Annotated in this window: 99 protein-coding genes (2 of these 99 only partly in view); 67 read left to right on the top strand and 32 right to left on the bottom strand. The window is 35.3% G+C overall.

What is annotated here, in order from left to right; all coding sequences use genetic code 11:
• The 7 genes from bshC to rimP form a co-directional block, all read right to left on the bottom strand.
• Window positions 1-222: the 5' portion of a bacillithiol biosynthesis cysteine-adding enzyme BshC gene (gene bshC / locus EG359_RS16260; protein WP_076353195.1), read on the bottom strand. The gene continues 1,365 nt to the left of window position 1, outside the view; 222 of the gene's 1,587 nt are visible here — the first part of the coding sequence; the start codon lies at window positions 220-222; its stop codon lies off the left edge, out of view.
• Between the two features lie 12 nt (window positions 223-234).
• Window positions 235-2,190 (bottom strand): putative porin, encoded by a 1,956-nt coding sequence (locus EG359_RS16255; protein ID WP_076353194.1) that lies wholly within the window; start codon window positions 2,188-2,190, stop codon window positions 235-237.
• A gap of 102 nt (window positions 2,191-2,292) precedes the next feature.
• The gene (locus EG359_RS16250; protein WP_076353193.1) at window positions 2,293-3,750 is read right to left on the bottom strand and encodes a RagB/SusD family nutrient uptake outer membrane protein; all 1,458 of its coding nucleotides are present in this window, start codon (window positions 3,748-3,750) and stop codon (window positions 2,293-2,295) included.
• A gap of 5 nt (window positions 3,751-3,755) precedes the next feature.
• Window positions 3,756-6,773 carry a SusC/RagA family TonB-linked outer membrane protein gene (locus EG359_RS16245; protein WP_076353192.1) on the bottom strand — a complete coding sequence of 1,006 codons (3,018 nt, stop codon included), beginning with the start codon at window positions 6,771-6,773 and terminating at the stop codon, window positions 3,756-3,758.
• Between the two features lie 647 nt (window positions 6,774-7,420).
• Window positions 7,421-10,393 carry a translation initiation factor IF-2 gene (infB, locus tag EG359_RS16240; protein ID WP_076353191.1) on the bottom strand — a complete coding sequence of 991 codons (2,973 nt, stop codon included), beginning with the start codon at window positions 10,391-10,393 and terminating at the stop codon, window positions 7,421-7,423.
• A gap of 77 nt (window positions 10,394-10,470) precedes the next feature.
• Window positions 10,471-11,706, bottom strand: a complete 1,236-nt coding sequence (gene nusA, locus EG359_RS16235) for a transcription termination factor NusA (RefSeq protein WP_076353190.1) — start codon at window positions 11,704-11,706, stop codon at window positions 10,471-10,473.
• A gap of 17 nt (window positions 11,707-11,723) precedes the next feature.
• Window positions 11,724-12,191 carry a ribosome assembly cofactor RimP gene (gene rimP / locus EG359_RS16230; protein ID WP_076353189.1) on the bottom strand — a complete coding sequence of 156 codons (468 nt, stop codon included), beginning with the start codon at window positions 12,189-12,191 and terminating at the stop codon, window positions 11,724-11,726.
• A gap of 215 nt (window positions 12,192-12,406) precedes the next feature.
• On the opposite strand from rimP, the gene EG359_RS16225 reads away from it, so the two are divergent.
• Window positions 12,407-13,717 (top strand): UDP-glucose dehydrogenase family protein, encoded by a 1,311-nt coding sequence (locus EG359_RS16225; RefSeq protein ID WP_076353188.1) that lies wholly within the window; start codon window positions 12,407-12,409, stop codon window positions 13,715-13,717.
• Window positions 13,718-13,791: 74 nt separating this feature from the next.
• Here the strand turns inward: EG359_RS16225 and EG359_RS22500 are convergent, their stop codons facing one another.
• Window positions 13,792-13,938: a hypothetical protein gene (locus tag EG359_RS22500; protein WP_164463072.1), complete on the bottom strand. Its 147-nt coding sequence runs from the start codon at window positions 13,936-13,938 to the stop codon at window positions 13,792-13,794.
• Window positions 13,939-14,509: 571 nt separating this feature from the next.
• Between EG359_RS22500 and EG359_RS16220 the strand changes: the two genes are divergently transcribed.
• From EG359_RS16220 to EG359_RS16095, 26 genes are all read left to right on the top strand, one after another.
• Complete coding sequence (locus tag EG359_RS16220; RefSeq protein WP_123867418.1) at window positions 14,510-15,250, top strand: hypothetical protein; 741 nt, start codon at window positions 14,510-14,512, stop codon at window positions 15,248-15,250.
• Window positions 15,243-16,322: a dTDP-glucose 4,6-dehydratase gene (gene rfbB, locus EG359_RS16215; RefSeq protein ID WP_076353186.1), complete on the top strand. Its 1,080-nt coding sequence runs from the start codon at window positions 15,243-15,245 to the stop codon at window positions 16,320-16,322. The genes EG359_RS16220 and rfbB overlap by 8 nt, the downstream gene beginning before the upstream one ends.
• A 9-nt stretch (window positions 16,323-16,331) precedes the next feature.
• Window positions 16,332-16,784, top strand: coding sequence for a hypothetical protein (locus EG359_RS16210; RefSeq protein WP_076353185.1), 453 nt, complete (start codon window positions 16,332-16,334; stop codon window positions 16,782-16,784).
• A 7-nt stretch (window positions 16,785-16,791) separates the two neighbouring features.
• Window positions 16,792-17,655, top strand: a complete 864-nt coding sequence (gene rfbA, locus EG359_RS16205) for a glucose-1-phosphate thymidylyltransferase RfbA (protein ID WP_076353184.1) — start codon at window positions 16,792-16,794, stop codon at window positions 17,653-17,655.
• A gap of 173 nt (window positions 17,656-17,828) precedes the next feature.
• On the top strand, window positions 17,829-18,677 hold the full coding sequence (locus tag EG359_RS16200) for an ABC transporter permease (protein WP_076353183.1): 849 nt from the start codon (window positions 17,829-17,831) through the stop codon (window positions 18,675-18,677).
• A 44-nt stretch (window positions 18,678-18,721) separates the two neighbouring features.
• Window positions 18,722-19,975 carry an ABC transporter ATP-binding protein gene (locus EG359_RS16195; RefSeq protein ID WP_076353182.1) on the top strand — a complete coding sequence of 418 codons (1,254 nt, stop codon included), beginning with the start codon at window positions 18,722-18,724 and terminating at the stop codon, window positions 19,973-19,975.
• A 171-nt stretch (window positions 19,976-20,146) separates the two neighbouring features.
• Entirely contained in the window at window positions 20,147-20,554 is a 408-nt protein-coding gene (locus tag EG359_RS16190) for a sugar 3,4-ketoisomerase (RefSeq protein WP_228435001.1), read from the top strand.
• The gene (locus EG359_RS16185; protein WP_076353180.1) at window positions 20,551-21,618 is read left to right on the top strand and encodes an ATP-grasp domain-containing protein; all 1,068 of its coding nucleotides are present in this window, start codon (window positions 20,551-20,553) and stop codon (window positions 21,616-21,618) included. Before EG359_RS16190 ends, EG359_RS16185 begins: the two co-directional genes overlap by 4 nt.
• Window positions 21,619-22,506 carry an NAD-dependent epimerase/dehydratase family protein gene (locus EG359_RS16180; protein WP_076353179.1) on the top strand — a complete coding sequence of 296 codons (888 nt, stop codon included), beginning with the start codon at window positions 21,619-21,621 and terminating at the stop codon, window positions 22,504-22,506.
• Window position 22,507: 1 nt separating this feature from the next.
• Window positions 22,508-23,137 carry an HAD family hydrolase gene (locus EG359_RS16175; RefSeq protein ID WP_076353178.1) on the top strand — a complete coding sequence of 210 codons (630 nt, stop codon included), beginning with the start codon at window positions 22,508-22,510 and terminating at the stop codon, window positions 23,135-23,137.
• A 652-nt stretch (window positions 23,138-23,789) separates the two neighbouring features.
• Window positions 23,790-24,890, top strand: a complete 1,101-nt coding sequence (locus tag EG359_RS16170; RefSeq protein ID WP_076353176.1) for a DegT/DnrJ/EryC1/StrS family aminotransferase — start codon at window positions 23,790-23,792, stop codon at window positions 24,888-24,890.
• Window positions 24,891-25,787 (top strand): glycosyltransferase family 2 protein, encoded by an 897-nt coding sequence (locus EG359_RS16165; RefSeq protein ID WP_076353175.1) that lies wholly within the window; start codon window positions 24,891-24,893, stop codon window positions 25,785-25,787.
• A gap of 36 nt (window positions 25,788-25,823) precedes the next feature.
• A complete protein-coding gene (locus tag EG359_RS16160) occupies window positions 25,824-27,005 on the top strand; it encodes a glycosyltransferase (RefSeq protein ID WP_076353174.1) in 1,182 nt (393 codons plus the stop codon).
• Between the two features lie 90 nt (window positions 27,006-27,095).
• Complete coding sequence (locus EG359_RS16155) at window positions 27,096-27,764, top strand: Rossmann-fold NAD(P)-binding domain-containing protein (protein ID WP_076353173.1); 669 nt, start codon at window positions 27,096-27,098, stop codon at window positions 27,762-27,764.
• Between the two features lies 1 nt (window position 27,765).
• The gene (locus tag EG359_RS16150; protein ID WP_076353172.1) at window positions 27,766-28,716 is read left to right on the top strand and encodes a glycosyltransferase family 2 protein; all 951 of its coding nucleotides are present in this window, start codon (window positions 27,766-27,768) and stop codon (window positions 28,714-28,716) included.
• Between the two features lie 12 nt (window positions 28,717-28,728).
• Window positions 28,729-29,517: a hypothetical protein gene (locus tag EG359_RS16145; RefSeq protein WP_076353171.1), complete on the top strand. Its 789-nt coding sequence runs from the start codon at window positions 28,729-28,731 to the stop codon at window positions 29,515-29,517.
• A gap of 10 nt (window positions 29,518-29,527) precedes the next feature.
• On the top strand, window positions 29,528-30,490 hold the full coding sequence (locus EG359_RS16140) for a glycosyltransferase family protein (protein WP_076353170.1): 963 nt from the start codon (window positions 29,528-29,530) through the stop codon (window positions 30,488-30,490).
• A gap of 44 nt (window positions 30,491-30,534) precedes the next feature.
• The gene (locus tag EG359_RS16135) at window positions 30,535-31,659 is read left to right on the top strand and encodes a hypothetical protein (RefSeq protein ID WP_076353169.1); all 1,125 of its coding nucleotides are present in this window, start codon (window positions 30,535-30,537) and stop codon (window positions 31,657-31,659) included.
• Between the two features lie 120 nt (window positions 31,660-31,779).
• Window positions 31,780-32,823, top strand: coding sequence for a hypothetical protein (locus tag EG359_RS16130; protein ID WP_076353168.1), 1,044 nt, complete (start codon window positions 31,780-31,782; stop codon window positions 32,821-32,823).
• A gap of 120 nt (window positions 32,824-32,943) precedes the next feature.
• Window positions 32,944-33,996 (top strand): hypothetical protein, encoded by a 1,053-nt coding sequence (locus EG359_RS16125; protein ID WP_076353167.1) that lies wholly within the window; start codon window positions 32,944-32,946, stop codon window positions 33,994-33,996.
• Window positions 33,997-34,041: 45 nt separating this feature from the next.
• Entirely contained in the window at window positions 34,042-34,965 is a 924-nt protein-coding gene (locus EG359_RS16120) for a glycosyltransferase family 2 protein (RefSeq protein WP_076353166.1), read from the top strand.
• Between the two features lie 47 nt (window positions 34,966-35,012).
• Window positions 35,013-36,809 carry an asparagine synthase (glutamine-hydrolyzing) gene (gene asnB, locus EG359_RS16115; protein WP_076353165.1) on the top strand — a complete coding sequence of 599 codons (1,797 nt, stop codon included), beginning with the start codon at window positions 35,013-35,015 and terminating at the stop codon, window positions 36,807-36,809.
• Window positions 36,809-37,747: a glycosyltransferase family 2 protein gene (locus EG359_RS16110; protein WP_076353164.1), complete on the top strand. Its 939-nt coding sequence runs from the start codon at window positions 36,809-36,811 to the stop codon at window positions 37,745-37,747. Before asnB ends, EG359_RS16110 begins: the two co-directional genes overlap by 1 nt.
• Window positions 37,748-37,749: 2 nt before the next feature.
• Window positions 37,750-38,685: a glycosyltransferase family 2 protein gene (locus EG359_RS16105; RefSeq protein ID WP_076353434.1), complete on the top strand. Its 936-nt coding sequence runs from the start codon at window positions 37,750-37,752 to the stop codon at window positions 38,683-38,685.
• A 292-nt stretch (window positions 38,686-38,977) separates the two neighbouring features.
• Entirely contained in the window at window positions 38,978-39,928 is a 951-nt protein-coding gene (locus EG359_RS16100; RefSeq protein ID WP_228434999.1) for a glycosyltransferase family 2 protein, read from the top strand.
• A gap of 231 nt (window positions 39,929-40,159) precedes the next feature.
• Window positions 40,160-41,101 (top strand): glycosyltransferase family 2 protein, encoded by a 942-nt coding sequence (locus EG359_RS16095; RefSeq protein WP_076353162.1) that lies wholly within the window; start codon window positions 40,160-40,162, stop codon window positions 41,099-41,101.
• A gap of 49 nt (window positions 41,102-41,150) precedes the next feature.
• Here the strand turns inward: EG359_RS16095 and EG359_RS16090 are convergent, their stop codons facing one another.
• The 4 genes from EG359_RS16090 to EG359_RS16075 all read right to left on the bottom strand — a co-directional run bounded on the left by EG359_RS16090 (window position 41,151) and on the right by EG359_RS16075 (window position 45,753).
• Window positions 41,151-42,068 carry a hypothetical protein gene (locus tag EG359_RS16090; RefSeq protein ID WP_228434997.1) on the bottom strand — a complete coding sequence of 306 codons (918 nt, stop codon included), beginning with the start codon at window positions 42,066-42,068 and terminating at the stop codon, window positions 41,151-41,153.
• A gap of 1 nt (window position 42,069) precedes the next feature.
• Complete coding sequence (locus EG359_RS16085; protein ID WP_076353160.1) at window positions 42,070-43,503, bottom strand: MBOAT family O-acyltransferase; 1,434 nt, start codon at window positions 43,501-43,503, stop codon at window positions 42,070-42,072.
• 317 nt (window positions 43,504-43,820) lie between these two features.
• A complete protein-coding gene (locus tag EG359_RS16080) occupies window positions 43,821-44,843 on the bottom strand; it encodes an acyltransferase family protein (RefSeq protein WP_076353159.1) in 1,023 nt (340 codons plus the stop codon).
• A 139-nt stretch (window positions 44,844-44,982) separates the two neighbouring features.
• Window positions 44,983-45,753: an O-methyltransferase gene (locus tag EG359_RS16075; RefSeq protein ID WP_076353158.1), complete on the bottom strand. Its 771-nt coding sequence runs from the start codon at window positions 45,751-45,753 to the stop codon at window positions 44,983-44,985.
• A 261-nt stretch (window positions 45,754-46,014) separates the two neighbouring features.
• On the opposite strand from EG359_RS16075, the gene EG359_RS16070 reads away from it, so the two are divergent.
• The gene (locus EG359_RS16070) at window positions 46,015-46,860 is read left to right on the top strand and encodes a glycosyltransferase family 2 protein (protein WP_228434996.1); all 846 of its coding nucleotides are present in this window, start codon (window positions 46,015-46,017) and stop codon (window positions 46,858-46,860) included.
• Window positions 46,860-48,020 carry a glycosyltransferase gene (locus EG359_RS16065; RefSeq protein ID WP_076353157.1) on the top strand — a complete coding sequence of 387 codons (1,161 nt, stop codon included), beginning with the start codon at window positions 46,860-46,862 and terminating at the stop codon, window positions 48,018-48,020. The genes EG359_RS16070 and EG359_RS16065 overlap by 1 nt, the downstream gene beginning before the upstream one ends.
• Here the strand turns inward: EG359_RS16065 and EG359_RS16060 are convergent, their stop codons facing one another.
• The 3 genes from EG359_RS16060 to EG359_RS16050 are packed head-to-tail and all read right to left on the bottom strand — an operon-like array spanning window position 48,021 to window position 50,014.
• Window positions 48,021-48,779: an SDR family NAD(P)-dependent oxidoreductase gene (locus EG359_RS16060; RefSeq protein ID WP_076353156.1), complete on the bottom strand. Its 759-nt coding sequence runs from the start codon at window positions 48,777-48,779 to the stop codon at window positions 48,021-48,023.
• Window positions 48,779-49,012, bottom strand: a complete 234-nt coding sequence (locus EG359_RS16055) for a phosphopantetheine-binding protein (protein WP_076353155.1) — start codon at window positions 49,010-49,012, stop codon at window positions 48,779-48,781. Before EG359_RS16055 ends, EG359_RS16060 begins: the two co-directional genes overlap by 1 nt.
• A 27-nt stretch (window positions 49,013-49,039) precedes the next feature.
• Window positions 49,040-50,014 (bottom strand): 3-oxoacyl-ACP synthase III family protein, encoded by a 975-nt coding sequence (locus EG359_RS16050; RefSeq protein ID WP_076353154.1) that lies wholly within the window; start codon window positions 50,012-50,014, stop codon window positions 49,040-49,042.
• A gap of 137 nt (window positions 50,015-50,151) precedes the next feature.
• Here EG359_RS16050 and EG359_RS16045 point away from each other — a divergent pair, with 137 nt between their 5' ends.
• From EG359_RS16045 to EG359_RS16030, 4 genes are all read left to right on the top strand, one after another.
• Window positions 50,152-50,628: an acyltransferase gene (locus EG359_RS16045; protein WP_228434993.1), complete on the top strand. Its 477-nt coding sequence runs from the start codon at window positions 50,152-50,154 to the stop codon at window positions 50,626-50,628.
• 144 nt (window positions 50,629-50,772) lie between these two features.
• Complete coding sequence (locus EG359_RS16040; protein WP_076353152.1) at window positions 50,773-51,906, top strand: glycosyltransferase; 1,134 nt, start codon at window positions 50,773-50,775, stop codon at window positions 51,904-51,906.
• A 53-nt stretch (window positions 51,907-51,959) separates the two neighbouring features.
• Window positions 51,960-53,105, top strand: coding sequence for a glycosyltransferase (locus EG359_RS16035; RefSeq protein ID WP_076353151.1), 1,146 nt, complete (start codon window positions 51,960-51,962; stop codon window positions 53,103-53,105).
• A 10-nt stretch (window positions 53,106-53,115) separates the two neighbouring features.
• Complete coding sequence (locus EG359_RS16030; RefSeq protein ID WP_076353150.1) at window positions 53,116-53,670, top strand: serine O-acetyltransferase; 555 nt, start codon at window positions 53,116-53,118, stop codon at window positions 53,668-53,670.
• Here the strand turns inward: EG359_RS16030 and EG359_RS16025 are convergent.
• Together EG359_RS16025 and EG359_RS16020 are read right to left on the bottom strand one after the other, a co-directional pair.
• The gene (locus EG359_RS16025) at window positions 53,667-54,275 is read right to left on the bottom strand and encodes a DUF2306 domain-containing protein (protein WP_076353149.1); all 609 of its coding nucleotides are present in this window, start codon (window positions 54,273-54,275) and stop codon (window positions 53,667-53,669) included. The two genes, EG359_RS16030 and EG359_RS16025, sit on opposite strands and share 4 nt — an antisense overlap.
• Before the next feature lie 100 nt (window positions 54,276-54,375).
• Window positions 54,376-55,494, bottom strand: coding sequence for an AraC family transcriptional regulator (locus EG359_RS16020; RefSeq protein ID WP_076353148.1), 1,119 nt, complete (start codon window positions 55,492-55,494; stop codon window positions 54,376-54,378).
• A gap of 393 nt (window positions 55,495-55,887) precedes the next feature.
• On the opposite strand from EG359_RS16020, the gene EG359_RS16015 reads away from it, so the two are divergent.
• The 4 genes from EG359_RS16015 to EG359_RS16000 all read left to right on the top strand — a co-directional run bounded on the left by EG359_RS16015 (window position 55,888) and on the right by EG359_RS16000 (window position 59,311).
• Window positions 55,888-56,556 carry a carbonic anhydrase gene (locus EG359_RS16015; RefSeq protein ID WP_076353147.1) on the top strand — a complete coding sequence of 223 codons (669 nt, stop codon included), beginning with the start codon at window positions 55,888-55,890 and terminating at the stop codon, window positions 56,554-56,556.
• A gap of 21 nt (window positions 56,557-56,577) precedes the next feature.
• Window positions 56,578-56,877, top strand: a complete 300-nt coding sequence (locus EG359_RS16010; RefSeq protein ID WP_076353146.1) for a hypothetical protein — start codon at window positions 56,578-56,580, stop codon at window positions 56,875-56,877.
• 150 nt (window positions 56,878-57,027) lie between these two features.
• Window positions 57,028-58,620: a SulP family inorganic anion transporter gene (locus tag EG359_RS16005; protein WP_076353145.1), complete on the top strand. Its 1,593-nt coding sequence runs from the start codon at window positions 57,028-57,030 to the stop codon at window positions 58,618-58,620.
• Between the two features lie 55 nt (window positions 58,621-58,675).
• The gene (locus EG359_RS16000) at window positions 58,676-59,311 is read left to right on the top strand and encodes a carbonic anhydrase (RefSeq protein ID WP_076353144.1); all 636 of its coding nucleotides are present in this window, start codon (window positions 58,676-58,678) and stop codon (window positions 59,309-59,311) included.
• A 192-nt stretch (window positions 59,312-59,503) separates the two neighbouring features.
• Here the strand turns inward: EG359_RS16000 and pth are convergent, their stop codons facing one another.
• The 7 genes from pth to mfd all read right to left on the bottom strand — a co-directional run bounded on the left by pth (window position 59,504) and on the right by mfd (window position 68,325).
• Window positions 59,504-60,067: an aminoacyl-tRNA hydrolase gene (gene pth / locus EG359_RS15995; protein WP_076353143.1), complete on the bottom strand. Its 564-nt coding sequence runs from the start codon at window positions 60,065-60,067 to the stop codon at window positions 59,504-59,506.
• Between the two features lie 85 nt (window positions 60,068-60,152).
• A complete protein-coding gene (locus EG359_RS15990; RefSeq protein WP_076353430.1) occupies window positions 60,153-61,073 on the bottom strand; it encodes a hypothetical protein in 921 nt (306 codons plus the stop codon).
• Between the two features lie 100 nt (window positions 61,074-61,173).
• Window positions 61,174-62,058, bottom strand: coding sequence for a hypothetical protein (locus EG359_RS15985; protein ID WP_076353142.1), 885 nt, complete (start codon window positions 62,056-62,058; stop codon window positions 61,174-61,176).
• Between the two features lie 149 nt (window positions 62,059-62,207).
• Window positions 62,208-62,942, bottom strand: coding sequence for a hypothetical protein (locus tag EG359_RS15980; protein WP_076353141.1), 735 nt, complete (start codon window positions 62,940-62,942; stop codon window positions 62,208-62,210).
• A gap of 9 nt (window positions 62,943-62,951) precedes the next feature.
• The gene (locus EG359_RS15975) at window positions 62,952-63,776 is read right to left on the bottom strand and encodes a hypothetical protein (RefSeq protein WP_076353140.1); all 825 of its coding nucleotides are present in this window, start codon (window positions 63,774-63,776) and stop codon (window positions 62,952-62,954) included.
• A 3-nt stretch (window positions 63,777-63,779) separates the two neighbouring features.
• On the bottom strand, window positions 63,780-64,604 hold the full coding sequence (locus tag EG359_RS15970) for a hypothetical protein (RefSeq protein WP_076353139.1): 825 nt from the start codon (window positions 64,602-64,604) through the stop codon (window positions 63,780-63,782).
• Between the two features lie 352 nt (window positions 64,605-64,956).
• Window positions 64,957-68,325, bottom strand: coding sequence for a transcription-repair coupling factor (gene mfd, locus EG359_RS15965; RefSeq protein WP_076353138.1), 3,369 nt, complete (start codon window positions 68,323-68,325; stop codon window positions 64,957-64,959).
• Between the two features lie 254 nt (window positions 68,326-68,579).
• On the opposite strand from mfd, the gene EG359_RS15960 reads away from it, so the two are divergent.
• The 19 genes from EG359_RS15960 (at window position 68,580) to EG359_RS15870 (ending at window position 93,939) form a co-directional block, all read left to right on the top strand.
• Window positions 68,580-68,975, top strand: a complete 396-nt coding sequence (locus tag EG359_RS15960) for a hypothetical protein (RefSeq protein ID WP_076353137.1) — start codon at window positions 68,580-68,582, stop codon at window positions 68,973-68,975.
• Window positions 68,976-69,151: 176 nt separating this feature from the next.
• Complete coding sequence (locus tag EG359_RS15955; protein ID WP_076353136.1) at window positions 69,152-69,463, top strand: hypothetical protein; 312 nt, start codon at window positions 69,152-69,154, stop codon at window positions 69,461-69,463.
• A 133-nt stretch (window positions 69,464-69,596) separates the two neighbouring features.
• On the top strand, window positions 69,597-71,096 hold the full coding sequence (locus EG359_RS15950; RefSeq protein WP_076353135.1) for a GH3 auxin-responsive promoter family protein: 1,500 nt from the start codon (window positions 69,597-69,599) through the stop codon (window positions 71,094-71,096).
• Between the two features lie 69 nt (window positions 71,097-71,165).
• Entirely contained in the window at window positions 71,166-71,528 is a 363-nt protein-coding gene (locus tag EG359_RS15945; RefSeq protein WP_076353134.1) for a hypothetical protein, read from the top strand.
• Window positions 71,529-71,620: 92 nt separating this feature from the next.
• The gene (locus EG359_RS15940) at window positions 71,621-72,856 is read left to right on the top strand and encodes an MFS transporter (RefSeq protein WP_076353133.1); all 1,236 of its coding nucleotides are present in this window, start codon (window positions 71,621-71,623) and stop codon (window positions 72,854-72,856) included.
• A gap of 301 nt (window positions 72,857-73,157) precedes the next feature.
• Entirely contained in the window at window positions 73,158-73,754 is a 597-nt protein-coding gene (locus EG359_RS15935; protein ID WP_076353132.1) for a hypothetical protein, read from the top strand.
• 135 nt (window positions 73,755-73,889) lie between these two features.
• Complete coding sequence (locus EG359_RS15930) at window positions 73,890-75,962, top strand: T9SS type B sorting domain-containing protein (RefSeq protein ID WP_076353131.1); 2,073 nt, start codon at window positions 73,890-73,892, stop codon at window positions 75,960-75,962.
• 108 nt (window positions 75,963-76,070) lie between these two features.
• A complete protein-coding gene (locus EG359_RS15925; RefSeq protein ID WP_076353130.1) occupies window positions 76,071-78,221 on the top strand; it encodes a T9SS type B sorting domain-containing protein in 2,151 nt (716 codons plus the stop codon).
• Between the two features lie 152 nt (window positions 78,222-78,373).
• Window positions 78,374-79,960 carry a replicative DNA helicase gene (gene dnaB / locus EG359_RS15920; RefSeq protein WP_076353129.1) on the top strand — a complete coding sequence of 529 codons (1,587 nt, stop codon included), beginning with the start codon at window positions 78,374-78,376 and terminating at the stop codon, window positions 79,958-79,960.
• A 90-nt stretch (window positions 79,961-80,050) separates the two neighbouring features.
• Window positions 80,051-80,527 carry a ribonuclease HI gene (gene rnhA / locus EG359_RS15915; RefSeq protein WP_076353128.1) on the top strand — a complete coding sequence of 159 codons (477 nt, stop codon included), beginning with the start codon at window positions 80,051-80,053 and terminating at the stop codon, window positions 80,525-80,527.
• Between the two features lie 161 nt (window positions 80,528-80,688).
• The gene (locus tag EG359_RS15910) at window positions 80,689-82,956 is read left to right on the top strand and encodes a T9SS type B sorting domain-containing protein (RefSeq protein WP_076353127.1); all 2,268 of its coding nucleotides are present in this window, start codon (window positions 80,689-80,691) and stop codon (window positions 82,954-82,956) included.
• Between the two features lie 94 nt (window positions 82,957-83,050).
• Complete coding sequence (locus tag EG359_RS15905; protein ID WP_076353126.1) at window positions 83,051-85,312, top strand: T9SS type B sorting domain-containing protein; 2,262 nt, start codon at window positions 83,051-83,053, stop codon at window positions 85,310-85,312.
• A gap of 121 nt (window positions 85,313-85,433) precedes the next feature.
• On the top strand, window positions 85,434-86,060 hold the full coding sequence (locus EG359_RS15900; protein ID WP_076353125.1) for an NAD(P)H-dependent oxidoreductase: 627 nt from the start codon (window positions 85,434-85,436) through the stop codon (window positions 86,058-86,060).
• A gap of 29 nt (window positions 86,061-86,089) precedes the next feature.
• On the top strand, window positions 86,090-87,661 hold the full coding sequence (gene nadB, locus EG359_RS15895) for an L-aspartate oxidase (protein ID WP_076353124.1): 1,572 nt from the start codon (window positions 86,090-86,092) through the stop codon (window positions 87,659-87,661).
• Window positions 87,662-87,672: 11 nt separating this feature from the next.
• Window positions 87,673-88,533, top strand: a complete 861-nt coding sequence (gene nadC / locus EG359_RS15890) for a carboxylating nicotinate-nucleotide diphosphorylase (RefSeq protein ID WP_076353123.1) — start codon at window positions 87,673-87,675, stop codon at window positions 88,531-88,533.
• A 208-nt stretch (window positions 88,534-88,741) separates the two neighbouring features.
• Entirely contained in the window at window positions 88,742-91,306 is a 2,565-nt protein-coding gene (locus EG359_RS15885) for a TonB-dependent receptor (protein ID WP_076353122.1), read from the top strand.
• A gap of 85 nt (window positions 91,307-91,391) precedes the next feature.
• Window positions 91,392-91,823, top strand: coding sequence for a hypothetical protein (locus EG359_RS15880; protein WP_076353121.1), 432 nt, complete (start codon window positions 91,392-91,394; stop codon window positions 91,821-91,823).
• Between the two features lie 67 nt (window positions 91,824-91,890).
• Window positions 91,891-92,883, top strand: a complete 993-nt coding sequence (locus tag EG359_RS15875) for an aspartate-semialdehyde dehydrogenase (protein WP_076353120.1) — start codon at window positions 91,891-91,893, stop codon at window positions 92,881-92,883.
• Window positions 92,884-92,940: 57 nt separating this feature from the next.
• A complete protein-coding gene (locus EG359_RS15870; protein WP_076353119.1) occupies window positions 92,941-93,939 on the top strand; it encodes a cation diffusion facilitator family transporter in 999 nt (332 codons plus the stop codon).
• 71 nt (window positions 93,940-94,010) lie between these two features.
• Here the strand turns inward: EG359_RS15870 and EG359_RS15865 are convergent, their stop codons facing one another.
• Both EG359_RS15865 and xrtF read right to left on the bottom strand, forming a co-directional pair.
• Window positions 94,011-94,463, bottom strand: a complete 453-nt coding sequence (locus EG359_RS15865) for an exosortase F system-associated membrane protein (RefSeq protein ID WP_076353118.1) — start codon at window positions 94,461-94,463, stop codon at window positions 94,011-94,013.
• Window positions 94,450-94,980 carry an exosortase family protein XrtF gene (xrtF, locus tag EG359_RS15860; RefSeq protein ID WP_076353117.1) on the bottom strand — a complete coding sequence of 177 codons (531 nt, stop codon included), beginning with the start codon at window positions 94,978-94,980 and terminating at the stop codon, window positions 94,450-94,452. The genes EG359_RS15865 and xrtF overlap by 14 nt, the downstream gene beginning before the upstream one ends.
• Before the next feature lie 257 nt (window positions 94,981-95,237).
• Here xrtF and EG359_RS15855 point away from each other — a divergent pair, with 257 nt between their 5' ends.
• The 5 genes from EG359_RS15855 (at window position 95,238) to EG359_RS15835 (ending at window position 98,754) form a co-directional block, all read left to right on the top strand.
• A complete protein-coding gene (locus tag EG359_RS15855; RefSeq protein ID WP_076353116.1) occupies window positions 95,238-96,254 on the top strand; it encodes an aminoglycoside phosphotransferase family protein in 1,017 nt (338 codons plus the stop codon).
• A 16-nt stretch (window positions 96,255-96,270) separates the two neighbouring features.
• Window positions 96,271-96,687, top strand: a complete 417-nt coding sequence (locus EG359_RS15850; protein WP_084180365.1) for a RapZ C-terminal domain-containing protein — start codon at window positions 96,271-96,273, stop codon at window positions 96,685-96,687.
• A gap of 63 nt (window positions 96,688-96,750) precedes the next feature.
• Window positions 96,751-97,464 (top strand): nucleotidyltransferase family protein, encoded by a 714-nt coding sequence (locus tag EG359_RS15845; protein ID WP_076353114.1) that lies wholly within the window; start codon window positions 96,751-96,753, stop codon window positions 97,462-97,464.
• Window positions 97,465-97,523: 59 nt separating this feature from the next.
• Window positions 97,524-98,225, top strand: a complete 702-nt coding sequence (locus tag EG359_RS15840) for an LOG family protein (RefSeq protein ID WP_109621772.1) — start codon at window positions 97,524-97,526, stop codon at window positions 98,223-98,225.
• A gap of 58 nt (window positions 98,226-98,283) precedes the next feature.
• Window positions 98,284-98,754 (top strand): DUF6702 family protein, encoded by a 471-nt coding sequence (locus tag EG359_RS15835; protein WP_228434991.1) that lies wholly within the window; start codon window positions 98,284-98,286, stop codon window positions 98,752-98,754.
• A 297-nt stretch (window positions 98,755-99,051) separates the two neighbouring features.
• On the opposite strand, the gene EG359_RS15830 is transcribed toward EG359_RS15835, so the two are convergent.
• Both EG359_RS15830 and EG359_RS15825 read right to left on the bottom strand, forming a co-directional pair.
• Window positions 99,052-101,256, bottom strand: coding sequence for a DUF5689 domain-containing protein (locus EG359_RS15830; RefSeq protein ID WP_076353111.1), 2,205 nt, complete (start codon window positions 101,254-101,256; stop codon window positions 99,052-99,054).
• 14 nt (window positions 101,257-101,270) lie between these two features.
• Window positions 101,271-104,000 carry a TonB-dependent receptor gene (locus tag EG359_RS15825; RefSeq protein WP_076353110.1) on the bottom strand — a complete coding sequence of 910 codons (2,730 nt, stop codon included), beginning with the start codon at window positions 103,998-104,000 and terminating at the stop codon, window positions 101,271-101,273.
• Between the two features lie 403 nt (window positions 104,001-104,403).
• On the opposite strand from EG359_RS15825, the gene EG359_RS15820 reads away from it, so the two are divergent.
• Both EG359_RS15820 and EG359_RS15815 read left to right on the top strand, forming a co-directional pair.
• Entirely contained in the window at window positions 104,404-105,603 is a 1,200-nt protein-coding gene (locus EG359_RS15820; protein WP_076353109.1) for an endonuclease/exonuclease/phosphatase family protein, read from the top strand.
• Window positions 105,604-105,971: 368 nt separating this feature from the next.
• Window positions 105,972-107,477: a T9SS type A sorting domain-containing protein gene (locus EG359_RS15815; RefSeq protein WP_076353108.1), complete on the top strand. Its 1,506-nt coding sequence runs from the start codon at window positions 105,972-105,974 to the stop codon at window positions 107,475-107,477.
• Window positions 107,478-107,547: 70 nt separating this feature from the next.
• On the opposite strand, the gene EG359_RS15810 is transcribed toward EG359_RS15815, so the two are convergent.
• Together EG359_RS15810 and rho are read right to left on the bottom strand one after the other, a co-directional pair.
• Window positions 107,548-108,144 carry a superoxide dismutase gene (locus EG359_RS15810; RefSeq protein ID WP_076353107.1) on the bottom strand — a complete coding sequence of 199 codons (597 nt, stop codon included), beginning with the start codon at window positions 108,142-108,144 and terminating at the stop codon, window positions 107,548-107,550.
• Between the two features lie 209 nt (window positions 108,145-108,353).
• On the bottom strand, window positions 108,354-110,168 hold the full coding sequence (rho, locus tag EG359_RS15805; RefSeq protein WP_076353106.1) for a transcription termination factor Rho: 1,815 nt from the start codon (window positions 110,166-110,168) through the stop codon (window positions 108,354-108,356).
• Window positions 110,169-110,312: 144 nt separating this feature from the next.
• Between rho and EG359_RS15800 the strand changes: the two genes are divergently transcribed.
• The 4 genes from EG359_RS15800 (at window position 110,313) to EG359_RS15785 (ending at window position 114,225) form a co-directional block, all read left to right on the top strand.
• The gene (locus EG359_RS15800; protein ID WP_076353105.1) at window positions 110,313-110,702 is read left to right on the top strand and encodes a DUF4293 family protein; all 390 of its coding nucleotides are present in this window, start codon (window positions 110,313-110,315) and stop codon (window positions 110,700-110,702) included.
• Between the two features lie 166 nt (window positions 110,703-110,868).
• A complete protein-coding gene (locus tag EG359_RS15795; RefSeq protein WP_076353104.1) occupies window positions 110,869-111,789 on the top strand; it encodes a M28 family peptidase in 921 nt (306 codons plus the stop codon).
• A 225-nt stretch (window positions 111,790-112,014) separates the two neighbouring features.
• Window positions 112,015-113,853, top strand: a complete 1,839-nt coding sequence (locus EG359_RS15790; protein ID WP_076353103.1) for an ABC transporter ATP-binding protein — start codon at window positions 112,015-112,017, stop codon at window positions 113,851-113,853.
• Window positions 113,854-113,877: 24 nt separating this feature from the next.
• Complete coding sequence (locus EG359_RS15785) at window positions 113,878-114,225, top strand: hypothetical protein (protein ID WP_076353102.1); 348 nt, start codon at window positions 113,878-113,880, stop codon at window positions 114,223-114,225.
• A 124-nt stretch (window positions 114,226-114,349) separates the two neighbouring features.
• On the opposite strand, the gene EG359_RS15780 is transcribed toward EG359_RS15785, so the two are convergent.
• Both EG359_RS15780 and EG359_RS15775 read right to left on the bottom strand, forming a co-directional pair.
• Window positions 114,350-115,003 carry a phosphatidylserine decarboxylase family protein gene (locus tag EG359_RS15780; protein ID WP_076353101.1) on the bottom strand — a complete coding sequence of 218 codons (654 nt, stop codon included), beginning with the start codon at window positions 115,001-115,003 and terminating at the stop codon, window positions 114,350-114,352.
• Window positions 115,004-115,007: 4 nt separating this feature from the next.
• On the bottom strand, window positions 115,008-115,343 hold the 3' portion of the coding sequence (locus tag EG359_RS15775) for a phosphatidate cytidylyltransferase (RefSeq protein WP_076353100.1). 537 nt of this gene lie beyond the right edge of the window; the window shows 336 of its 873 coding nt (coding positions 538-873); the start codon falls outside the window, past its right edge; it ends in the stop codon at window positions 115,008-115,010.

Raw genomic sequence — 115,343 nt, 5'->3', positions numbered from 1 at the left:
TGAAGAAAGGGTTAGTTCTGACAATTGCCTTTCAAACACATCAAATAAAACATCCCTTTGCTCTGATGAAAAAGAATCTTTTTTCAGATGGATTTGCTGCCTAAAGTGATCTAAAGAGAATGTATTATTTTCAAAACCCTCAATTTTTTGATTCAAAAAATCCTTTACCAATTGAGGTATGCTTTCTATATCGTTAAATGATATTTTATTGATTGTTTTCAACTTGTATAATTTTTAGTTGAACATATACCACACAATCCCAATATTCAATCTGAAATCATACACCGGATAATGTGGGAACGCATATGCTTTGTTATTAGAAATAAAGGTTCCAACTTGCTGACCTTCTATGAAAAAGAACATCTTCTTAACTTTCATATTAATATATAGGTCAACAATTGGCTGCCCTCCGATTGAGAATGAATCTGCATTGGGAAGGATGTATTCATTAAGGATTGGTGAATAATCTCTTGAAGCAAATTTAGAGAAGTAATACACTTTAAGCCCTGCCTGAATTTCAGCTGCCTTTTTAAATGCTTGTGTTTGGTAGAAGAAATTAGCTCTTCCGATAAAACTTGGCATCGGTAACAAATTTTTATTAGTCATTACATTTTGGAAATGTAATCTTGTATTCAAATGAAATTTACCATAACTGAATGTTGCATCTCCCCCGATCTGAGAGATATTGACTGAGCTTTCACTTTGTTTTGGTGTAGCTCCAAATCCAGGTTTAGCATCGTTATCAAGATAAGTATAATTATCAATTCTGAAGTAGTTGGCAAAGATTTGTGTCTTGAACCATTTCAGATTAACACTTCCTCCAATTTCCATCACAGATTGATTCTTTGCATTTTCAAGATAGTAATTAAAATTGTTGTAAACCGAAGTATTTAATAAGTAGTTGAATGATGGATAAGCACTTTGGAAATTCACTTTTGCATTAACAAAGTAATCTTTTATCGGCTCAAATTTCAGATTGTTTGTTGTTTTAAGAAAACTCTTAAACTGACTTCCGTTGGAAAACTCTAAAAATGAATTCAACTGAACTTTATCCCACAGTTTTACCTGTAGATTTCCTACAGCCCCAATTCTGCTTTCCTTAAGCTCTTCAGGAAAAGGAACTCCGTTAAAGGAAACAACATCTCTTATTCCCAACTTAATTGTCTGGTAACGAACTCCGGCATCTAGCTTGAATTTTTCATTGTTAAAAACTAAGCTTACTGTATTACTAAAGTTACTGGAGTATTTTTTTGTAGTCAATGGAAAACCGTTGACTAGTTCCGTAGGCAGATCATACCAATAAGTTTCCAATGCTCCTTGATTATAATAGTACTTATTTCCCTGATGAGACATTGTATGTCTGATGCTGAAAGGAAACTTTTCTGCATTGAATGGCGTAAACTGATGGCTCAAATAGTACCTTCTATAAGCGTATTGTGAACTACTTGATGCTAAATTTACCTGAGCATTCTGTCTGTTTTTATAATCACTAGCTCCCTCTTGAAAAAGATTATCTTCAGTAATACCACCACTTTCCTGATTGTTTACGTTTTGATGAAGATAGTGGGCGAAAAGTTCATAATTACCACTTTTAGAAATATAATGTCCCGAGAATAGGGTATTATTATTCGCTGATAATGAATTTCTATACAATCCCTGTGAACGAAGTCCCATGTATTCAAGGGCAAAGTTGAATCTTTTCCCAATATTTTGGGTATAGGTAGATTGTAAAGCTGCTCCATTTCTCATGGCATTATGATAGATAAATGTAGCAGTAGGTGTTTTTACATCATAATATTTTACCTCATTAGCCCCAAGAATCATGTAAGATTTATTGGATGGCAACAAGGAAAGATTCTGTTCAGCATTTACTTCAAATACCAATGGATTAAATCCTGCTCCAATATTAGCAGGCTGTACTCTTCCAAAGTTATCGGTATTATTGTATTGTGAAAAGATAAGGGTTTTATCAAAAGTCATCACCGTATCAAAAACTTTCTTTTCTGAAAACTGGGTTTGAAATTGATAGTCGTTGATGGTAGGTTTAAAGATCTTTAAGGAATCTTTCTTACCTGAATCTATGACTAGGGTATCTCCTGATTGCTTAGACTTGTTTGTATCTGTTGTATTTACAACTTGTGCCTTGGCAGCAAAGCTAAAAAGAGTGATTATGAAAAGTATATACTTCATTATTCATTATTGTACAGCAAAAATAAGAAATAATAGTAAATAAAATAGGCTGTCTCGAAAGTGAGACAGCCTATTTAGTATTATGAATATTAAACTAACCTATTAAGGGTTTTGTGTAACATTTGGATTAGCTAAAATTTCCGCTTGAGGAACTTGGAAAGTAAATCTTAAATCTCCAGCCGGAATATTTATTCTACCTGCAGCAAGATTATGGTTAGTTCCTGGATAGTCTCTTAATAGACCTACTCCTAATCTCTTCATATCAGTCCAAGCATATCCTTCACCCCATAACTCGATTCTCTTTTGTAGAATAATCTCATCAATTAGTGCAGAACCTGATGCTGTTACAGTATAAGCAGGGTTTCTCAATTGAGTAATTTCAGCTAAAACAGCTTTTGCTCCTGCCTCATTACCTGATTTTGCTAAACCTTCAGCTTCAATATAATACATTTCTGAAGCTCTCATGTAAATGTAGTCTCCTCCTTGGCCTATTGATTTATCAATAAATTTAAGACTGGCATACTTAGGTAAGCTTACACCGTCTACTCCATTATAAGGAGCAGCATTATTAGCAGACTGGAAAGCTTTTTTTCTATAGTCAGTTGCAGGCATTGCATCATATAATCTCCTATCAATTAACTTATTGAAAACAACAGCATATCCGTTTGGATCAGTATTATCAAAGTGTGCAAAGAAACTTGCTACGAAAGATGTAGTAGCTTCCGAGATAATTCCTCCCCAGATAGCATCTGGACTCGCTTCAAGATCGTAAAATCCGTCAAGCCATTGTGCTTGTGTTGGTTGGGTAATACCTGTTCTAGCATCGTGAGCCATTGTAGCCGCACCAGCGTAATTTCCCATTTCTAAGTAAACCTCTGCAAGGAATGCCTTTGCTACACGAGTATCAACTTTCTCCTTGTTCTCTCTGGTATAACCAACTAAATAAGGCAATGAAGAAGTAAGATCCTTAACGATTTGTTTGTATACAGTATCTACATTAGAACGAGTTTTCCCTACTAAAGTAACTTCAGTATAAACAGGAATACAATCTGCATTTAAATGTCCTACATAGGTTGGTCCAAAAACACGAGCCAACATGAAATGCATATATCCTCTTAGAGCTAATGCCTGACCGTAGATTGCTTTGTTTTGAGGAGTAACCCCAGTTTTTTCAATTGATGCAATTACAGTATTAATAGCTCTGATTTGTTGAAAATATGTATTCCAAATCATCGTTGTTCTAACACTTGTTTGGATTCTTCCCGTATAGTTATAAAAGGCGCTGAACCAGCTAGCTCTGTTATTCAACATATCATTGGACATCATATCCATTGCTGAAAGCACAGCTTTATGTCCCCAAGCTTCATGAGTAGAAGATTCTGACAAACCATAGGTATGAAGACTGGTATACACTCCATTTACAAGTCCTTGTAAAGCCGCTGGTGATGAGTCAATTTGCTCCTGATTAATCGTTGATTTCAAATCAGTGTCCAAATAATCTTTGCTACACCCTGTCAATATGATAGTGGAACAAAATAGTATTCCGAATATTTTTTTCATTTTAATTAAAATTTAACTGTTAAACCAAAAGAGATTGTTCTTTGAGCTCCATATTTGTTCATAGATGTACCATTGGTTGCCAATGAACTACCTAAGTTCGTCAAACGTGGATCCATTCCTTTTCTTTTTGACCAAAGAGCTAGGTTAGTACCAAATACCCCAAAAGTAACTCCTGAAATTCCTTCTGGTAATAGATTCTTGCTAAGATCATAAGTAATAGAAGCATCCTCTAAACTTATATAATCTGATTTGATCAAGAATAGATCAGAAGTTGCCATGTTATTTTGTCTCTGTCTGTCAACAGCCGGCATTGAAGCATTAGTATTATTAGGAGTCCATGTGTTATAGATATCCTTGTGGAAGTTGGTAACGTCACCTGATGATCTAGACTGTAGCATTCCTGCATAAGTAGCATCATACATGTATCCACCGAATTGGTACCCAAAATTCACAGAAAGATTAATTCCTTTGTATCCTACTTTAGTTCCAAATCCTCCGTAATATTTAGGGTTTGCAGATTTATCTAGTGAATAAAGAGTAGCAGCCGCATAGTTCTCAGTAGTTGTTTGTCCTGTAACATTACCACTTGCATCAAAAGTATCAACGTACCATATACCATTTCCATTAGCAGCATTTACTCCTGCAAATTTTCTCATATAGTAAGTATACGCCTCTTTACCCTCATCAAATTTGAAAAGTCCTGAAGTAAATGAATTTGGTAGATAAGTAACCTTATTTTTATAATAAGTACCATTTCCAAAAACTGACCAGTTAAAGTCTTCTCCTTTGATGATATCAGCTGAAATATTCAATTCAACCCCAGTGTTCTGCATATCTCCAATGTTTCTTGTTTGGAAACCTGTACCTGTAGATAATTGTAGCGGGAAGTTAAATAGAAGATCCTGAACTTTTCTTTGGAAATATTCAACATCAATATTAACTCTATTGAATAATTCTAGCTCAAATCCTGTATTAAAGTTCTTAGAAGTTTCCCATTTGATATCCTCATTTCCTACATACACCTGTACAATGGAAATATTACCACTTGCATCAGGGATGTTTTCCCATTGAGATTGGTAAGCCTTATAGTTTCTTGCGTATCCAAAATAGCTTCTGTGGTTGATATTTACTGAAGATGGATAGAACAAAGCGTCGTTTCCTTGCTCCCCGTAACTTGCCTTAAGTTTTAAACTTGTTATAGCTTTGTTACCTTTTAAGAAGTCTTCATTAGATACCATCCATGCACCTCCTAAACCGAAGAAGTTCCCCCATCTGTTTTCAGGGCTGAATACTGAAGAACCATCTCTTCTGAAGCTGGCATTAACAAAGTATTTATTGTCATATCCATAATTCACTCTGGATAAGAAACCTTCAACATTATAGTAGTCATTATAACCATTCAGATCAGAGAATCTTGAACCGTTACTTACGTTATTCAAGCCAGGGATTACCAAGTTCGTTCTTGTTCCGGAAAGCATCTTTGCAGTATAATCATTATTTTCATGACCAATCATGATATCAAGATTATGCTTCCCGAAGTTCTTTTTCCAAGACAATAACTGTTGGTTATTAAATGTTTGTTCGAATGAAGTGGAAGATCTAACTTGTCCATTATAACCTACATAGTCACCACCTAGAGGGTTACCATAACCGCTATAGTTACCATTTAAGATATCTATACCGAAGTTATATGTAAAATTGAATCCGTCAAAGAAATCCCAAGACAAACTAGCTCTACCATTAATATTATCTTCAATATTTCTGATTTGGTCTAATTGAGCCTTAGCATAAGCGTTTAATCCTCCTCCATAAGGTCTCATTAATCCCATACCATTAACGTTACCTGGATGACCAAAGTCGTACATTACATCACCCTCTCTAGTATATTTTAAACTACCATCAGCATTTCTCGCCCAGATTGGATAAATAGGAGCGATATTTCTTCCCCATCCAATTAAGTTAGAATATTGAGAGTTTCCTGACTGAGAGTTTGGAGCAACTTGATCAGCTCTAGTATAGTTGAATGAAGTACTTAATTTTAATTTATCTGTAATCTGATAATCAACCTTTGAACGTCCTGTAAATCTCTTAAATCCTGAATTCAATAAGAAACCTTGATCATTCAGATATCCCATTGAGAAATAAGTGTTAAGCTTATCAGATCCTGCCTGAATGCTAACATTATATTCCTGTCTAGTGTTTGGCTTAAACATTTCTTTTTGCCAATCATCTTGATATAAAAGTTTAGCATTTGGGTTAAGCTTTCCTGTTACAGGGTCAATTAATTGATCTCCAGGTACATTATAAGCATTATAACGTAGTCCTTCATCACCATCAATAAGATCAGCAGCAGCAGCAGCAGATGCATCTGCATAGTTCATTCCCTGAGCCATATTGGTTATTCTAAGTCTCTCAAAATAAACCTGATAAAACTCTCCTGGGTCTGTTATTAAATCGTACTCTTTTACAGCTCTCGAGTTCACCCCGAATTTTGTATCAAAAGTAACATTCATTTTTCCTTTTTTCCCTTTCTTAGTTGTAATCATTACAACCCCGTTTGCTCCTCTACTACCGTACAATGCGTTAGCAGATGCATCCTTTAAGAAAGTGATACTTTCAATATCATTATTATTTAATGCACTGATATTCCCGTTAAAAGGCATACCATCCACTACATAAAGAGGGTTATTTGAAGAAGATAAAGATCCTAGACCTCTAAATCTAACCTGTGGTGGATCCCCAGGTTGTCCTGAATTCGTAGTAATCTGTACCCCACCTACTTTACCAGATAGTGAAGTGATCATGTTACTCGATTGAACATTAGCTAGTTCTTTAGCATCGATTTTTGCAACAGATCCTGCAATAGATTGCTTCTTTTGAGTTCCGAAAGCAACAACGACTACTTCATCAATTTCCTTTGTTTTTTCAGGAATTGTATCATTAGCTTTTTTTTGTGCCAGCAACGTCTGTCCTCCCATAAAGAACAAAACTCCTGCAGATAATACACGTAGTTTAACATTCATATTAACAAATTTTAATATATTTTAGAGGCAAATATGTTAATAAATATTAACACTAGCAAATTTTTTACCTATACATTTGGTGCTTTTGTTCACAATCCGATAGGCCAACAGCCCTATATATAGAAGAATTCGTAATTTTTAACGATTTAAATTTAACAAAATTTAAAATTACCCCTTAAAAACACTTATTTTAACACTTAATAATCAGTCGATAAAAAATTATTTATAATAAATCTAAATTATAATAGTGCTAATTTTCAACGAACTAACTATATCCAAGTAAAATATCAACCCAATTTCCAAAATTGCTTATCGATATATACCCAAATTTTAACAAGTATCTTTTTTTTATCTTAAAAAAGCCTCTTAAAGTACCAATTTTAGACACAAAACACATTCCCTTAAAAGGGAATAATTAACTTCAATATTATCTCAAAAACTTGCAAAGATTGAAAAATTCGACACCTATACGCTAATAAGAAAATCCATAAACCAAAATAAATTTCCAAAGAAAAAAACTTAAGAATTTTTTAATCAACAAGACAAACTCTTAAGAGTAAGCATCATATTAAGAAAGAAATTTTTCAAAAAAAATACACAAAAAAGCCGTCCCAATGGGACGGCTTTTATAATTTATCTGAATTAAATTATTTCAGTTTTTTCTTAACAGCTACTTCTTCGTAAACTTCAAGAATATCTCCGACTTCAATATCGTTATAGCCTTTCAGATTCAGACCACATTCGTAACCTTTAGTTACTTCTTTTACATCATCTTTGAAACGCTTCAAGCTTTCCAGCTCTCCGTCAAACTTCACGATACCATCTCTCAACACTCTTACTTTAGAGTTTCTCGCTACTTTTCCTGTAAGAACCATACATCCTGCAATTGTTCCGACTTTAGAGATTTTAAATACCTCTCTGATCTCAACATTACCGATTACTTGTTCTTTAATCTCAGGAGAAAGCATTCCCTCCATAGCTTCTTTTACTTCTTCGATAGCAGCATAGATTACAGAATAGTTTCTGATCTCAATCTCTTCTCTATCAGCAAGCTCTTTAGCGTTACCACCAGCTCTTACGTTAAATCCAATAATAATTGCATCTGAAGCAGCAGCTAAGTTAACATCAGATTCAGTAATCTGACCTACTCCTTTATGAAGAATATTTACGTTAATTTCTGCAGTAGATAATCTTTGTAATTGATCAGATAGTGCTTCAACAGAACCATCCACGTCACCTTTCAAGATAATGTTCAATTCTTTGAAATCACCTAAGGCAATTCTTCTACCTAATTCTTCAAGTGTAGTATGTTTCTTAGTTCTGATTGAAAGTTCTCTCTGAAGTTGCTCTCTCTTATTGGCAATAGTTTTAGCTTCACTCTCATCTTCATATACTTTAAACTTATCACCCGCTGTAGGCGCTCCGTCTAATCCTAAAATAGTTACAGGAATAGATGGACCTGCTTCTGTAAGGTTTCTACCTCTTTCATCAAGCATTGCTTTTACCTTACCGTGGTTTTTACCAGCAACAACATAATCCCCTACTCTTAAAGTACCTGTTTGTACTAACATTGTGGCAACATATCCTCTACCTTTATCTAGTGAAGCTTCAATAACAACACCTTGAGCGTTTCTATCAGGGTTAGCTTTCAAATCAAGCATTTCTGCCTGAAGCAATACTTTTTCCAATAGAACATCCATATTGTTACCAAATTTCGCAGAAATTTCCTGCGCCTGAACATTTCCACCCCATTCTTCCACCAGGATATTCATTCCTGAAAGTTGCTGACGAATATTATCAGGATTTGCAGTTGGTCTATCTACCTTGTTTAAAGCAATAATCATTGGTACGCCAGCAGCCTGTGCGTGGGAGATTGCTTCTCTAGTTTGTGGCATTACATCATCATCGGCAGCAATCACAATAATTGCAATATCCGTGATTTGAGCACCTCTGGCTCTCATCGCTGTAAACGCTTCGTGACCAGGAGTATCTAAGAAAGTAATTCTCTGTCCGTTTTCAAGCTTCACGTTATAAGCACCAATATGCTGTGTAATTCCTCCGGATTCACCAGCAATTACATTTGTTTTTCTGATGTAGTCAAGCAATGAAGTTTTACCGTGGTCAACGTGACCCATTACCGTTACAATTGGAGCTCTTGATACAAGATCCTCTTCGTTATCGATTTCTTCTTCGCTATCGCTTTCTTCAAGATCAGCATCTGAGAATTCAATTTTATAACCAAATTCATCTGCTACTAATAATAAGGTATCAGCTTCTAATCTTTGGTTCATGGTAACCATTACCCCAAGTGAGAAACATGCAGAAATTACTTCTGTTGGTGAAACGTTCATTAAGCTCGCTAATTCACCTACTGTAATAAATTCTGTAACTTTTAGAGTTCTGTCTTGTGCTTCAAGCTCCTGCTGACGCTCATCTTGTTCTCTACGATAAGTTCTCTTATCTTTTCTGTGTTTTGCAGATTTAGATTTACCCCCTTTATTGGTAAGTTTTTCTAGTGTTTCCTTGATCTGGTTTTTAACTTGTTCGTCAGTTAATTCAACTGGCATAACTCTTTGACCAGGTCTGTTATTTTGACCACCTTTCTTAAATCCACCACCTTGACCGCCTGGACGGTTTTGGTTATTGTTTCCAAAACGGTTTCCACCTTGACCTCCCTGACCTTGTGGACGGTTTCCTTGGCCACCTTGCCCTTGAGGACGGTTTCCTTGACCACCTTGACCACCATTGTTGTGAGGACGGTTTCCACCTTGACCACCTCCTTGGTTGTTATTTCCGGAGTTTTGGTTATTCCCTTGGCCTTGTTGGTTATTATTCTGGCCTCCAGGTTTTTCAATTCTTTTTCTTTTCTTTTTTGCTCCAGAACCTGGTTTTGGTGCAAACTGAGTTAAGTCAATCTTTTCTCCAACAATCTTAGGACCGTCAAGTTTTTGATAAACTGTCTCGATTTTCTGAGGTTCCTGAGATTCTGGTTCAGCTTCTACTTTTGGAGCTTCTACTTTTTTCTCTTCAGTAACGACAGGTTTGGGAGTTTCTTTCACTGGTTCCACAGATTTTATTTCTTCTTTTTTCTCCTCTACTTTTGGTTTGTCTTTTTTCACAGGTCTATTTCTAGATTCTATTTGAGACAAATCAATTTTATCTAAAACTTTAAATTCCTGCTTTTCAGGAGCTGCCTTTACTTCCGGTTCTTCTTTCACTATTTCTTCTTTCTTTTCTTCAACCGGTTTCGCTACAGGAGCTACAGGAGCCACAGGAGCTGTAGGAGCCTCTTCAACTTCGGGCTTGCTAGGTTCTAGATCTATCTTACCTAAAATTTTAGTTTCTGGTTTATTTGCTTTAGCTCTTATTACTTCAGGGGTTTTCTTTTCTTCAATTTCCAGTTTTTCTTCCGGAACTTTAGTGATCACCACCTCATGGGAAGCTTTTCTTTGTTCGCCATCTTTAGCAAACTCAGCTTCCAATGCAGAATATGCCGATTCTTCCAATTGAGCGTTAGGATTGCTTTCAACCACGATACCCTTCGATTGTAAAAATTCTACTAATCTGGACATCGAAATGTTGAATTCCTTAACCGCTTTATTTAATCTAATTTTTGGCATCTATATTATTTACTATTTTTTAATTTTTAAAATTAAAGTATTTCCTTTTTACTGTTTATTAAGATTTATTTTACATCTTAATCTTCAAATTCTTCTCTCAGAATACGTTTAACATCCTCGATAGTTTCTTCTTCAAGGTCAACCATATTTAGAAGACTTTCAGTTTCTTTATCTAATACTGATTTTGCAGTTGTAAGTCCTACTTTCTTAAACTCATCCAAAATCCACTGCTCGATATCGTCATTAAATTCTCTCAATTCAACATCGTCATCCTCGCTGGATTCTCTGTATACATCAATTTCATATCCTGACAACCAAGAAGCCAGTCTAATATTCTGTCCTTGTTTTCCAATTACTTTAGAAATCTCTTCAACAGGAGTATATACTAACGCGTAGTTTTGCTCTTCGTTGATATCAATTTTATTAACGGTAACGTTTCCTAAAGCTCTCTTCACCAAAATCTCAGGGTTTTTAGACCACTGAATGACATCGATGTTTTCATTTCTCAACTCTCTTACAACCCCATGAATTCTGGATCCTTTTACTCCTACACAGGCTCCTACAGGATCAATTCTGTCATCGTAAGCATCTACTGCAATCTTCGCCTTTTCACCAGGAATTCTCACTACCTTTTTCAGGATAATGGTTCCGTCCTGAATTTCAGGGATTTCCAGCTCTAATAACTTCTCAAGGAACTTAGGTGCAGTTCTGGAAATAATAATCTGTGGTTTTGAACCTTTAAAGTCTACTGTTTCAACAATAGCTCTGATATTCTCACCCTTTTTAAAGAAGTCAGATGGGATCTGGTTTTCTTTTGGTAAAATAAATTCGTTTCCTTCGTCGTCTAACAAGATCACATGCTTATGACGGATATGGTGGATTTCCCCAACAACAATTTCACCAATTTTATCTCTAAATTGCTCATACAGCATTGCATTGTTATGCTCCTGAAGTTTTGTAGCCAAGATCTGCTTCAGGGTAAGAATATTTCTTCTTCCTAACTGAGCAACAGGAATTTCCATGGTAAAGTCTTCACCTACTTCGAAGGTAGGGTCAATTTTCTTTGCTTCAGAAATTTCAATTTCCAGGTCATCGTCTTCAGACATTTCGTCTTCAACAATCGTTTTATTTAAAAATATCTGAAAATCTCCTTTATCCGGGTTTACAATCACGTCAAAGTGGTCATCTGAATCAAATCTTTTTCTCAAAAGTGTCTTCAGTGAATCCTCAATAATTGCCATAAGATCAATCTTACTGATCCCCTTTTCGTCTTTAAAATCACCAAAGGATTCAATCAACGCTATATTATCCATCTATTCTTTTTTCTTTTTTAAAATTTAATTACTACTAATGCTTTTTTGATCTCAGAGTAAGGAATTTCCTTTTCCTCCTCCACGTCTACTTTCCCTTTTCCGACTTCTTTCGGTTTGCGGTAACGTAAAACAAGTGTGATCTTATCTTCATCTGCCTTTGACAGCTCTCCCTCAATTTTAGAAGCATCTTCCAGCATCACTTCAATCTCTCTTCCTAAATTTTTTCTAAACTGTCTTGGAGTAGACAATGGCTCACTTAATCCTGCAGACATTACCTGAAGGCTAAAGTCATGTTCTTCACGATCCATATTGAATTCTACCGCACGGCTTGCATCAAGGCAATCCTGCAATGAAACACCGTTGTCACCATCTAAAATCACTGTAATGTCATCCCCTGCAGAGAACTTAAGATCAATAAGAAACAGATCTTCTCTGGTCTCAAGGAATTCATTTAATAATTCTTCAATTCTTTTTCTAAACTCCATAAATTTTTATCTTGATTTACCAGTACGAAAAAAGGCTTTCTTCCGAAGCCTTCCCATTTTTTCCGTAAATCCAATGCAAATATACGTCTTTTTTCTAAAAATGCAAAATTATCTTATTATCAAGTAAATAGCGTGAATTTCATTTACGATAAATTAAAAGAGCAAGTGAAAGTATTTTTATTATTTTTGCCTTTGAATTTAAAAAACCAAACATTTTGAATATAACGATTGTAGGAACAGGTTATGTAGGGTTAGTTACAGGAACTACCTTAGCAGAACTTGGCAATTCAGTATACTGTGTTGATATTGATGAAAAAAAAGTAGAGGGTATGAAAAACGGCATTGTTCCCATATACGAGCCGAACCTTGAAGAGATGTTCCTTAGAAACATCCAATCTGAAAGACTATTCTTCACCACCAATCTTAAAGAAGCCTTAGACAAAAGTGAGGTGATCTATTTAGCATTACCAACTCCTCCGGGAGAGGACGGATCTGCGGATTTATCTTATGTGCTTCAGGTTTCCAATAATATAGGTGAGATGATGACAGAGTATAAGGTTATTGTGAATAAAAGCACAGTACCTGTAGGAACTGCAGACAAGGTAAGAGAAGCGATATCCTCTAAAACCGACATCCCTTTTGATGTTGTTTCAAATCCTGAATTTTTAAGAGAAGGATTCGCTGTTGAAGACTCTATGAACCCCTCAAGAGTAGTTGTTGGAGCCAGTTCTGAGAAAGCAAAAGACATTATGGCTAAAATTTATCAGCCATTTACCAATATAGGAATTCCTATTATCTTTATGGATGAGAAATCATCTGAACTTACAAAATATGCCGCTAATTCATTTTTAGCTGTAAAAATTACCTTTATGAACGAAATTGCAAATTACTGTGAAAAGGTAGGCGCCGATGTAGATAAGGTAAGATTAGGAATGGGAAGCGATGACAGAATTGGACACAGATTCCTGTTTCCAGGTATTGGATACGGTGGAAGCTGTTTCCCGAAGGATGTAAAGGCACTTATTAAGTCCGGAAAACAGGAAGATTTTAATTTCCAGATCCTTGAAGCTACAGAAAATGTAAATACTGCACAGAAAGTAATTCTTGTTGCAGAAATTGAAAAATACTTTGGAGGAAACATCAAAGGAAAGAAGATTGCCATGTGGGGACTTGCGTTCAAAGCCAATACAGATGATATCAGAGAGGCTTCTTCTTTAGATAATATTGCCCTCTTATTAGAAAAAGGCGCAGAAATTGTAGCCTATGATGCTGTTGCAGAAAATAATGTAAAAAAACTTCTTGGTGATAAAATACAATATGCTAAAGGTATGTATGATGCACTGGAAGATGCAGACGCTTTATTTATATCTACAGAATGGCCTGAGTTTAAAAATCCTAATTTTGAACTCATAGCTAAGAAGATGAAAAATAAAGTAATTTTTGACGGAAGAAATATGTATCCGCTAGAAATCCCGCAACAAAATGGATTTTATTATAAGAGTATAGGTAGAAAAACGATTTCCTAAATTATGCCAATTGTAAAAGATTTCAAATTTTGGCTTATTGCTGGCTTAGGACTGATTTATTTTAGTTTGATATATTATTCCAAATGGGTTTCCTCAGATGGACTTTCAGTTACATACCAATCATACAATGTTTTGAATGGATTGGGATTAGTCTGGAATTTAGGAGAAAGAACATATGTTTCAACGTCTCCTCTTTTTACTATCGTATCTATTCCCCTCACCTACATTTTTGATTTATTATTTAATGTATTTCATATTTCAGACAATAAAATATTTAACATTCCTATTATCATTAATATGATATTCTCAATAACATCAATTACAATGATATTGAGATATTTATATTTAAAAACTACAACAAGTAAGCCTGAAAAAATCTTTATATTGCTATTTAGTTTTGGTTTATTATTAGCTTCAAAATTCTATATTGATTTCAGTACCAGCGGCCTAGAAAATTCATTATCATATTCGGTTATAGCATGGTTTACGATACTAAGCATGAACGAGGAGAACCCAAAATCGGTTTTTCTACTTCCCATTGCTGTTGCTTTAGTTTTCCTCACCCGATATGATTTTTTTCTAATAGTTTGTCCTACGATACTCTATTATTTCTACAAGCATAAATTCACAAAAGGATTTATAACAATGTGTATTATAATATTGAGCTGGTTGGCATTTTCTTTTTTTTATTTTGGAAGTATCTTTCCTAATAGCTTTTATCTTAAAACCAATAATTTCAATATTTACCAATCCCTATTTTATTATAAGGAAAACATATTCGAAAGTAAACCTATGTTTCTGCTAATAGCTTTGGGGCTATACAGTTCATATTTTACTAATAAAAAAATATTTCTTGGGATTATCTTCTATCTTATTTATATATTCCTGGTACGTGATTATATGTTTGGAAGACTGTTTACTATTTTAGTACCTATTTCCATCATTTCAATTATAGAATTTATCTCAACAAAAGAAATCCGGGTTTATAAAAAAAATTTCATCAAAGTATCTGCATTTTCATTGATCTTATTTGCCCTTATGTTTTTCTTTCCTCCGGTAGTAAAGCTATATGCAGATAAATATGTAAAAGGACATTTTATTTTAACGAACGAAAGGGAATATTATACAGAAAAGTTTTCAAACATAAACTTCATCTATAATAAACCGATAAAAGATGTGACATCCATTAGCAACAATGTACAGATGCTCCATACACCATTGCTTCCAGAGAGTCGAAATACTTACTTCATAGATCCGGTTGGTTTGGCTAGCCCTTTTATAACTTATTATATAAAGAATTATGGCAGCAAAGGAGAAAGACCCGGACATTATTTTGTAAATATTGACCAATTAAAACAAATAGGACTTTTTGAATCCGTACTTTTGAATAAAAATATATTACGGGACAAAGATACGGCAGAGCTATATGATGACGTTAATATCGTTTCGAAAGGAAGTATTTTTAGTTTAGAAAGACTAAAAACAATTATTAAATTACACACTCACAATTATAAAAGTACAAAAAATGAATAATGTAATCATTACAGGGGGAGCCGGATTTATTGGATCTCATGTTGTAAGAGAATTTGTAAAAAACAATCCGAACATGACAATCATCAACCTTGATGCATTAACCTACGCCGGAAATCTTGAAAACCTGAAGGACATTGAAAATGAACCTAATTATGTTTTCGAAAAAGCTGACATTACAAAACCTGAAGAATTAAGAAAGGTCTTTGAAAAATATAATCCTGACGCTGTTATTCATTTGGCAGCAGAAAGCCACGTTGACAGAAGCATTACAGATCCAATGGCTTTTATCAATACGAATGTAAATGGAACAGCCAACCTTCTTAATCTATGTAAGGAATTTTGGACATTAAATCCTGACCATACCCACGGAAGATTCCCGGATGAGAAAAGAACAAACCTATTCTATCATGTTTCTACAGATGAAGTATATGGAAGTCTAGGGGAAACCGGTTTTTTCCTTGAAACAACTTCTTATGATCCACAATCTCCATATTCCGCATCTAAAGCAGCATCTGACCACTTGGTAAGAGCATACGGGAATACATACGGGATGCCATTCATTGTTTCAAACTGTTCAAACAATTATGGCCCCAATCACTTTCCGGAAAAACTAATTCCACTTTGCATCTCCAATATTATCAATGAAAGACCTTTGCCAATCTACGGTGATGGAAAATATACCAGAGACTGGTTATTTGTAATTGATCACGCCAGAGCGATTCATCAGATCTTCAATGAAGCAAAAACCGGTGAAACATATAATATCGGAGGGTTCAATGAGTGGCAGAATATTGATTTGGTAAAAGAACTTATCAAACAAATGGATGCTAAGCTTGGTAAACCTGAAGGACATTCTGAAAAGCTAATCACTTTTGTAAAGGACAGACCGGGCCATGACAAACGTTATGCTATTGACGCTACTAAACTTAATAAAGATTTAGGATGGAAGCCATCAGTAACTTTCGAAGAAGGATTAGGAAAAACCATTGATTGGTATCTTGAAAACAAAGAATGGTTAGAGAATGTGACCAGTGGAGATTATCAGAAGTATTACGAAAACCAATACAACTAAAATAACATAATGAAGTATATTGTTTCATTGTTTTTTGTAGTATTCTCTTCTTTTGCCGCGGCTCAGGAGTTTCCCCCTCCGCCTCCTGCAATGTCAAATTTGTCTCAACAAAAGTTGATTGATGAATTTATAGAAGCTTCTCAGTACAAGGAAGCATTGATCAATTATGCTAAAGAGTATCTCGAACTCAAAATGTTTGATTATAATGTAGATCCGCCAAAGGAACTGCTTACAAAGAAACAGGCCAATTCAATCATCAATAACTTTAATTTTGATGATTTTAAAATTTCATTATATAGTTCATTCTCTTTTATATCAGAAAAAAATCTAAAAGAGTTGATTAAGTTCCATAAGAGTATAGGAGGCAAATTATCAAGGGGCAACTCTGCACTTTTAATGACACCTACCATTGATTTGAATATTAAAAATCAGATGGACTATGCAATAGAGAATATAAAATAATAAAAAGATGAAAGGAATAATATTAGCCGGAGGATCCGGAACAAGACTTTACCCTCTAACAATTGCTGTAAGCAAGCAGCTAATGCCTGTTTATGACAAACCTATGATTTACTATCCACTCTCCACATTGCTTTTGGCAGGAATTAAGGATATTTTGATCATTACCACTCCACATGACCAGGAGGGATTCATCAAACTTTTAGGTGATGGTTCTCAAATCGGTTGTAATATAGAATATGTTGTACAACCTAGCCCGGATGGTTTAGCTCAAGCTTTCATTCTTGGAGACCAGTTTATTGGTAATGATCCTGCAGCACTTGTTTTAGGTGACAATATCTTCTATGGTTCTGAAATGGGTACCTTACTAAAAAACAAAACTAACCCAAGCGGAGGTGTCGTTTTCGCTTACCACGTAGCAGATCCAGAAAGATATGGTGTAGTAGAGTTTGATGAGAATTTCAAAGCTGTTTCTATTGAAGAAAAACCTTTGAAACCTAAGTCGAACTACGCTGTTCCGGGATTATATTTTTATGACAATGATGTCGTAGAAATTGCCAAAAACATACAGCCATCTGCAAGAGGAGAGCTTGAAATTACTGACATCAACAACGTTTATCTAAAAAACGGAAAACTTGAAGTAGGTGTCTTGGACAGAGGAACAGCATGGCTGGATACCGGAACTTTTGATTCTCTTCATGACGCTTCCGAATTTGTGAGCGTGATTGAAAAAAGACAAGGTTTCAAAATTGGATGTATTGAAGAAATTGCTTTCAGAAATAAATTTATCAACGAGGAGAAATTATTGGAAACTGCAGCAAAGTATGGGAAAAGTGGCTATGGAGAATACCTGAAGCAACTCGTAGGTAAATAACCACATAATTTATAAATCTTACAAACTATTGGCTTTATGGCCAATAGTTTTTGTTCATAAAAACAAATATCAATATATTAGTTGTTATTTTTTAGTTTTATATGAATGATTATTTACAAACTAAAAAATCCGGTAAGAATTAATTATTATAAATTTGCAAAAAACTTACACAAATGAATGAACCACAACAAAAGTGGACAGAAACGATTGAAGCAGATCATTCTTTATTTGACTTAAAACTCAGAGAGGTCTGGAGATATAAGGATCTTATTTACATGTTTGTAAAGAGAGATTTTATATCTAGTTTCAAGCAAACCATTTTAGGGCCGATTTGGTTTTTTATTAATCCTATCTTTACAACTATTACCTATCTGATTATTTTTGGGAAGTTTGCCAAACTATCTACGGATGGGGCTCCTGGTATAGTATTTTATCTTTCAGGTGTAACTTTGTGGAATTATTTCTCTGGCGCCCTACTGGGTACAACAGCTACATTTACGGGAAATGCTAATATCTTTGGTAAAGTATATTTCCCAAGATTAGTTACCCCACTTTCAATTGTGATCTCAAATCTGATGCGTTTAAGTGTTCAGTTCATCTTATTTTTTATTGTCTGGGCATATTATTTCTTTAATAACGAAATTTCTCCAAACTGGTGGATTTTAGCTACTCCCCTTCTGCTAATCCTTATGGCCTTATTTGCATTAGGAGTTGGAATGATATTTTCAGCTCTTACTACAAAATATAAGGATCTAAGTATGTTATTAGCATTCGGGATAACCTTATATATGTATGCTACTCCTGTTATCTATCCCGTATCTATGCTTCCGGGATATTTCAAAAAACTGGCAAAATTTAATCCATTAACAGGTATTTTTGAATGCTTCAAGTACGGTTGGTTAGGAGTAGGAGATTTTTCTCCTGTAATGCTGGTTGTAAGTACCATTATTATTCTGATCCTGCTTGTTATTGGAGTCGTTACCTTTAACAAGGTGGAGAAAACATTTATGGACACTGTATAGTTTGACATAAAACACTTGAATAAAAAATTTAAAACAGTAAAAACATGCTAGCTTTAAAAGCAGAAAACATATCAAAACAGTATCGTTTGGGTGAGGTTGGAACAGGAACCCTGTCTCATGATCTCAACAGGCTTTGGTATAAAGTAAGAGGCAAAGAAGATCCCTATTTAAAAATTGGTGAAACCAATGACAGGGCTTCTAAGGGAAATTCCGATTATGTGTGGTCACTTCGGGATATTAATTTTGAAATAGAACAAGGTGACGCAGTAGGAATTATAGGTAGAAATGGAGCTGGAAAATCAACCTTACTAAAGCTTTTAAGTAAAGTAACTAAGCCTACAACGGGAAAAATATATACCAACGGAAGAATTGCCTCTCTTTTAGAGGTGGGAACAGGCTTTCATCCTGAAATGACAGGACGCGAAAATGTATTTCTAAATGGAGCCATTCTTGGAATGACCAGAAAGGAGATCAAGCGTAAATTTGATGAAATTGTAGATTTTTCAGGTGTTGAAAGATATATTGACACCCCTGTAAAAAGATACTCATCAGGAATGTATGTACGTCTTGCTTTTGCCGTTGCTGCCCACCTGGAATCTGAAATTCTTATTGTAGATGAAGTTCTTGCAGTAGGAGATGCTGATTTTCAGAAAAAATGCCTTGGTAAAATGGACGATGTTACCAAAGGACAAGGAAGAACTATTCTTTTCGTAAGTCATAATATGACCGCAATAAAAGAACTTTGTCAAAAAGGCATTCTTCTTAACCAGGGGGAACTTATTTACAACGGCGATATTCAAAACACAATCATTGAATATCAGAAAAATTCTGAAAGACAAAGTAGCTACATTCATAATGGCTCTCTAGAAACAGCGATAGGAAATGAAAACATCCGAATTTTAGAGTTCTCTGCAACTCCGGCTCAAGGCGACTTCCTAGATATTGAATCCGGAGTAAAAATCCGCTTAAGATTTTATAACTATAAAGAAAATATTAATCTGGATACTACTTTTGAACTAAGAACCTATGAAGAGGCTGTTGTCTTTCATACAGGGGCCTTTATTGCAAAAAACAATAGTTCTCAAAGAAAAGAATATGAAGTAGAATTTGAAATACCAGCTCATTTACTCAATACAGGTAATTATTATTTCAAGCTCATGTTCGGGCAGGATCAGAAAATCCCTCTTTTTATTGCCAATGAAATTGTTGGTTTTGAGGTTGAGAACGTTAAATTAGGCGATAATATTAGTGTCCTTCCTGGTATTATTAGACCTGAATTTGATTATAAAATAAGATAATTCTATAATTTTATTATCTTCATAATCGTTTAACAATATATAACTCCCGAATATTAAAGTAATATTTTTAACCCCAAAACATTACTTTAATGGGTTTACTCTTTAGAAAAGCCCTAAATTCGACTGTTTTTGTAGCATAAAGTATTGTTGAACACTTTTTAAAATATGTTAATGGAAAAAAGCAAACCAAATATTATTATTTTTGATAAAATAGGTTCTTCAGAATTAGGCTATATCACAATAGCCGAGGTACAAAAGAACATCCCTTTTGATATACAACGTGTTTACTGGACTTATTATACGCCACAAGACGTGACCCGTGGAGGGCACGCTCATAAAAAACTTCAACAGGTCATCTTTGCGGTATCAGGAATAATAACCTTTAACACTGAAGATGAAGATGGAAATAAGGAAGCCTTTGTTTTAGATCATCCTACCAAAGGATTATATATCCCTGAATTAATTTGGAGAGATATAAAATTTTCACACAATGCTGTACTTTTATGTTTAGCGTCTTTGCCATATAGTGAAGACGATTATATAAGGGATTATCATGAATTTCAAAAACTCATAGAATGACTAAAATATTAATTGCAGGTGCAGGAGGTGCACCATCTGAAGGTGTAATAAACTCACTTCTTAAAAGCTCAAAAAAAGAAAGAATAATCGGCATGGGCAGTGAACCTACAGACCTTATACTATCCAATGCTCATGAAGTCTCTTATATACCTTATGCCAATCAACCTGATTATAAAGCATCATTATTACAAATATTGAATCAGGAAAAACCTGATTTAATACATTTTCAAAATGATTTAGAGATTTATCATGCCTCTATGATCAGAGAACATATTCATTCTACTGGTACCAAGACGTTTATGCCATCTCATGATGTTATAGATACTTGTGTACATAAATATAAAACCTATTTAAAATGTAGGGAAGCTGGTGTAACAGTTCCAGAAAATATCCTGATTAATAATGAAGAAGATCTAAAAAAAGCTTTTTCAGATTTGGGTGACAAAAATGGTAACATATGGCTAAGAGCTTCATCTATTGGAGGAGGAGGCAAAGGAGCGCTGCCCACAAATGACTTTTCTTTTGCAAAAGGATGGATCGAAAGATATAATGGCTGGGGAGACTTTGTTGCTGCTGAAATGCTAACACCAGATACGGTAACATGGCTCTCTATTTGGCATGAAGGTGAATTAGTAGTAGCTCAAACAAGATTAAGAAAAGGATGGACTCATGGGAATAGAACTGTTTCTGGTGTTACAGGTGTCACAAAAGTAGGTCAGACATATTCAGATCCTGAAGTAGACAGAATATCAATAGCTACTATAAAGGCTGTTTCGGATAAACCTCATGGAATTTTTGGGGTAGATATGGCCTATGACAAAAATGGCATTCCTAATCCTACAGAAATAAATATTTCAAGATTCTTTACAACAGTATTATTTTTTACAGAAGCGGGATTAAACATGCCTGAAATATTTAAAGATATTGCTTTATATAATGAATTTCCCCAATTGAATAAAAAAATAAATCCATTGCAAGATGGGTTATTGTGGTTAAGAGGTATGGATACTCAACCCAAATTAATAAAAAACATTCAGATACAACAACTAATAAAAAATTTGTAAATGTTACTTTTAACTGGAGCTTCGGGATTTATAGGAAAGCATTTACTTTCACTGCTGATTGAAAAATATGGTAGAGATAATATAGTATGCTTAACCTCTCAACCTATAACAGAATGTAGATATTTGTTACACAACAACTATCAGTTTGAAAGCGATTTTTTCTTAAAAAACGGATTTCAAAATATTGAAACAATAATTCATGCGGGAGCTTTCACACCCAAAAAAGGGAGTGAAGCAAATAACATTCAATCATCTAATTCAAATATATTCAATACAGATAAATTATTAAATGCCTCCTTGCCTTATCTAAAAAAATTCATTTACCTTAGTACACTTGACGTCTATGATAATGAGGAAATTATTTCTGAGTGTACTTTAGAAAAACCGACTTCACTATATGGCCATTCTAAGCTATATTCAGAAAAGATGGTAGAAAGTTGGGGGAAAGAAAATAATAAATCTGTTCAGATTTTAAGAATAGGTCATGTCTATGGTCCGGGAGAAGAGGCTTATCAGAAAATAATTCCAATAACAATTCATAATATTTTAGCAGAAAAGCCTGTTCAGATTTGGGGTACAGGAGAAGAATTACGCTCTTTTATTTATATTAAAGATATTGTTAAAGCTATTGCAGAGTCTATTTACCTGAAAGATGTAGGAGTCATAAACTTAGTCGGAAGCCGTGCTATTTCTATCAATGATTTGGTGAATACAATAAAACTAATTTCCAACAAGGATATAACGATAGAAAAAATAGCTGTTGAAAAAAAAGGAAAAGACTTTGTATTTGATAGTTCAAAAATGAATACTTTCTTGTTACAAAAAGAAACTTCTTTAGAAAAGGGGCTAAAAGAAGAGTTTGAGTACATGAAAAAAAATAAAAAATAATATGAATATTTTTTTTGACCTTGATGGTACTTTAATAGATTCTCGACCAAGGCTATATCAACTATTCCAGTCATTAGTTCTCAATTCTGAATTGTCATTTCATCAATATTGGGACTTAAAGCGTGATAAAATAAGTCATAAAGAAATTCTACTTTCAAAATTTAACTATTCTAACGAGCAGTACAATAATTTTGAAAAAAAATGGATGTCGGAAATTGAACTAGAAAAATGGTTACAATTAGATACTCCTTTTGAAGGTATAGTAGACTTACTCATGCGCTTATCTAAAAATCATTCTCTATTTGTTGTAACTGCTCGCCAATCGGAAAGCACCGCTCTCTCACAAATAAAATCATTCGGCTGGGAAAATATTTTTACGAAAGTTTTAGTAACTCAACAGCAACAGGAAAAACATAGTTTAATTAAAGATACAGTAGAGATAACTCCTGAAGACTGGTTTATTGGAGATACAGGAAAAGATATTCAAACAGGCAAATTATTAGGAATCAGAACAGCTGCTGTTCTTTCTGGTTTTCTAAGTAAAAAAAGTTTACTCCCCTATCAACCAGATATTATCATAAATACTGTTCTGGATTTAAACATAGACAAAATTACAAATAGAAAGTTATAAAAATAAAGTCCAAGATTCGGCACAATTCTATAACAGACCTTTTCTTAACTTTGATTTTAAGTTAATTGAATTATTTAAGTTTAAAACTTTATTTCAAAGGAGAGTCAGTTCTAGAATTAGGACTTTCACTTGGATATTTAACCAAATATTTAGTAAATGACTTTTCGACTCTGGATTTGGTTGAAAGCTCTAAAGGTTTGTTAAATCAGCTTCTGATTATCCAAAAAACTACAAAACATAACTTATATTTTAAAGAGTTTAAAACATATAAAAAGTTTGATACTATCCGGAGCATATTGAAAATCTTATTGAAGTTTTAATGCTTTTTTATTCGTGGTTATCCGATAATGGAATATTTTAAAATTTCTTTCCCAATGCTAAGCTATCAATAGACAAATGGGATTATTAAAAAACAAATATGAATTGAATTTGAACACTACCAAGATATACAATTTGAATACTTTAAAAGATGACATTCCAAAAGCGGATTATGAAATAATGGATGAAAGCGATATTTTCTTTAAACCTATTTCAAATGGGCAAATTGAAAATAATTGAAGTGAAACTATGATGGAAAGATTTTATAAATTAGGAGGAAAAGTATCCTCACCATTGTACTGAAATATACGTAACATGTTTAAAATAAAAAGAAATGATTAAATTTTTAGATCTTCAAAAAATAAACTTACAATACCAACAAGAAACAGAAGAAGCCTTATTACAGACATTCCGTTCCGGATGGTATCTTCAAGGAGAAAGAAATAAAAGTTTTGAAACCAATTTAGCCCAATATATAGGAACAAAACATGCTATTGGTGTAGCTAACGGACTAGATGCGTTGCGTCTTATTCTTCGTGCCTACATAGAACTAGGGATAATGAAAGCAGGAGACGAAATCATTGTTCCCTCCAATACGTATATCGCATCTATATTAGCAGTTTCAGACAACGGTTTAGTACCGGTATTGGTAGAACCCGAACTTAACACCTACAATATTGATATTTCTAAAATTGAAGAAAAAATTACTTCAAAAACAAAAGGTATTCTTATTGTTCATCTTCAGGGAAGAGTTGTTTTTTCCGATCAGCTTAAAGAAATTGCAGAAAAACATAGTTTAAAAATCATTGAAGATAATGCTCAGGCTATCGGAGCAGAATGGAATGATATAAAATCAGGAAATCTGGGAGATGCTGCAGGATTCAGCTTTTATCCCGGAAAAAACTTGGGAGCACTAGGTGATGGTGGCGCCGTAACGACCAACGATGATGATTTGGGAAAAACCATCAGAGCTTTGGCAAACTATGGATCTAACCAAAAATATGTAAACATTTATAAAGGCTTAAACTCCAGATTAGATGAGCTACAGGCAGCTGTTTTAGATGTTAAGCTTAAGCATATTGACGAGGAGAACAATACAAGAAGAATTATAGCTAAAAGGTTTATTGAAGAAATCAAAAACCCCAATATCATTCTTCCTGAAAATCCTGAAAATGAGAATGAACATGTATGGCATGTCTTCGTTATCAGAACAGCAAAAAGAGATGAGCTTCAGGCTTACCTTACAGAACAAGGGATACAAACCATTATCCACTATCCTATTCCTCCTCACCAGCAAGAGGCATATAAGGAGTGGAAAGAACTTTCTTTCCCTATAAGTGAAAAAATTCATGCAGAAGTTTTAAGTCTTCCTATTTCCTCTGTTTTAGAAGAAGAAGAAATACAAATGATCATTAAAACGGTAAACAGCTTTTAAATGGAACAACCATTAGTAACTATTGTTGTAGTTTCCTATAATCACTCCAGGTTTATAAAAGAAAATCTGGACAGTATAAAAAATCAAACCTACAAAAACATCCAATTAATTGTGGGTGATGATGCTTCTCCTGATCATTCGGTAGAAGTTTTTGAAGAGTGGTTAAAAGAAAACAATTACCCTGCAGAAAAAAACTTTCACACTCAAAATACGGGATTGCCCACAATGCTTAACGAGTGTGTTGAACTTACCAAGGGAAAATATATAAAGATTATTGCTGCTGATGATTTTCTACATCCGGAATCCATTGAAAAATCAGTCTCCGCCCTTGAGGGTCTGGGAAATGAATATGGGATGTCTTTTTCAGACACTTATGCGATAAATAATGACAGCCAGATCATTGAGGATATTGCAGATTATGACGCCATGGGAAAAAAAGATCCAAGGATTTTTAAGGATGAGCTATTAAAAGGGAATAGAATTGCTGCTTTAACTGTATTGGCAAAGACAGAGGTAATCAGAGAAACCGGTAAATATGACACTCAATTTATCGTAGAAGATTATTACCGTTGGCTAAAGATCAGTGAAAGGTATTTAATTACCTATATTCCTGAAAAACTGGCGTATTATCGACTGCATGACGAAAACATTTCCAAATTAAAAGCAGAAAGAATTGAAAGAGAGGCCGCTTTCCTTCAGATGATGTTTGATAAAAAAGGAATTTCAAAAGGGAGCGTAAATAGCATAGCCCAAAAGTATTATCTGGAAAGAAAAAAACTTCCGGAAGAATTCTTCAGTGCATACCAGGCTTATCCATTTCACTTAAAAAGACTTATTTTTAGTATTCAAAATAACGTCCCTCCTTTCCTCTACAAAATAGCAAATAAACTGTTCTAACATTATCCACCAAGGAACAGAACAAAAAACGAGAATATGATGAAAAAAAAATTAAAAATAGGAATCCTTGCCTCCCCCTCCCTTTCAGGAGGTAATAATGTTATTTTTGAACATCTTTCTCATATCTATAAAAGAGGAACTTTTGAACTGGTACTTATTTTTGACACCGTTGTTAAGGATGAGGAACTCTTCTGGTTTGATGGAATCCAAAAATTACCCAGACTTGCTTTAAAAGAAGCTGAAAAGACTCATTTTGATGTACTCATTGCAACATTCTGGCGTACCTGCTACGGACTTCTACATCTCAATGCAGATCATTATCTTTATTTTAATCAGTCTGTAGAATCTAAATTCTATCCCGATAGTGATTTTAATAATCAAAATGCTGCAGAATCCACTTATCTTTTAGGACTCAATGTAATTACAGAGGCCAGCTGGATTCAAAAGTACATTAAAAACAACTACGATATAGATTCAGAGCTTGTCCTCAACGGAATTCGCAAAGAAAACTATTCTGCAGTTGGAGAATCTCATGCTCCTAAAGAAAGTGGAAAACTGAGAGTCTTAATTGAAGGAAATATTCAGAGTAGTTTTAAGAATGTTCCAAAAACTATTGAGATTTGTAAAAAGTCCAAAGCAGATGAAATTTGGCTTTTGACTAATTCACCTATTCAGAATTACGAAGGGGTAGATAGAGTATTCTCTAACATCCCAACGCATGAAACACAGAAAATTTACCGCTCTTGTGATGTATTAGTAAAACTCAGTACTGTGGAAGGCATGTTTGGCCCCCCTTTGGAAATGTTCCATTGTGGAGGTACAGCTATCACATATAATGTAACAGGACACGAGGAATATATGAAGCATGAATTTAATTCGCTTATTGCTGAAATGAATGATGATGCAAGAATTCTTAAATACATTAATAGTTTAAAAGACAATCCACAGAAACTGGAAACGCTAAAGAAAAATGCCTTACAAACTGCTAAAGAATGGTACAATTGGGAAGAAGCTTCTCTGGCATTTGAAATAGCAATTCTGAATTGTATTGAGAAAAAGCAATCATCAAAAAAGATTATCCATAATAAAATTCAGCTGTTTGAGCACTGGTTTACAGAAACCAATAAAGTTAGTGAAGAACTTAAGCAGACCAACAGACAGCTAGGATTAAAGATTCATAAAAAACTAGCTTCAATCTGGAAAAAGTATAAAAGGTAATACTAAGAAAGAAATTGTTCCCAACCCAACTTCTTATTCTTACCATTTATAATAAATTTATAGCAAAATAAAAAAACACTTAAAAACATTATGATTATAGGCACAGGACTTGTCGCTAACTCATTAAAAACTGCAGATTCAAGAGAGATCCTCTTCTTCGCTTCCGGAGTTTCAAATTCGTTAGAGACACGAGCTTCAGAATTTGAAAGAGAGTTTTCACTTTTAAAGAATACGTGTGCAGAAAATAAAGAAAAGAAATTAGTCTATTTTTCAACCCTCAGTATTCTCGATCAATCCAAACAAAACAGCCCCTATGTAGTTCATAAAAAAGAAATTGAACAGTATATAGAAAACAATGTTGATCATTATCTAATCCTTAGGATCGGAAACATTGTTGGGCAAGGAGGAAATCCGAATACACTTTTTAATTTTCTCAAAACACAGATTGCCAACCATAATCAATTTACTCTGCATCTTAAAGCTAGAAGACTACTTCTGGATATTGAAGATATTTCAAAGTTCATAAATTCGTATGGCTTGGAAGCAGGCAATAAAGTGATCAATATCTCTTATCCTTATTATTATGATTTAAAGGAAATAATTAGTTCCATTGAAAAAAAGGCCAACAAGAAAGGGCTTTATTCAGAAGCGGATGAAGGGGATTTCTATAAAGTAGATTTTGATGAAGATATCATTACATTTTTCTCCAAAATAAGTCCTGAGGATTATTTGGAAAATCTAACCCAAAAGTATATCTAAAATGGCTACTATCTACGTTATTATTGTGACTTACAATGCCATGAAATGGGCAGAGAAATGCTTTACCAGTTTAAGAAGTCCTTCTCTTCCTGTTAAATGTATTACCATAGACAACGGCTCTACAGATGGCACACAGGAATATATAAAAACCCATTTCCCAGAAGTAGACTTCATTCAGGCATCGGAAAATCTAGGTTTTGGAAAAGCCAATAATCTTGGAATTGAAAAAGCCTACAAAGCAGGAGCAGATTTCTTCTATCTGATGAATCAGGATGCATGGATTTACTCTGACAGTTTTCAAAAAATATTGGAGGTATACAGCAATCATCCGGACAACAGTAAAATTGGGATTCTAAGCCCCATGCACCTTGACGGAAGTGAAAGAAAACTGGATCTTCACTTTGAAAATTATTTGGCCAAGGACCTGAGAAATAACAGAATGCTTTCTGATATTTATTTTGGAGAAGCAAAAGAATACTACGAAATAAGCTTTGTGAATGCTGCACACTGGTGTATCCCAAGGAATATTATTGAAAAAATAGGAGGCTTCAATCCTTATTTCTTTCATGGTGCCGAAGATTACGAATATGTAAACCGAATCATTTATTTCGGGCTGAAAACAGTGGTATGCACCCAAAGTAAGGTCGTACATGATACTGTACAATCGTTTTACAAAAAAGAGCCTAATGATAAGGCCGAACTATTAAAGAATAAAAGGCTGTCCATGATCATGCAAAGGGAAACAAAATACCTTGACCTCAACTATGGTTATGATACCAAAAGGGAAAAGACCGCCCTCCTATCTTTTGCACTTAAAATGGGAGCTAAAGGAAATATAAGTGAGTATAAGTTTTATATGGAACAGTATCAGTATTTTTCTAAAAAATTTAAAGAAATAGAGGCTGCCAGAAAAACATCTAAGACGGCACAGCATCCGTTCCTTAATCTTTAGACCTCAATAAATATGGAAAAATTACCCATAAGTATCTGCATTCTTTCCTGGAAAACGGGAAAAACACTGAAAAACACGCTTAAATCCTACAGTAAATTCGGTCTTCTGAACATGACCGAGGATATTGTCATTCTTTTTCAGGAAGTAAATGAAGAGGATAAAAAGCTGGCAGATCAGTATAAGATCAAATATATTGGGCTACAAGATAATATTGGAATCGGGAAAGGAATGAAAATGCTTGCAGAAAATGCAGTTTGTGACAACATTCTCTTTCTGGAACATGACTGGGAGCTTATTGAAAACCAAAAGACCATATTTACACAACTTAAAAGCGGACTGGAAATGCTTGACAACGGATTTGATGTAATCCGTTACCGAAGCAGAGAAAATCCGGGATATCCCCTGATATCAATAAGGCACAAGGGAAATGAACTGAACTATTATGACGACTGGCATGAATGTACCTCACCTCATCTTTTAGAATCCTTACATTGGCTGGATCCTGCGACAGAATTTCCCGATAAGATACAAAAGCAGGGAACATTTTTTATCACAACCTCACGTTGGGCCAACTGGACCAATAATCCTTATCTTGTCAGAAAGAAATTCCTGCTGGAAACCATTATTCCTTTTTCAGGGGAAACAGCTTCTCTTGAAAGAAATATTGCAGCGTGGTGGGTAAAACAGAATTTCAAAATTGCGCAGGGAGAAGGACTTTTTATGCACAATGATCTTACCAAATATCCGAAGAAAACCATCTTTCAGAAAATATTAGGTAGACTGAAAAATAAATTTAAATAACACAACTAAGATGAAAATTCTTTTCCATGAGGATGAACTCAACTACAGAGGGACTTCCATCGCAGTATATGATTATGCAGATTTCAATGAAAGATATCTGGGAAATGAATCTATAATTGTTTACAATAAAAATTCAAAGACCAATCATCCATTGGGAATTGAAAAGTTTGAAAAACGTTTTCGTGTGCATGGCTACTCTGACTTCAAGGAAGTAGATCAGCTGATTCGTGAAAATAATGTAGATCTTTTTTATGCCATTAAAAACGGATATGTGGACGGTATAGATTCCAAGGAATGTAAAACTGCAATACACAGTGTTTTTACCCATTTTGAACCTCATGGTGATGTTTATGCTTATGTTTCTGAGTGGCTAAGTGAAGCAATGACCGGTTCAAAATATCCCTACGTACCCCACATGGTTAATTTTGAATCTCAAACCAATCAGGATCTGAGAGCAGAACTAAATATTCCCCCAAAAGCAAAAGTATTTGGATATTATGGCGGACACATTAGCTTTAATATTCTTTTTGCCCAAAAGACGATTGAAAAAATAGCTTCTAAGTATAAAGATATCTATTTTATCTTCATGGGGGTGGATCCTTTTATCAAAAAGAAATGGTGGAAATCTGCTCCATCCAATATTATATTTTTACCTCCAAGCTCGGATATTATCATGAAACAGAAGTTTATCAATACTTGTGATGCTTTACTTCATGCCCGCGAAAGAGGAGAAACATTCGGAATTACTGTTGCAGAATTTGCCATTATGGGAAAGCCTGTAATTGCTTTTGCCAACCCTCCTGAGAAAGCCCATATCAGCCATATGAAAGATCAGGCTTACTACTACCAGGACGGTAAAGAACTTCAGGATATTATTCTGGATTCAGATCTCACTTTGTCTGCAAAGGAATTATATGAAAAGTTTCTACCTCATCCCGTAATGGATACTTTTAAAAAGGTATTTATTGATTAAAGTAAATATTAAAAAATCCAACTTAATAACCAATCAAGAGGTATATGAAAACAAAAATAATCAATTACATAATTGGTTCAATATTTATCATTTACTATTGGATCTGTATTCAAAGCAGCTATCTTCAGATTGTCTTCTACAAAAATGGCTGGTACCTTGGTGAGTGGCTGATTAATTATCAGGATGGAGGATTCAAGCGCAGGGGGCTTTTCGGCACGCTGTTCATCTTTATCAATGAACTTACCAAAATCCCGCTTCAGTTTATTGTATTTGCATTTGTATCTATCCTGTATGCCTTGTTTTTTTCTCTTCTGATACAGCTTTTTGTTCAGAAAAAAAATACACTGCTTACCATAAGTATTCTTTTGCTTCCGGCAGGATTGGGGATGATTTTAAAAGATCCTACGATCATTGCAAAAAAGGAAATCTTCATTTTTGTTTTGTATCTGATTTATTTTTTATGCCTTGAATCAAAAAAGGTGGTAAAAGATCTGATTGTCACATTTTTTATTATTGCTGCGATTCTTAATCATGAAGCGGCATTTTTCTATATCCCTTTTGTAAGTTTCACCTACTTTGTAAAAGATGGTTCAGCAACTTCTATCAAATTAAAGAAAATATTGCTTTACCATCTTGCTCCTGCAGTGGTTGTCATGTTACTGCTTTATAAATTTGGCTATAGCATAAGTACAGAAAACTCTTTGTTGTTTCTGAAAAATCACGGACTGGATCTAGTTCTTAAAGGAATTTACGGCTACGATCCTCAATATAATGTCCTGAATTTTTACAAGTCCCATTTATACGGCTATCAAACCTACCTCATAAGTTTGTTTTTTGCCTCCCTTACCTTTTTTATATATTGTAAATTTAACAAGATAAGTATCAGTAAAAGGTTTCTGATGATTCAGTTCATTTTCCTGATTCCCTTATTTTACATTGCCTATGACTGGGGAAGATGGATTAATATTTTCTTTACTTTATTAACCATCTTCATAGCAGGTGAAAGACAATTGATCAGTACGGCAAAAGAAAATATGATTGCCATTGCTTTAATCCTATTCAATTCATTATGGACGATGCTGCTCTTTACGGCTGGCTTTATAACTTTTCCGGCACTTGACGCTTTCATTAAAAAACTTTACTATTTTTTCTATTTCAAAATTTTTTAAAGGATATATAAATACTCAACTCAGGCTTGGATAATAAGTATGAAAACAAAAATAATCAACTACATAATCAGCTTAATATTAATCATTTATTATTGTATAAGTATCAAAACTTCATACTTTTTGATTGTAACGCAAAAGGGAGGATGGTGTTTTGGAGAATGGATTATCAATTATCAGGATGGAGGTTTTAAGCGTAGAGGACTTTTCGGAACTCTATTCATATGGATCAATGAACTTACCAATATTCAGCTTGAATACATTGTATTTGCATTTGTATCTATCCTGTATGCCTTGTTTTTTTCTCTTCTGATACAGCTTTTTGTTCAGAAAAAAAATACACTGCTTACCATAAGTATTCTTTTGCTTCCGGCAGGATTGGGGATGATTTTAAAAGATCCTACGATCATTGCAAAAAAGGAAATCTTCATTTTTGTTTTGTATCTGATTTATTTTTTATGCCTTGAATCAAAAAAGGTGGTAAAAGATCTGATTGTCACATTTTTTATTATTGCTGCGATTCTTAATCATGAAGCGGCATTTTTCTATATCCCTTTTGTAAGTTTCACCTACTTTGTAAAAGATGGTTCAGCAACTTCTATCAAATTAAAGAAAATATTGCTTTACCATCTTGCTCCTGCAGTGGTTGTCATGTTACTGCTTTATAAATTTGGCTATAGCATAAGTACAGAAAACTCTTTGTTGTTTCTGAAAAATCACGGACTGGATCTAGTTCTTAAAGGAATTTACGGCTACGATCCTCAATATAATGTCCTGAATTTTTACAAGTCCCATTTATACGGCTATCAAACCTACCTCATAAGTTTGTTTTTTGCCTCCCTTACCTTTTTTATATATTGTAAATTTAACAAGATAAGTATCAGTAAAAGGTTTCTGATGATTCAGTTCATTTTCCTGATTCCCTTATTTTACATTGCCTATGACTGGGGAAGATGGATTAATATTTTCTTTACTTTATTAACCATCTTCATAGCAGGTGAAAGACAATTGATCAGTACGGCAAAAGAAAATATGATTGCCATTGCTTTAATCCTATTCAATTCATTATGGACGATGCTGCTCTTTACGGCTGGCTTTATAACTTTTCCGGCACTTGACGCTTTCATTAAAAAACTTTACTATTTTTTCTATTTCAAAATTTTTTAAAGGATATATAAATACTCAACTCAGGCTTGGATAATAAGTATGAAAACAAAAATAATCAACTACATAATCAGCTTAATATTAATCATTTATTATTGTATAAGTATCAAAACTTCATACTTTTTGATTGTAACGCAAAAGGGAGGATGGTGTTTTGGAGAATGGATTATCAATTATCAGGATGGAGGTTTTAAGCGTAGAGGACTTTTCGGAACTCTATTCATATGGATCAATGAACTTACCAATATTCAGCTTGAATACATTGTATTTGCATTTGTATTTCTCTTATACACGGTTCTTTTCTTCCTGTTGATACAACTCTTCCGAAAAGAAAAAAACAACCTGCTTACTATTGTTCTTATATTACTTCCGGTGGGCTTTGGAATGATGTTTAAAGATCCTAACATTGCTACAAGAAAAGAGATATTATTCTTTCTACTTTACCTGATATATATCCTACGTCTTCGTTCTAAAGTTATTATTAAGGACCTTAGCATTACCTTTTTTATCATCATTGCCCTTCTCACCCATGAAGCCGCATTTTTTTATTTACCTTTTGTAGGTATGGCTTACTTTATGAAAAATAATGGTTCGCCACTTGATAAAATAAAGAGAATACTACTCTACCAGTTTCTCCCATCGGTTATTATCATGTTCATTCTTTATAAGTTTGGAATTAACTTAAGGACAGAAAATACTATATCATTCTTTAAAGCTCATGGATTAGTCCTTAATGAGATGGGAATTTTTGATTATGATCCCAATTATAATGTCCTAAACCATTACAAATCTCACTTATATGATTATCAAACCTATGGTATAAGCATCTTGCTTGGGGCATTAACATTTTACATTTACAGTAGGTTCAATAAGGTTAAAATCAATACAATATTTCTTGTAATACAAATTCTTTTTCTTGTTCCATTATTTTATATGGCCTTAGATTGGGGAAGATGGACTAATATCTTTTTCTCTCTGCTCACCATATTTATAGCCATAGAGCAAAAATTAGTGCTTACCAAGAAGCAGGAAATGATAGCAGGGCTGGTAATACTATTTAACCTTTCCTGGAAAATGATGCTTATGACCCAGGGATTTTTAGTCTTTCCGGAATTTGATGGCCTTCTTAAGCGCGTATACTATTTTTTCTATTTTAGAATCACTAATTTGCTTTAAAATTATGGCCAACTTTATTTCCCAATGAAAATATTAAGATAAAAAATGTCGAAGATTCATATTATTATTATTACCTACAATGCCATGAAATGGGCAGAAAGATGCTTTAGCAGCCTAAGGAAATCTTCTGTTCCTGTAAAGTGCTTCGTTATAGATAACGGATCTACAGACGGTACTCAGGAGTATATTCAACACCATTTTCCTGAAGTAGACTTTACCCAATCCGAATCCAACCTTGGTTTTGGAAAGGCCAATAATATTGGAATTGAAAAAGCATATAAAGACGGCGCCGATTTTTTTTATCTGATGAATCAGGACGCATGGCTATACGAAAACAGCATGGAAAAAATGCTGGAAGTTTATAACAATCACCCCAACAAGGATGAAATTGGAATTATAAGCCCCATTCATGTGGATGGTACAGAAAAATACCTCGACATTTTCCTGGATCAATATATCGCAAAGAATTACGAAAAAACAAGGATGATCTCAGATCTGTACTTTCAGACCCTGAAACCTTATTACGAAATTCATTTTGTAAATGCTGCTCATTGGCTTTTACCCAAGAAAACAATAGAAACAATTGGAGGCTTCAATCCTTACTTTTTCCATTATGGTGAAGATGACGAATATGTAAACAGGGTTCATTTCCAACAAAAAAAAGTACTTCTTGTTCCAGGCAGTAAAGTTGTACATGACGGAGTGCAGCTTCTTCATAAAATAGACTTCAATAAATACGAAGATGTTCGTATTGAAATCAACACTCTAAACCCGAATTTCCCTAACGGTTTACAACTGGAAAAGAAGTCGTTAAAACAAAGTATGTTTAAAAACCTGATGACAGGAAACATTGGAAAATACAAGGAATTGTCTTTGAAATATAAAAAAATCACAAGAGATAGTGAAAAATTAAGCAGTTTACGAAATCAATTAATTCAGGCAGGCCCTACTTTTCTGAATCTGTCGTAAATTAGCTCATACAAAATTTGAAAATTAATGATGAAAAATAAAATATTATGTGTGGAATAGCGGGAATTATAGGCAGTAATGCCAGAAATTATCAGGAAGAGATTCAAAAAATGACAGACTCACTGATCCACCGCGGACCAGATTCTTCACACCATGAGTTTTATGACAATGCTGCACTAGGCCATCGTAGGCTTTCCATTATAGACCTATCTGAAAATGGGAAACAACCTATGTTTTCCAATACAAAAAATGAATGTATTGTTCTCAATGGTGAAATCTACGGCTATCAGGATATAAAAAAACATTACGGCGAATACCCTTACCACGGAAGCTCTGACACGGAAGTTATTCTCGCCATGTACCAGAGAAAACAGGAAAACCTCATTCATGATCTGCCGGGTATGTTTGCATTTGCTATCTGGGATAACCAGAAGCAACAACTATTCTGTGCCAGAGACCGTTTTGGGGAAAAGCCTTTTTACTATGCCATTGGCAAAAACAATGAATTTATTTTCGCATCAGAAATTAAGGCAATTCTGGCTTCCGGGCTTATTCAGCCTAAAGTAAGTTCCGAGGCACTCTCCCACTATCTACAATACGGATATGTAAGTTCCAGTCAAAGTATTTACAGCAATATATTTACCCTTCCACCAGCACATCAACTGATCTGGAAAGATGGCAATTTCACAATATCACGCTATTACAGCTTACCTGCAAAAGACAGAGTGATTGGCCTTTCCGACGCTAAGGAAGAATTTTTGTATCTGTTGAAAAATGCAGTTAAAAAACAGCTTATTGCCGACGTAGAAGTAGGAAGTTTTCTGAGCGGAGGATTAGATTCCTCTTCCGTTGTAGCATTGGTAGATGAATTTCTACCCCACCAGACTACTATCAGCTTTGGGTATGACCACAAGGACAACGAACTGAAATATGCAAAAGAAATTGCTGACAAATACAAAACCAATCATATAGAGGTTCATGAGCAGAAATCTGATCTTGTCTCCTCTCTTTTAAAAATATCGCCATTCTTTGACGAGCCTTTTGCGGATGCCTCATTTATCCCACATTATGAAATCTGCAGAGCAGCCAAAAAGAATCTTACCGTAGTATTATCAGGAGATGTAGGAGATGAACTGTTTGGGGGCTATCATTTCTATACTGTTGAAAATAAATTAAAGAAGCATTTCAGTTATAAAAATATAATTGCTCAGTTTGGGCTAAAACTATATCAACAGCTGAAACCTACTTCATTTCTTACCCAGAAAAACATGGAGTTTTCATCCATTATGGATTTTCACCTGAATGATGTAAGAAATGCGTTCAATAAAAAGGAACGCAATCTTCTGGGAGTATCTTCCGATTATCTGCAAACCTATAGTTTTACGCCCAATCCTGATTCTCTTAATGATATTATGAGAGTAGATCTTGAAAACTATGTTCCTGCCAATATGATGGTAAAGTCCGACAGAATGGCTATGGCCAACTCTCTGGAAGTAAGAACTCCATTTCTGGATCTTGATTTTGCAGAGTTCTGTATACAGCTGCCAGATCAATTGAAATTGAATGATAACAATGACAAAATCATTCTTCGGGAGGCAATGGGATCTTATTGGACTGAAACCATCAGAAACCGACATAAACAAGGGTTTGGCCTTGGAGTAAAAAGCTGGTTTGAAGAAGATAATCTGATGAACTTTTCAAATGACTTATTAAAAGATCCCAATCATAAGGTTTTCAATTATATTGACTTTAAGGCTGCTCAAAATTTCCTTGATAAGGATGAAAGACACTGGAACCTTTTACAGCTTGCCTTATGGGCAGATAATAACAAATCTGTATTGTAATGCTTCACATCTCTGTTATCATACCTGTATACAATGCAGCTGAGTTTCTGGAAAAGGCTGTGCAGTCTGCTGCACAATTTGATGAAGTAAAAGAAGTTATCTTAATTGAAGATAAATCTACAGATAACTCACTGGAAATTTGTCAGCAACTAAGTAGTGAAACCCCTAAGGTAAAATTATTTCAACATCCTGACCAGGGAAATCATGGTGCAGGAGCGGCAAGAAATCTGGGCATTGAAAAAGCCACAAGTAATTTCATTGCATTTCTGGATGCAGATGACTATTACCTACCCAATAGATTTGATGCTGAAAAGGAAATCTTCAAAGACTCAAAGATAGATGGTGTTTTTAATGCCATTGGTACTGAGTATTTAACAGAGAAAGGGAAAGAAGAATTTGAATCCAAATTTAAGGAGACATCACTCAGCACCGTTAATTATCCGGCGGAGGGAGAAGAAATATTTAAAGGCCTTCTAGGCTTAACAACTAAAACTTTCGGTACATCTTTCCACCTCAATTCCCTTACCATAAGAAAAGAATCTCTGGAACCTCATCATATCAGATTTAATAAGGATCTTCGGGTACATCAGGATACGGAATTCATTATCAAGCTGGCTTACCATTGTCATTTAAAGACGGGTTGTATAGATAAGGCTGTTGCTATAAGAGGTGTTCATGACAATAACAGGATCACCAAGATTATAAAATACTCTCCTCAATACAATCAAAGGCAATTTCTTTTATGGAATTCCCTGAATAGCTGGGCTTCCGATAATCAAATTCCCTCCGAGTCAAGAAAAAGGATTTATTTAATTTATAAATCATTTGATCTTTCCTTAAAAAAAGGATTTGTCAAATATTGCAATATTTTGGGTGAAGTTCTAAAAAACCCGGAAATATTAAAGACCAAGTATCGTTTCACTTATTACAATAAATGAAAATGAAGATTTCAGTAATTATTCCTGTTTACAATGCAGAAAAATATGTATCAAAAGCTGTAGAATCCGCCTTACAACTTGATGAAGTATTTGAGGTTATTCTGGTAGAAGATAAATCACCAGATAATGCTCTTCAGATTTGCCAAGAGCTTGCTCAGAAATATGATCAGGTAAAACTTTTTCAACATCCTGATCAAGAAAACCATGGTGCTGGTGCCAGCAGAAATCTAGGGCTAGAAAAAGTAACTGGAGATTTCATTGCCTTTTTGGATGCAGATGACTATTTTCTTCCTAACAGATTTACCGCTGAAAAAGAATTGTTTAAAAATCCAAAGACAGATGGTGTTTTCAATGCCATTGGCACTGAATATCTGACTGAGAAAGGGAAAGAAGAATTTCTTTCCAATATTAATGACAACTACCTGTTAACTGTTAATTATCCTGCAGAGGGAAATGAGGTTTTTAGAGGTTTATTGGGGCTTACCCAAAAAATATTTGGTTCTTTTTTTACGCTTGATGCCCTTACCATCCGAAGGTCTTCCCTTGAATCCAGCAAATTAAGATTCAATGAAGCTCTCCGACTTCATCAGGATTCCGACTTTATCATGAAGCTTGCCCATCATTGTCATCTGAAATCCGGCATCATAGATCAGCCGGTTGCCATAAGAGGAATGCATGATGATAACAGGATTACAAAAATTGTAAAATATTCCCCACAATACAACCAGCGACAATTCCTCTTCTGGAATTCCCTGTACGAATGGTCCAAAACTTTAACGCTGGAAAAAGATGCCTCACAGCACATTTATCTTCAGAAAAAAGCATTTGAACTTTCAACAAAAAAAGGGCTTTCAAAAACCGTAGATTTATTGGTTACCATTCTTAAAAACCCCAATATATTAAGAACAAAATATAGGTTCACTTATACCCATTCATAGAAATTAATTTTATTAATTTCTACAATCCACCCACTTAAAACATTTATTCCAGGGGATAAATCAATAGTATATTTTTCCCTACAGTGAGATTTTATAGCGTTTTTAAATTTTCAAAAAAAATAATTTACACTTAAAATCTACATTATAATTACTCCAGTAATGTTTGTATACTATTTTATGGAAAAAAACTATACTTAGTATGTAAAACTAAAATTAAAAGCTTAAATTTCGTAATTCAAAAGGTACTAAATAAAACACAATTATAATTCTAAATTTATTGTAAAAAGGAGAAATGAAAATGAGAATCTCAGTAGTTATTCCCGTTTATAATGCAGAAAAATATGTTTCCCAGGCAGTAGACTCAGCTCTTCAGTTGGAGGACGTGTACGAAATTATTCTAATTGAAGATAATTCCCCGGACAATGCATTGGCGGTATGCCGGCAGCTCGCTGAAAAACATGAAAAAGTAAAACTTTACCAACATCCTGATAAAAAAAATCACGGGGCAAGCCCAAGTAGAAATTTAGGCATAGAAAAGTCAACAGGTGACTTTATAGCTTTTTTAGATGCAGACGACTATTTCCTACCCAATAGGTTCGAAGCTGAAAAAAAACTATTTAAAAACCCCGATGTAGAAGGTGTTTACGGTGCTCTCGGAGTACAGTATTATTCTGAAAAAGCAAAACAACAGTATTATCAGTTATTTGGAGACAGATTAACCACCGTCTATAAAAAATATGATCCTAAGGATGTATTTCCCGGACAGTTACATATGCTGGGAAGTTTTGGGCTTTTCAGCATTGATACTTTAACGGTTCGAAGAGAGTCTTTAATAAAAAAAATGAAACCTTTATTCAAACCACACTTAAGGCTTCATGAAGACACCGAGTTTTTGTTTCGTCTTTCTTATTATCTGGATCTTTATCCCGGAATTTTAGATGAAGCTATTGCCATAAGAGGAGTACATGAAAACAACAGAATAACAAAAGTGGATCTTCGTGTCATAGATCCGGCATTCTCCCGGGCATTACTTTGGAATGAAGTGAAGCTATGGTCACAAACGGAGAACAATATTTCTGAAGACATCAAACTCCATATCAAAAGAATGCATCGCAGCTTTGAAATTGCCAAGGCTCCTTTGTTAAAAAAATGGGGTATGATTATTAAATACCTGTTTACCGATTATAAAAGTATAAGATCGGGATTGTATAATATCAATTTCAGATATTCGCTGATTTCATAAAAATTTAAATTATAAATTCGTAACTTTAAATAAGAATAGGGAAGAAAACACATCAGTTTCTCTGCTAAAATTAGCTGAATAGGTCCTATTCAGCTAATTTTTGACCCATAAACCAAAGGAAAATATATCTACTTTTATATGTAAAAAAATTCAGGCATAAGTCTTTATAATTGATTATATTGCAGGACTTTTAAACACACAAATGATTTAAAAAATTAAGTTGATAAAAACATGAAAATCTCAGTAATCATTCCCGTTTACAATGCTGAAAAATTCGTATCCCAAGCTGTGTTATCGGCCCTTCAGTTTGATGAAGTACATGAAGTCATTCTGATAGAGGATAAATCTCCTGATCAAGCATTGCAGGTATGTGAACAACTTGCCGAACAATATGACAGGGTAAAGCTGTATCAACATCCCGACAAAGGAAACCACGGTGCTGGCCCTACGAGGAATCTGGGAATAGAAAAATCTACAGGAGATTTCATTTCATTTTTAGATGCTGATGATTATTATCTTCCCAATAGATTTGATGCTGAAAAGGAACTCTTTAAACGACCTGAAGTAGAGGGTGTCTACGGCGCACTTGGCGTACACTATTATACTGAAAAAGCAAAACAACAATACTATCAGTTATTTGGAGACAGGCTAACTACAGTCTATAAAAGACATGATCCCAAGGACGTTTTTCTTGGTCAAATTTACATGTTAGGAAGCTTTGGGCTTTTTAGTATTGATGCATTAACAATACGTAAGGATTCCCTGATGAAAAAAATGGATATCCTATTCAAAGCCAGCCTAAGGCTCCATCAGGATACAGAGTTTTTATTCAGGCTCTCTTATTACCTTAATCTTTATCCCGGAATTTTGGATAAGGCAGTGGCCATAAGAGGGGTACATGAAGATAATAGAATTACACAGGTGGATTCTAAAAAAATAAACCCGGCAACAACTCGTGTTCTTTTATGGAAAGAGGTAAATGATTGGGCTGAAAATGAAACCACTATTCCTGAAAATGTAAGGCTCCATATTTTGAGAATGTACAGAAGCTTTCAGATTGCTAACTCCACAACGTCAAAAAAGTGGAAAATGATCTTAAAATATTTTTTAAAAGATTATAAAAGTATACGATCGGGAATTTATAATATTAATTTCAGGGGTAACTTATTCTAACATCAATATGTTTGGGGAACTGAAATAGGTACACCACCATTCAATTATTTTATTTTTTCCTACTGGCTATGATAGAGTCTGCAATCTGGGAAGTAAGCTTCTTTCCAGACTCTTTATACATATGGTTTCCATCTGTATAATCATAATCTGCATAATTTTTCGAAAAGTCAAACACCCTTATATTTTGTTGATGTGCAATATCCTGCAATAATTTACTAAAATGAGGATATTTTTTATTTTCAATGGCGGTAAGATTTTTAGAGGTTGGAATTCGGACAATATAAACAGAGCCCTTTGTCCTCAGATAATTGATGATTTCATTAAAAGCTTTTAGACGCTCTGGTGAAAGTTCCACAACATTTGCCAGATCATTATAAAACATTGTTTTCTGATGAGTTCTCATTGCTACAGAGTCTGCATTCATGTCTATATTTACTTCCAGCCAGCCATCATTGTGAAGAAAGGTATTTGACCTTCCTACCTCCGCTCGTTCCGTATAAATTTTAAACCAACTTCTTGTATAGTGCTTCAATAAATATTCATAATTGGGAGACCAATCATAAAAGTGCATATCGTTTAGTGGAGAATGTTCTTCAGGGAAATCTTTTTCTTTCTTAATACTCTTACTCAAGGATACACTCCATGGGTTTACCGTTAAAATAAAAATACCATTCTTAGTTTCGGGATCTAATTTTCTTTTTAAAGCTTTAAAATAAACCTGTCCATAGGGAGATTGCACAATATTCAGGGAAAAATTATCAAAATCTGTAGAAAGTTTATTTTTTAAAATTCCGGATACAATTGCCTGAGAGCCACGAGAGTCTCCTAAAATAATATTCTGGGGCTTTTTAACAGCAAAATGCATATAGTTATCATCTGTATTTCCATCTGCATAAGATCCGAGTATGGCCAATACAATAAGTACTGCAACAAAATAAGGGACTATTTTAATTAAAAACTTTTTCATGCTAAAACTGAAAATAAATGAATTCATTATTCCCGAAATTGGCATATCGGAGAATAATGTAAATAACTATAAGATAAAAAACACGTCTCATCCACGGATGAAATCTTTTAATTTCCAAGCCATGAAATCTTTCTCTGTTGATCCATTCTATAAAGAGCATGAATATGATCAACGCCAATGCCTTGATTGGCAAGGTAGGTGGTAGGGAAAAAAGTTCTCGGCTAAAAATTCTGCCAATATAATGACAAGCCTGTGAGACAGATTCTGCTCTGAAAAATATCCATGCGATACAGGTCACTAAAAATGTGATTAGAATCTGAAAACATTCCTTAAATGATGGTAATATCTTTCCCTGCGCTGCAACCTCCATGTTCTGACGGTTTTTATTCATAATCAGCAGCGGCATAAAGTATAAAGCATTCAGGCCACCCCAGATAATAAATGTCCAATTGGCACCATGCCAGAACCCTGAAACAAGAAAGATAATAAATGTATTCCTGATCTTCATCAGAAGCCCTCCTTTGCTTCCTCCCAAGGGAATATACAGGTAATCTCTAAACCATGAGGAAAGTGAAATATGCCATCTTCTCCAAAACTCTGCTATGTCTCTTGAGAAATAGGGAAAAGCGAAGTTCTTTAGCAGTTCAATTCCAAACAATCTTGAAACCCCCAATGCTATATCAGAATATCCAGAAAAGTCACCATAGATCTGAAAAGCAAATAAAACAGCACCTATTGCAAGATTTACAGGACTTTCTGTTTGGTAATTGGTAAAGATCTCATTTACCAGAGGTGCACAGGTATCCGCAATTACCATTTTCTTGAAAAATCCCCACAGGATCTGGCGCATCCCGTCTACGGCCTGTTCATAATTGAAAATTCTTTTCCTTTGTATTTGAGGTAAAAGATGGGTAGCTCTTTCTATGGGACCCGCTACAAGAAGAGGAAAATAACTTACAAAAACGGCATAATCTGTAAAGTTTCTTTCTGCTTTTATTCTTTTTTTATAAACGTCAATCACATAGGACAGTCCATGGAATGTATAGAAAGAAATACCTACCGGAAGAATAATATTGATAAGCCACACATTCACCTTGAATCCAAAACCGCCCAAAAGTTCCGCGAAACTGTCAACAAAGAAATTATAATATTTGAAAAAACCTAAAAAGCCAAGATTGATTACAATACTTAAGGTAAGCCAGAATTTGGCTTCCCGATTACTTCGGCTATTCTCAATTTTAATACCGGATAAATAATCCAGTCCTATGGAAAACATGAGTAAAAAGAGAAACCTCCAGTCCCAACAGGCATAAAAATAAAAACTGGCCAACAATAACAACCTGTTCTGATGCTGGAATTTTTTATTGAATACAAACCAATAGAGACAAAATACTATTGGCAGAAAAATGAGAAATCCTATTGAATTGAATAACATACTGTGTCTTTAGAATTTGTTAATAGCCTTATACTTCCTTACGGCTCTAAAGTTTCAATCCCAATGCAGTTCTTTTCTCAGATTAAACTGAGTAAAGCGTTGTTGTTTCAACGGCTAAGCAATTGGTTTTGAAAATGTTTTGTACATAACTATTTTTTATTGATTTAAAATATAGATGTACAATCTACAGATACAGTCAGTTTTTTTTTATTATTCTCTTTATAGATAAGGTATATCGAATTTTCACTCGACACGTAGGTGTGGGAAACTCTTTTCATTTCTAAAATTGTGTTGCTTTATTACAAAAGTAAAGATTTTTATCTGATATTCAGCTTTTTCAGATAATCTCTCAATGGTTTTTCTATAAATTGATAAAACAAAATGGAAGTCATAATAAGAACAATGATATAAATTCCAAATATAGTGTTGATATCAAGATGGTATTCTTTCAATATTTCTCTAAGTATATATAAAATAGGAATATGGGTAATATATACAGCATAGCTTGCCTCTCCCAAATATTCCAAAGGTTTTAATGAAAATAACTTCGTTAATGTTCCGTTATTCCGTGAGATTAAAATAATAAGCGGAATAAAAAGAAGCGCCATCAAACCATCATGATAAAAAAGAGGAACAAAAATTAAGGATACTAAAATGGCAGCAAAAATGATAATCACCGGAATATCAAAATTCTTCTGTCCAGAATTTTTCACAAAATATAATCCTGCAAGATTTCCTACTAAAAACTCATTAATATGCATCAGAGGGAAATAATACAGCAGCTCATGACTTTCCGTATGAGGTCCTTTATAATAGGATGAATCTGCATAAAGGTTGCAGAAAACCTGAGTAATAATCCAGATAATGATGGTTACCACCCAGATACTCTTATTTCCCTTGGAATAAAAATAATTGTACAGCAAAGGAAATATCAGATAAAATAAAAACTCTACAGAAATAGACCACCCGGGAAAATTAAGGATCATGGCTTCACCCGGAACCCAACTCTGAAGCCCAAACAGATATAAAAACCCTTTGTAAATACTGAAGTTGTAATATCTTGTAACCAGATAAAGCAAAAGCCCTACTACATATAGCGGATAGATCCTTGCAAATCTGTTTTTATAATAATCAAAGTATCCAATTCTATCTTTTTTGTGATAGGCTACAATCATAATAAAACCCGAAAGAATGAAGAAGTAACTTACTCCAACATTGGCTCTCAGAAAGATATTTGAAATATAATCAATGTTATATAAAAACAGATCTTTATTGAAATGGGAAATGACAATTGCCATAGCGGCAAGAAACCTGGTAAATGTAATCTGGCTTATCTTCATATAAACTGCTAAACAGTCGTGTTATAAGTTTTTATTTAAACATTTTTTTCATCCAGAAATCTTCAACTATAGGAAAGCCTATCAATATTTTAATTAAGCGGATATTATAAAAAGAGAAATAATTATCCTGTTTTACAAGCTATTTAATAAAAACACCAATATATTTTCCTTCGTATTCTACAACTGTGGTTTCTATATTATTTTTTTCACAGAAATCCTGATAGGCAGAGTTATCTCCGATATCATCACTAATGAAAACACCTCCTTTTCTCAGATGTTTGTAAAGCTCATCATAAGCCCACATTCTTCCGTTATAACTCTTATCAGAATCATAGTGAAGAACATCGAACGTAGCATTTTCTGAAAATATCTTCGGTAGAGATTCCTTATCCGCAAAACGGAATAGCTTCCAACCCGTCTTAAGGATTTCAGGAACTACATATCCTACATATTGATCGCCATCCTGTGCAAGGTAAGGCATATCTGAACTATATAATGTTCCGTTTCTTTTTACTAATGATAAAAGCGTAGCTAATGAAGACCATCCATAAGCAACTCCTGTTTCTACGACATGTTTAGCATTCGTAAATTCGCAGGCATAGTAAATAAGTTCCAAAGCACCGGGGCCACCCATTTTTACGGGACAGTCTTTCTCCTTTTGCGCTGCTGTTGCTAAAATTTCCTGATAATTGCTACGGAAAGCCTCTATCTCAAGTCCAAAAAGCTTTGAAACAGCTTCTTTCTGTGTTACCGCTCTTTCGGCTGCCCAGGAATTGGTTTTTTCCTTTCCCTTGAATGCATTGCCTCTGTTAACCGTATTTTTAATAATTTTTCTACCCAGTTCCGGATAAAGGTCGGGCCTTTTCAGATACCCGATAAATGTTTTGAGAACTCTTGTTATTTCACTCACTGTGTTGCCTTTAATAGAGCAAAAATAAAGATTTTTTTTTCATTTAATATAAAAACAGATTATATTTGTGTAACTCAAGTGAAAAAAAATAAGGCCATATCCTCTTTATGAAAAGGGCCATTTTACCATCAAGATCCCAGTTTCAATGAACAATTTTCTTCCAACATCCTTTCTGAGACATCCATCAGTAATCATTGATGTATTTACTGATAAAAATATTGAACTTTACGGTCAGAAATTAACCCCTCAATACTCTTTTAAATGAATATGAAGTTTTCTGTACTTATAGCCCACTACAACAACGCGGTACTGTTCAGGGATTGCTACAGCTCTCTGCTTCAGCAGACCTACCAGAACTGGGAAGCCGTTATTGTAGATGACGCCTCTTCAGAAACCGAAAGAGATCAGGTGAAAGCCATCATTGCAGGAGATGAGAGATTCAGATTTTTTGAAAACGAAAAAAACAGTGGTGTAGGAGTTACTAAAAGCAGGCTTATAGAACTGGCTACAGGTGAGGTTTGTGGATTTGTAGATCCTGATGACGCTATTCTTCCTACAGCCATCGAAAAGGCGATGCACGTTTTTGAACACAAAAAAAATGTGGTACTCACCTATTCCCGTTTTATGGGTTGCGATAAGGATCTTAAACCAATTGCCCCTTACAAATCGGCAATGCAGGTAAGAAACAAGGATCCATACTTCTTCAATTACCCTATTCAGATTGGTCATTTTACAACATTCCGAAAGGATGTTTATGAACAGACAGAAAAAATGAACCCCGAATTAAGAATCGCTGAGGATCAGGATTTATATCTGAAGATGTACGAAAAGGGTGATGTTTATTTCATTGATGACACTAACTATCTTTACAGAGCCCATTCCGGTGGGATTTCTCAAAATGATAACAAGGGAAGATCTTATGATTACTTTGCTCAGGTGGTTTTCGCTACAATGAAAAGAAGAAACCTCACAAGCATCAATGGAAAAAAAATTCCGGAAAAGTATACCAATCATCAGGAAATTTTTTCCCTTTTGGAATATCAGCATGGTATTGGCTATAGGATAAAGAAAAAAATAATTATTGCTTTACAAAAACTGTTCAGATAATGTCAGAAAATAAGAAAATACAGGTTCTTTTCAGGCACCGCTCGATGGAAATGGGAGGTGTGGAAAAGGTTATATTGAGTATGCTCAACAATCTTAATCCTGAAAAGTTTGACATTACCGTTTGCCTGAACCTGAATCAGGGAGAACTACGGGATGAATTTCCAAAACACATAAAAAAGGTATATTTAACTGAGGGAAAGGAAAGTTTCTCACAAAACGCTCTTATTCATAAGCTTCAGCTTATCCGCCGAAGAATGAAGCTTTCACGAGCCTTAAAAGACCACAAGGTATCTGACCGTATCCTGGGAAATAAAAAATTTGATATTGAGATTGCTCCTACCTATGCTGCTTTCTCATCTGTGATCAATTCCAGCAATCGAGCTTCAAAAAAAATTGGATGGTTTCACTCTGAAATTAATGTTCCGGGTATGCAGCCACTGGTTCCGGATATTCTTAAAAACTTTCCTCAATTTGATCATATGATCTATTGTTCTCAAAAGATTAAAGACATTATGCATCAGTCATATCCTGATTTGCCATACCCTGCAGAAAGTGTTGTGATTAATGCTATTCCTATTGAAGAAATTAAAAAGAAAGCCGGGGAAAAGATAGACGATTTTCCTCAGGGACCTGTTTTCGTTTCTGTAGGACGTCTTCATACCAGAAAAGGTTATCATAAACTCATTGATGCCCACAAAAAATTGATTGATGAGGGCTTTCATCACAGTGTTGTTGTTGTAGGTAATGGAGAGGAAATGAAAAACCTTACGGAGCAGATTCGTATCAATAATGTTCAGGACACTTTTATTTTAACTGGTAACAGGATGAATCCTTACCCATATATTAAAAAGGCGGATTATTTCATTTTATCCTCCGAATCAGAAGCATGGCCTCTTGTAGTTGCTGAAGCTTTGATTCTTCAAACACCAATTATTGCCACCGACACCGGTGATGTAGGGGTCATGGTAAAAGATAGGGAAACAGGATACCTCATCAATTATGATACCCATGAAATGTATGAAGCAATGAAAGCTTTTCTAACGGACCAAGAACTTATTTCCAAGATCAGAAAAAACCTTGAAACGATAGAAGATCAGTTTGATAATCAAAAAATCTTCAATGCTGTTGAAGGGATTATTGAGGACCTTTATACAAAATAGCTACTGCGCCGAATATCCACCGTCTACCACCAAATTTGAACCCGTAATCCATCTTGCAGCATCAGAAAGTAAGAAAATACAGGCATTGGCAACATCTTCAGGTTTTCCAATTCCCAGAGGGTGTTTTTTAAGAATTTCCTCGGCAGCTTCTTCACCAATATTTTCAAACATCTTTTCCAAAATAGGTGTATTCACCATAGCTGGGCTGATACTGTTGACACGGACATTGCTCCTCGAAAGCTCCATGGCCATAGAACGTGCACCGGAAATAACGGCACCTTTACTGGAGGAGTAAGCAGCCTTCCCAATTTCACCCACCATGCCTGCTACAGAGGAAATAAACACAAAACTAGAAGTTTCGGTTTTATATTTTTTAAGGGATAAAATCTTGGCTATTTCAAAACCGGCAATCACATTAACTGCAAAAATATCATGATAGAGCTGTGGAGTATGCTTTTTTAATGGAAGTGTTTTTTCTACTCCCGCACAGTGAATAAATCCGGAAATTTTTCCTATTTCTGAAACTTTTTCAGCAATTAGCTCCTCAAGGTTTTCACATTGTGCAATATCTGCAATAATGGTTTCAGCCTTGGCTTCCGGAGCCAGCATGGAGATTGTTTTCTGAAGCTCTTCTTCATTCCTTGCAATCAAAATAAGGCTTGCTCCACTCTTGCTGCATTCTACAGAACAGCTTCTCCCGATTCCGGAAGAAGCCCCTGTAATAAGAATATTTTTATCTTTTAATGAAAACTGATTCATTAATCTTCAAAGTTTTCTTTACCAATAATATTTACAAGATCTGCCACAGTCTGAACGTCTTTAAAATGTTTTGTATCAATCTTTTTATTGAAATTTTCATCTACAAAAGCAATAACAGAAAGTAAACTGATGGAATCATAGCTTTCAAGTTCCTTAAGGTTTGTGTCTAATGTAAGAGCTTGATCTTCTTCCAATTCTTCTTGTAACTTTTCTAAAAAAACGGATGTCTTCATATATTTTTTATTTTATGATGTTTATAATTAAATTTCCAATATTGTGGCGCCCCAGGAATATCCAACGCCAAATCCTGCTACCAGAATTTTATCGCCTTCTTTTAACATTCCTTTATCCATCATATTTTTCAATGCAATTGGAATGGTTGCAGAAACGGTATTCCCCGTTTTTTCCATATCAATATAGAACTTTTCTGCAGGTATTTTGGTTTTCTTTCTTAAATAATTCAGCATGAAAGAATTAGCCTGATGAAAAACAAAATGGTCTATATCATCCATTGTCAGACCATTCACTTCCATGGTTTCTTTTACCAGACCAGGAATATTTTCAATTGTAAAATTAAAAATCTCAGGTCCGTTCATGTACAAGTTTTCCGGTTCAAACTCATTCTCAGGATTCAATTCAAAATCTGTTCTGAAAGCTCCTTTTTTTACAATAAGGTTTTCGGCACCGCTTCCATCCGTTCCCAGACAGAACTTATAATCTGTTCCATTTTCGGCTTTTTCTATAATAGCTGAAGCAGATGCATCCCCGAATATACTCCGGTTTCCTTTATCTTTTGGATTGATGTGCTTTGTATAGGTTTCTGAGGTTATCAGCAGAATACTTTTGGCAATTCCTCCTGCAATCAGCCCCTTAGCAAATGCCAGCCCATAAACAAATCCGGAACATCCCAAATTAAAATCCATGGCACCTATATTTTTTCTCAGCTCAAGCTTATCTTGCAAAATACAAGCCGTAGTGGGAAGAAAATAGTCCGGACTTTGGGTACAGAAGAGAATAAAGTCTATTTTTTCTCTGTCATAGCTCTCGAAAAGTTTTTCTGATGATTTTACGGCAAGGTCTAATACCGTTTCATTTTCTGCTGAGATGTGGCGTTGTGAGATGCCTACTTTTTCCTGGATCCTTTCGGAACTCCATTCAGGGAACTCTTTTTCCAAATCCTCGTTGGTAAGAACCAGCTCCGGCAAATAATATTCTATTTTGGAAACTTTTATCATATAAATTCTTTTTCTTTGCAAAAGTAAAAAACAAATTTACAATAATGATATTCATATACCGAATAGTACTCAAAATACATTCCGTCTATCATACCTTTTTAAACAAAGCCAGTTTAGAGGCAGCAAAATATCATGGTATGAAAGTAGGGAAAAATTTCAATATGCCGGACAAAATCTATTTTGGGACGGAGCCTTATCTTATTGAAATTGGTGATGACGTTAATATTGCTGCAGGGGTAAGATTTGTTAACCATGGCGGAACCACCACTCTACTGAGAAAGCTTCCCGGGTATGAAGATGCCAGGATTCTTGGAAGAATTAAAATTGGCAATAACTGTACAATCGGGATTAATTGTGTTATTACTCAGGATGTACAGATTGGAAACAACTGTATACTGGGAGCCAATTCTGTTTTATCACAATCTATGCCGGATAATACTGTATTTATTGGCAACCCTGCTCAATTCCTTTGTACCATTGAAGATTATGGAGACATTGTTTTAAAAAACAACCCGGAATATCCAAGAGAACTGGAAAAAGACCGCAAGAAACTTGATGAATACATTAAAGCCAATCTTCCACACAAATACAAAAAAGCAAGAAGAATAAAATAAATTTATAAGATCTAGCTCTTATAAAACAGTATGTTTGTTTTTCGAAATTTCTTGTGTTTAATAATAAATTCACACTAATTCAGAACAGAAACTTTATTTTTTTATACTTTTGTGTCAAACATAATGATGAACTAAAAACCACAAATGAATAAAAGAATTTTATTTGTATACTATCAAAATATTAAAATTGGTGGTGTAGCAAAAGTTCTGACTAATATTACCTCTAATTTAGCAGATCGGGGATATACCATTGAAATCCTTTTTCTAATGGCCCCTCATGACGATTTTTATACTGTCAATCCTAAGATTAAAAAGCATTATATAAATTCATTTGGAGATAAGTATTCTCAGTTTGCAATACATATCAGAGAAAAATACAGTTCTGCTCCTAAAATACATACTGCTTACTCTTATCTTTATGACTGGGGTTCCTATAGGGTATTCCGGGACTGGATTAAAGAAAATCATCACAATTATACTACCATTGTTACCTGTTGGTATAAACTGGCAACCATGCTCTCTTTTGATAAGGAAGTTAGCAAAAAAACCATTGCCTGGGAGCACTCTTCATTTCGGGTAGGTGGAATGATCTATGATAAAATGCTAAGAAAGAATTATCGAAAATTAAAATCTATTGTTAGCATCAATAAACCATCTGTGGAGTATTATGAAAAGTTGAACACTACTTTTTTCATCCCCAATCTTTCGGATGGAATTTATGAAGACCTTACTTTTACCCCTATCCATGAAAAAGAGAATATCATCAGCTTTGCCGGCAGGCTGGATAAAACCAAAAATGCAATAGAACTGGTGAAGATTTTCAAGGATACTCCTAGACCATCTGACTGGAAGCTCCAGATCATTGGTGAAGGATCCGAAAGAGATAACATTGCGGCTTACATTAGAGATAACAAACTAGAGAGTAGCGTTTTCCTATTAGGTCCTAAAGCACCTGAAGAAGTTGCAGAGCTATTAAAAAAATCAAAGATATTTATCTTTAGTTCATTAAGTGAGGCATTCGGATTGGTTCTTGTGGAAGCCATGTTCTGTAGTAATGCTATTATTTCCTATGATTGCGAATTTGGACCGGCAGATATTATTAATGACAAAAATGGTTTTTTAATACCTTTACATGATAGAAAAATGTTTGCAGAAAAACTTGAATTATTAATTCATGATGATGAACGGCTGGCTAATCTTATGAGATCCTCTTTTGAAGAATCAAAAAAATGGAGAAAAGAAGCTATATTAGAGGAATGGGATACCCTCCTGCAATAACCTATATTATCCGTTTTTAGACAGCATTTCATAAAATATAAAGATTCTCCTGAATGAAGAAAAAAATTCTTATACGTATTGGTTCACTGCGCCATGGAGGTGCAGAAAAGGTTTTGATCAATTTCCTTAAAAACCTTCCTGAAGACAAATATGAAGTTGATTTATTAATTAATCTCTATACAGGAATGTACATTAAGGAAGTTCCGTCATGGGTTAATTTACATTATCTTCTGAAAGGAGAAATGATTACAACCAACAGACCTCATGAGATTCCTGTAAAAGCATTCAGGGTACTTTACCAAAAAATGTTTCTTTTGTTTCCATCTCTTCTCTACAAGTTTATTTTAAAAAATAAAAAATACGATGTAGAAATAGCGGCCATTCATGGGATGTATAAAGAGCTTTTATCCAGTCCTCAAAAAAACTCCAAAAAGATCATCTGGATTCAGAATGATATTTTCAACCTGAAAGAATATACTCCGGACGTGATCCAACAGCTTTTCAAGTTTGACAGGATACTTGTTATTTCCAACAAGCTAAAGGAAGAAATGCAAAAGCTGGCTCACAGCGAAAAAGAAAAACAAGCCGTCATTAAGATCTTTAATCCCATAGATAAAGAGGATACCTTACAAAAGGCAGACATGGAGATCAATGATTTTCCTTTTTCTAAAGATCTTCCAACCTTTGTTACTATTGGAACCGTATATCCGCAGAAAGGCTACGACAGACTTCTTGACGTTCATAAAAAATTAATGGATGAAGGCTTAAAACATCAGATCATCATTATTGGTGACGGGTATGACTTTGAAAACATTCATGGAAAATTGAATCAATTGGGACTTCAGGAAACCGTAAAAATGCTGGGATTCCGAAGCAACCCTTACCCATACCTTAAAAAATCAGACTTTTATGTGATGTCTTCCCGACACGAGGGATTCCCTACCATTATTGCTGAGGCTCTTATTCTGAATAAACCTGTAGTTTCTACGGATGTTTCGGGGATCAGAGACTTGCTACAGGATGGAAAATTAGGTATTATTACTCCAAATTCAGAGGACGGAATTTATGAGGGTATGAAAAAATTCCTTACCCATCCGGAACTTTCCGCTCAATATGAACATGAAGTATCCCGTACAGATCTTCCGTTTGTATTGGAGAAATCGGTAGCACACCTTCAGGAAATTATAGATAAAGTATAAAATATTTGCCATGCAGGATTACACGATAATACAGAAAGATTTTTACAGGGAAAAAGGCCAATGGCTTTCTACTGTTGGGATTTGGAAAAAATGTATCAATCCCAATCTTCATTATATTTATATTTTCAGAAAAGCCCAGAAATACCAGAAAAAATCTATTCCAGGAATATTCTGGCGGTTAATTTTAAGGCATTATCAAATAAAATACGGCTTCCAGATTTACCCTGAAACTGAAATTGGAGAAGGGTTGTACCTAGGACACTGGGGCGCACTTGTTATTAATCCTAAAACTAAAATCGGAAAAAACTGCAATATTGCTCAGGGAGTTACCATAGGCCAACAGAACCGTGGAAAAAATGAAGGGTTCCCTGTTATTGGTGATGAAGTATGGATAGGTCCCAACGCCGTTATTGTGGGAAATGTAAAGATTGGCAACAATGTACTTATTGCTCCCAATGCCTATGTAAATTTTGATGTTCCCGGCGATTCTATGGTCATGGGAAATCCCGGAAAGATCTACCCTACGGCAGAAGCAACAAACGGCTATATCAACAATAAGGTTTAATGGGTTGTAGGGTTCTTTTTATTAATAAAATAAGCCACCAATACATTAGGAATCCAGCATAACCAAGCTACAATAATGTATGAATTATCCGGATCATGAGTAATACTCTTTAAAACGGGAAGCCAAATTCTTAATGTTACCGCAGCAAAGGTACACGCATAACTGTAAATCATAAATTGCTGGTGCTTTACCACATTTCCCATGCTGATCTGTACAACTGCTACCGACGTTGTAATCAGCCAAATAGCACCTAGGAGAATAAACCCAACACACGATACAATTCCTCCATTGGCATAAAATCCCATGTAAATGGCAGAAACAGAACTTATCAGTACCGAAACTACATAGAGCCGTCCAATACTTCTGTGTATTCTGATGTATTTATTCCTGAATTTACTCCCAAACTGGCGCCAACCTATAAAGAGAGAAATTCCGCCAAAAATGATATGAGCAAAAAAGGCAATTCTCCAGATCAGATTATGAAGTATCTCAGGAGATTTAGAGCCTAAAAAAGTATATTTATGTTCAACAAAAACATAAATTAAAGGATATGCACCAATAAGCAATGCAAAAATACAGATGACAGCAAATAGGAGTTTCTTCATGACAGTTGATTAATTTTCCAGCAAAAATGAGCATAAAGAAAGGCTCAACTGTTCCAAAATGAAAGATGAAACAAATATTATATCACTTATTATCCGACACTTACTCTTCCAAGGTAAGATTTTGGCTTTTTAGAAACTCTCTTGGCGAACAATTCATATATTTTTTAAAATTCCGGTTAAATGAGGTCTTGGAATTGAACCCACTTTCAAAGGCTAATGATAGAATCGTGTACTTTTGATTTTCGGGAAGCGTTGCTATTCTTTTAAACTCTTCAATCCGTTGCCGGTTGATATAATCATAAAAGTTTTTATTCTCTATTGAGTTAATGGTCTGAGATAATATGTTAGGATGAACATCCAGCAGCTGTGCAACATGATTCAGATTCAAATCCGAATCTTTATACAGATTTTCATGATTCATCTTATAAACAAGTCTTTCATAGATGGCTTGTATAACATCATCTCCGGGAGAATTCTTCTGATACTTTACCACTTCATGATCAGGTTCCTTTTCATCTGCTCCATCAGCCACAACAGGTAAATCTAAAATACCCACACGACTGATCCCAAAATAAGCTGCTACCAGAATAAACAGCACAACCATAGAAAAAATAAGAATGTCGTTCCTTATGATAACAGCAATCCATATTAAGGCAATCCCCGTAATCAGATAATATGACCAATTCAGGTTAATTTTTTCAGTATTGGAGTATTGATTGGAAATTTTTTTCTTGTATTTTCTGACTGCAAGGAGACTTAACCCTACGTATACTATTCCGGACAGGATCATTGAAAATTTAAGAACATCACTTAATACTTCATATCCTTTACCCCTATTCTGATAAACCAACATCCTTTCATGAGGAGGCAACATTAAAAATTGAAGTAACACCATATAAATCATTAGAACAGGCATACAATGGAGCAACCAGATCTTCCAGCTCATCTTTCTGCCCGTCACACTCAAAATATACAGATACAGCATCGGGCCATGCATGAATGGAAAAGGAAGTTCAAATCCAATCAGATAAGGAAACTTTACGTAACCTCCTGAACGAAGCAATACAAAAAAAACAAGATGAATCCCTATAATTAGAAACCAAATTGCCAAAAGAAAATCTGGTGTTCTCTTTTGTTTCTTTCCCAATACCAGAAAAGATGAAAAGCAGGCAATAAAAATTCCTGCCCAATAAAATATTCCCAGATCGAAATCATCCATTGATAGTATAGGGTTAAAATCAAGGCCTTAATTTATTCATTTTTCTACAGCAAATGATAATTTATTTTGAACATGATAATCTGCGATTCTTCTGAAGAATTTAAAAATTTAAAAAAATTTTAATGTTCAAATATCAAATTATAATTTATACTTCGTAATTTTATCTTAGATTTTAAACGTTTGGATTATCGAATAGCTAACATGTACTCTAAGGCAAAGTATATCGGAATATTAGATATGATTTTAAGCATATTTTAATATTAAACTTTGTTAAAAGTAAGTGATTTTTCTGCAAAAAGTATATTTTTGCACAATTATTGATTTAGTCTATTGATTTTGAAAATAATTTAAACGAAATAAATAATTATAAACCTTTTTTAAATTTTTAAAATTATGTCACAATCGTACGAAGTTATTTTCGAAAATAATAGGAAATGGGTAGAATCTAAAGTTTCAGAAGATCCGAATTTCTTCCATGAGCTGGCAAAAACTCAGCATCCTGACTATCTGTATATCGGATGTTCAGACAGCAGAGCAACAGCAGAAGAATTGATGGGTGCAAAACCGGGAGAGGTTTTCGTTCACAGAAACATAGCTAATGTTGTTAATACTTTAGACATGAGCTCCACAGCGGTTATTCAATATGCTGTAGAACATCTTAAAGTAAAGCACATTGTAGTATGTGGACACTACAACTGCGGTGGTGTAAAAGCAGCGATGACTCCTCAGGATTTAGGATTATTAAATCCATGGTTGAGAAATATTCGTGATGTTTACAGATTGCACCAAGCTGAGCTTGATTCTATTGAAGATGAAGATAAGCGTTATGACAGGCTTGTAGAACTTAATGTTCAGGAGCAGTGTATCAACGTAATAAAAATGGCCTGCGTACAGGAAAGGTATATCTTAGAAGAACAACCTATTGTACACGGCTGGGTATTTGACCTTAGAACAGGTAAAATTATTGATTTGGAAATTGATTTTGAGAAAATCTTAAAAGACATCCAAAAGATCTATAACCTTACAAGTTCTGATTGGGTAATGAGCAGAAAGACAAAATAGTCTTTCTAAAAAGAATGTAAAATGAAATTCTGGAGCATTATTGTATTAACGTTTTTTCTGAATTTTACAGCGCTGCCAAGCATTGCTGCGGTTGCAGGCTGGGATATTCTGAGAACGAATATAATAATCAATGAAGAAGAGCCACATTCTCATCCATCCTCATTTATTGTTTATGAAAAGACCCTTCCAAAACCTTTGGATGTGTTCGATTATCTGAAATTTTCTGAACCTGATCTTCAGGGGATGTCTTTTATACTGGTAGATGATTCTTTTCACCTATCACCTTTACTCACTATATTTTCTCCGCCTCCGGAAGCTTAATTTTTAAGTATAATTAGATTATTTTGTACACTTGTTCATGCCGTTTTCCGGCACTGAGCAGCATGTACGTGCTTTAAAATTAATTTTCCAATCTTTTATAATTGATTATTTAGGAATAGATCAATCGGTTATAATATTTTCAAAAATATCATGAAAAAAACATCATTATTAGGAGGAATCAAGGAGAATTTCCCTTCCGGGCTCGTTGTATTCTTAGTAGCGCTTCCCCTGTGCTTAGGAATCGCCCTAGCTTCGGGAGCACCGCCTTTATCCGGAATTATTTCTGGAATTGTAGGAGGTCTTGTAGTAGGATTTCTTAGTAATTCAAATATTTCGGTTTCAGGACCGGCTGCCGGTCTTACTGCTATTGTTCTTACCGCAATCACTGATCTTGGAGCATTTGAACTGTTTCTTTGTGCCGGGATTATTGCTGGATTAATGCAATTAATTTTGGGATTCGTTAGAGCAGGTAGTATTTCCAATTATTTCCCAAATAACGTTATTGAGGGAATGCTTGCAGCCATTGGTATCATTATTATTCTAAAACAGATTCCTCATGCATTGGGATTTGATAAAGATTATGAAGGAAATCAGTCTCTTTTCAGCAATGGAATTAATTTTAATTATTTCACAGAGTTGTTTGGAGCTGTTCATCCCGGAGCAATTATTGTCACAGCAGTATCTGTAGGTATCCTTATTGCATGGGACAGAATACCAGGTCTTAGAAGATTGAAAATGCTTCCCGGAGCATTGGTTGCCGTAGTTGCCGGAATCCTTTTAAACGAGGCATTCAAATTTTCGGGAAGTGCATTGGCTATTGGTACAGAGCACTTAGTATCTCTACCGGTACCACAGTCTTTGGCGGATTTCAAAAACCTGATTGTAATGCCTGACTTCGGAGGATTCACTAATCCTAAAGTATGGATCGTGGGAGCAACTATTGCCATTGTAGCTTCTATTGAAACCTTACTGTGTATTGAAGCATCGGACAGGCTAGATAAGCAAAGAAGAATTACAGATACCAACCTTGAGCTTAAAGCGCAGGGAATAGGAAACCTTATAAGTTCATTCATCGGAGGGCTTCCTATGACGTCCGTAGTGGTAAGAAGCTCTGCCAATGCCAATGCAGGTGCTACCTCCAAGTCATCAGCCATGATCCATGGAGTTCTTCTACTGGTATGTGTACTTACCATTCCTTTCATCCTAAACCTAATACCACTGGCAACTCTTGCTGCAGTATTAATTTTGGTGGGATATAAACTGGCTAAGCCTGCTACATTCAAACATTTCTGGCATCTTGGAAAATTCCAGTTTGTACCATTTGTAGCAACAGTTGTGGCAGTTGTAGCAACAGACTTGTTAAAAGGAGTTGGAATTGGTCTTGCCATCTCTATTTTCTACATTCTTCAGGGAAATATGAAAAGAGCTTATTATTTAAGCCGAGAAAAGCTGGATGATGCCGATGGAATTAAAATCAAACTGGCTGAAGAAGTTTCATTCTTAAACAAGGCAGCCATCAAAAAAACATTGAAGAACATTAAGCCTAATTCCAATGTAATCATTGATGCAAGAGAAACATCATATATTGCAACAGATGTATTGGAAATGATCCAGGATTTTGCCAATATCCGAGCTAAGGAAGAGGATATTAATGTAGAGCTCTTAGGCTTTAAAACCTCGTACAGGGATTATGAAAGAAGTGAAGATTCTCACATCTTGATTACCCACAAAAGAGCTATGTAAGCTCACTTATCATCAACTATTTTAAAATTTAAAATTCGAAAAACAATTAAATTATATGAAAGCACATACATACGAAACCCAGTCATCAATTACCCCTGAAAAAGCATTAAACTTTTTAAAAGAAGGAAACCAAAGGTTTGTAAATAACCTTAAAGCAAACAGAGATCTTCTGGAGCAGGTAAACGCGACCCGCGAAGGACAGTGGCCTTTTGCTGTGGTTTTAAGCTGTATAGACAGCCGTACTTCTGCAGAACTTATTTTTGATCAGGGGTTGGGAGATGTTTTCAGTATCAGAATTGCCGGTAATTTTGTTAATCAGGATATTCTTGGTTCAATGGAATTCGGATGTAACGTTGCGGGTTCTAAACTGATCGTAGTTTTAGGGCACACGAAATGTGGTGCTTTAAAAGGAGGTCTTGATGCTGCACAAATTGAAGGACTGGGAATGGATAATCTAAATCACCTGATCAATCATTTTGATCCCATCATCAATGAAGTGATTGAAGAAAATGAAGAGCGTTCATCAAAAAACAGTTCACTTTTGGAAAGGCTTAATCAGCAGAACGTAAGAAGTGCAATTGAAGACATCCGCAGACAGAGTTCAACTCTTAAAAAGCTTGAAGAAGACGGTAAGATTAAAATCGTTGGAGCAAATTACGATGTTGAGACAGGCGCTGTAAGCTGGTTATAACATCATTTCATTTCAGCTAGTTACAAAAAAAATAATAGATAAAATAGAGCATCGCTCAGATAAATTGATTGGAAATTAATTTTTAAAGCACGTCAGAAGGCCATCGGAAATCCGATGGCCTTTTTTATTTATTCAAATTGAAATTCGATTATCTTTTATAAAAACATTTTATTAGACTAACAAGCTTGTGCTTTATTTACCATTGAAAGCTGACATTGTATTGCTGATTCCTGCAAAAACAAAAGAGAGACTGGCTTTTGAAAAAGTCTCAATTCTCTCGGAAAGCTTTTCGGTTTCTTCTTCGTTCCAGGTTCCCAACACATAATCTACCTGTCGGCCTGCAGAAAAGTCTGCAGAGATTCCAAAACGAAGTCGTGCATAGTTTTGAGTTTGTAACACTTCATTGATATTTTTAAGCCCATTATGACCTGCATCAGAGCCTTTCCCCTTCATTCTCAATGTTCCGAAAGGAAGGGCCAAATCATCCGTCACAATCAAGACATTCTCCAAAGGAATATTTTCTTTCTGCATCCAGTACCTTACAGCATTTCCTGAAAGATTCATATAGGTATCCGGCTTAAGGACAAAAACTTTTCTGCCCTTGTACTTTCCCTCTGCCATCCAGCCGAAGTTAGCGGTATTAAATGATACCTCAAGTGCTTCAGCTATTTTCTCTGCAACTTTAAATCCTATATTATGTCGTGTATTTTCATATTCTGAGCCTTTATTCCCCAGCCCAACTATTAAATATTTCATCAGAAATTTTTTGCAAAATTAAGGGATAAAAAATAAAAAACTCAACCTTAGGAAGATTGAGTTTAAATATTGTTAAAAAACTATTCTATTGTGGTTTATAGATATAGTTAACACCATATCCTTTTGTCATATAGGTCTGCAGATCATATGCATAATTAGTACTCTTTACAACCGGAACAGGAATAGGCACTGTTAAATCAGTAACCGACCATCTTTTCGGGTTATTTGGAGATAGAATAAGACTTTCTTTATCGTTGATTATAGTAGATAACAATCTTGAAATCTTATAGGCTTGTGGTAATAATGTGAACGGACTGATCTGATCATCATACGCATAATACTCATAGCTGTATTTTTTATTAGGTGCATTATTGACAAGTCCATAATGTCTTATAACCTTAGACACATTATCCCCAGTATAAGAATAAGCCGTTTTGGAGTAATTTGTAAATGCAAACGGAGTTCCTGTCACTTCCACCCCATTCTTCATATCGATAGAGTCCAGTTTTGCAGTTGCAGGGTTGTATACTATTCTGTAAAGAGACTTTTCTTTACGTAATAATGTTTGCGGTCCAGGAGGATCTGTTGGTAGAACAGGTGGTGTTCTTCTAAAAATAGAACGGTTCTCAGAGATCGTTTGTAACTTGCTGTTGTTTCCATAATTAAACAACTGAGTATAAGATACACTATCCTTGTCAAGCTTTCCATTTCCATCAAGATCTAGGAAACCATTAAAGCTAATCTGGCTTATTTTATCACCACTATACATAATATCTGTAATAGATGCACTGTCTGTGATTACTTTGCTAACAAGAAGCCCGCTATAATGATATTCTGCAAGGGTATCCTTAGCTGTAATTTCTCTATATAATGCTCTGGGGCCATTCAGACCTCCTGTATTATTCAGATCCAATAAAGGATTCCCGTCTTCATCTAATAAATTTTTGCAGGAATGTATTGAAGAAAAGCCTGCAATTAATAAGATAAAATAGAAAATTTGTTTCATTTTCAGGTAATTGATTATTTTTTTGACAAATATAATTTTTTTTTGCATAAAAATTATATTATTATTTATATTCTGATAAGATTAATAATTATATCTATACCTATAAATTTTTATAGGTAAATGTAAATTTCTGATTTTTTTCTGCCATAGGATATCCTTGATTATCATAAGAATAACTCTGACCCGTATTAACAGATGGAGTTGGAGGTGGCATATCAAAATACATTGACGTAGGATTATTCGGAGACATCTTATAGAAATTAGTAGGATCCATTAAGCTTCGTACTATAAAATAGTTCTTAGGAAGCAAAGAAAATGCGCTTTTCTTTGAATCATAATTTTGAAAACTATAGGTAGTCTTCACAGCAGTTGTCATTTCAGGTGCACCATTGATATCAAGTATCCCTTTTTTGCAAACAGCCTGAGAAATATTATCTCCTGAATAAACAAAAGTATATTCTATAAACTTATTATAGGCAGATATTCCTCCTTCTTTTCTTTTTTCAAGAATTTTAGTAAGCTTATCTGTTGCATCGTAAGTAAAAGCATAATCACTTAAATGAGAAAGCGCAGGCGTTGCACCTGTTGCAGTACATGATGCTGAAGAAATTTTACCTTTTTCACCCGGCACAATATCAAAACTATAACTAAGGCTTGCAGTGGCAGGACTTACAAACTTAACTTTGGTGATATTCTTTTTTGTATTATCACCAGGGTCATCCGTATAGGTTAATGTACCTGTATAATAGGTATTACTCGCTTTCTCATCTTTAAATAGAGTTTGCTCCAAAACGCCTTTACTGGTTGACACATATTCTTCATAAAGGCTTGTATCCATCATAACCTTTGCAAGAATTTTTGGTACAGCGGGCCCATCGTCAGGGTTCGGTATTGACTCTGTGGGATCCTGTGTTGTATTACATGAAGCCAGCAATCCAAAAAGAGCAATACCGGCAAACATTTTAAGAAAATAGTTTTTTACCATAAAAAATTTTTAACTTGCTCAAATATAATTCAATTTTCAACAAGAAGTAGTACTTTATCCTTACAAATTCACAAAGAACAGCGTTAATAAACAAAAAAATCTAAAAACATAACGTTTTTAGATTCTGATTTATTATATAAGTCCCAAAATTAATACGGCTGAAGTACAGATGTTGTTAATACAGACTGTGACATATCACTGTTTAGGAATGTTGCATCCACAGCTCTTCCAATACCCAGTGTATTACCCGAAATTGCTCTTTTTATGCAGGCAACTTTAACTTTATATTGATTTTGAGGAGTAAGGTTAGCTAATGTAGCGTTAAGGTTAAAAATTTTATAGGCTCCACTTTCTCCTAATAACACCTCTGTTCTTACAGCTCTAAGCGTATCATCTACAAAAACACCGCATGCAAAACTTGCAGAATTATTTCCTGTTTTTTGCACTGTTGTCTGAAATGAGAATGTCACCTTATTATTACCATTGGTAACAGAAAAAGTATCTGAAGCCGAAGGAATTACAGTCCATCCGTTTATGGAATTTCCCTCATAATAAGGAACAGATTGCCCGTTATTTCCTGAGAAAGAAACTCCTGTTTTATCCGCAACAGTATTGATAGAAAATAAAGACATACTTCCCATCCCATCAGCAATTTTGACCGCCTTCCAATCATTGGCCGGCAAATCAGTATTATTGTGAAAAATATCTCCAGCTAGCCCCGATGATCCTTTTAAATTATTAGTACCTCCGGTTCTTAATTCTTTTCTGACATTAATGTCTCCGTTCACATCAAGTATATTGACAGGATTAGCTGTATTAATACCCACTTGAGCGCTTGCAAATCCGATAAACAATAAAAATTGAACAAAAAATATTTTTTTCATAATTGGTTTTTAATTTACTATTATCGGGTTAAATACTTGTGGAACCTCATATACATCTACCTTTAGGGATGATTGAGAAATGAAATCGTTAATGTTTGTACTGGTATTTGTTCCAATGGATAGCTTTCTAAGAGTTTCTCCATAGGAAGCCAATCTTGAGCACGCCACATCTACTTTATGATTTCCCTTGGGAAGATTCTCTACAATACCAATTTGATTATGGGTAAGGAAAGGAAAAGAAGAGTTGATTGCCTTTAAGTTTCTCTGTCTAAGATTGATCAATTTATTGTCTACAAAAATACCGCATGCATAGTCTATCGAAGTATCATCAGCATTCGCAGAAACGGTAGAGAAATCCGCCTGCACCACAGTTTCAAACTGAAAATAAGCCTTACTCTCTGTACTGAAAACACTAATATCCTGTGACAGTCCTGCAATTTTTTTAAATCCTTTCAAACTGCTAATATCAGCCCCCTTCACAAATGTAGCAGCCTTAGAAGTCGTTGAACTTACTTCATCACTGGATGCAAATATAATTCCCACCTTGTCTGAAAAAGAGTTATTGAATATCAAATAAAATTTATTAGGTTCATATTCAGGAATACGAAGTGTTTTCCATATTGGAGCAAAACCTTCCCCCTGAGAAACCAGTAACTGATCATTATTTCCTTGAGAAAGGCTATTATCGGTAGTATTGAGTACAACAATTTTTTGTCTTAGGTTCAAATCTCCGTTTACATCAATTTTTGCTTTCGGAGAATCAGTATTGATTCCAACCTGAGCTGACAATAGCAAGCCCGAGGCAAGAAATAAGGTTGATAATATTTTTTTCATCACTTAATTATTGGTTTTATAACTTACATATTCAATGACATCCATCTTCATGGTAGATTCCAGAGTAAATGCATTGGATGCACCATTGGAAGACTGAACATCACGTCCAATTGCAAATTGAGAAAGAGAGCTTGAGGTAGTAATCTTTCTACATCCAATTTCAATTTTGTGTAATCCTACCGGAACATCAAGTTCTGTATAATTAAGAGTGAAAATATAATCCTGAAGACCGCCTTTGGCATCGTTATTATTGGAAGCTACTCTGTCCGGACGTACCGCAACCAGCTTACCATTTCTGAAAACGCCACAAGCAAATCTTATGTTTTGTGAAGTTGTAGATACAGGTGCCTTCATTTCAATCCCAGTCTGAAACTGATAGGTAAGTCTGTTTTTTCCATTCTTGATGGTAAAACTATTTTCAAGACCTGTAATTTTAGCCCATTTTCCTTTGCTTGTGTCTGCGATATCATCTCCAACATTATTTGTATAGATACCATCACCCGCAACGCCATTAGAAAGAGATATAATACCCGTTTGATCTGACGACAGATATGAATTAATCAATTTATACTGTCCCTCTTCCATAAAGGATACATTCAATGATTTCCAGATAGGAGCCTGCCCCTCTCCTTGGGAAACCAAAACCTGGCCATTCAAACCTGCATTTCCTGCCTGAGTTGAAGACCCGCCTACTCTAAGTTCTTTTCTTAAGGTGGTTTTACCATTTACATCGAGCATTGATTTTGGTTTATCAGTACCGATTCCCACCTGTGCGTTAGCATAGAAAGATAGAAGTCCAGCCGCGCAACAAAATATAATTTTTTTCATAATAAGGACTGCAAAGGTACAAATTGAAGTCCATAAAATTCCAGTTACGTATACTTAAACCTATAGAAATAAACACATTACAACATAGAATTAATCACACAAAAAAGTAGAATTATTTCTACATAACTCTACTTTTATTTTTTTCTTCGAACAAAAAAAGTCCCCAAGCCCTTACTGTGCCGAGTATTAGAAACTTTTTTTAGTCATTGAAAGGTGATTTTCACCGTGTTAAAAAGGGGTTAATTCTCTTAAGCATGAGTATTCTTAGAGAAAAAACTGATAACAATCACAAAAAAACATATAAAAACTTAAAATTTTATATGCTTTTTTATGGTTTGCAGAAAAATATACTTTAATTATGTTCAATTATAGCTTTTAATAAAACATTGACTTCATCTACATTTTTCACTCTTTCTTTTCTCATCATAAGCTGATTTCCATCTTTACCAGATTTTTCCTTAAGCTGAGCTTCTGCTGGGTTGCGAGTTAAATAATTAATGATATGCCTAAATCGATCTGTCTGATAAAACTTATCCTGAGGGTTACCCGGGAAATATCCCAGAAACACGCCATTCTTCATAACAATCTTCTCAAAACCAATGTCTGCTGCAAGCCATTTCAAGGAAACACTCTTTAATAAGTTTACAGCCTCCTTAGGCAACGCTCCAAAACGGTCAATTAATTCAAGTTCGAACTTATGCAGATCGTTTTCATTATTAATTTCAGCAAGTTTCTGATACAGCAACAGCCTTTCCTCAGTATTGGAAATATAGAAATCCGGCAACATCAATTCTAAATCTGTATCAATATTGACATCTTTCACAGATTTGAAAAGCTTCTGCCTGTCTTCTTCATTTTCAAACAGACTTTCAAAATCAGCATCATCTTTCAATTCCTCAAGTGCCTCCTGCATTAGTTTCTGATAGGTTTCAAACCCCATTTCATTGATAAATCCACTTTGTTCTGCTCCTAATAAATCTCCCGCACCACGAATCTCAAGATCTTTCATTGCAATCTGAAAGCCACTTCCCAAATCAGAAAACTGTTCAATTGCCTCCAAACGTTTTCTGGCATCAGAAGTCATCATATCATAAGGCGGGGTAATAAGGTAGCAAAAAGCTTTTCTATTACTTCGCCCCACTCTTCCTCTCATCTGGTGCAGATCCGCCATTCCGAATCTTTGGGCATCATTGATGAAAATCGTATTGGCATTCGGAACGTCTACTCCACTCTCTACAATGGTGGTGGAAACAAGAACGTCATACTTTCCTTCCATAAAATCCAGTACATTCTTCTCAAGTTGTTTTCCTTCCATCTGCCCATGTCCTGTAATCACCCTTGCATCCGGAACCAAGCGCTGAATAAGCCCTGCAATATCTTTCAGGTTTTCAATTCTATTATTGATAAAATAAACCTGTCCGTCCCTTTGAAGTTCATAAGAAACAGCATCACGAAGAATTTCTTCACTGAATCCGATCAACTGGGTATCTACAGGCTGTCTGTTTGGTGGTGGAGTCTTGATTACAGACAAGTCTCTTGCAGCCATTAATGAAAACTGCAGTGTTCTGGGGATTGGTGTTGCTGTTAATGTAAGTGTATCTACATTACTTTTAAGGGTCTTCAGCTTATCTTTCACAGAAACTCCGAACTTATGTTCTTCATCAATAATTAACAATCCTAAGTCTTTAAATTTAACTGAACTGCTTGCCAATTGATGGGTCCCAATAATAATGTCCACCTTTCCGTTTTTAAGGTTATCCAGAGTTTCAGATTTCTGCTTGGCAGTTCTGAATCTGTTGACATAGGAAACATTTACCGGAAAGTCCTTAAGTCTTTCTTTAAAACTTCTGTAATGTTGAAATGCCAAAATAGTTGTTGGTACTAATACCGCAACCTGTTTTCCATCTGTAGCAGCTTTAAAGGCAGCACGGATTGCTACTTCTGTTTTACCAAAACCCACGTCACCACAAACTAACCTGTCCATTACAGTATCAGCTTCCATATCTTTTTTCACATCAATGGTTGCTTTTTCCTGGTCAGGGGTATCCTCATAAATAAAGCTTGCCTCCAGCTCATTCTGCAAATATGAATCCGGTGTATAAGCAAAACCTTTGGCGGTTTTTCTTTCAGCGTATAATCTGATAAGGTCAAATGCAATTTGCTTTACCTTAGCCTTTGTTTTTTGTTTTAAGGTCTTCCATGTTGGAGAACCTAATTTACTCAATACAATTTCTCGTCCATCAGGCCCATTATATTTGGAAATCTTATGCAGGGAATGAATACTTACATATAATAGGTCTCCATTTTTATAGGTTAGCTTAAAACATTCCTGAATTTTGCCATCATTATTTACTTTTACCAACCCCATAAACTTACCGATTCCATGATCGATATGGGCAATATAATCACCAATCTTTAAAGACATCAAATCCTTTAGGGTAAGTTGTTCTGACTTTGCAAAAGTATTTTTTGCCTTATACCTTTGATAACGATCAAAAATTTGGTGATCCGTATATACCAAAAGCTTATGTCCATTGTCCACGAATCCTTCATGCAGCTCGGATTTGAAGCTTTTAAAAGGAAGTTCATGTTCAAGTTCTTCGAAGATAGATTCCAGCCTTTCTTTCTGCTTCTCCGTTGAAAAAGAAATCCAGGTATCAAACCCTTCATTTTGTTTTTCTTCTATGTCTTCAATAAGGAGTTCAAAGTTTTTATGGAAAGATGGCTGTGGAAGCTGTTCCATTTTAACTTCTGCAATATCTTTTAAGCCCTCAATAGCTGCATTTCCAAAATCAATTGTCTTAAATTTTTTATAATCAAATAAAAACTCCTGATCGGAAATAAAAAGTTCTTGTGGCGCTCTATGTGCAATATCCTTATTTAAGGTATCATATTTTTCAAGGGATTTTTCGTAGAATGTTCTGATCTTCTGCATCCCTACCATTCCATTCCTGGAAACAACATAGCTTTCCTTAGGTAGAAGCTGCAGTAACGACACTCTACTTCCGGTTACAGAAAAATTCATGTTGGAAACCAATTGAAAATCCTTGACCTTATCTACTGAAAGTTGGGTTTCAATATCAAATGTTTTAATGCTTTCCACCTCATTACCAAAGAAAGTAATCCTGTATGGCTTTTCATAGGAATAAGAAAATACATCCACAATTCCTCCTCTTACAGAGAATTCCCCCGGTTCAGAAACAAAATCAGCCTGCTGAAAGTGATAGTGGTTGAGCAATTCATCAACAAAATCAAAATCCAGCTGGTCACCTACCTTTATATGATGAGAAATTGCCTTGAAATCTTCTTTCTTTAATACCTTTTCAGATAAGGCTCCGGCATAAGCTACAATAACCTTTGGAGATCTCCCGGAATTGATTTTATTCAAAACCTCAGTCCTTAAAACCAAATTGGCATTCTGTGTTTTCTCTACCTGATAAGGTTCAAGATGGGTTGCCGGAAAATAAAGTACCTTTTCTTTTCCAAGCAGGTCTTCCATTTCTGTATTGGCATATAATGCATCTTCCTTATCATCTACCAAATAAAGAATATGTTTTTTCTGAACCAAAAAAAGTTCAGCTACAAAGACGGATACTGAAGATCCGGCACTTCCTTTCACAGCAATATGCTGATTATTTTCTAAATGGCTAAAAATCTCTTTTCCAAATTCTTTTTGCAATAGATCAGGAAGAAACTTTTCGTTGATGGATTTTAACTGCATAAATTGTAATGGTATAAAACGACAAAAGCGATTTCGGGAGTTTTCCGAAACCGTTTACGCTATGACAAAGGTAAGAATATTTTTTTCTTTCAATAAAAACGGGTTGACTTTCAAATTTAAAATGAACAACTTAGGCTGTCTAAATCTTAATTTTTTGCTAATTTATTTAATTACCTGTTAAAATAACCCGAATATTTTCTCATGGCATAATGTTTGGCTTTTTAAGCCTACCGAACATTAAAGAGAATAGTATTATGAAAAAAGCAATTAAAATCTTAGGAATTCTTATGCTGTTGATTTTCACAGCATCATCGTTTTCGTCGTGCAGCAGGGATGATGACCCTACCAACAACGACTTTTTCGCAGGAACGTACAAAGGAAGTGTTTCTTACAACGACGGAGGCTCTACCAACATCAGTACTGATAACGGGAGTGTTTTCGTAACAAAAATCGCCAGTGGTACCAAGTACAATTTTGCATTTTCAAACAGCATTCCTGATCTGAATGGAATTGAATTTGAACAAAAGGGAGACAACACTCTTGTGATGATAGGTTCTACCGCAACTTCCTACATTAGAATTGACAATAATACATTGAAGATTTTATATATTAAGGATGGTAAGACCTGGACAGCCAACTGTACCCGCTAAACAAACTATTTAATACACAAAGGCCTGCTTTCATTTCTGAAAGCAGGCTTTTTATATTTCGGATGGTTCTTTAATTTTTTTTTAAGCTGTAATAAACTTTAGTTAAGTTTAAAAATCCAATTTTTTTAGCCTGCTTTTTGTATATCTTTAATCAACAAAAACAAATCGTAATTCTTATGAAAAAATTATTATCTGCAATGTCATTAATCTTAGGATTAGGACTTGCTACTGCCCAGCAGACTGCTCCCGCTACAAGTACTACGGCTCATCAACCGGCAAAAGTAATGAAACCTGCAAAACCAGTTGAGGCAAAAGCTGCAAAACCAGCTGAAATGAAGACTGTAAAACCAGCAGAAGCAAAACCGGCTAAGCCAGCGCAACCTGCTGCTAAAATGAAAAAAGATGGTACTCCGGACAAGAGATATAAAGACAATAAACATCTGAAAAAAGACGGTACACCAGATAAAAGATATAAAGTAAACAAATAAGCATAACATTAACATATAGTTGTTATTTTCATAATCAAATTTCGAGAAACCGATGAACAAGTTCATCGGTTTTTTTTATGCCATGTTTTATAAAAATGGTTCCAAATTCTATACTTATTTATAAATTTGACACATGTTAAACTTCTTCAAGAAAAATGCAGCGCTTATTTGGGCAAAAAAACATGTCCAAAAGACAGAGGAATTCAAAAAAAACGCAGAAAAAAACCAGGAGGATTTATTGATTTCTCTTGTATCTACGGCTCAAAAAACACTTTTTGGACGTGAGCATGATTTTAAGAATATTCACTCTGTAAAAGAATTTCAGGACAGCGTTCCCGTTGCGGATTATGAAGATCTGAAACCTTACATTGAAAGAGTAAAAAAAGGACAGGCCAATATTCTCTGGACAGAAACACCTGAATATTTTGCCAAAACCTCCGGAACTACTTCAGGGTCTAAGTACATTCCTATCTCTAAAGAAGGGATGCCCTTTCAAATTGCGGGAGCTCAAAGTGCACTTTTCCACTATATCAGCAAAAAAAACAATGCAGACTTCGTTAACGGAAAAATGATTTTCCTACAGGGAAGTCCTGAATTAGAAGAAGTTTTCGGGATAAAAACAGGAAGATTATCTGGTATTGTAGCCCATCATATTCCTAATTACCTGCAAAAAAATCGCTTACCAAGCTGGGAAACTAATATCATGGAAGACTGGGAAGCCAAAGTAGACAAAATAATTGAGGAAACCGAGCATGAAAACATGACACTGATCTCAGGAATTCCGCCATGGCTTATTATGTATTTTGAAAAGCTTACTGAAAAACATGGAAAAAAGATCAAACAACTATTCCCTAATCTACAGCTTCTTGTTACCGGAGGGGTTAATTATGAACCTTACCGCGATAAAATGGAGGACTTACTGGGGGGCAGTGTAGATATTATTCAGACTTTTCCGGCTTCTGAAGGGTTCTTTGCTTTTCAGGATGATTACACTAAGGAAGGGCTTCTACTCTTGACCAACCACGGTATATTTTATGAATTTATCCCCTTGGAAGAGTATGGAAAACCTGGTGCAACAAGATTGACCCTAAAGGATATTGAACTTAACAAGGACTATGCGTTGATTCTTACAACCAATTCCGGATTATGGGCCTATTCCATTGGTGATGTTGTCCGATTTATTGATAAAAATCCGCACAGGGTATTGGTAAGCGGCAGAACAAAGCACTTTACCTCAGCGTTTGGAGAACATGTAATCGCCTTTGAAGTTGAGGAGGCCATGAAAGCAACTCTTGAAAAATACCCGGCACAGATTACGGAGTTCCATCTTGCTCCACAGGTGAACCCAAGTGAGGGACTTCCCTATCACGAATGGCTTATAGAGTTTGAAAAGGATCCTGAAAATCTGGAAGTATTCCGAGATGAACTGGATCTTCAGCTTAGAAACAGAAATACGTATTATGACGATCTGATCTCTGGAAATATTTTACAGAAACTTAAGATTACAAGGCTTAAGAAAAATGCATTCCATGAGTATGCAAAATCCCAGGGAAAGTTGGGAGGTCAGAATAAGACTCCAAGATTGGCCAATGACAGAAATGTTGCAAATATCTTAGAAATTTACAAATTTTAAAGATATTTTTTCAATTCCAAAAACGTATATTCGAAAAAAATTATAAATTTGAAAAACTAAAAGAAAATAATGAAAGCATCTGTACTGTTGAAATCATCTCTATTAACGTCTTTATTTGTTATTACATCTTGTGCTACTACAAAATACAGCGAGGATGTTTCTAAAAATAATTATTCTAATCTGGAAGCTGGAAAAATATATAAGGTTACCATGAAAGACGGATCTCCTAAACAGAAAATACTATTCAGAAATATTGTTGGAGATAACCTTGTAGGTACAGCCGGAAAAAAAGACAGTACAGTAGTAACCATTCCTAAAGCAAAAGTAGCAGCAGTAAAAGACCAAAGAAAAGCTAGAATTGCAACAGGTGCGGCCATCATTGGTGCAGCAGGAGTTGCAGCCATTGTGATCAGTTCTTCAAGAGCAGACTAAAATAGATATTATCTTTCAAAAGGTATTTACTATATCTTTTAAAAAACCACATATAAATAGCCCTAAATAAATTTTTAGGGCTATTTTTGTTCATGATTTCCTTTACCCCCCTAAAAACATTACAAAATATTGAATTCAGAAATCTTCTAACGGGAAGATTTTTTATTGTTTTAGCTTTCAGAATGCTTGCCACATTATTGGGATGGTGGGTGTATCAATTAACAAAAGATCCCTTTTCCATAGGCCTTATCGGGCTATCTGAGGTAATTCCTGCCGTAAGCTGTGCCTTGTATGCCGGCCACGTTATTGATATGAATGAAAAAAAGAGGCTGTTGCTTATCTGTAACTACGCTTATATTTTTCTAATTGGGCTTTTGCTTATTCCAGCTTTCCTTAATGTAGAAATGCATTTCACAGGCCATCAGATTACCTATTTTATTTATGGTGTGATATTTTTCACCGGAATTGCCAGAGCCTTTATTGGTCCTATTGTTCCTTCTATGATTCCAAAGATCGTAAAGAAAGAAAATCTGCCTAATGCCGTTACCTTAAACCAAGCTACTTTCCTGATATCTTCTGTATGCGGACATGCACTAGGAGGAATCTTGATTGGATATTTTGGAGTACAATGGACACTGGTGGTTATTTTATCCCTCATATTTGTGGCTTCTCTATTTTTCTGGCAGCTAAACAAACAATATTCTGAACATAAAAAGGAAGATGTAAATGTTGTGGAGAGTATGCGTGAGGGGATTTCCTATATTTTTAAAACGAAAGAAATTCTTGGAGCTTTATGTCTGGATATGTTTGCTGTACTCTTTGGAGGTGCGGTAGCCATGATTCCTGTATTTGCTACTGACATTTTAAAGTCAGGCGCTGAAGGCTTTGGACTGCTAAATGCTGCTTCTGATATAGGTTCTATGTGTATCATCACTCTTTTATCCATCGTACCTTTACGAAAAAATCAGGGAAAAATACTTCTTGCCGTAGTTACCGGATTTGGAATCTGCATTATTGGATTTGGGCTATCTAAGCTTTATTGGATTTCTTTTATGTTCCTTGTAATAAGCGGAATGCTGGACGGAATTTCTGTGGTAATCAGGGGAACCATTGTGCAGTTAAAAACACCGGATCATATAAGAGGACGAGTTCTGAGTGTGAACTCAATTTTCATTATGTCCAGTAATGAAATGGGACAGTTTGAGAGTGGAGTTATGGCCAAGTTATTAGGTGTAGTACGGTCTGTAGTATTTGGAGGATGCATGACTGTTCTTGTTGCTCTTGCGGTAGGAAGCACCAATCCTAAGCTAAGAAAAATGCAATATTAACAAGTTCATTATTAACCAAATACAAAAATAGCAAGACACCGACCTAAATTCGATATACTTAAAATGAGAATAGAATATTTTTCTATTCTCATTTTATATTTATACCTATTTATTAAAAATATTTTCCTTCATTTATACGCAATTTAAAATCAAAGCGTTATTATTATTACGATCTCCATATAATTTAACATTAAACAAAAAATGCAATATCAAAAAACAACATGGCACATTCATTAAATATATCTCAAAATCTTTAATTTAACGTTAATAATTTTTTATATTTGCTACAAATATCCCCTTTATGAATAAACTTTTATTTATTTTAGGCTTTTTCGTGACTGGTTTTTGGGTAAGTGCTCAGACTTTTTCAGATCAAGCTTTACAGCAGTCCGTCCAGCAACTCAATGATGCCAAGACAGACGGTGACTACGATACTCTCTTTACTATATTTTCGGAAACTAAAACTTCAGAAAAATGGAAAGCTAACTACTATGCTGCAGTGGCAATGTATTCCAAAGCTCAGTATTTATTAAAAAATACAACAAACATACCCATTGCTGAATCGAATGAACTGGCAAAAAAATTTGCAATACAAGCACTCGCTTCCGAAAAAAACAATGGAGAAATTAATACTCTTCTGGGGCTTATTCATATACAAAAAATCAGAATAGTAGCTTCTACAGACCCTCAAAAGGATTTGAAAACAGCTATCGGATATATGACAAAAGCAGACTCTCAACTAAAGAACAACCCAAGACTTACACTTCTAAAAGCTGAAATAGCTGAACTTTCCAACAACAAAATTGAAGCTATAAAATTGCACCAAACGGCAATAAGTGAATTTAAAGATCCTTCTGCTGGTTCTCCAAACTGGGGCAATCAGCTAATAGAGCACTAAGCCTAATAGAGACCATGATGTTTCGATCAGAAGAATAATATTTTATAACGGCATATAAATTATCTCTTCAGGATTAAAAATACACATTGCTCTTTTAACAATCATAGTTTTAATATTTGTTTTAAACATTCTCCTATGAAAAAAATACTACTCATTTTCTTAATAATATTTTCACATATTGCATATGCACAATCAGATTGTTCAACGGCAATGGCAGTATGTGGAAACACAACTATTTCGTACACCCCCAATGGCCATGGTGATACCCTGGAAACCATTGGAGGCTGTCTTAGTAATGAAAGATACTCAGTATGGTACTCCTTTACCATTGCTACAGGAGGAACTCTTACTTTTGAAATTGTTCCCAATGACCTGGGCAATGACTATGACTTTGGAGTATTTGGCCCTAATAAATCATGTGCCAGCCGAGGTACTCCAGTCCGTGGATCCTATGCTGTAACAAGTGGAATTACCGGCCTTAATATGACTGCTACAGACTTGTGTGATCCTGTAGGCGGAGACAGATGGGCAAAATATATGGATGTATTACCCGGAGAAACTTATTATCTCATCGTAAACAACCATAGTGAATCCGCGAATGGTTTCATCATGAAATGGGGAGGAACCGCTACTTTAGCATCTCCATTTACAGATCCAAACATACAGCCCCACCCATTCATTCCTCCTGGAGTTGCCGGAGCAACCCCTGCAGACCCGAGAGAAGTTCCTATCTGTAGTAATCCTGCGCTTTTTGACTTTTCATCTTTATCAGCAGGAATCATCAATGGAAACCCTAACTTCACGGTTACTTATCACCATAATCAAAATGATGCTTTAACAGCGAATAATCCTATTACAACCCCTCTTAGCGTAGGTATAACAACGGAATATTATTACAGCATCAGCTATACAGATCCTGTTGATGCCAATAATCCGATAAATAAATGTAGGCAAACCGGTAAGTTTAAGTTCAAGGACGGAACCATTGTAGCAAAGGACGCTACGCTAACCATGTGTAACAACAATAATGCAGGAACAGCTGTTTTTGACCTTACTACAGCAGATGTTTTTGCAGACCCTACTGCTACAAAAAAATATTACCCTACAATGTATGACCTGAACGCAGGAACAAATGAGATTACTTCAATTTATCAGTTTGTTTCAGCAGAAGGAAAAATATTTGTAAAAGTAACTTCTCAATATGGATGTGTAGACACTGCTGAAATTACCCTTAAATTTCACCCAATAGTTATTGCAAAAGATGCCTCCATGAGGGAATGCTTCATAGAAACAAACCCTTCTACAGCTTTGTTTAACTTAGAAAACGCTGCGGTTGTAACACCAACGGCTGGTACTACAAAAAGATATTTCCCATCATTAATTGATGCTGTAGATATTACGAATGAAATTTTAAATCCTACAACTTACATTGCACCAACTGGTGTTGTATATGTGAGAGTGGGCGATAGCAGAGGATGCTATACCGTTGTTAAGATTAATCTAACGGTAATTCCTCCTGTAAAATCTACTGTACTGAAAGACAAAATCATTTGTGTAGAAGACAAAACGACTCTGGATGCAGGACCTGGATTCAAAAGTTATGAATGGAGCACTGGTGCTACTACTCAGATAATTAAAGACGTTGGAGTGGGAACTTACTGGGTAAAACTTAAAACAGGAGAATGTATTACAACTCAAACTGTAAAAATCTATCCTTCTGAGCAACCAGTAATAACGAGCATTGATGTATCAAACACTACATTAACTGTAAATGTTATTGGCGGCGCCCCTGATTACAAATATTCCATAGATAATATTATATGGCAGGATTCTAATGTATTTAACAATATTGCAAGAGGCAGTTACAAGGTATATGTAAAAGATGCTTATGATTGTGATCCTATTGTAGTTTCCGTACTGGTTCCTAATTTGATCAACATTATTACACCAAACGGAGACGGAGTAAATGATGTATTAGATTATTCTGCAATTGCCGACAAACAAAATCTGGTATTCAATATTTTTGACAGATATGGTGTGAAAATTCACCAAGCTGACAAATCCAATGGATACAAATGGGATGGGACTATTGCTGGTAAAAAGATACCTACCGGCACCTACTGGTACTCTTTAACATGGAATGAGAATGACAAAAAGAACACTCCTTTCAAATTCTCAGGATGGATTATTGTAAAAAACAGAGAATAATTCCTAAAACATAAACCGAAAAAGCCGCTTTTGGCGGCTTTTTCTCTACAAAAAATGATAAAAAAAATATATTTCTCTTAATTTTGTTTCACAAAAATCATTTTAACAATGAAAAAAATATTACTCTTTTTTATTTTACTCATAACACAGAGCATTTACTCGCAATCAGACTGTGTTTCAGCAATTCCCATCTGTGGAAACTCTGACATTTCCTACACCCCTTCCGGAGTAGGAAATATTGTAGAAATCCTTAAAGATAATGGCGGATGCCTGGGAAGTAATGAAAAGTATTCCGTTTGGTATACTTTCACTGTTTCAACGCCAGGAACACTTGCATTCACCATTAAACCCAATGACCCCGGAGACGATTATGACTTTGCTATATATGGACCAACTGCCAATGGATGCGCTTCTTTACAGGATGCCAACCATGTTTTTGTACAGCCAATAAGATGCAACTACGACGGTGCTAAAGGAGATACAGGACTGGATATTGCCATGGCCCCGCCCGCAGTATTCCCTACCTTTCCTCCAGGCGCTACTAACAGTATGAATACTGGTAAATGGTGTCCTTACCTGAATGTTTTACCTGGTGAAACCTACTATTTGATCATTGACAACTGGGATAAATCCCCTAATGGATTCTCCATGATCTGGACAGGTACTGCTAGTTTAAGTTCAGCATTTAATGATCCTGTTTTGGCTCCGTTCCCATTCATCACTCCTGGAGTTCCTGCAGCTGATGTAGCTGACCCAAGTAAAGTAATGGTGTGCGGGCTTCCTACACAATTTAACTTTTCAACTCTTACCGCAGGAATCATCAACGGAAATAGTTCTGACTTCCAAGTAACTTATCATAAGAATACCAATGATGTTCTTACAGGAGATAATCCTCTTACGATTGAAACCGTAGATGGAGTTAAAACATATTATTACAGAATTGTATATCATGATCCAAATAATGCTAACAACCCGGCCAATGGCTGCTTCATTACAGGTAAATTTAAGTTTGTAGATGCAAGTATAAAGGCTAATGCAGCCTCTACTTTATTTTCATGTAATAATAACTATGCAGGTACTGCAGCATTTGATCTTACGACAGCCAATGTATTCACAGGTACAGGAGCCACTATTAAATACTATCCTACTCAAGCGGACCTGAATGCAAACACCAATGAGATTACAACTCCTACCAATTATATTTCTACGGAAAAAACGGTATATGTGAAAGTAATTTCTTCATTTGGATGTACGGCAACAACTACCATTCTGTTAAAGTTCCACCCAACGGTTATACTAAAAGATGCACAAATTGAGAACTGTTATATTGAAAATGACATTACGCGTTCTACATTCAACCTTACAAAAGCATCTATAGGAGTACCGAATCCGGAACCAACAGGAACGGTAATAAAATACTACAAAACGATAGCTGATGCGAAAGACGAAACCAATCCAATTTCAAATCCAACGACTTACCTTTCAGAAAGCACTGTAGTGTATGTAAGAGTTAACAATGCACAACAATGCTACTCTATTGCCCAAATCACCTTAAAAGTTCTGGCACCAGTAAAATCAACTGTTTTAAAGGATAAAACTATTTGTCCAGACAGTAAAACAACATTGGATGCAGGACCTGGATTTAGCAGTTATGAATGGAGTACCGGCGAAACATCACAATCTATTAGTAATGTTCCTGTAGGTACATATTGGGTAAAGCTTCAGACAGGAAGATGCTTCACAACTCAGGAAGTAAAAGTACGTCCTAGTCTACAACCTGTTATTTCCAATATTGAAATCAGCAATAACAGCTTCACCATTACTGCTACAGGAGGTGTACCCCCTTACAAATATTCTATTGATGGAACAACATGGCAGGATTCTAATTCCTTTAAAGGATTACCGAGAGGAGAAAACACAGCATATTTGAAAGATTCTTACAACTGTACGCCTATTCAGGTTACTGTTACAGTTCCTAACTTAATTAATGCCATTACTCCAAACGGAGATAACATTAATGATGTAATTGACTATTCAGCTCTATCTTACAAGAAAAACCTTATATTTATTGTATACGATAGATACGGAAACAAGCTTTATGAAGCCAATAAGATAAGAAATTACACTTGGGACGGAACCGCATCCGGCAAAAAAATATCAACAGGAACTTACTGGTATACAATTTCTTGGAATGAAAATGACAAGAATAATACCGAAACAAAATACTCAGGATGGGTATTGGTAAAAAATAAAGAGTAAGCTTTCTATCATAGAATAAAAAATCATCCCGTTTGGGGTGATTTTTTTTATCAACATTATCAATCTCCTATTTACCGCATTTTCTAAACAAGTGCTAATAATTTGTTGAATACTATTTTTTTAATATTTTGTAAATAAACTATCTTTGCACTATGGCGCAGAAAGAAACATTATCATCCCTTACCCACGGAAACTTTGCAAAAGAGCTATCTATTGCGGATGGAAAAATGCCTCCTAATGCAGTGGATTTTGAAAGACTTGTCGTAGGAACTTTTTTGATTGACAAAAAAGGTCTTGACCATTCCATTGACCTTCTTACCCCAGAAGTATTTTATGATCCCAGACACCAGGTCATTTTCTCTACCATATTAAAGCTTTATGAAGGGAACCATCCTGTAGACTTAATGACTGTCATTCAGGATTTAAAGAAAGATGACAAACTAAGCCAGGCAGGTGGTGATCACTATATTATTGATCTTACCATGGGGGTAAGTTCATCTGCCCATATTGAATACCATGTACGTGTAATTCTTGAAAAATATATTTTAAGAAGTCTTATTAATGTTTCCGCAAATGTAATTGACTCTTCCTATAAAGAATCAACGGACGTTTTTGAACTTCTGGACAAGGCCGAACAATCTTTTTTTGAGATCACTAACGGAACCATTAAGAAAGGTTTTGATACAGCAAACTCATTGGTAAAACAAGCCATCGACACCATCAAATCTCTAAAGGACAAAGAGGGAATCTCAGGGGTTCCATCAGGATTCAGAGATATAGACAAAGAAACCGGTGGATGGCAAAATTCTGACCTTATCATTATTGCAGCACGTCCGGCGATGGGTAAAACAGCATTCCTTCTTTCCATGGCAAGGAATATTGCAGTGGGACATCAAATCCCTATGGCTCTATTCTCGCTCGAGATGGCATCTGTACAGCTTATCACAAGGATGATTGCGTCCGAAACAAAGATTTCATCTGAAAAACTTCGTAAAGGAACCTTGGATGATGAAGAATGGCAAAGACTTTTCTCCAACGTATCTGAGTTGGAAAACGCACCTTTATATATTGACGAAACCCCTTCTCTTTCCATATTTGACTTCCGTGCAAAGTGCCGAAGACTGGTAATGCAGCACGGCGTAAGGCTTATCATGGTCGATTATCTCCAGCTGATGACAGCAGGAAGCAGTGGAAAAGGAGTTGGAAACCGTGAACAGGAAATCTCCATGATTTCACGTTCATTAAAGGCAATTGCAAAAGAACTTAACGTACCGGTAATTGCACTTTCCCAGCTATCGCGAAGTGTAGAAACCCGCCCGGGAAAAAGACCTCAGCTTTCAGATCTAAGGGAATCCGGAGCAATTGAGCAGGATGCCGATATTGTATCCTTTATCTTTAGACCGGAATATTATAAAATTACTGTTTGGGATAATGATGATGAAGGGCAGGAAACATCTACAGAAAACCAGGCCGAATTGATTATTGCAAAACACAGAAATGGTGCAACAGCAGATGTCAGATTATCTTTCCTAAAGCATTTTGCAAAATTTGGTGATATTGAGGCTGCCTTTGATAGTAATGCAGGAGGCGGATACCCATCCAACTTCGGTGAGCCAAGCGGCTTTGATAAGATTAAAACAACCATCCAGCCAGGAGCAGCATTTGATCTTCCGGACAGCTCAAAACTTTCCGGGTCATCTATGAATGATTTTGATGATGATGATGATTTCCCATTTTAAGACTTTAAAATCAGGACATTGTAATCGGCATTAAGACATTTGTAGTCTTGTGGCTCTATTAAAGATAATTCAATTTTTATATAATTAAGTTTGAGAATCGAAATTTACACCGATGGTGCTTGTAGTGGAAATCCCGGAAAAGGCGGATATGGAATTCTCATGCGTGTTCCTGAAAAAAACTACCAAAAAACGTTTTCAAAGGGTTTTAGAAAGACCACCAATAACAGAATGGAGCTCCTTGCAGTGATTACAGCAATGGAAAAACTGAAGTCTGCAGAAAATGATATTCATGTGTACACAGATAGTAAATATGTTGCAGATGCCGTAAACCAAAACTGGATCACAGGATGGATTAAAAGAGGTTGGAAAAATGTAAAAAACCCAGATCTCTGGAAAAAATTTATTGAACTCTACAACAAGCATACCCCTACAATGCATTGGGTAAAGGGGCATGCCGGGCATTTTGAAAATGAACTTTGTGATAAACTAGCCGTTGCTGCAGCCAATTCTCCTGATCTTGATATTGATACTTATTTTGAAGGATTAGACAACAATTCTCTCTTTTAATCAATTAACACAATTCAAAAATTTGCCCTATAACATTCATTATTTCATCACAAGAAATACTGTTTAATGAATAATAATTAATTTTTTTAACAAAATTAACATTAAATACATATTTTTCAACTAGGATTTAATATCTTTACTTCATCCTAAATCCCAGTTAAATGAATAAAAATTTATTGTTTTATTTTTCAATTCTTTTATTCTGCCTATCCGAAAATTTTTCCGCACAGACCTATCAACTGACCGGAACACCTATTAATACTACAGGATGGACTGTAGTACCTTCCGCCACTACAAGCGGAGATTTTGTCATGTTGACTGATGATGTAGGAAACAGTTCGGGAGCAATAAAGTTAAATGATCCCATCAATTTAAAATATTGTGACAAATGGAAAGTAGAATTTGATTTTAGAATTAACGGAAACGGCATACCCGGATTTGGAAAAGGAGACGGTTTTGCTTTTTGGTACTTAGCCAACCCTCCTATTACCAGCCAACAGGGATCTGGGCTGGGAATCCCACAAAATGCCATAGGTCTCATGGTGGGGTTTGACATTTACAACAATACCACAAGCTCGCAAATGAGCAAGGTACACATTGCCTATGGCGTAGTTCCCAATACAACAGATACGAACAACATTGAGTTTTTCAACACCACAGGGAGTTCATTCCACTCGGCGGATCTTAACACTACACAATCTTTTATAGGAGATACTTATAAACATGTAGAAGTAACAGGTCAAATTGATCCCGCTACCCCTACCAACTGGATTATAACGGTAAAAATAGATGGTAATACAATTACTTCTCAATCATTTGCACCATCAGGAGGTGCCACAACAATGACTCAGGGATATTTTGGGTTTTCAGCTTCTACTGGAGGGGCTTCAGCAAGAAACTCCATTAAAAATGTAAAAATATATACTGACAAGGTTCCTATTTTACAAACTTCAACGACTCAATCATTTTGCCCCAATCCTACTACAGGATATGGAAATGTGAATTTAACGAGCTTTAATTCTCAGTTTGTAAGCAACCCTGGAAATTATACATTCACTTATTATCCTTTAGGTAGCTCTACTCCTATTAGCAGCCCTGCCAGCTATCAGTTTAATGCCAATACAACAGTTACTGTCGTTATTAAAGATAATGCCGGAATACTTTGTGATAATCCTGATGGAAAGATTCAGCTTGTACTGGCGGCATTCAAGGCAGAAGATAAAACTCTTACCGAATGTAATAACAACAAGGCAGGAACAGCCACTTTCAATCTAACCTCAGCTAATGTAACCAGCGTACCGGGTGTTACTAAAAAATATTATAAAACGCTTAATGACTTGAATGCAGGAACTAATGAAATCCTGTATCCTGATAACTATCTTTCTGCTCCCGGAAACGTTTATGTTAAAGTAACCACCCCACAAGGATGTACAGGCACAGCAAAAATCAGCCTTACTTTTTACCCTGAAACTCCTGTAAAAGAAGCAACTCTACAATCCTGTTTTATTGAAGATAATATCTCCAATGCTATATTCAATTTAACCACTGCAGATATAACTTCATTAACAACCGGTGTCACCAAAAAGTACTATACTTCTGTAGAAAATGCTATTAACGGAACCAATGAGATTTCCAATACTCTTCAATATACCTCAACAAGTACTGCAATATATGCCAAGGTAACTGATACCAATGGATGCTTTACCATTGCTAAAATTAATCTTGTTGTACTTCTTCCTGTTAAATCTTCAATTCTGAAAGACAAAACCATTTGCATTGAAGAGAAAACAGATCTGGACGCAGGTCATGGCTTCAGTGAATACACCTGGAGCACGGGAGCTACAACGCCCTCTATTAAAGATGTAGGAGTAGGAACCTATTGGGTAAAGCTTAAAACAGGAAACTGTATTACAACTCAAATTGTAAAGGTATTACCATCTCCTAATCCTGTTGTTTCAAGTATTGATATCCATAACAACACCATTACGGTAAATGTTGCTGGTGGAACAGCTCCTTATCAATACTCCTTAAATGGATCAACATGGCAAATCTCAAACACTTTTACCGGTTTAGCCAGAGGAGAAGTAAAGGTTTTCGTGAAAGATTTCTACAACTGCGTTCCTGTTGAAGTACAAATTACGGTACCTAATCTCATCAACGTGATTACTCCAAACGGAGACAATATCAATGATCAAATAGACTATTCTGCATTGGCTTACAAAAGGAATTTACTATTTGTAGTGTATGACAGATATGGAAATAAAATTCATGAGGCAGGCAAAATAAGAAATTTCACATGGGACGGAATGGCTTACGGAAAAAGAGTTCCGACAGGAACTTATTGGTACACCATTTCTTGGAATGAAGACAATAAAAACAATACTGAAACTAAATATTCCGGCTGGGTATTGGTAAAAAACAGAGAATAGACAATCTCAGGAATACATCATTTATAAAAGAAAGAAGCTCAATGATTATATTTTAACATTTTAATACAAATAACAACTTCACAATCTTTCCATTATGAAAAAAAATATACTCTTTTTTTTGTTGGCTGCCTTATCATGCCTCCCTGGAAAATTATTTTCGCAAACGTATCAGCTTGCCGGAAATCCTGTAAACACTACAGGATGGGATCTTGTTTCAGATGCTGCTGTAAGCGGAGATTTCATTAGACTCACCACAGACCAAACCAGCCGATATGGAGCTATTAAGCTCTCCACACCCATCACCCTTAGCTATTGTGATAAATGGAAAGTGGAATTCGACTTTAGAATTGACGGAAACGGAACCACGCAATTCGGAAGAGGAGACGGATTTACTTTCTGGTACCTCGCCAACCCTCCCACAGGATTCGTATCCGGAGGTGGCTTGGGAATTCCATCGAACGCCTCTGGATTAATGGTTGGCTTTGATATTTTCAACAATACTACAGAGGGTCAAATGAGCAAGGTACACCTTTTATACGGCACCAATAATACTGCCGGTAACAATATAGAATACAACAATACTCCCGGAAGCTCATTCCATTCTCCGGATCTCTACTCTACCCAACCTTTCGTAGGAGACACTTATAAGCATGTAGAGGTAAATGGAGAAACAGACCTCAGCAATCCTACCAACTGGATCATCAAAATCAGAATAGACGGTGTGCTCATTGTAGATCAATCTTTTGCCCCATCAGGAAATGCCGTCGGAATGACGCAGGGATATTTTGGATTTTCTGCAGCAACGGGAGGTGCCAGCGCAAGACATTCCATCAAAAACGCCAAGGTATTTGTAGATAAAGTTCCTATTTTAAATAACACCATTACTCCTTTTGTATGCACCAATCCTACTACAGGAAACGGTACAGTGGATCTTACATCCTATAATTCTCAATTTGTAAACAACCCTGGAAATTACCTTTTCACCTATTATATATTAGGTGTTGCCACTCCTATTGCTAACCCTTCCAGCTTTCAATATTCAGGAAACACGACGATTAAAGTAGTTATTAAAGATCCTACCTCAACTCTTTGCGACAATGGAGATGGTATTATACAACTTAATCCAACTCCATTTGCTGCCAGTGACGCAAGCCTTATCGGATGTAACAACAATAATGCAGGAACAGCCACATTTGATCTTAATACCGCAGCAGTAACTACCCTGGCTGGAACAACCAAGGAGTTTTACCCAACCTTATACGACCTTAATGCAGGAACCAATCAGATTACCAATCCCAATGCTTATGCATCAGGGCCTGCTACCATATATGTAAGGGTAACCACTTCACAGGGATGTGTAAGCACTTCTAAGATCACCCTAAACATTCATCCTGTTGTTACTGTGAATGATAGAGAACTAAGATCATGCTTTATTGAAAGCAACCCTTCAACAGCTTCTTTTGATCTTACATCCGCCGCCGTTACACCTACCCCTGTGGGAATAACAAAAAAATATTATCCATCTTTAACGGATGCTGTTAACAACACCAATGAAATAACCAATGCCGCTAACTACATTGCACCTAACGGTGTTGTTTATGTAAAAGTATTTAACTCAAACGGCTGTTATGCAATAGCTAAAGTTAAATTAACTGTATTAGCTCCTGTTTTATCAAAAGTCTTACAAAACCAAACCATTTGTATGACAGGCAAAACAACATTAGATGCAGGACCTGGATTCAGCAGCTATCTATGGAGCACAGGAGCAACAACACAGATAATCAAAAATATTGGAGTGGGTACCTACTGGGTAAAACTTAAAACCGGAGAGTGTGTTACCACACAAACAGTAAATATTTACCCATCCGAACATCCTGTAGTTTCCAACATTGACATTTCAGGGGGAACAGTGACGGTATATGTAAATGGAGGAACATCTCCTTATCAGTATTCAATGGATAATGTTCACTGGCAGGACTCCAATGTATTCTCCAATGTTGTGAGAGGTGAGGCAAAGGTATTTGTAAAGGACAGCTACAATTGCGAACCTATTGAAATCAACATTACAGTTCCTAATCTAATCAATGTAATTACCCCTAACGATGATGGTATTAATGACATTATTGATTATTCTGCCTTGGCTGTGAAGCAAAATCTGGAAGTTAATATCTACGACCGATATGGTGTACAGATTTTCAGAGCAGATAAAGCCAACGGATACAGATGGAACGGAACAGCCAACGGAAGAAGAGTTCCTACCGGAAATTATTGGTATTCTGTTGCATGGAATGAAAATAATAAAAAGATCACTCCGGTAAAATTCTCCGGCTGGATTGTTGTAAAAAACAGAGAATAATCACTTTCTTATTTATATTAGCAGAATCACTTCGTTATTCGGGGTGATTTTTTGTATTAATTAAAAGGATATATTTCATTTAAAAGACTTTTTATTCATATTCAATCCTTAAATTTGTCCTATGAATTATTTGGAAGCTTTAAGCAGAAGATATTCTGTGAAAAAATTTAATAATCAAATCATTCCTCAGGAAACTCTTCATAACATTCTTGAGTCGGGAAAACTATCTGCCAGCTCATTGGGACTTCAACCTTATAAAATTATTGTTGTTGAAAGTGAAGAAATGAAGCAGAAGTTGATTCCTGCTTTTTATAACCCATCTCAGATTTCAACTTGCTCTCATCTTGTGGTCATTATTTCAAAGAAAACAATAGAAGAGAATTATATCCATGGATATTTTAATCATATTTCTGCAGTAAGGGAAACTCCTTTGGAAACTCTTGACCCGTTTAAAAACAGCATCAATCAACATATCAATCAAAAAACACAGGATGAAATTTTCAACTGGGCAGAGAAACAGTCTTATATAGTATTGGCCAATCTTATGTATGCCGCAGCTATAGAGAATATAGATTCTTGCCCGATGGAAGGCTTTCGACAGGACTTGATAGAAGAAATTCTGAATGTACACTCCGAGACAGAAAAAGTAACCGTTACCCTCGCTTTAGGCTACCGTTCTGAGGAAGACCATTTTCAGCACATGAAAAAAGTAAGAAAACCAAACGAAAAATTGTTTAAATTTATTTAATATTAAACGATTGTACCTAAAGCAAGCATATGATAAAAGCGGATGTATTAGTAATCGGTTCCGGTATTTCCGGACTTTCCTATGCCATTAAAGTTTCTGAACAACTCCCTGATGCCAAAATCATCATCGTAACAAAATCTGACGAAGACGAAAGCAATACGAAATATGCACAGGGCGGACTTGCCGTAGTGACAGACTTTCAGAATGACAATTTTCAAAAACATATTGATGATACGATGCGTGCCGGTGACGGAGAAAACAAACGTGATGTCGTAGAAATGGTAGTAAGGGAAGCCCCGGCAAGATTCAACGAAATTGTGGAATGGGGTGCTCAGTTCGATATGAAGAACGGAAAATTTGCCCTGGGAAGAGAAGGAGGCCATACCGAAAACAGAATTGTTCACCATAAAGACATCACCGGATTTGAAATTGAAAGAGCTTTATTGGAAACAGCCAAAAGCAGCCCTAATATTGAAATCCTTGATCATCATTATGTAATTGATATCATTACCCAACACCATGTTCCCGGAAAAGAACTTAACGAAGGAGACATTCACTGCTACGGTGCTTATATATTGGATGAAAAATCCAAAACAATCAAAAAAATTACTTCTAAAATAACACTGGTTGCTACAGGAGGCGCCGGGCATGTTTATAAAAACACAACCAATCCTACCATTGCCACCGGAGACGGAATCGCTTTTGTAGCCAGAGCAAAGGGAAAGGTTTCCAACATGCAGTATTATCAGTTTCACCCAACAGCTTTGTACAGCAAAATGGATGGAATGTTGTTCTTAATCTCAGAAGCAGTACGTGGAGACGGAGCAAAATTAAGAACAAAAAGAGGCGAAAAATTCATGCACAAATATGATGAGCGTGAAGAATTAGCATCTAGAGATATTGTTGCAAGAGCTATCGACGCCGAAATGAAAATTACCGGAGACGAATTTGTCGGCTTAGATTGTAAGGAAATGAATCATGAAAAATTCTTAGAACACTTTCCAAATATTTACAAGAAGTGCAAAGATGAAGGAATTGATCCATTCACTCAACTAATCCCTGTAGTTCCTGCCTGTCATTACTTAATGGGAGGAATTGAGGTAGACAGAGACGGGCAATCCTCCATCAGAAATCTATTTGCCGTAGGAGAATGCACCAACTCAGGATTACATGGCGCCAACAGACTTGCTTCAAACTCTTTACTTGAAGGATTGGTGTTCGGACATAATGCTGCCATGAAAACGATGTCCTTATTAAATGAAAATAAATTCAACTTTGACGACCTGAAAGCCGTTCCGGAATGGGATGAAGAAGGAATGAAGATCATGGATGAAATGGTCATTGTCAGCTACCTTAGAAAACAGCTTCAGGAAATGATGAGTGACCTTGTGGGTATTGTAAGAAGTAACCGACGTCTGAATATGGCCCTGCAAAAGCATCAGGAAATTGCAGCTGCCGTTGATGAAATTTACCACTACTCTATCCTTTCCCCACAATTATCAGAGTTAAGAAATCTTACCACTGTTGCCCACCTCATCATTACCCAATCTATGGAAATGACAGAGAATAAGGGAGCATTTTATAATAAAGACCTAGTCTAAAATATATAATAATGAAAAAACCAAGCTACGTTACCGATAAAGCATTAAAAACTTTTATAAACAATGCCCTAGAAGAAGATATTCAGGATGGAGATCACTCTACCCTTTCCACCATTCCAAAGGATCTGGTGCAAAGTGCAAAGCTTTTGGTGAAACAGGATTGTATTTTAGCAGGTGTGGAGCTTGCAGAAATTATATTCACAACTTTTGACAAAAATTTAAAAGTTGAAACTTTTCTTAAAGATGGTGATACAGCAAAAGTGGGAGACATAGCCCTTATTGTAACGGGAAGTGCCAGATCCATACTTTCTACTGAAAGACTTGTTCTTAACTGTATGCAGAGAATGAGCGGAATTGCAACACTTACTCATGATTGGGATACCAGATTAATTGGTACAAAAACAAAGCTTTTAGATACCAGAAAAACCACTCCGAATTTTAGAATATGTGAAAAATGGGCGGTTGCCATTGGCGGCGGAACCAATCACAGATATGGTCTTTATGATATGATTATGCTTAAAGATAACCACATCGACTACAACGGAAGCATCACTAATGCTGTAAAAATGGCAAAAGATTATGTTAAAAAAAGCAAGAAAAAGTTAAAAATCGAAGTTGAGACAAGAAATCTTGAAGAAGTTCAGGAAGCCATCAATGCAAAAGTTGACAGAATTATGCTTGATAATATGGATGTAAAGACTATGAGACAGGCAGTAAAGATGATTAATGGTTCTTGCGAGTCTGAAGCTTCAGGTGGAATTACCCGTGACATGCTTAAAGAAATTGCTTCTACAGGAGTTACATTTATCTCTGTAGGTGCCCTTACACACTCGGCTGAGAATATCGATTTGAGTCTCAAAGCAGTGAAATAGCATTGAATTTTTAATAAAAACACCCCCACTTTGTTAAAAATTCAATAACATGACTTTTTTCATGTAAAATGTTGCTTTTTACCCATTTTACTGACAATCAGACGGTTAATATTATTAAGACTGATTAAAAATTAACATTGAGTTAATAATAGTTAAAATTAATTTCGCGAATTTTGCAGAAAATTAAATCTAATTATTACTAACGATTATGAAATTAATCAACAAATCGATGTTATCTGCAGTAATCACATTATCTACAGCTAGCGTCTATTATGCTCAACAGGTTCAGGACACAGTAAAATCAAAGTCTACTGACATTGAACAAGTTGTAATAACTGGTGTTGCCGATATCGCTAAAGATAGAAAGACGCCAGTAGCAGTTTCAACAATTAAGGAAGCACAAATTGTTGAAAGATTAGGAAATCAGGAATTCCCTGAGATCTTGAACACGACACCATCAGTTTATGCTACTAAAGGTGGTGGTGGTTTTGGAGACTCTAAATTAAATATTAGAGGATTTAACCAAAACAATATTGCCGTAATGGTAAACGGTATGCCTGTAAACGATATGGAAGGAGGATCAGTTTACTGGTCAAACTGGGCAGGACTATCTGATGTAACTTCTGCGATGCAGGTACAGAGAGGTCTTGGTTCTTCTAAATTAGCTATCGCATCTGTAGGAGGAACTGTAAACATTCTTACAAGAGCAGCTGATAAAAAACAAGGTGGTATTGTATCTTTAGCAGTAGGGAACAATGACTATGTAAAGTCTCTTTTCGCTTACAATACAGGAAGATCTGAAAAAGGATGGGCATCTTCTTTCTTAATGTCCAGAACTGCAGGATCTATGTATGCTGATGGAACTAAGTTCGAAGGGTACAACTACTATTTCGCTGTAGGATATAAAAAACCAGGAGGTAGCCATGAATTTCAATTTACAATTACTGGTGCACCACAATGGCACAACCAAAGATCATACGCAATTACTATTGGAGATTACATAAAATTCAATCCTGATAATGATGGAACTCCAAACAGAAGATACAACTCAGACTGGGGATATGTTGATGGAAAAGAATATGGAACAAGAGTAAACTACTACCACAAACCAGTAATGTCATTAAACTGGGACTGGACAATTAGTGAGAAGTCAAAACTTAATACTGTATTGTATGGTTCTTTCGGTAGAGGAGGTGGAACAAACACAACAGGTACTGTGAATGGGAAAAACCTTAACTCTTTTAGAGATCAAACTACAGGTCTATATAATTTTGCAGATATCTATGCTGCTAACCGTGCTTCTACGCCGGACAAAGGTGTTCTTATCAGAAATGCATCTATCAATTCACACAACTGGTTTGGTTTAATTTCAAGCTTCAACCATACAATTAATGATAATTTTAAGTTCTCTGCGGGTATTGACACAAGATATTACTATGGATACCACTATCAAGTAGTAACTGATCTATTAGGAGCAAGCGGATATCTTGATAAAAATAACAAAAACATCCCGCCTAACTTGGTAACAGCTGTATCTAAACCAGAATCAAGCTGGAATCCATTTGGAGGTAAGATTGATGACATGAACAACAGAATTGGCTACAGTAATGATGGTGAAGTACTTTGGTACGGAGCTTTCGGTCAGTTCGAATATACTAACGATAAAATCTCTGCATTCGTTCAGGGATCAGTTTCCAACCAGGCTTTCCAAAGAATTGACAACTTCATTATCGATGGGGTTTCTAAGTCTAAAAAAGGAGAAATCATGAATACTAAAACAGGATTCAAAAACCTTTTCGGATATAACATTAAGGCAGGTGTTAACTATAACATCAACGAACAACACAACGTTTTCGGGAATGTTGGTTACTATGAGAAACAACCTTTCTTCAATGCTGTATATAGAAGTAATGAAAACATCGTTTCTGCAGACCTTACCAACGAAAAAATATTTGGTGCTGAGCTAGGGTACGGATTCAGATCATCAAGCTTCAATGCTAACGTTAACCTATACAGAACTTCTTGGGATGACAGATACCTTAGAAGAACTGGGGTAAGAGATGTTATAGCTGGAAAAACTGGTTATGTAGAGATGAACGGACTAAACGAAGTTCACATGGGTATAGAAGTAGATGCTAGCTATAACCTGAACAAACTATTAACAGTTAATGGTATGTTCTCTGTTGGAGATTGGTACTACAAAGGAAATGCAACTGCAGCTCTTTTTGAAGATAGCACAAACTTACCTCTTAACTTCCCTGGAAGCACAAGTAATGAAACAACTCTATACTTAGATAAAGTAAAAGTAGGTGATGCCGCTCAAATGACAGCTTCATTAGGTGTTACAGTAAGACCTGTTAAAAACCTAAGCTTTGATGCTACATGGAGAAATACTAACAATCTATATGCAAGCTTAGATGCTTTCAACTTTAGATCTCAGGCTGCTGCTGACAGAGGAACTCTAAAATTACCAAGCTTTAATTTATTTGATTTAGGTCTTTCTTATAAAATTAACCTAAACAGTAAGCAATTCTTTACAATTAGAGGAAATGTATATAACTTGTTTGATACAACTTACATTGCAGAATCTAATACAAGTAACCATATTAAAACGGTAGGTGATTTCACAGCTACGCCTACAGCTACGGCTCAGCAACAATATGATGCTTATATCAACAATCCTAAAAACTTCTACAAAGGATTAGATACTTCTAACCAGGTATTCTTCGGATTCGGTAGAACTTGGACTGCAACGCTATCATTCAACTTCTAATTATCACAATATTAGATTTTATAAATATGAATCCCGGCTTTGAGCCGGGATTTTTGTTATCTTTGTGTACAAAAAAATAGAAAATATGGATTTTTACGGAATTTTGAAAAATGCCCACAAAGGATTCGGGTATCTTGAACTTCTTTTGGTGGCATTATTTATTATTGCACTTTTGGCTACTATGTTCGGTTTCAGTGGGAAAGTGAACAAGTTTTTAAAGAAAACTACCCTTTTCACAATGATCTTCTTCCACGTTCAGTTTTTAATAGGAATCATTATGTTGATTACTACTTTTACTGGAGGCTTAAATATGGGAGAAGTAATGAAAAATTCAGCATTAAGATTCCAATATGTTGAACATCCATTTTCTATGCTTATTGCAGCAGTATTAATGACAATAGTTAACAAAAAAGTAAAATCAAACGATACGATTTCCCTAGGCATTACCATTATGGGATTAATCGCAGTAGCATTATTTGCATTCGCGTTCCCTTGGGTAAAAGTCTTTGGAGCTTAAAAAAGATAAAGAAATTATATGCGTTATAATTTATAAATAGTTTAATCTTAAATTTTTAATTAAATCAATGAAAGTAGCTGTAGTAGGTTCAACAGGAATGGTTGGACAAGTTATGCTTAAAGTTTTGGAGGAGAGAAACTTCCCTATAACAGAATTAATTCCAGTAGCATCTGAAAAATCTGTAGGTAAGAAGGTGAAGTATAAACAGAAGGAATTTACTATTGTAAGCATGAAAGACGCTATAGCTGCCAAACCGGATATTGCGATCTTCTCTGCAGGAGGTTCTACTTCCCTTGAGTTTGCTCCTTTGTTTGCAGAAGTAGGAACAACTGTTATAGACAATTCTTCAGCTTGGAGAATGGATCCTGACAAAAAACTGGTTGTTCCGGAAATCAATGCTGATGTATTGACCAAAGAAGACAAAATTATTGCAAATCCGAATTGTTCTACCATTCAATTGGTAATGGTTTTAGGACCTTTGAACAAAAAATATGATTTAAAAAGAGTGATCGTTTCCACTTACCAATCTGTAACAGGAACAGGTAAAGCGGCAGTAGATCAATTAAACGGAGAAATCAATGGCGATGACTCTATCGCAAAGGTATATCCATATCAAATCTTCAAGAATGCATTACCTCATTGTGATGTATTTGCAGATGATGATTATACTAAAGAAGAAATCAAGTTGATGAAAGAGCCTAAGAAAATCCTAGGTGATGATACATTCAACCTGACTGCAACAGCAGTAAGAGTTCCTGTTCAGGGAGGTCACTCAGAAAGTGTAAACATCGAATTTGAAAACGAATTTGAGCTGGATGAAGTAAGAAAGATATTATCTGAAACTCCAGGAGTTGTGGTAATGGATGATGTTAAAAACAACCACTACCCAATGCCTTTCTATCTGGAAGGAAAAGACGAGGTCTTCGTAGGAAGAATAAGACGAGATCTGTCACAGCCCAAAACGCTCAACCTTTGGATCGTAGCAGATAACCTAAGGAAAGGAGCCGCAACAAACGCTGTACAAATTGCAGAATACCTTGTAGCAAACAACTTAGTATAAACTAACAAAATAAAAAAGAGTCTCAAAATTGAGATTCTTTTTTTTATCAAACACTTTATGAATATCCCGAAAAACACCCATAAAGACAAGATAGGATTCCAAAAGATCATTGCGGCATTTGGCGTAATCCTTTTTATCGGAAAAATCATTGCATGGAAATTAACCAATTCCGATGCTGTGTTCTCCGACGCCATGGAAAGTATCGTGAATGTCATCAGTGCATTCATGGGACTTTATTCTCTTCACCTTGCAGCAAAGCCTAAGGATGATGATCACCCATATGGACACGGTAAAGTAGAATTTGTTACTTCTAGTATTGAAGGAGCCCTGATAGCCATTGCAGGTATTATGATTATTTATGAGGGAATCCACAGCCTTATTGTAGGAAAGACCCTCAGCAAGATCGATTTAGGAATATGGATTATTGCAGCTACAGCTGTTATCAATTACCTTTTGGGCTATATTTCCATAAAAAAAGGAGAAAGAGAAAATTCTCTGGTCCTAATTTCTTCCGGAAAGCACCTGCAATCCGACACCATTACAACCCTTGGTGTAGTCATAAGCTTAGTGATTGTATATTTTACAAAAATCTATTGGCTAGACTCTGCTGTCGCTTTAATTTTTGGGCTTTATATCATCTTTGTAGGCTACAAAATCGTTCGTAAATCGTTAAGCGGTATTATGGATGAACAGGATCCGGAAATATTAAACCAGATCATCAGAATCCTCGAAGAAAACAGAAAAACAGAATGGATTGATGTACACAACATGAAAATTCAGCAATTTGGAGCTTCTCTTCATATTGATGCCCACATTACCCTTCCTTGGTATTACAGCCTGCGTGATGCGCATAATGAAATGGAAAAAGTCATTCTTCTTTTGGCAAAAAATATTAAGCGTAGTATTGAGTTTAACTTCCATATGGATGATTGTAAGCCAATATCATGCTCCGTTTGTCAGATCAAAGAATGCTCTGTTCGGGAAAAAGACTTCGTGAAACGTGTGGAATGGACTCCTGAGAATGTAACCAGTATAGATAAGCATACTGCAGAGTAATCTAAAGGCAAAGAAAATAAAGAGAGCTGAAAAAGCGAAAATGTGATTAAATGTCAACATTACTTGCTTTTTCAGCTTTCCTTGTTTCCAGACTCTTTTTCCAGCATCTGCTTTCTATAATAAAACATCGGAATGATCAATAATATAATCAAAGGTTGTATCACAAATCTTCTCATATAGAATGAAAAAAGATATCCTATTTCAAAATGGTTATGAATACAATACAAATATATGGATAGGGAAATTACAAAAATAATGATCATCATCATAGCCCCCTGTATTGTCCATTGTCTGTTTTTAAATAATCCCTGAATAATCAAACAGGAAAACATCAGGTTAAGAAGAAACCTAAACAAATGACCCAGAATTAATTTCCCCCATTCAAATATGGGAAACTCAATATTTTTATTGGCTTCATGAAAATATCCCAGAAAAGGATCATAGAAAAGCTTTTCCTCTAATACTCTTATTCCTATCAATCCACAGATCCCGGAAATAACTAAAAGCCAATTAAGAATTTTCATGTTTTAAAGCAAAAAATTTAATCCAAACAAGCCAAAGTATCACCACACTTCCATAGATAACAGCCGGAAAAACAAAGTCATGAAACATTTTTCCATACTCTTTATGGTCCACCATCACAATGTTCAGCCCTACGATCCTTAAAAGGTTCATAATATAAAGTAAAACCAAGCTTGTCCCTACAAAAACAAACGTCTTTGAACCTTTATAAAAAGCAAAAATAAAAGATACAAACAAAATGATAACAGAAATCGCATTGCACCCCTCTACCATTCTTGTTACATACTGATTCTTTACATAGAACCAAACCTGTTCATTTTTAACATCATCATAAAGCTTTGTTGGATACGCGATAACATTCTGTACAGCACTCACCTGCTCAGCAATTATTCTTGAAAAAGGATCCAAACCAAAATCCTCATTAGCATTCAGATAAAATTGATATGCAAAAAGCAACACCAAGTAAATAATGATGAAGCGAAGTAAAATACCCAATACCGGCTTAAAGTCCTTTAGCATACTGCAAAGATAAAAATTAGACTGTAATAATCTGAGTCCAAAGTAAAAAACTTCAAACATAAGAGAGAAAGCCAGTTACAGGATAATAAAATCCACTATTGAGTGATAAATTATAAAAAAAATTCTTAAAAATTTGTGAAATGCAAATCAGTTCAGATAATCGTAATTTATCTCTTGTTTCTTTTCAAGGCTATCCTAAAACTATCTGTATCCTTTATTTCCAACTCATGTTAAATTAGTATATTTGTTTCCATATTATGACTTCTGAAAACGCAAAAAGATTTTTTGAAAACCATCTTGGTAAGAAATCCACTGAATTCATCACACTAGCCCAAAGCGGTTCTGCGAGGGTAAATTTTCTGGCCATAACCCCTACTGAAAAGTATATCATTACCTACAACGAAAATATTCCGGAAAATGAAAGCTTTCTGTATTATTCTCAGGTATTCTCAGAATTAAACCTTAATACACCTGCCATACTATCTATTTCGGATGACAGGAAAAAGTATATACAGGAATTTTTGGGCGATAAAACCCTTTCGGAGGTAATTACAAAGCAGAATGTTTCACCAGAGGCAACTTCATTGGTACAGCAAACCCTGGAAAAACTTTTCCAATTACAGATGAAAACCCAAGGGAAAATTGATTTCTCCAAGACATTTGAATATGAAAGTTATGATGAACTGCCAATCATTCATGATCTCTATTACTTCAAAAATTTTGTAGCTGATGTTCTTGAGCTGGAATACAACAAGTCTACCCTACTGAAAGAATTTAAAAAAATCGCTTCGCTTGTAGAAAACCTGGAACCTAAAGGAATCATGATCCGTGACTTCCAGGCAAGAAACATCATGGTGAATGAGAAAAATGAGGTTTCATTCATCGATTATCAATCAGCAATGAAAGGTCCTTTAATGTATGATGTCATTTCTTTTCTTTTTCAGGCCAAGGCAGATTTCCCTGAAGACTTCAAAAATGAAATGCTTGATTTCTACATTCAATTATTTGAAAACCAAGAAACCCAAGCTCAACTAAAAAAATCGGTTAAGCCCATTCAGATGATGAGATTTCTTCAGGTACTAGGAGCCTATGGCTTCAGAGGCTTGATTCAAAGGAAGCAACATTTTATGGCTAGCCTTGAAAAAGGAATTAAAAACATCACTCTGTTCGCTTCTTCCTGGGAAGGAATGGATCATTATCCTGAACTTTTTAAGCTGATTCAACAATTAGATACGGATAAAGCGAAACAAAAAATTGATACTATTTTAAAGTAAAAAAATAATAAAGAAAATGCTACACATCGACATACACAGTTTTTCGTACAAGAAGGGAGGAATTCCTAAGGATGATTCAGGAAACGGAGGAGGTTTTGCCTTCGACTGCAGGGGAATTCTAAACCCAGGAAGAATTGAAGAATATAAAATTCAAACCGGAAACGATATTGGGGTTCAGGAATATCTTGAAACAAAAACTGAAATGCCTAAATTTTTAGAGCTGATAAAGTCTCTCGTATCTATCAATATTGACGATTACCTTGAAAGAGGTTTTGAAAATTTACAGATCAATTTCGGATGCACAGGCGGGCAGCACAGATCTGTATATTCTGCAATAAAAATTGCTGAATTCATCAAGGAAAAATACCCGAACGGAACGAAAGTAACCATCCATCACGATGAACAACCACAACTTAACATTAGTAATCAGTAATGAGCCTTAGGTAATATTATACTTATTTTAAACTCAATACTCATCACATATTACTCATACTATATGAAAGCTCTAATTTTCGCCGCAGGAAAAGGCACCAGACTTAAACCGTTTACAGATCATCACCCTAAAGCACTGGCAAAGGTGAATGATGTTCCGCTTTTGGAGAGAAACATCAAGTATCTGAAAGGTTTTGGTATAAAAGACTTTGTGATTAACATCCATCATTTTGGAGATCAGATTGTTGATTTTTTGAATAAAAATGATAACTTCGGATGCAACATTGAAATTTCGGATGAAACCAGCGAATTACTGGAAACCGGAGGCGGCTTAATTTTTGCTAGAAAATTCCTTGATCATGGAGAAGATTTTCTAATCATGAATGCTGATATTTTAACCAATATAAACATCAATGCTTTGGTAGAATATCATAAAAAGATAAAAGATTTTGCTACTTTAGCAGTTTCGGACCGTGAAAGTTCGAGAAAACTTCTTTTCAATGATGACATGGTTTTAAGAGGTTGGCTGAATGTACAGACAGGAGAGCAAAGGCTTGCAGAATTCAACAAAGGATTTAAGGCTCTTGCTTTCAGTGGTGTTCATTGTATCAACCCTGCCATCTTTGAAAAAATAAAAAGAAAAGGCAAATTTTCTGTTATGGAAGAATACCTGGATCTTATGCAGACCGAACATATCCACGGTTTTGTACATGACAGTCTTCTTATAGATGTCGGAAGACCAGAATCTGTAATAGAAGCCGAAAAACATTTTAAATAAATTTTGTAATGGGAATTGATGGAACGAGGGATGAAAGTTTAGTAAATCCGGAATTTGATATGAACGAAATAAAGCTACACGACAGTTTCAGACAAAAAACTTGGGACGAAACCGTTACCAAAGACAGCTGGATGGTCTTCAAGATCATGGCTGAGTTTGTGGATGGCTATGAAAAGCTGGCAAAAATTGGCCCTTGTGTTTCTATATTCGGTTCAGCACGTCTGAAACCTGATAATAAATACTATGAAATGGCCGTAGAAATTGCTGAAAAGATTACAAAACTAGGCTTCGGAATTATTACCGGAGGTGGCCCAGGAATCATGGAAGCAGGAAATAAAGGGGCTTTCAATGCCAACGGAAAATCAATCGGACTTAATATTGACCTTCCTTTTGAGCAGCATTTCAATCCTTATATCAACAAGTCTTATTCTATGAATTTCGATTACTTTTTCGTGAGAAAGGTAATGTTTGTAAAATATTCTCAAGGCTTCGTGGTTATGCCCGGAGGTTTTGGTACTTTGGATGAACTGACGGAAGCGATGACGCTGATTCAAACCAACAAAATTGGTAAGTTTCCAATTGTATTGGTAGGAAGTGAATTTTGGGGTGGATTACTGGATTGGTTCAAAGCAACACTCTTAAAAGAAAGTATGATTGCAGAAGATGATTTGGATCTTTACAGAGTGGTAGACACTGCTGATGAGGCAGTAGCACACATTAAAGCTTTTTATGATAAGTATTCTGTGAATGTAAATTTCTAATTGGCATATTATTTGTGAACTATAACTAGCAAGTATGATTGTAAATCTATTAATTAAGATGAAAAAACTTTTATATATATCAGGAATTTTAACATTTTTTGTGTTAATGAGTTTTATGTATGTAGACTTTTTCTCTTCAATGACCAAGGTGGATTATATTGATGGAAGCAAGACATTGAAGTTTACCACAAAAATGAATACAAGCCATATCTCTGATGCTATTAAAATCAACCCGAACACAGCCGGATTTGAAGCAGAAGTGAAAAAATATGTGAACAATAATTTTGATGTATTTGTCAATGGTGCTCCCAAAACAATTACTTTCACCGTAAGTCAGATAAGCGGAGAAACTGTATGGGTATATTTTGAAACCGGAGGTGTTTCAGATATCAGTACCTTAAAAATTAAGAACACGATCCTCCTAAGTGCTTTTCCTAAGCAGATTAACCTCGTAAACATTGCCTACAAAGGCAGTCAGAAAACGATGAACTTCCAAAGAGGAAAAGAGGTAAATGAGGTATCTTTTTAAAAGAATAATTTTTAAAATATAAAACCACTGCTGATGCGGTGGTTTTTTGTTGTCATCAGACTAAGCATAATGTCCATCTACCTAAGAGAGTATTTATATAGTCTGAAAACACTGCTATATTTCAATATTTAATATAAACCTCATCTCTTATTATATGGCCATATATTCATTCAGGAATTCAGCTACAAAAGACAGTTCTATACTGATATTTTCTTCTATAGATTCTTTCATATATAGTCTTAAACCAATAAAAAAACCGGTTCTCACGAACCGGTTTTAATTTTATAAAAACAATAATTATTGTCCTTTGATTTTGAAGTCATCTATCTCCCATGTTGCCGCAGCAGATGTTGTAGATGTATATTTGAATGCAATTCTTACATTTTTACCTAAGAAAGCACTTAAGTCAACATTTCCAGAACTTACCCAGTCTCCAAATGCATTTGAGTTGGTATCCAGATTTGCCGGAAGTGCAGTCCAATTGGTTGTTGCTACGTCTCCTGTATAGTTATCTGTAGCAAACACCTGTAATGTATTCCCTGCGTATCTTACGTCAGTAGTAAAGGTTACTATTCCTTTAGATTTTCCAACTAAGCTTACTGCTTTAGAGATTAGCCAGTCTTCGTTCGCAAAGTTATTACCAGCACCACCTGCATTACCATTCATCATTGCGTAATAGTTTGTTCCGTTTCCTTGGTTAGATGTTCCCCAGAATTGGTTTGGTCCCACCTTGTTTACAACGGTCCAGTCTGAGCTGAAACCTCCTGCTGCAAAATCATCACTGTAAAGAAGCGGAAGAGGAGTATAAACGCTTCCATCACATCTAGGGTTATTCAGATTAAGGTCTGTAAGCTGTGTAATCCATAGTTGGTAAGTACCATTGAATACACTTAGGATAGCATACACATCTCCTTTTCCACCTGCAACCTCAATTGCACTTGCTGCTTTGATCCCAAAGATAGCACGTCCGCTGGTTCTCAGTGTAATTGTTTTTCCTGAACAGTCTTCTAACGTTCTGTTTGAAAGAGCTGATCCGTCTGCATATGTTTTTCCTAAATCACCATTAATGAATTCCAGGTCTTTAATTTTAATCCATCTTCCTACATCAGCAGTTGTTATTTGAGAGATTGATCTTTCAGTAGCTACCACTGTTCTTGCCGGAGCGTTTGAATCAAATAGAGATTTATACACATCTTCTTCTTTAATTCTGTATCCAATAGCAGAGCTTGAATCATTAGATCCAATCTGAAGCTCACCTGCAACGTTTCTGATATATAACCCTTTTAATTTAATATTAAGGTCTTTTCCTACTTTGAATCTTCCATCAAGGAATAAATCAGTCTTGTTGATATTTACCTTGATTCCTCCTGTTGCATCTTCTACATATAGATACTTAAATAGGTTTCCTGTTTCATCATTAGCAGTGATCTGAGCTTTCAAGTAGAAATCTCCTGTAATCTGTACCAATCCGTTTGGAGCTAATGCCCCTGCAAGTTGCTTAATATCTGATACTGTTTTAGCGGTAAGATTTGTAGCACTGAATCTACAAGGATTTTCCTGTAGTTTATCTAAACGAGGGAAGTGTTTGTCTTTCCCATTAGCATCTAACGGTCCACCTTCCATATCAAGGTCTGATACCTTGTTAAGGTAGAATTGGTAAGTGGTAGTAGAACCTGACTGGAACTTACTGTAAATTCCTTTAAGAGTTCCTTTTCCTGCAGGAAGAGTTTGGTTTGCAAATGAAGCAAATCCACTGTTTCTTACTACTGCCGTATTAACGTATGTACTGCTTGATTCATTCCATCCTTGTCCAATTCCTCTATCTACAGTTTGACCGTTAGGAGCAAAGTTTGAACATAGGGCCTTACTATCAAATTCAACCTCATTCAACTGAACAAGACAACCGATTAGGTTTTCATTATTTTTAAGCTCAGCAAGAGTTAAAACCTTTGGTGTAATTTCTCCTCTTGTTGTACATGATCTGAAGATAATACCTGGAACTGATTTTTCCGGGATTCTGGATACTCCATTAGCAGCTGATTCAGCTCCTGTTTTCACCCCTAACTGCACAACTCCACCGTAAGTACCTACTGAAAGACCATTAAGCTTTACATATACCTTAGATCCCTGAGGAAATTTTGTATAGCTGCTTACCATATCTACACTGATGGTAAAACCATGTGTAGGGTTTGCAAGTGCATCCTGAATATAGATTGTTTTGTAAACGTTACCTGTTTCATCCGTAGAAGAAACATATCCTACCATATAAAGATCATCTGCTTCATTGTTCGGAGTTTCATCCTTAGGGAATGTATACACTGTATTATTTTGAAATTTTGCCTTTACATCAGCAAATGGCACTGCAACTCCCTGTTTGTCTGCACAGTCATACCCATCAAGGTTAGGCTGATCATATTTATCATCATGCACACATCCTACCGTTACCAATAGAGAAGCTGCTGCGATAAAAATATATTTTAAAACTGAATTATATTTTTTCATTATAGTCGTCGTTATTAGAATCTTAAATAAACATTAGTAAAGAAAGTTCTTCCTCTGTCATACCAAAGTTTTGGTCCGAAATAAGGAGTACCTCTTTGGTATTCTGCAAGAGCATCCGGGAAGTTTGAGTATCTTCCTTGTTCGAATCCACCTGTTACATAATTTCTGTTATTTAAAATATTATTTACTGAAACACTCACACCTACTCTATACTTTCCGAATTGGAAAGACTTACCTGCGTTAGCATTCAACATAAATTGATCATCAAATTTCTTCTGTGCCGTAAGCTCCTGAATAAGCTCTGGTGTAACACCATCATAAAGAAGACCTCCTGTACCTGGAACAGTATACATTGCAGCTGTTTTATTGATTGCTGAGAAATCAAGATACTGATCCATCAGGTAGTTTGCAGATGCTCCAACCCACCAGTATTTAGGAGAGTTATACTTCAATCCTAAAGAGAATGCTTTTTGTGGAGTTCCTGCTACCTTATAGTCCTTAATATTAGCAGTACCATAGCTTCTGAATCCGTTAAGATCATCAAATGTATATACCTGAGGAGTATTTGTAAATTTATATTGTCCAACACTTGCTACCCCAACTGCGTTAAGTGTAGGTGTAACCTTTAGGTCAAATCCTAGTTCTGCACCAAGATATCTCTTGTCTGCACCACTCATAGCCTCATTAACCAGTGTGTTGTATGATCCTGTATTATTAGAAGAAACAGCTAAGTAATATCTTGAAATCTCTGTTGAGTTACTAATTGTAGTATAGTATCCGGATATTCTAAGCTTTAGAATCTGACCTCTCATGATATAGCTGATGTCATTAGAGTTAATCACCTGATTTTTAACTCCTGGAGTTAAGAAATCTCCCATTCTTGGGTTAATGAAGATCTCATTAAGGGTTGGTGCCAGGCTAAATAATGCTCCGTTATAAACAATAAAGTTCTTCCCGTTGATTTTGTAGGTAATTTTACCTTTAAGTCCTGCATCCAATGCATTATAAATAGCACTCTTTCCTTTTGAGTTATCCAAAAATATTGCATTTCTAAATTTCCCGTCTCTGTAAGCTTCAGAATATGAAGAGAAGATGGAAGCTACCACATTCCACTTGTTGAAATCAACTTCGGAAGAAACGTTTAATGAATAATGGTTTCTTGTTAACTCATAAGAATATTGAGTTCTGTCTCCCACCCTAACCTGTGTGTTGGGATCATCAACATTGTATTGAGTATCATTATTGAAAGCATTCAGGTTATTGGCGTAGTTAGCCCCTAATAAGTCATTAATTCTTCTAAAGTTATCTGATTTTAAGTTCTGATAATTGAAGTTAATATTCAATTTCCAGTTATCCTTAAGTCTTGTATCAAAGTGTGATGCAATGTTTAAGGTTTTATCTTTATTTACATCATCTACCAATGTATAGGAAGCTCCTCTTGCAGTTCCATCCATATTGGTTAGGTTAAGACGATTAGTATTGTATAGATCATTCCAGTTGATCTGTGCCTGTGCTCTGAATTCATCAGCAGTCAAAAGACCAAAGCTTGGTAATTTTCTGTAATATGTAGGGTTTGGATCTGCAGCGTGGAACCAGTCTAATCTACTTCTAGCATCGCTACCAAACTGATAGGAAACCGTATTGATCCAGTTTGAGTTTTTACCAATTTTCAGGTAATCTGTCAACATAAATACCGGCTCATACACATTTCTGATTCTGGAGTTTCTTTTTTCTCCATCCTGCCATCCCCAGTATGAGTTATAGTTTTTCCCCATGATGTCATACACCTCTTGGGTATTTGGTGAGTTGGAAGCTCTGTAAGTAGGAGAACCAAAAGCAGTTAAGTTAATAGAGTGTCTGTCACTGAATTTCTTCTCGATAGACGCGAAATAAGCGTAGGCGTCCTGATAAACCCCGTCAAGGATTGCTCTATCCCCCCATCTTCTACTTGCAGAGAACGTAAATGCCCAACCATTTTTGGTAAGACCTGAAGAATAGGTAGCAATAGCTCTGTGCAGGTAACTTCTGTTGGTAAATGAATAAGCCAGTGAAGTCTGCTTTCTATAGCTGGAAGCTCTTGTATTATAATAAACAGCACCTCCTAAATTACCAAAAGTATATTCTGAAGGAGTGATGTTATCTACATTTTCGTAAGGGTATCTTGTTACATCATTAAGACCACCCCAGTTATTGAAGTCTACTTTTCCATCATCATTTTTAGACATGGAAACACCATTAAACATTACATCCTCAAATCTGTTGTCTACTCCTCTTGGTCTGAACCAGTAAGCACCTAGTTCAAACGCGGAAACATTTTGGAAAGCATCTCTTCCTGAGCTTAAAAGTCCTACAGTAGGCTGCATAGATGAGCCTCCATCTTCAGTATCATTTGCTGAGTCATCAATAACTATTACTCCTGCGTCTGATCCTAAATTGTAATTAAGTGTAATAACACCTAAATCTTTTCTCTTCTCATCCGCAGCTACATCAAACTCTAGGATCTTTGACTCAAAGTTTGGTTTTGTTACTGTGATAAGATAATGGCCAGGTTTTAAATCCACAAACTGGAAGTACCCAATTTTATCCGCGGCTGCATCGTTCCCGGACTGTGCTAGATCTACTTCTGCTTTCTCTAAAGGCTTACCATCCTGATCTTTAACATACGCGTAAACAGTAGTTTGCGCAAAGTAAAAAGAAGCAGGCATTAACGTAAACAAAGAGATTAGGGATAGTTTTTTAATCATAATAAACTTATTTTTAACTCCTTCTTTATTTAAGGGGCAACAAATTTAGGACTATTTTCATTAACTCAAACATTTTTAGTTATTTATTCTATTAATTTTTCTTAACCTACCACCATTATCCTAAAAAAAAGTACAATTTTTAATCAATCACAAAAAATGAAAGATCATCTTACGAAAGCAACAAAACAATCACAATAGAAATTGTGAATCTCATAGGAAACAGCCCATTTCTTAATAGTGAATAAAATCCAATCTATAACTAAACAACACCCTCCAGCACCTTTTATTGGGCATTTCAACTCATTCTTAACCTTTTCTTAAACTAAACTCAGATCATTTTAATCTTTATTCTTATATAAAATTAGTAATTTTACCCCCTCAATTTTTTGAATATACTAAGAATATGAAAAAATATTTAATCATTGCCGCTTTGTTTTGCTTTGGTTCCGCTTTCTCACAGCAGAAGCAGGTAAAAAGAGCAGCTGTCGCATTCCTAAACGTAGAAAACCTTTGGGATACAATTCCTTCTGCAGATTATATTGATGGAACACTACCTCGTTCCAATCCTAAATTTCACAGAAGTGTACCCGTGGATTCCCTGAAATATCTTGAAACAACAGAAGATTATAAAGGAGAATGGAGTGATGATCTATTGATTGGAAAAAAAGTAATCAGAAAACAATTCTTATCTGAAGACTTTACAGTCAACAGCCCTAAAAGATGGGGCTCAAAGTATTATAACCAAAAATTAGCGAATGAAGCTAAGGTTATATCAGAACTTGGAAGACAATACACCAATGACAATCCTGCAATCTGCGGATTGATTGAGGTTGAAAACAGACAGGTTATTGAAGATCTTATCAAGCAGCCGGCATTGGCAAAAAGCAATTATGGAATTGTACATTTCAATTCTTATGATTCAAGAGGAATTGATGTAGCCATTATTTATCAGAAAGGAAGATTTTCAGTTTTGGATTCTTACAAAAAGGAAATCAAAATTTATGATGAAAACGGAAAAAGAGAATATACCAGAGATATTGTCATTGCGATAGGTTTATTGGATGGGGAAAAAGTAGGGATCTTTATGAACCACTGGCCATCCAGAAGAGGTGGAGAAGCTATTTCCCTTGCAAAAAGAAATACTGCCGCTACTGTCCTGAAAAGTGAAATGGACAAGGTAACCGCTGAAAATCCAGGAATTAAGTTATTCTCAATGGGTGACTACAATGATGATCCGGTAAGCCCAAGCTTAAAGAAACACTTAGCTGCAGTGGGTGATCCAAGTGAACTGTCTGACAAGACTCCTTATTATAACTTAATGTATAAATTATATAAAGCAGGTGTAGCTTCTTTAGCTTATAGAGATGCTCCGAACTTATTTGACCAGATCATTGTTTCAAGAAACCTTTATTCTCCAGAAAAAATAACCCCTACCTATAGCATATATAAAGCTGAGATCTACGCTCCGGCTTATTTGGTAAACAAGGAAGGACAATGGAAAGGATACCCGTTACGTTCTTGGGACGGAGACAGATTTACTGGTGGATACAGTGACCACTTCCCAGCGGTTTCTGTAATTCAGAAAGAATACATAAAAAAATAAATACAGAAAAGCACTCTAATCAGAGTGCTTTTTTATTTTAATATTATTACTAAATTGATAATCTATCAAAAGGCACCCGCATTATATTTATTAATAAAAAGCATAATAAACAGAGATATAAATTTTGAAATAAGCTAATAACTAAAAATAATTTAAATATTAGACTGGGTTTTAATTATATTTGTATATCACTGAATTATGATTTTTCAGTGAATAATAACCTAATAACAAAAATTAAAACCATGAAACACTCATTACTTATGGCGTGCTTTTTACCCATGCCCTCATTTTCACCTATTCTAAAAATCCAAATACCGGATAAAGCTTTAAATCAATTCATTAATTAACATTATTAAAATCTGTAAATTATGAAAAATACATTTAAGCTTATCTTATTTTCAATTTTACTATCCTGGAAACCACTCTACTCACAATCAGGAAGTGATATTATTTTCTGTCTAGACAATAGTGGCTCTATCAGTGATGTAGCTTTTAATCAAATGACCGTTTCCACCATGAAACTTATGGAGCAGGTTTTAAAATGCAATCGCGACAATCGGGTTTCTGTAGTACATTATGGAACCGACTATAAGGACATGACTCCTTCTGTTCCAAGAATCTATATAGAATCTAATTTCACCAATGATCTGGCAACAGCTCAAACGTTCTCAAGAAGATTAAAAAACGGCGATCATTTCCATGATGCAGTGAATTTAATAGGATCTGCTCTTGATCACTACCCTAATCCTGATATTGTAAGTAATCAAAAAACATTGGACAAACATCGTGAGAGACCGTTAGTAATCGTCTTGTTCTCTGATGGCGAAAGAGCCAATGGTAATCTGAGCAGTGGTTCTTATTTGGTTAACTTCACTCCTCCAAACGGACTGCATGAGGATAATGCTTTTGCAGCCTTTACAAAATTTAAAATGGACAGAAATGCAAAGTTTATTGTAGTGCATGTAAGTGACTATTCACCCTATATAGAAGCAGCTGCCAACATCGCGAGCCGCGGAGGCTCATATAACGGACCTATTGAACAATACAATGATGATCCGGATCATAATCTACTTCCTAGATTTTATTTGAATAAGACCAATTTTACTTTAACCAATACTGAAATAACTGATTTAAGTAATAGTATATGCAAAATGAACACAGGAAGCCTTGAATTTACTTACCAAGTGCGTTCTTGCAAAGAAGTGACAAGCTTCCCGTTACATGTAAATGGAAACTATGCCATCCCTATGGGCGCAAATATCGTCAACTTTGAGATATCTCTTTTAGACATAGCAACAAGTACAGTATACCCAACCTCTTCGGCAGTTAATTTCCCTAACCCTAATGAGTTTGAGTTTACCATCAATCAGTCAGACTTAACCAACCCACCTTCAGGGCAATATAAATTCATCGTTGAGATGGTGTACTCTTTAGGAGGGAATAATGAGGGAATTCATGCTGAAAACAATCTTAGTTATTTACCATATGACTTTATGTACTGTACCGGGAACTTAAAGATAGATACTCCTCCGGTTGCTATCCCTGCTAAAATGATCAAACCTTCAGATAAATATTACCGTATTGATCTTAATGCAGATCCTAACAACACGAAATCTATGCTTAAAGAACAAATTCAGCAGAAAAACATTCAGGTTTCACCCAACCCGAATAATGGCGTATTTGTAGTATCGCTTGATAAAGTACGTTCAGGATCAGTACAGGTTAATGACATCAATGGTAAGATTGTTCTTGAAAAGTCTTTCAGTAATGAAAAGGAAGTGGCTGTTAATATTCATTCACTGCCATCTAATACATACATTGTAAAAGTAAGTTCAGGAAATGAAGTCTTTACACAGAAAGTAATTAAAAGATAAATTTTAAAAGCATTCATACGAAAAAAGGTTCAGAAAATTCTGAACCTTTTATTTTTATAATAGTTGAAAATTATTTGTTGAATAATTCTTCTACCTTATCCCAGTTTACTACATCGAAGAATGCAGAAACGTAATCAGGTCTTCTGTTTTGGTAGTTTAAGTAATAAGCATGCTCCCAAACATCTAATCCTAAAACCGGAGTTCCTTTAACGTCTGCTACAGGCATTAATGGGTTATCCTGGTTTGGAGTAGAAGAAACAGATACTGAACCGTCAGCATTCTTTACCAACCAAGCCCATCCTGAACCGAATCTTGTTTTAGCAGCATCAGAAAAATCAGCTTTGAATTTTTCAAGACCTCCATAGTTTTCAATAGCAGCTTTTACGTTTCCTACCGGCTCCTTGCTTCCTCCTGGAGTTAAAATTACCCAGAATAAAGAGTGGTTGAAGTGTCCTCCACCATTGTTTCTTACAGCTGGCTTATCAGTTCCTGTCTGGCAGATCTCCTCGATCGTTTTCCCTGCTAAGTCAGTTCCTTCTATTGCTTTATTTAAATTGTCAATATACGCTTGGTGATGCTTTGTATAATGGATCTCCATAGTTTTTGCATCGATAGTTGGTTCTAATGCATCATATGCATATCCTAGTTTTGGTAATTCAAATGACATAATCTTTATTTTTAATGTTATAACCCAAAATTAGCCAATATTTAAGCTATTATCAAAGATTGGGCATTACTTTAATAAATCTTTAACATTGACACATTGATTTAGAATGAATTAAATTTTAAATATTTTTTATTCTCAAACATTTAAGCTTTCAAAATAAAAAGCACGAATCCAGAGATTCGCGCTTTCTACTTTAACAATAATTAAATTTATTTATTCATAGACATCAGGAATTCCTCATTATTAAGAGTTCCTCTGATGTTCTTATCTACAAATTCCATTGCTTCTACAGGATTCATTTCAGAAAGATATTTTCTCAGAATCCACATTCTCTTAGAAGTCAACTCATCAAGAAGAAGATCATCTCTACGCGTACTGGATGTAACCAGATCAATAGCAGGATAAATTCTTCTGTTAGCAATTTTTCTGTCTAATTGAAGTTCCATGTTACCCGTACCCTTGAATTCTTCAAAGATTACTTCGTCCATTTTAGAACCTGTATCAATAAGAGCTGTTGCTATAATGGTAAGGGAACCTCCCCCCTCAATTTTTCTTGCTGCTCCAAAGAATCTCTTTGGTTTGTGAAGTGCGTTTGCATCTACCCCACCAGAAAGAACCTTACCAGATGCAGGTGTTACTGTATTGTAAGCTCTTGCTAATCTCGTGATAGAGTCTAATAGAATAACAACATCGTGTCCGCATTCAACCATTCTCTGTGCTTTTGCAAGAACAAGGTTCGCTACTTTCACGTGTTTTTCAGCTGCTTCGTCAAATGTAGAGGCAATAACTTCTGCATTTACACTTCTTTCCATATCAGTAACCTCTTCCGGACGTTCATCGATCAAAAGAACCATCATGTATACTTCCGGGTGGTTGGCTGCAATAGAATTAGCAATATCTTTAAGCAACATTGTTTTACCTGTTTTAGGCTGTGCAACAATCATTGCTCTTTGTCCCTTACCAATTGGAGCAAATAAATCCACAATTCTTGTAGAAACCGTAGATTCGCTTCCTGCAAGGTTGAATTTTTCTTCCGGGAAAAGTGGCGTAAGATATTCAAATGCAACACGATCCTTAATAAACGCAAGATCACGTCCGTTAACTTCCGTAGGTTTTAATAATGAAAAATATTTTTCACCCTCTTTAGGCAATCTTACAATTCCTTTAACTGTATCTCCGGTTTTTAAACCAAAGTTTCTGATTTGTGCTGTAGAAACATACACATCATCTGGAGAGGAGATATAGCTAAAATCTGAAGAACGCAGGAATCCATAGTTATCAGGTAATATTTCAAGCACCCCTTCAATACTTACCATTCCATCGAAACTAAATTCTTTTTTATGGTCAGCATGCTCCTCTGTCTTTTCAGAATGTCTGTTCTGATTTTGATTAGGATTTTGGTGTTGATTTTGATTTTTATGTTGGTTTCCGCTGTTCTGCGGGTGATTGTGTCCTTTTTGAGACCTGTTAGCCTGTTGTTGTTGAGGATTGTTTGGCTTTTCTTCCGCCTGAGCAGGCTCTTGAGATTCTGTGTTTTTAGGAGCTTCTGGTTTCTCCTGAGAGATTTCGGTGTTACCTGTATTAGTAGGTGGAACTCTCTTTCTTTTCTTTTTAGCTGAATTGGTTGCGGAAGATACTTCTTCTGTTGCCAGAACTGTTTCCGCTTTAGGCTCTTCAGCTTTTATTTCTTCAGCAACCGGCGTTTTGTCCTCTACTTTTTCTTCTTCTATTGTTTCTGTCGGTGCTTTTGCAGTAACTCTCGGTTTTGCTGGAGCTTTTTTTGTGGCAGCTTTTTTTACCGGAGCCTTTGCAGTTTTTTCTGCAGTAGCTTCTTCAGTATTGGTGCTGGTTTCCGTGGCGTTGAAATAATCTTTTGACACTTTAGGGTTGGAAGCCTGAAAATCAAGAATTGCAAAGATTTTATCATTTTCGTTGCTGTTTCTTGCGACCTTAACGCCTAAATCCTTTAAGATTTTAGTCAGTTCCGTTACGGATTTTGACCTTAACGTTTCTATGTTAAACATATTTAATGTAAAAATGTAATTAATTGTGAGTAAGAAAAGTAAGTCCGGTGACTTTTGTTTTCAAGTACATTGTATAATGCAAATCTACACTTATTTTTGAATTGTGCAAAATTTATGTTATTTTTGCCAAGAATTTAATATTCAATGTTACAGAGAATACAAACCATATGGACTTTACTAGCAGTTTTATCTGCTGTTTTCCTTTTTATAACAGGACAGGATGCGGTCATTTCTGACAGTATTCCCGTATTAAATATAGGATGCATAGTCCTTGTAATTATTGGGGCATTAAGTATTTTTAGTTTCAAAAACCGAAAAAGACAAATTTTGCTGAATACCATCAGCATCATTATAAACGCTTTGTTGATTGGTGTATTGGCGTACTGGTTACTAAACTTATCCGGAGGAATTCAATTTCCTGAGAAGGGTATTGAGCCGATTTTCCCATTGATCGCGGTAATATGTCTGCTTATTGCAAACGTATATATCCGCAAAGATGAGAGGCTCGTAAAATCTGTAGACAGACTTCGATAGCCTTACAACGATTTTTTGAGTAAGAACAGTTCCTTTTTGGAGCTGTTTTTTTTTGCCTATTCATCAAGGTTAGAAAAAGCTTCAAAGAATTATTTAATTTATTTATATATATTCATGCAACTTTTTTATAAAGTACACGACAGATCATATAATTAACTGTAAAGCAATGAAAAAAATTACTTATCTCACTCTATCACTTTTCTCCATCTGTACTTTTGCACAGGAAGTATCACAAGAAAGGGTAAAAACCATAATTTCAACTCTGGCATCTGATGAAATGAAGGGCCGTGAAATCGGAACTCCTGAAAATGACAAGGCAGCCAATTATATAGCATCAATTTTCAAGGAAAATAATCTTGAGTATTGTACCGGAAATTCTTATTTGATTCCTTTTGACTATAAAGGAAAAACAGCCTACAATGTGTGTGGTATAAAAAAAGGCAAGTCAGAGAAAAACTTAGCTTTTTCAGGACATTTTGATCACATTGGAACCAGCAACAGCAGTGAAGATAATATTTATAATGGCGCTGATGATGACGCCAGCGGAATTACAGCTCTGACAGGCATTTCCGATTATTTTAAAAATAAAACACCTGAGTTTTCAATGGTTTTTATGGCCTTCAATGGTGAAGAGAAAGGAATGCTTGGATCAAGAGCTATTTCTAAAGACAAAAACCTTGATAAGATTTATAATAATATGACTGCCCTTTTCAATTTTGAAATGGTAGCTACAGAATCCCAATGGGGAAAAAATGCTTTATATATGACAGGAGACGGGTTTTCAGACCTTGATGAGCTGTTCAATAAAAATGCAGTGAACGGATTGAAGATTAATGCTGATCCTTATTCTGAACAACAATTATTTTATCGTTCAGATAATGTAAGTTTTGTAAAAAAGAAAATCATTGCCCATTCATTTTCAACGGTTGACATGTCTAAGGCAACTCATTATCATCAAGAAAAGGATGACATGAGCATTGTGGATATTGGTAACATGACTCAGATTATCAATAATTTTGGAAAAACACTGGATAAGTTAAGTCCTAAAAACTTTGCTCCAAAATATAATGATCAGGTGAAATTTTAATTCATATAAATTACCTCATAAAACCGCTATTGAAGCGGTTTTTATTTTTTACTGTCTCTTTCTGAGATCAGATCTATTCTAGTATTTAACATATAAAATTATATGTAATACATTTCAGTTGTAACAAAGTGGGTTTTTAAGGAACATATTAATTAAAGTAAAATAGGATTAAGAACGTCTTATCTTTTAATTTTACGTAATTTTGCTATCCAATTTTTTCATTGAATGAACGAGTATAAAAAAATTCTGAGGTTCGCGAGGCCCCATCAAAAATATATTTACGGAAGTTTATTTTTCAATATCCTGTACTCCGTATTTCAAATTGCTTCCCTGGGAACTATTTTACCGGTTTTAGGAATGCTTTTTGGCACTATTAAACCTGAGAAGTATGAAACAGCACCTGTATATTCCGGTGATATCACAGACTTCTTTACTTATATAAAAGAATACTCCAATTATTATGTACAGGCATTAGTAAAAGACCACGGTTCTCTTACCGTTCTTGCATGGCTGTGTATTATTACGGCTTTCATGTTCTTTTTAAGAAATGCTTTCAGATATTTTGGATCTTTGTTATTGATCAATTATCGTGTAGGAGTCACTAAGGATCTTCGTGGTGCAATGTATAGAAAAATACTATCCTTACCTGTTTCATTTTTTACGGAAAGCAGAAAAGGAGATATGATGTCTCGTATGTCTAATGATGTAGGTGAAGTGGAAGGAGGTATTCTGGGAAGTTTAATAGAATTGATTAACGCTCCTTTCATGTTAATCAGTACATTGGTTACTTTATTCTTTTTAAGTGCAGAAATGACACTTTTCTCCTTATTGGTTCTTCCGGTAATGGGAACAATGATTGCCTTGATCGGGAAAAGTCTTAAAAAAGACTCTCATGAAGCCCAGCACGAACTGGGAACTATATTTTCTATTGTAGATGAGACCTTAAAATCTTCTAAAGTCATTAAAATCTTTAATGCTGAAAAGATCATGGATAACCGCTTCATGCTATCCATGAACAAATGGATCTCAAGCTCAATTAATCTAGGTAAAAAGAAAGAACTGGCATCGCCAATGAGCGAATTTTTAGGGTCCATTACTTTCTTAATCATTGCTTGGTATGGAGGAAAACAAATTATTGTTGAACAAAGCATATCACCTGCTGACTTCCTTGTATTCCTTGGAATGTTCTTCCAGATTTTGCCGCCTGCAAAGAGTTTATCAACATCCATCTCCAATGTACAGAAAGGAGAAGCTTCTCTGAAAAGAGTACTGGACATTCTGGATGCTGATGTAAAAATAGATGAGATTGCAGAACCTGTTTCTATCTCAACTCTTCAGAATAATATTGAGTTCAAGAATATTGGATTCTATTACGATAAAGCCAATCTGATTCTTAAGAACTTTAACCTAACGATTCCAAAAGGTAAAACCGTGGCATTGGTAGGACAAAGTGGAAGTGGAAAAACAACTATTGCCAACCTTTTAGCAAGATTCTATGACGTTTCTGAGGGGGAAATCCTAATTGACGGAACAGATATCAAGCACTTAAAATTAAAAGAATACCGCCAACTTCTGGGAATGGTAACACAGGAATCTGTATTATTCAATGATTCTGTGTATAACAACATCCTGATGGGTAAACCTGATGCTACCAGGGAAGAAGTAATTGCTGCTGCTAAAATAGCCAATGCAGACGATTTCATTTCAGGTCTTTCTGAGGGGTATGACACCAATATCGGGGATGATGGAAATAAGCTTTCCGGAGGCCAGAAGCAAAGGGTTTCCATTGCAAGAGCCGTATTAAAGAATCCTCCAATTATGATTTTGGATGAAGCAACTTCAGCGTTGGACACAGAATCTGAAAGATTTGTACAGGACGCCCTGGAAAAAATGATGGAAAACAGAACTTCACTTGTTATTGCTCACCGACTTTCAACCATCCAAAAAGCAGACTGGATTGTAGTAATGGAAAAAGGAACCATTGTAGAACAAGGAACCCACCATGATCTTATTGCTAAAAAAGGCATGTATAACAAGCTTGTGGAGCTTCAGAACTTCGACTAAAACAATCTTCTAAATCATTTTAAAATGAACCCCATACAAGAGTATTTCTACAGAATTCAAGAACCTGAAAGAAGTACTCTTTTATTTTTGCGTGAAAAAATTCTGGCATCTGATACAGAACATATTACTGAAACCTTAAGCTTCGGACTTCCCTTTATAAAGTACAAAAAGAAAATGCTGTGTTATTTTTATTACAGCAAAAAATATAAAAAGCATTACATCAGTTTTTACCATGGTGATAAACTGGATTACCCTGAGCTGACCCAAGACGGAAGAAAAAAGTTTAAGATTCTATTAATTGATATTGAAGAGGATCTTCCCGTAGAATTTATATTGAGCCTGCTGGAGGAAATAAAGCAATATATTAAGTAATAGATAATGGCAAATAGCAGGAAGATTCTGTTCAATTTGAATCTAAATTGATAAAATAATTTATTATATAAAACAAAAAAGACTGCTCTTTTCAGAACAGTCTTTAGTATAATAATTATAAATCTTAATCTTTCAATTTAGCAATGACATCTAAACCTCCTTTAGTAATGTCTCCGATCTTACAAACGATTTCCGTATCCAAAGGCAGGAAAACGTCCATTCTTGAACCGAATTTAATAAATCCAAACTCATGTCCGGCTTTTGCCTGATCGCCCTCATTACAATAGAATACGATTCTTCTAGCCACATATCCTGCAATCTGTCTGAAAACAACTTTATGGTTGGTTAAAGTTTCAACAGCTACCGTAGTTCTTTCATTCTCTGTAGAAGACTTTTCATGCCATGCTACCAGATATTTCCCCGGATGGTATTTTTTGTAAACCACCTTTCCGGTAACCGGATATCTACAAATATGTACGTTCAGTGGAGACATGAAGATAGAAACCTGAATCGCTTTTCCTTTTACGAACTCATTTTCTTCCACTTCCTTAATCATTACCACTTTTCCGTCAACCGGAGCTATTACGTTTTCCTTGTGGTCAAGAATAGAACGATTTGGAACTCTGAAAAACCAGAATACCAGACAGTAAATAACCAACAAAGGCATGATGATCAACAAGGACCATATTTTAAGGAAGTAAATCGCTAAAGCTCCCAATACAATAAAAAGTATGGTTGCTACAGTAATGGTTCCTTTTGATTCTCTATGTAATTTCATGAGACTATATAAATTTTTCTAAAATAAAGTACAAATATACGACAGGAACACAGATTATGAAACTATCCAGCCTATCTAAAACTCCACCATGTCCCGGAATGATGTTTCCACTGTCTTTTACGCCAAAGGTTCTCTTCAGTTGGCTCTCTACTAAATCTCCTAACGGAGCAAAGGCAGCCACTAAAAATCCTACCACCATCCAGTTTCCACGAAGTTCCGGCTGATAATGCTCTATAAAGTATGATAAAACCAACGTTAACACCACACCGCCTATATATCCTTCCCAAGTTTTTTTAGGGGAAATTTTAGGAGCCATTTTATGTTTTCCAAAGAACTTTCC

Source organism: Chryseobacterium joostei (assembly GCF_003815775.1).
In the GTDB taxonomy this organism is placed as follows: domain Bacteria; phylum Bacteroidota; class Bacteroidia; order Flavobacteriales; family Weeksellaceae; genus Chryseobacterium; species Chryseobacterium joostei.
Note: the sequence above shows the minus strand (reverse complement) of the source record. Positions and strands in the feature narration are given on the sequence as shown.

Coding starts and splice junctions, on each gene's coding strand:
- EG359_RS16255 (WP_076353194.1), bottom strand. CDS start 2,190: ATGAAGTATATACTTTTCATAATCACTCTTTTTAGCTTTGCTGCCAAG.
- EG359_RS16250 (WP_076353193.1), bottom strand. CDS start 3,750: ATGAAAAAAATATTCGGAATACTATTTTGTTCCACTATCATATTGACA.
- EG359_RS16245 (WP_076353192.1), bottom strand. CDS start 6,773: ATGAATGTTAAACTACGTGTATTATCTGCAGGAGTTTTGTTCTTTATG.
- infB (WP_076353191.1), bottom strand. CDS start 10,393: ATGCCAAAAATTAGATTAAATAAAGCGGTTAAGGAATTCAACATTTCG.
- nusA (WP_076353190.1), bottom strand. CDS start 11,706: ATGGATAATATAGCGTTGATTGAATCCTTTGGTGATTTTAAAGACGAA.
- rimP (WP_076353189.1), bottom strand. CDS start 12,191: ATGGAGTTTAGAAAAAGAATTGAAGAATTATTAAATGAATTCCTTGAG.
- EG359_RS16220 (WP_123867418.1), top strand. CDS start 14,510: ATGTTTCTGCTAATAGCTTTGGGGCTATACAGTTCATATTTTACTAAT.
- rfbB (WP_076353186.1), top strand. CDS start 15,243: ATGAATAATGTAATCATTACAGGGGGAGCCGGATTTATTGGATCTCAT.
- EG359_RS16210 (WP_076353185.1), top strand. CDS start 16,332: ATGAAGTATATTGTTTCATTGTTTTTTGTAGTATTCTCTTCTTTTGCC.
- rfbA (WP_076353184.1), top strand. CDS start 16,792: ATGAAAGGAATAATATTAGCCGGAGGATCCGGAACAAGACTTTACCCT.
- EG359_RS16200 (WP_076353183.1), top strand. CDS start 17,829: ATGAATGAACCACAACAAAAGTGGACAGAAACGATTGAAGCAGATCAT.
- EG359_RS16195 (WP_076353182.1), top strand. CDS start 18,722: ATGCTAGCTTTAAAAGCAGAAAACATATCAAAACAGTATCGTTTGGGT.
- EG359_RS16190 (WP_228435001.1), top strand. CDS start 20,147: ATGGAAAAAAGCAAACCAAATATTATTATTTTTGATAAAATAGGTTCT.
- EG359_RS16185 (WP_076353180.1), top strand. CDS start 20,551: ATGACTAAAATATTAATTGCAGGTGCAGGAGGTGCACCATCTGAAGGT.
- EG359_RS16180 (WP_076353179.1), top strand. CDS start 21,619: ATGTTACTTTTAACTGGAGCTTCGGGATTTATAGGAAAGCATTTACTT.
- EG359_RS16175 (WP_076353178.1), top strand. CDS start 22,508: ATGAATATTTTTTTTGACCTTGATGGTACTTTAATAGATTCTCGACCA.
- EG359_RS16170 (WP_076353176.1), top strand. CDS start 23,790: ATGATTAAATTTTTAGATCTTCAAAAAATAAACTTACAATACCAACAA.
- EG359_RS16165 (WP_076353175.1), top strand. CDS start 24,891: ATGGAACAACCATTAGTAACTATTGTTGTAGTTTCCTATAATCACTCC.
- EG359_RS16160 (WP_076353174.1), top strand. CDS start 25,824: ATGATGAAAAAAAAATTAAAAATAGGAATCCTTGCCTCCCCCTCCCTT.
- EG359_RS16155 (WP_076353173.1), top strand. CDS start 27,096: ATGATTATAGGCACAGGACTTGTCGCTAACTCATTAAAAACTGCAGAT.
- EG359_RS16150 (WP_076353172.1), top strand. CDS start 27,766: ATGGCTACTATCTACGTTATTATTGTGACTTACAATGCCATGAAATGG.
- EG359_RS16145 (WP_076353171.1), top strand. CDS start 28,729: ATGGAAAAATTACCCATAAGTATCTGCATTCTTTCCTGGAAAACGGGA.
- EG359_RS16140 (WP_076353170.1), top strand. CDS start 29,528: ATGAAAATTCTTTTCCATGAGGATGAACTCAACTACAGAGGGACTTCC.
- EG359_RS16135 (WP_076353169.1), top strand. CDS start 30,535: ATGAAAACAAAAATAATCAATTACATAATTGGTTCAATATTTATCATT.
- EG359_RS16120 (WP_076353166.1), top strand. CDS start 34,042: ATGTCGAAGATTCATATTATTATTATTACCTACAATGCCATGAAATGG.
- asnB (WP_076353165.1), top strand. CDS start 35,013: ATGTGTGGAATAGCGGGAATTATAGGCAGTAATGCCAGAAATTATCAG.
- EG359_RS16110 (WP_076353164.1), top strand. CDS start 36,809: ATGCTTCACATCTCTGTTATCATACCTGTATACAATGCAGCTGAGTTT.
- EG359_RS16105 (WP_076353434.1), top strand. CDS start 37,750: ATGAAGATTTCAGTAATTATTCCTGTTTACAATGCAGAAAAATATGTA.
- EG359_RS16100 (WP_228434999.1), top strand. CDS start 38,978: ATGAAAATGAGAATCTCAGTAGTTATTCCCGTTTATAATGCAGAAAAA.
- EG359_RS16095 (WP_076353162.1), top strand. CDS start 40,160: ATGAAAATCTCAGTAATCATTCCCGTTTACAATGCTGAAAAATTCGTA.
- EG359_RS16090 (WP_228434997.1), bottom strand. CDS start 42,068: ATGAAAAAGTTTTTAATTAAAATAGTCCCTTATTTTGTTGCAGTACTT.
- EG359_RS16085 (WP_076353160.1), bottom strand. CDS start 43,503: ATGTTATTCAATTCAATAGGATTTCTCATTTTTCTGCCAATAGTATTT.
- EG359_RS16080 (WP_076353159.1), bottom strand. CDS start 44,843: ATGAAGATAAGCCAGATTACATTTACCAGGTTTCTTGCCGCTATGGCA.
- EG359_RS16070 (WP_228434996.1), top strand. CDS start 46,015: ATGAATATGAAGTTTTCTGTACTTATAGCCCACTACAACAACGCGGTA.
- EG359_RS16065 (WP_076353157.1), top strand. CDS start 46,860: ATGTCAGAAAATAAGAAAATACAGGTTCTTTTCAGGCACCGCTCGATG.
- EG359_RS16060 (WP_076353156.1), bottom strand. CDS start 48,779: ATGAATCAGTTTTCATTAAAAGATAAAAATATTCTTATTACAGGGGCT.
- EG359_RS16055 (WP_076353155.1), bottom strand. CDS start 49,012: ATGAAGACATCCGTTTTTTTAGAAAAGTTACAAGAAGAATTGGAAGAA.
- EG359_RS16050 (WP_076353154.1), bottom strand. CDS start 50,014: ATGATAAAAGTTTCCAAAATAGAATATTATTTGCCGGAGCTGGTTCTT.
- EG359_RS16045 (WP_228434993.1), top strand. CDS start 50,152: ATGAAAGTAGGGAAAAATTTCAATATGCCGGACAAAATCTATTTTGGG.
- EG359_RS16040 (WP_076353152.1), top strand. CDS start 50,773: ATGAATAAAAGAATTTTATTTGTATACTATCAAAATATTAAAATTGGT.
- EG359_RS16035 (WP_076353151.1), top strand. CDS start 51,960: ATGAAGAAAAAAATTCTTATACGTATTGGTTCACTGCGCCATGGAGGT.
- EG359_RS16030 (WP_076353150.1), top strand. CDS start 53,116: ATGCAGGATTACACGATAATACAGAAAGATTTTTACAGGGAAAAAGGC.
- EG359_RS16025 (WP_076353149.1), bottom strand. CDS start 54,275: ATGAAGAAACTCCTATTTGCTGTCATCTGTATTTTTGCATTGCTTATT.
- EG359_RS16020 (WP_076353148.1), bottom strand. CDS start 55,494: ATGGATGATTTCGATCTGGGAATATTTTATTGGGCAGGAATTTTTATT.
- EG359_RS16015 (WP_076353147.1), top strand. CDS start 55,888: ATGTCACAATCGTACGAAGTTATTTTCGAAAATAATAGGAAATGGGTA.
- EG359_RS16010 (WP_076353146.1), top strand. CDS start 56,578: ATGAAATTCTGGAGCATTATTGTATTAACGTTTTTTCTGAATTTTACA.
- EG359_RS16005 (WP_076353145.1), top strand. CDS start 57,028: ATGAAAAAAACATCATTATTAGGAGGAATCAAGGAGAATTTCCCTTCC.
- EG359_RS16000 (WP_076353144.1), top strand. CDS start 58,676: ATGAAAGCACATACATACGAAACCCAGTCATCAATTACCCCTGAAAAA.
- pth (WP_076353143.1), bottom strand. CDS start 60,067: ATGAAATATTTAATAGTTGGGCTGGGGAATAAAGGCTCAGAATATGAA.
- EG359_RS15990 (WP_076353430.1), bottom strand. CDS start 61,073: ATGAAACAAATTTTCTATTTTATCTTATTAATTGCAGGCTTTTCTTCA.
- EG359_RS15985 (WP_076353142.1), bottom strand. CDS start 62,058: ATGGTAAAAAACTATTTTCTTAAAATGTTTGCCGGTATTGCTCTTTTT.
- EG359_RS15980 (WP_076353141.1), bottom strand. CDS start 62,942: ATGAAAAAAATATTTTTTGTTCAATTTTTATTGTTTATCGGATTTGCA.
- EG359_RS15975 (WP_076353140.1), bottom strand. CDS start 63,776: ATGAAAAAAATATTATCAACCTTATTTCTTGCCTCGGGCTTGCTATTG.
- EG359_RS15970 (WP_076353139.1), bottom strand. CDS start 64,604: ATGAAAAAAATTATATTTTGTTGCGCGGCTGGACTTCTATCTTTCTAT.
- mfd (WP_076353138.1), bottom strand. CDS start 68,325: ATGCAGTTAAAATCCATCAACGAAAAGTTTCTTCCTGATCTATTGCAA.
- EG359_RS15960 (WP_076353137.1), top strand. CDS start 68,580: ATGAAAAAAGCAATTAAAATCTTAGGAATTCTTATGCTGTTGATTTTC.
- EG359_RS15955 (WP_076353136.1), top strand. CDS start 69,152: ATGAAAAAATTATTATCTGCAATGTCATTAATCTTAGGATTAGGACTT.
- EG359_RS15950 (WP_076353135.1), top strand. CDS start 69,597: ATGTTAAACTTCTTCAAGAAAAATGCAGCGCTTATTTGGGCAAAAAAA.
- EG359_RS15945 (WP_076353134.1), top strand. CDS start 71,166: ATGAAAGCATCTGTACTGTTGAAATCATCTCTATTAACGTCTTTATTT.
- EG359_RS15940 (WP_076353133.1), top strand. CDS start 71,621: ATGATTTCCTTTACCCCCCTAAAAACATTACAAAATATTGAATTCAGA.
- EG359_RS15935 (WP_076353132.1), top strand. CDS start 73,158: ATGAATAAACTTTTATTTATTTTAGGCTTTTTCGTGACTGGTTTTTGG.
- EG359_RS15930 (WP_076353131.1), top strand. CDS start 73,890: ATGAAAAAAATACTACTCATTTTCTTAATAATATTTTCACATATTGCA.
- EG359_RS15925 (WP_076353130.1), top strand. CDS start 76,071: ATGAAAAAAATATTACTCTTTTTTATTTTACTCATAACACAGAGCATT.
- dnaB (WP_076353129.1), top strand. CDS start 78,374: ATGGCGCAGAAAGAAACATTATCATCCCTTACCCACGGAAACTTTGCA.
- EG359_RS15910 (WP_076353127.1), top strand. CDS start 80,689: ATGAATAAAAATTTATTGTTTTATTTTTCAATTCTTTTATTCTGCCTA.
- EG359_RS15905 (WP_076353126.1), top strand. CDS start 83,051: ATGAAAAAAAATATACTCTTTTTTTTGTTGGCTGCCTTATCATGCCTC.
- EG359_RS15900 (WP_076353125.1), top strand. CDS start 85,434: ATGAATTATTTGGAAGCTTTAAGCAGAAGATATTCTGTGAAAAAATTT.
- nadB (WP_076353124.1), top strand. CDS start 86,090: ATGATAAAAGCGGATGTATTAGTAATCGGTTCCGGTATTTCCGGACTT.
- nadC (WP_076353123.1), top strand. CDS start 87,673: ATGAAAAAACCAAGCTACGTTACCGATAAAGCATTAAAAACTTTTATA.
- EG359_RS15885 (WP_076353122.1), top strand. CDS start 88,742: ATGAAATTAATCAACAAATCGATGTTATCTGCAGTAATCACATTATCT.
- EG359_RS15880 (WP_076353121.1), top strand. CDS start 91,392: ATGGATTTTTACGGAATTTTGAAAAATGCCCACAAAGGATTCGGGTAT.
- EG359_RS15875 (WP_076353120.1), top strand. CDS start 91,891: ATGAAAGTAGCTGTAGTAGGTTCAACAGGAATGGTTGGACAAGTTATG.
- EG359_RS15870 (WP_076353119.1), top strand. CDS start 92,941: ATGAATATCCCGAAAAACACCCATAAAGACAAGATAGGATTCCAAAAG.
- EG359_RS15865 (WP_076353118.1), bottom strand. CDS start 94,463: ATGAAAATTCTTAATTGGCTTTTAGTTATTTCCGGGATCTGTGGATTG.
- xrtF (WP_076353117.1), bottom strand. CDS start 94,980: ATGCTAAAGGACTTTAAGCCGGTATTGGGTATTTTACTTCGCTTCATC.
- EG359_RS15855 (WP_076353116.1), top strand. CDS start 95,238: ATGACTTCTGAAAACGCAAAAAGATTTTTTGAAAACCATCTTGGTAAG.
- EG359_RS15850 (WP_084180365.1), top strand. CDS start 96,271: ATGCTACACATCGACATACACAGTTTTTCGTACAAGAAGGGAGGAATT.
- EG359_RS15845 (WP_076353114.1), top strand. CDS start 96,751: ATGAAAGCTCTAATTTTCGCCGCAGGAAAAGGCACCAGACTTAAACCG.
- EG359_RS15840 (WP_109621772.1), top strand. CDS start 97,524: ATGAACGAAATAAAGCTACACGACAGTTTCAGACAAAAAACTTGGGAC.
- EG359_RS15835 (WP_228434991.1), top strand. CDS start 98,284: ATGAAAAAACTTTTATATATATCAGGAATTTTAACATTTTTTGTGTTA.
- EG359_RS15830 (WP_076353111.1), bottom strand. CDS start 101,256: ATGAAAAAATATAATTCAGTTTTAAAATATATTTTTATCGCAGCAGCT.
- EG359_RS15825 (WP_076353110.1), bottom strand. CDS start 104,000: ATGATTAAAAAACTATCCCTAATCTCTTTGTTTACGTTAATGCCTGCT.
- EG359_RS15820 (WP_076353109.1), top strand. CDS start 104,404: ATGAAAAAATATTTAATCATTGCCGCTTTGTTTTGCTTTGGTTCCGCT.
- EG359_RS15815 (WP_076353108.1), top strand. CDS start 105,972: ATGAAAAATACATTTAAGCTTATCTTATTTTCAATTTTACTATCCTGG.
- EG359_RS15810 (WP_076353107.1), bottom strand. CDS start 108,144: ATGTCATTTGAATTACCAAAACTAGGATATGCATATGATGCATTAGAA.
- rho (WP_076353106.1), bottom strand. CDS start 110,168: ATGTTTAACATAGAAACGTTAAGGTCAAAATCCGTAACGGAACTGACT.
- EG359_RS15800 (WP_076353105.1), top strand. CDS start 110,313: ATGTTACAGAGAATACAAACCATATGGACTTTACTAGCAGTTTTATCT.
- EG359_RS15795 (WP_076353104.1), top strand. CDS start 110,869: ATGAAAAAAATTACTTATCTCACTCTATCACTTTTCTCCATCTGTACT.
- EG359_RS15790 (WP_076353103.1), top strand. CDS start 112,015: ATGAACGAGTATAAAAAAATTCTGAGGTTCGCGAGGCCCCATCAAAAA.
- EG359_RS15785 (WP_076353102.1), top strand. CDS start 113,878: ATGAACCCCATACAAGAGTATTTCTACAGAATTCAAGAACCTGAAAGA.
- EG359_RS15780 (WP_076353101.1), bottom strand. CDS start 115,003: ATGAAATTACATAGAGAATCAAAAGGAACCATTACTGTAGCAACCATA.